The organism is Algoriphagus sp. (assembly GCF_030694375.1).
Classification (GTDB): Bacteria; Bacteroidota; Bacteroidia; order Cytophagales; family Cyclobacteriaceae; genus Algoriphagus.
This window is the reverse complement of record NZ_JAUXYL010000022.1, coordinates 1-115343: the sequence shown is the minus strand read 5'-3', so window position 1 is coordinate 115343 and position 115343 is coordinate 1. Positions and strand designations below refer to the sequence as shown.

Here is a 115343-nt window from a genome sequence, read left to right as displayed (position 1 = left end):
AAGCTCTTTTGCTCCAAGGGCGCAATTCAAACCGACTGATAACAAAGGTACGTGAGAGACTGAAATCAAGAATGCTTCGGTAGTCTGACCGGAAAGCGTTCGGCCGGAAGCATCGGTGATTGTACCCGAAATCATAATCGGAATCCCTCCATCTTTTGGATCGAGCGGAATATTTCGTTTTTCATAAACTTCCTGAATCGCATACAAGGCCGCTTTTGCATTGAGTGTATCAAAAATCGTCTCAACCAAAATAATGTCTGAACCCCCGTCTAATAAGCCATTTACCTGCTCAGCATAGGCTTCTGCCAATTGATCAAAAGTAATCGCCCGATAGCCGGGATCATTTACATCAGGAGAAAGGGAAGCAGTTCTATTTGTTGGCCCTATTGCACCTGCTACGAAGCGCGGTTTATTGGGCTCTTTGGCTGAAAATTCGTCTGCTACTTCACGCGCGAGTTTTGCTGATTCAAAATTAATTGCATAAGCCAAATGCGAAAGTTCATAGTCAGCTTGCGCAATGGTAGTGCCCGAAAAGGTGTTGGTCTCAATTATATCTGCCCCGGCCTCCAAATATTCCCTGTGAATTTGGCGGATGATATCCGGACGGCTCAAGGACAATAAATCATTGTTGCCTTTAAGTGATTTAGGATGATTCGCCAATTCAGGGGTTCTGAAATCCTCCTCGTCTAGTTTGTATCGCTGAATCATGGTCCCCATAGCTCCATCCAGGATCAGGATTCGATTTTGAATCACTTGCAATAGGGTATCTGTTCTGTTTTGCATCGTTCGAATAATTAAATCAAAAAGCTTATCGAGCAAAACACGGAGAAAAGTTACAGGTAACTTGTCCGCTCATCTTTTCCCGATTAATCGGAATGGGAGTTAGCACCTTGTTTACAGGTTGCTAAGACGTCATAGGGCCCTTCCCTCAGTCTTTCTCGATAAGCACTTCAAAGGTAATAGCATTTCATCAAAAAAGTTTAAGAATAATTCAGAATTCAGGTGATTTATTGATCTATTGTTAAAAAAAGCTTAATCAAGGCCGAACTCCTACCGTCAATCCCAGCATTGGTCCGGAGAGATATTTAGCCATACTCAACTCACCCAGTCTATAATTTCCCAAAGCAAGTTCGTATCCTGCTGATGCACTCACCACGATATCAAAAAGATTTCTATTGGTCATGGGAATACCATATTCGAACAAAAGTTCGGGTTTAGCCATCATTCCTGAATTTTTCAGATATCCGTCAAAATACCTTTGTTCGAAAAGTTCGGGAAAATCAGGTTTGTCATTCTGACTAAGTGTATATCGGATATTACCAAAGCCTATACCTCCCATTGCCCCTATTGCAAAATTCTTGAGCTGAAAAAACTTAATCCCTGCATTGCCATAGATTCTAAGACTATTTAAGCTTTGATCCTGAGTATTTGAGGCCTTACCTTTCAAGGCTGAATTAAATACATCAACGCCATACAAAAACCCGTCAGTTTCACCCAAGATTCTTACTCCTATATTAGTTGGAGTTCCTTCAAAGGGCGTATATCCATTTTTCTCAAGCTCGGAATTCAATACGTCTGGTTTATTGAAATGAAACCCTCGATACATGGAAATCCCAACAGAAGCATCTTTGTAGAAAAAATTACGATCTGGCAACGATATCCCCGCACCAATTCTTAAAAATGCACCAGATTGAGTATTTCCAAAAGCCATTCCGTTCATTTCCCATTTGCCTTCAAATGGGCTAAATGAATATCCAACTTTTGCCAAAAGCTCAAGTGCTTCCTTTCTTCCTGGTAGGTCGAAGTCGTAACTCAATTGAAAGCCGATCTCCGTCAAAAAATCCCCGAAGTACTGTGTCCCCTTCTGTATATCATTTTCACGAAGTATAAAACCCTCTCTTGGATCAAGAAGAAAAAATTCAAGATTTTGGGTGGACTTGGCAGGCAACATTTCAAAATTCAAATACCCGACACCCAAGGACATATAATGGATCAATTGGAACTTACCTTCTTCGGTCAAAGAATAGCCGACATTAATGAGCGCTCTTGAAGCACGAAACCTTATTTCAAAATCATCAAAATCACTGGCTCTACTTTGATGCTGTGAAAGCTCAAATCCCACAAAAAAATCATTTATTCTTGCCTGATATCCAAGTCCATAGGTTCGGTATCTATTTCTCAATGGAGATAATCCCCTCTCGGACAGCATTTCATTAAACTGTCGAAGATTGGCACCAGAAACTCCCGTGAATCCATAAAAGGATGAACGCTTGTTGACCAACTCTTGGCCATGAATCGAAACAGAAAGCGATAAGAAAAACAGGAAAAGGAAAACCCTTTTAGTAAGTGTCATTTATGCAGATTTGAAAGGAAGTACATGGGTATTGCCTTATTGGCAAAATTAATGCTAAACCTCTCTTCAATCTTGATCTTTTAAGGTGAGATGCTTTAAAATTTTCTCATAGAGAACTTCGGGAGCAAAAGGTTTTGGAATAAAATCATTCATACCGCTGATCCGCATTTCTTCTCTTATCTCATTAAATGAGGAAGCTGTCAAAGCTAAAACAGGAACATTCCGTTTCTGAGGATCGGTGTGATTTCGAATAGCTTTTGCCACTTCAAAACCATCCAATTCCGGCATTTGAAGATCCAGAAGCACCAAATCAAAATCGCCGGAATTGAATTTATCCAAAGCCTCCTGACCGTCGGAGGCGATTACTAAATTTCCAGCATTCCATTTGGTAAGGAATTTACGGATCAGAATTTGATTTACCGCATTATCTTCTGCTACCAGAATCGATGCATTTTGTAGCGATCGGTTTTTTGAAAATAAACTGGATTTTTCCGCTTCCATTTTCTTGAAATCGACAAATTCGAAGGAAATCACGAATTCAAACACACTGCCCCCCCCTATCCTGTTTCTCACCTCAATTTCCCCTCCGTGAAGTTCTACCAAACGCTTGACAATGGCCAAGCCCAAACCAGTACCACCGTATTTTCGACTCGTGGAAGATGAGGCTTGTGTGAATGCTTCAAAAATTGATTTCCTTTTATTTTCAGGAATTCCAATACCGGTATCCTCAAACACAAACTTGATGTCAGTGTAATTTCCTTTCGAAAACTCCTTCAAAATTGAAATTCTCACAAATCCTATTTCGGTAAATTTGATCGCATTGGACACCAGATTATTCACAATCTGACCTATCCGGAGCGAATCACCTATCAATAACTCAGGGATTGCTTCATCAATCTCACAGCTGATTCTAAGCGATTTCTCATTCGCATAGAAGCTGTGTGAATGAACAATTCGGTGGATAATATTTCTCAAGTCAAACTGCGCTTGCTCCAATTCCACCTTGCCTGAATCGATTTTATTATAATCAAGAATGTCATTGATCAAAGCCATCAAATTTTCCGCTGAAAACTGAAGGGTTTTCAAATTCTCCATTTGGTCTGGCCTTGGATTTTCTTCCATAAGAAAATGCGCCAATCCAATTACAGCATTCATTGGTGTCCGAATTTCATGACTCATCACAGATAAAAATTGGGATTTAATCTGTGAAGCTTGTTCTGCCCTTTCTTTGGCAAGAAAAAGTTCCCGTTGCGTCTCCTTAAGCTTGGAGATGTCCCTGGCGACTCCGGTATAATATCGGTGAATACCACTTTTGTCTTCGATGAGCTTCCCATTGGTGCTGAAAACCCGATATTCCCCATTTTTGTGCCTAAGTCTGAACTCAAGGAATTGATTATGAGCTAAAAAGTCATTGCTTTCTTCCAACATTTCCTGAAAAACCCCTAAATCATCTGGGTTTAGAAAATCAAAAATACTTCGACCTATTACCTCCTCTGAATCATAACCTAAAAACTGTTTGACGTTTGGAGAAACATATTGAAGCAAAAATGCCTCGGTAAGCGAGAAAATTATCTCAGTAGACTCCTCTACCAAGCGTCTATATTTCTCCTCCGACTGCTGGAGATCAATTTTAGCTTGATATTCATCTTGAATGTCCCTGACAATACTCAAGGCATATTCAACATTTCCATTCTCTACAATTGGTCGAATTGTTCGATGATAATGCCTCCCCTTCAGCTGAAATTCAGATTCGACGATTTCTTTTTCGAGGTATACTCTGTCAAGAATCGCATTGATCTCCTGATACGGAGTAAGCTGTACATCTTTAAGTTTTTTACCTTCAAAATCATTTCGGTTCAGACCCCATTTTTCAAAATTGGTTCCTTCGGCCAGAATGTAGTTCCGCTCCTTGTCCAGCAGAAAGATGTTTGTTTCCGGTATATTTGATGCCAATACCCGGTATTGTTCATCGCGCTGTGATTTTATTCTTTCCAGATTTTTTCTATCGGAAATATCCTGGAAAAGGCCCTCATGAAGAATAATCTTGCCTGAATCGGAAATAACATCTCTTGTACTGTCTTCTACCCAAACATATTCTCCATTTAAGGTTTTGACTCGATATTCTCCTGAAAACGCGGGTATACCATCTTTTCGGAGTTTATCCTTGGAATTAGTAAGAATTTTCTCAGAATCTTCCGGATGCAACAAATCCAAAAACGAAGTTTCTTTTTCCATTAAAAATGCAGCGTCATACCCAAATCGGCTGATATTTTCAGAGATATAGTGAATTTTAAATCGTTCATTAGGGTCCACTCTAAAAAGTACTGCTGGGCTATTTTCCACTATCATCTGAGCCCTTTTGGCAATTTGCTCTGATTTGTGTTTTTCTTCTAAACCTCGAAGAATTATAGAATAGCCAATTTTATCCTTTCCTTCTGCATGTATGGCCTGAATGGAAATTTCAAAAGGCGAATAATGTGTATGCTGAGTATGAATGAAGCGCTCGGATTTCCAAACTTCACCTACTTGAAGGACTGCGGCGATTTGATCAATTTTTTCACCTAATTCCCAGTGAATCGTGACAAGATCACTGAATTTTCCTTCATAATCCCTTGCAGTATTTGGACAACACAATTGGACAGCGGCTTCATTAAGGTAAATGACTTCCAATTCTAGATTTGTCACAAGAATCGGGTCACTTACCTGAGCAAGGATTTGAGATTGAAGGCGAAGGTAACTTTCTGAGGCTCTTTTATGGGAAATGTCCGTGCAAAACCCATAGACTTCCAATCCCTGAGTCAAGAATTCCTGTTTCCCTTCAATTTCATAACTGACAAAGCGAACCTTTCCCAAAGAATCGGAAATTGAAAACTCACCGGAGGTTCGAGCCTTCTCTTGACTGGCCTTCCTCAAATTTTTGATGAATTCAGCTCTTGAAGGCTTGTCAATTTTAAAAATCAGGGAGGAAAATTCCGCTGTAACGGGCTTAGAACCCAGCCCAAATAAACTGGCGAATCCTCCGGAACAGTAAAACAGGTTTTTATAGGAACTATATCTCCAGGAACCCGACTTTGAAAGCATTTCAGTCTGGGTGAGCAGGTTTTCATTCCGCTCAATTTTCCGATTCATTAGACTTCCTAAGTATGCCCCTGCCATGACATCCCCCAATTGTCTTAAGATCTGAATCTCCTTTTCATCAAAAGAAAAACCTGAACTCTTAGATTCAAAACGGATGACCCCAAGTAGTTTAATCCCTGAGATCATAGGAATAATTATATTCCAGGTATTCAGGCCTCTTAAAGCATTCGATTGATCTTCAAAGCCGCTTACCAATCTGACTTTGCCTTTTTCCAAAAATGACTGGTTTTCAAAAATCAATCTCAGCTCATCCTTGGAAGGCGGACTTTGTCTATCCCCATCTTTATTGAAAGACCAGGAACTCAAAGTCTCCAATTCGGCGGTATCCCTGTTAAAGACCAAAATATCAGCGCTACTAGCTTCAAAAAATTCTCCAAATCTGGAAATTCCTACATAAAACTCAGACTCCAATTCCTGAAAACTTCCTCCAATCAACTTAGAAGACATCTGCATGATCAGATTCTCAATATCATATCTTCTTTGGAGAGATTTTTCGGCAAGAACATACTCTGTGACATCTCTGGAGCTGAAAATTATGCCTTGAATCTGGGGATGATTGAGCAGGTTTTTGGCGAAACTCTCCAAATAAATACGCTTCCCATCACGCAACTTCACCCAAAAATCTATCGCAACCTCCTCCTCAGAGTTGAGCACTTGGGAAAAATCTCCTTTTATAATTTCAATTAAACCCGTAGAAGAAAATTCGCGAAAATTTCTTCCTAGAATTTCAGAGGTGGAAAATCCGAGTTTTTGTGAAACCGAGTCACTGATAAACTTATAATTTCCCTCCCGATCAAGAATTGCAATTAAATCATGACTGTTATTTAAAACACTCTGTATGTATCGAAGCTCGTCTGTAATTGATCCGCCATTTTTGAAAATCAAATTAGATTGATCAAAAGCCTCGGTTTTGATTTGATTACCTTTTGCAATCAAGAATCGGGAATTATAACTAGAGGGCAAATTGATAAAAACCCACTCAAATCGCTCGACACTTCGGTCTTTAGCAATCAACTGCTTTATCAGTCGGGTAGTGGGCAATTCCCCATGTTGAAAGAAATTATCCAGTTCACTAATCAATCCAGATTGATCTATAAAAGCCTTCCAATCATCAGAAATAGGGATGAAAGTTTTCTCAAAGTATTCATTGAAGAAGATTATCTCTTCTGAATCCATCAAAAACAGCGGTTCTTGAATTTCATTTAAAAAATCAGATATGTCAAACTGCTGGAACTTGTTCATGAATCTTTTAATGGTGTTTCGGCGAGTTGATTAGAGCCTCACCAAAAATTAAGGTAATATTTAAAAAGAAAACTTTAAACACAAACCAAAAATGTCTTTATTTTAAAGTTTAGGAAAGATATTCAACACGATTAAATTAACGACAAGCTAAAGAAATACTTTATTCGATAGAAACATTGCTTGAGCAGAACAGCCTCACTACCCAAAAATTCATTAAACCTCAAATCAATTACATTGCTATGATTATCTCAACTACTCCTTCCTTGGAAGGCTACCAAATCGATCAGTACCTTGGAATTGTCTCCGGCGAAACCATCATTGGCGCAAATATTTTCAAGGACTTCTTTGCCAGTATTACCGATATTGTCGGTGGTAGGTCATCGGCCTATGAGCAAGTCCTAAGGGAGGCAAAAGCTACTGCCATCACTGAGATGGAACTTCAAGCCAGACAATTTGGTGCCAATGCTATTGTTGGAATTGACTTGGATTATGAAACAATAAGAGACGGGATGCTGATGGTCACCGTCAGTGGTACTGCCGTAAAAACAACAAAACTTTAATTTGTAAAGACCTGAGCACTCAGGTCTTTTTTATTTGTTCCATTATTTTCTTTGCGTCAGTATTTTTGCAAAAATGGTTATCCACAATCACCACAGGAGCGGATTTGCACAGGTCCATGCACTTGGTTTGAAAAAATTTACAATGTCCTTTTAGCGTGCCTACCGTGGCAGCCTCCTTCAACTCCTTACGGATTTTTTTCGAGCCGGCTTTTTTGCAATCCGATCCCCCGCATATAAAAACCAATTTTCGATTGTATCGCATCACATTGCTGATATAGCCTGCATCATCAATCCACAAAGGTAAGCACCATAAGTTCCTAATGCATAACCTAACACTGCCAAAAGCACTCCCACAGGAGCCAAAGAAGGATCAAAAGCAGATGCAACAATCGGTGCTGATGCCGCCCCACCCACATTAGCTTGAGACCCTACCGCAACATAAAAAAATGGAGCTTTGATTACAAAAGCCACAATAGACATGATTAGGATATGGAACATCATCCAAATGATGCCTATTAAGAAGAAAATTGGATTATCCAATATTGCTCCCAAATCCATCTGCATCCCAATAGTAGCCACCAAAACATACAGTAATACACTACCCATTCGTGATGCTCCTGCTCCTTCCAAATTTCGTGCTTTAGTAAATGAGAGCAAAAGCCCGGCAGTAGTGGCAATCACCACAATCCAAAAAAATGCAGAATTCAGGGAATATTGATTAAGCTCTGGATAATTTAGATCAAACCAAGGCGCCAAAAAGTCTGCACAGAGATGTGAAAAACCTGTGACTCCGAATCCAAAGCCCAAAATCAACATGGTTTCGCCAAGGCTTGGGATCTTCATGATTCCTTCTCGATGCTTGGCGATACGATCTCTTAATTCATAAATAGCCGAAGTATCGGATTTGAGTAGCTTATCCAATATTTCCGGTTTGGCAGCCCAATACAATAAAAACGCCATCCAAAGATTTGCTACCAAAACATCCACTGCAATCATCTGCCCAAAAAGGGTTGGACTAGCTCCAAACACTTCAAGCATGGCGGTCTGATTAGCCCCCCCTCCGATCCAGCTTCCCGAGATCGTTGATAACCCGCGCCAGATTTCATCCGGTCCGGTACCGGAGTAAATATCCGGAAACATCAGCCCCACTGTCAATAAAGCTAAAGGTCCACCTAAAACAATCCCTACTGTTCCTGCCAAAAACATCGTTAAGGCTTTAGGTCCAAGTTTGAGAATTCCCTTCAGATCAATACTGATCGTGAAAAGAACCAAAGATGCAGGCAATAAATACCTTGAAGCGACCTTGTATAAGCCTGAAGATTCCCCCGAAATCAATCCTAATGAATTGAAAACAGCCGGGATAAAGTAGCATAATAAAACCGTGGGTATATAGGTATAAAACTTAACCCAAAGTGGTCTTTTGCTGGCAGATGTCGCAAAAACAAAAGCCAAAGTTGCCATGAGCAAGCCAAAAACTACCGCGTCATTACTGATCAAAGGGGTACTTTCTTCCATTTTCGGAATTCATTAATTCAATGCAACAATACAACCAAATGGCTAAAAAGACCAATCCTCACCTTCCTGCCGAATGAAGCAAGTGAATCAGTTCACTCAATATCATAGCAGTAGCGCCCCAAACTACCTCTCCGTCAATTTCAAAATATGGCGTGTCAAGTTTCAGGTTTTGACCCAAGTCCAGAATTTTTTGTTTTCTTATTTCCGGTTTCAGTAGTTGGGATAACTCTGCTTGTATAATTCTTGAAACTTCTTTTTCCTCTGGTACCAAATCAGGGCGTTTTTCCAAAAAACCAATTACAGGAGTCACTAAAAAATTGCTGGTCGGGATGAAAAGTTCACTGAGACAGCCCATAATCTGGACCTGACTTCGATCTATCCCTACTTCTTCCTCAGCTTCTCTGAGGGCTGTTTCAATTATATTTGCATCACTGATTTCCATTTTTCCACCGGGAAAGGCCACTTGACCACTATGAAATCCAGCATACTCAGGACGCTTAATCAATGGAAAAAAAGCACTTTCACTTTCGGGATAAAACAAAATTAACACGCCACTTTTCCGATGATTTTCCGGTAAATCAATCTCAAATCGCCTCATATCTATCGGCACAGGAGACATTTTGATTTGAGCTTGCTTTCCCGGAAGTGGAGCCTTGAGCGCACTTTCTAGCTGCAAAATAAATTTCTCAAAATTCATTTTAGGTCAAATCCACTGACTTCAACTTCAAATTCAAGTAGGACTCTTGCTGGTACTCCTGCACAAGCTCATTCAATTTAAATTGACTGAAACTGTGATTTTCGATGTTAATTACCCAGATCATTGGTCGAAAACCATCTTCTTCCTGAAAAAATCCCATGACCATAAACTCACTGGCACTCAACCATATCCCTTCTTCAAACATTCCTGAAGGCCCCATGAATAACAATCGCTCTTTCATCCCATCCGATCGATACCAAATGACTTCGGAATCTGGATTTAAAAAAGGTTTATCGAGGCTTTCCTGCGCCTCAACTTTGTAGGAATAAATATCAATAGTCCCATTTCCTTCAGGATGAGGAAGTTGATAAGGGAATAAGGGGTCCTCAGATAAAATCGGATTTTTCTCCGGCATCTCCATCGGGTCAATCGAATCTGAAAAAACCAACTCAAAATCGCTTGCATCAAAATTCCCGGTTTTTACTGCCCAATGCTTTTGCCAAGCTGACTTTTGTGCCAAGCCCAAATTGATTTGATTGCGTAAAACTTCCAATTTTTCGGCATCGGGTTTCAGCTCATTGGAAATCTCACCTTTTTTTGAATCACCGGACTCACAGCCGATCAAAAAAACAAGAGACAAAATCCAAACCGACAAATAGTGCTTCATGATTCTATTCATAGAGGAAAAATTGAACGTCGAAGCTAAGCGAAGAGTTTGAAAAATCAAATGGAAATCAATCATACGTCCAGAAAGAAAATTCCATGGAAAGCAACATTTACCAAATCAAAATGATTGATTTCAATAATTTTAGAAACAAAAAAGGCCTGGATAATATCCGGGCCTTTTCCTGCTCTCAAACCTATTAAACCTATTGTAGATATTCAGTTCATGAATACCTTCGAAAAGTATAAAATGTTTTCATTCCCTCCAAACAATCGATTGCGAAAAATTTTCAAAATTTTATTCTGTCTCTGTTTCTAATTTATAAATCACAGAAAATCAGGCTCTTTTTGAAATAGAAATTCAAGAAAAAATCAGAAAAAAGTTAAACTTTCCTTCCTACTTCCAATTAAAATGTCAGAAATAGCGCTACCTCTTGCCAAAAACATCTTTGAAGCTTACCTCAGTTACATCCGAAGGTTTAATGACTTCACTCGCTTGGCCCCTCTTTATTTTTCGCAACGAAACTGGCAAGCCACGCAACAAAATCATAGACAACGGCTTAGATTATACAAGGACACCTTGCTGCCACTGGCAAAAGACTTACAGGAAAAATTAGGGACTGACACAACAAACCGAACAGTTTGGTCTTTGATCCGAAATAAATATCAAGAAATGATCTCCTCCCGCCCGGACGCTGAGTTGGCTCAAACTTTTTTCAATTCAATATTTAGAAAAACCTTTCTGAATAATCCGCTAGACGAAGAATTGATGTATGTCCGAGGTGATTCCAACCCTCAACATTTACAGGAAAAATCAGATTTGTTAAATTCTTATCCCGCCTCTCTCGGTTTGGATCAAATCATCCGGCAAATTTTACAAGACTATGATTTTGGGGGGGAGTTCATGGACAAAGAAAAAGACGTGGCTTTTTTAGTGGAAGGAGTGAAAAAAGTAATTCTTTCCAGATATCAAGTAGAAGTGGGCACAAAAACACAGCTTTTGAAGCCTGTTTTTTACCGAAATAAAGCGGCCTACCTCATCGGAAGAACTTATGTTGGCAATAAATGGATGCCGTTTATCATTCCTTTCCTCCATGGGCCAAAGGGGATATTTGTAGACACACTGATTTTTGACCCCAATCTGATGAGTCATCTATTTAGTTTCACCCGGTCATATTTTATGGTGGAGGCAGCCATACCTTCACAAATCATCGAATTTTTGAGTTCAGTCATCCCACACAAAAAAATACACGAGCTCTACAATGCTATTGGATTCAACAAGCATGGCAAAACACTTTTTTATCGTGATTTCCTTGAGCATTTAGAAAAGAGCACTGATGAATTTGTTGTAGCGCCAGGCATCAAAGGCATGGTGATGACAGTTTTCACTTTACCTTCATTGAATATCGTATTCAAACTGATCAAAGACCATTTCGAGCCGCCTAAAAATATGACCCGTCAGGAAGTTCGGGAAAAATATAAACTGGTTTCACTTCACGATCGAGTCGGAAGAATGGCAGACACCCATGAATTTGAATGTTTTAAAATACCCATATCCCGCGTTAGCCATGAACTTATGAAAGAGCTTCGGAACACTACAAATTCTCTTCTTATAGTGACTGAGGATAGCCTGATAATCAAACATCTATATACCGAAAGAAAAATGGTTCCATTAAATCTATTCCTAGAATCCTGCACTGAAGAAGAAGGAAAACGAGCTGTCGAAGATTATGGTCGGGCAATACTTCAATTGGCCCAAGCCAACATTTTTCCTGGTGACATGATGACCAAAAACTTCGGATTAACGCGACAAAGACGTGTTATTTTCTACGATTACGATGAAATCGAATTTTTGGAGGATATGAATTTCAGAGCAAAACCAAAACCTGAAAACTTCGAACAAATTTACGCTTCTGAACCTTGGTATGAGATCAAAAAAAACGATGTGTTCCCGGAAGATTTTCGACGATGGATGATCGGAAGGGCTGACCTCAAGCCACATTTTTTAGATTATCACAGCGCATTATTTGACCCGGAATATTGGAACTCTTTACAACAAAGAATCCGAAAAGGGGAATTAATCCATGCTTTTCCCTATCCAGAGGAAATAAGATTTCGGCCTGATGAAGCCGTATAGGAAAAACAATGTTTCATTCTTACCCATACAAAACTTATTTTTGAAAAATCGGGTTAGCCATTCTCTTACCCTCAACCCATGATTTCAGAAGTATCAAGTCCTATAGATATTCCTATCCGGATCAAAAAAATTGTCCTTCAAACACCTGAAGACGACGACAGGCCCGTATATATTTCCGGGAATTTCAACGATTGGGTGACGCAGGATTTTCATTACAAAATGAAAAAAATTGATGCCGGTAAATATGAATTCAATTTCCCTGAAAGACCCGAATTTGATGGGGAGTTAATTTATAAATTTACCAAAGGCGACTGGTCAGAGGTAGAGATTGACCGCTACGGCAATCGCACGCCTAATCGGCATTGGAATGATAGTAAGCCTATCAAATATGAAAAAGTAGCCAAATGGCGTAAAAATTGGCTTCCCTATCGTCCTTCCCAACTTCCCCAGATCCATTTGATTTCGGAAGAGTTTGAAATTCCACAACTCAACAAAACACGCAAAATCTGGGCCCTCCTACCCCACGATTACAACACCAGCACCGAACACTATCCTGTACTTTATTTGCATGATGCGCAGAATTTATTCAACGAAAACGCAGCCTTTGGCAATTGGCAGATTGATAAAAAACTTGCCGTCATGTCTGATTATGGTATCGGTAAAATCATCGTCATCGCTGTGGAGCATGGCGAAAAAGAACGTCTTCAGGAATACAATGTCGGTAAAACCCTTTTGGGCCAAGGAAACGGTAAACAATACATTAGATTCATTACCGACACCCTGAAACCATTTGTAGATAAAACCTTTCGAACCAAAACCGAGCGGGACTTTACCGGAATTGGCGGGAGCTCAATGGGTGGATTGGTCAGCATATTTTCAGGTCTGATTTACCCGGAAGTATTTGGAAAATTGATGGTTTTCTCGCCTTCGCTTTGGGTAATCCCAAAAATAAAGCTGGGCTTTCTTGACTTCTTTGAGCCCCAGGAAACCCGGATCTACCTCTATGCAGGTGGAGATGAAAGCGAAACCATGGTCGACCACGTGACCAAACTTCGAAAGCGTCTGCTCAAACGCGAAAGCTTGGAAGGAAAAATGAAGGTGAAGCTCTCAATCAACGAGCTGGGCAAACACAATGAATCGTACTGGAGCGACGAGTTTCCCAAAGCCATAGAATGGCTGTTTTTCAATAACAAACCGGATTAAAATCCACAATTATCTTTTATGCAATTCAAAACAAATCCAAAAAACACCTCAACATCAGCTTTGAGGATCATACCCGTTTTCGAAGAAAATTCAGAAGAAACCCTCCGGGAAAAGTTGGGGTTCCAAGGTTTAAGCTCCGTGCTTTTTTCAGGCAAAAAAGACTCTTCCTATTCCCTAGCCTTTGAAAATAGGCTCATATTATTAATCGGCCTCGGGAAAAACCCCGAGTATAAGGCCATTGAAAATTCCTTCAGGAGAATCCTATCCAAAAATCCGGAGTTGGTTGAAAAAGAGGTGTTGATCGATTTTTCCGATTCTTTTTCAGGCGAGCAGGTTGAAGCTGCCCTTGTTGGCTTTCAGCTGGGCTCCTATTCAATAGGTTTTTACAAAAAAGAAAAAGCCAAGGAGTACTCCAAACTAAAAGTGGAAGTTATTACTACGCTTGACAAGGCCAAATCATTGGCTGAACGTGCCGGGAAAATTGCTGCCGCAAAGATGGAAGCGCTAAAACTGGTAGACCTTCCACCAAATAAAATCACTCCAGAATACCTTGGCGACTGGGCTAAAAGTCTAGGAAAAAAAGCAAAGCTGGACGTAAAGGTTTTTGACTCTAAAAAGGCAAAATCAGAAGGATTGGATGCCTTTTTAGCCGTGGGAAGAGGTTCGGCAAAAGATCCAAAATTCATAATTCTGGAATATCGACATCCAAAAGCAAAGTTTCATCTGGGTTTGGTGGGAAAAGGTGTCACTTTCGATACCGGCGGACTGAATGTAAAAACGCAGGGGATGCACCACATGAAATCTGATATGGGAGGCGCTGCTGCTGTTTTGGCAACTACTCAACTTGTCGCTGAAATGGAACTCCCCATCAATCTTACCGCTATAGTTCCAGCGGTCGAAAATGCAATTGACAAGGAAGCGTATCTTCCTTCGGAAGTAATTGGGAGTCATGCCGGCTTGTCCATCGAAGTAATCGATACCGATGCGGAAGGCCGTTTGATTTTGGCTGATGGACTTTCTTATTTGGTCAAAAACTACAAAACAGATCAAATCATTGACTTGGCGACCTTAACTGGGAGTTCTATCGGGACTTTTGGGTTTGAATGTGCTGCACTTTTCAGCAATGATGGAAATCTTTCACACGGTTTGCAGCAGGCAGGCGAGGAAGTCGGTGAAAAGTCATGGCCGCTTCCACTTTGGGATAATTACGGGAGGGAAATGGATTCTGAAATCGCAGACATCAAAAACTACCATGGAAAACCCTTCGCAGGAGCGATCACAGCAGCCAAATTTCTACAGGCTTTTACTCATGAACATCCGGCTTGGGCGCATTTGGATATTGCCGGAGTGGCTTTTGGAGACGGTGAATTTTCCAAAACCAAAACAGGCACGGCTTATGGTGTTAGCCTTTTGTTGAGGTATATTGAGAATCAACTTTAAAAATTTATCCGGCAAGTCTTCCGATTTGTCGGATTTTTTTTCACTTTTTGTGAATAAAATTATTCATTCATGACCACTCCCAAAACTTTTCTCTGCATCTCAAATTATTTTAAAGGAAATGCATTCTTGATCGCCCTCAAAAAACAGGGGAACCGGGTTTTTCTGGTGACTACAGCGCAGCTCCGCGATAAGCCTTGGGCATTTGAATACATCGATGAGGTTTTTTACATGCCCGGTCAGGATTTAGATTGGGATATGGATTTGCTTTTGAAGGGTGTAGGTGGCCTGATGAAAGATCATAAAATCGAAGCCATTATCGCATTGGATGATTACGACGTAGAAAAAGCCGCTTTTCTGCGCGAAAATCTCCGAATTCCGGGAATGGGACAAACCACCGGGAGATATTTCCGTGACAAACTTGCCATGCGAATGCGTGCAAAAGATGCCGGAATCAGAGTCCCTCCCTTTTCTCCCCTTTTCAATAATGAGGAAATCAATCAATTTGCCGATACGGTAGACGCGCCTTGGGTTTTAAAACCAAGATCAGAGGCTTCTGCACATGGCATTATCAAAGTCCACAACAAGGAGGACCTCTGGAAACACATCAATGAATTGGGTGAAAACAGGGTTTATTACCTCGTGGAGCAATTCAAACCCGGTGATGTTTACCATGCAGATGGACTTCAGTTGGATGGTAAAACTTTGTTTTTGACGGTATCTCGCTATTTGGCTACTCCGATGGAAATCTCGCAGGGAGGAGGAATCTTCCGATCTGCCAACATTAAATACGGCTCTGAGGACGATAAAGCGATCAAAAAGGTAAACGAGGAAATCATGAAAGCCTTTGGATTAAAAAACGGAACTTCCCATACCGAATTCATCAAAAGCAGGGAAGATGGACAAATTTACTTTTTGGAAACTGCCTCACGCGTGGGTGGAGCACATCTAGCCGAAATGGTCGAAGCGGCCACAGAAGTTAACCTATGGGAAGAATGGGCAAAAATAGAGGATGCGGTAGTTAAACACGAAAAGTACAAACTTCCTAAAGTGACCAAAAATTACGCAGGTATCGTGTTGACCCTTTCTAAATATGAACATCCTGATCTGAGTGGCTTTGACGATCCTGAAGTTTGTTTCCGGGTACCCTTAGACTATCACGCAGGACTGATCGTGAAATCTCCGAAGCAAGAACGTGTGATGCAATTGCTGGATAATTATGCGGAGCGATTTGCTACAGACTTGTCCACAAGTGCTGATGCACCGGAGGTGAAGAAGTTTCATTAAAAGTTGATAGTCCATAGCTAATAGTCCATGGCATTCTTCACATTGAAAATTAGTCTGTTCTTTTTAATATAAATTTCGTTCCTATTGCCTCATTCTTTCCGAATGCAATATCTGCCATAGTCTATGGACTATAATCCATAAGCTTCCTAAAACTTCTCTTCTATCCCCAATCCAAAGAGTGCAAAGTCATATTTGACCGGATCCAGCGGATCAAACTCCCGGAGCTTTTGAGTCAACTCCAATGCTGTCAACCAGTCAGTTTGTTTTCTGGTAATGAGCCCAAGCTTTCTCCCTACTCGATCCACATGCAGATCACAGGGGCAAATCAACTGAGCGGGAGCAATGTTTTTCCAAAGACCGAAGTCCACACCCTTGTCATCCGACCGCACCATCCAGCGCAGGAACATCGAAATCCGCTTGCAGGCGGCTTTGCGTGCCGGTGTTGCGATGTGCTTTTTGGTTCGAGTTGGAGCATCCTCTAAGCTGAAGAAGAAAATATGAAATTGACTTAGTATCGATTCCATCGAATCCAGATGACCGGTTTGACCTTTTAAAAAAGCCTCTTCCAAACTTTCATGATTTTTATAAAACCATGTCAAAAAGTGAATGAAATAAAGGGTATCAATATCATTGAAAGTTCGATGCTTGAAACTCAAAAAAGGTCTGAGATCGATCTCTCGATGATTCAGAAGGAAATCATGCGGCGCATTGTCCATTCGCTGAAAAAGCTCCAGGCATTTATTAATGATTGTTTTTCGCTGCCCCCAAGCCAGTATAGCCGCAAAGAAACCTGAAATCTCAATGTCCTGCTTTTTTGAAAACCGATGAGGAATCGAAATAGGATCATTGGCAATGAATCCGGGCTGATTGTACTGCTCGACTTTTTGGTCTAAAAAATCCTTCAAATGCTGCATCAGAGCTGAACTTTCACCTCTCCACCTTGTGTCCCATCAAACCATTTGAAGGAAAGTTCATTGTCCAATTTCTCGGAAACATGCCAATCAAAGCTTTTGATTGTAGTAAGTGACCTCAAAGAATCCCGGTCGGGATCATAAAGACAAATATCGAAATCAGGCATTTCTTTTGGTTCCATGGTATTCCATTTTTCCAAAATAAATCCCTCTTCCAACACTCTCACCTTATTCCCAAAAACATAATCCTGCAATACTGAAGGCACGCCATCCTTCCTTCTCAACTTAAATCCAGATGGTCCAAACATTATTTGCATACAAACTTTAGCCTCAAGCAGGTCATTGGAATAATCCATTGTTTTCCAATCAGATTCCTTCAGAACAATAGTTTTGCTATCAGGCCTCAATCGGGTCAATAGAAAAGAAAGCTTGGAAAAAAGGAAGGTAAATCCGATAAAAAGCAAACCAAAACTAGCCAAAATAGGATAGGAAATAATAAAAATAGCATTCCATATAAATCGGAATGCATGATGAAAGAAAAGTTGGACTTTGTTCATTGTGGGGTGCTATCGTCACAAAGGTAAGCTTGGAAGACTACAATGACAAAGAATCCATTGCAACGAACCACATGAAAAAAGCCGACTTTCGCCGGCTTTTAAGGTGATGAGTTGCTGAATTTTTAATATAATACTTCCACTGGGAAGCGCTGATTGACCGCTTTGAGTTGGTCAAATGCTGCTTGGGAGAGTTTAATAACTAATTTGGAATTATCGCCGGTTTCAGGAAGCTTGCCCACTACTCTGGCAAAAATCGTGATGTCGTTTTCTTCATTTTTGACGCGCATGATACTTCCTACAGGCGCTTCACGATGCAATACGAGGTACTTTTTGTGCCCGCCGGTACCTTCTATTAATTCTGCTTGGCCGGTTTCTTTGACATTCTTGAATCCTCCGGATGTGTTTTCCACTGTTGGTTCTACAGTCATCCCTGCTGTGCTGGCTGCAACTCTTGGAGTTCCGATCACAGGGACTGTCGAAGGTCCATCAGCCGCTCTTCCAACTTTGATCACCTGGCCTGAGCGTAGATTATTGGAAGTAAGGCCATTCCACTTTATCAAATCTTCTACACTGGAATCATATTGATTGGAGAGCGAAAACAATGTTTCACCTGACTTCACTGTGTGTGAAATCCATTCTCCTGGCACGATCGGGGTAGCACTTACATTTGAGCTTGGAGTGGATTTTGGAGCATTAAGAGTCTCTGTCTGTGCTCGTTTGGTCTCCACAGGTTCCGGTTTCTTCTCGATAGGCTTAGGTTCTGATTTGGGTTGATTTACAACTTTCTCAGGTTTTGTGGCGGTTGCTACTGTTGAAGTGGAAGCGATTACTTGGGAAGGAGCAGTTACGGCTGGCTGCAAAGCTATTTCTTTAACAACTAAGGCTTGACCCACACTCAGGTCGTTCCCGAGAAGCTTATTCCACTGCTTCAGCGAATCTACTGTAATCCCGTATTTTTTCGATATAGAGAAGAGTGTTTCGCCCGGAGCAACTTTGTGAAGTGTAGAACCAGCATCCAAGGCCATTTTCTCAGCATAAGGAATACGGATTGTTTGACCGATTTTTAAGCCTTGCTTAAGTACCTCATTTGAATTTTGGATCTCCCCAACAGGGACTTGATACTTTCTTGAAATCGCAAAAAGAGTTTCCTGAGGGCTTACCTTATGCAAGATGAAAGTTTTGTCTCCTACTCTTTCAACACCAACTGAATCTCCTAAATTTAGGTCTGAAGCTTTTGAATACGAATAGGTTAAAAACAAAACCAGAATAAGGGAGCTTATAAGTTTGGGTTTGGAAGTCATGTTAATCAAAGGTTTCAAATGAAATGAATCAAAAATCCAACATACAATTCGCAAGAATTATGCTAGAATTACCGATTAATGGCTTTTGGAAGCCTTATTTCTTTTCTAACACAAATAGTACAAAGCCCAATGGGAATCTTGCTGTAAAAAATTATCGTAATGATCAGGTGATCCTTATCTTTTGTAACTAATATTTAGCTAAAAATGCGACTTCATTTCCTCTTCGTTTTTATTTTCGTTTTAACCTGCTTTTCTCTGAATGCGCAGGATAAGGCTAATAAAGTATACACATTCAAAATCGATTCGAATATCGATCCTGCAATGAACCGGCGTGTGAAGCTAGCCTTAGAAGAAGCCAAAAAATCCGAAGCCACACTCATTCTAATCGAGATGGATACCTATGGAGGAGCGGTAAATGATGCCGATGAAATTCGAACAATGATTCTTGAGTCCGAAATTCCGGTTTATGTTTTCATCAATAAGGACGCGGCCTCGGCAGGAGCTTTGATCTCCATTGCATGTGATAGTATCTACATGGCACCGGGCGGAAGTATTGGCGCTGCCACTGTAGTAAGTGGTGCAGATGGCGCTGCTGCTCCTGACAAATACCAGTCCTACATGAGATCAATGATGCGAAGTACAGCTGAAGCTAAGGGCCGGGATCCCAGAATCGCAGAAGGCATGGTGGATGAAAAAATCGAAATTGAGGGTATTTCCGAAGCAGGTACAGTAATCACTTTTTCTGTTTCAGAAGCAATCAAACATGGTTTTTGTGAAGGAGAGTATAAATCTATTGATGAAATTTTGAAAGCTCAAAATCTCGATACTGCTGAAATTATCGCTTATGAGGAGGATTTTATCGACAAAATCATCTCCTTTTTTCTTAATCCCGCCATAAGTGGTGTTCTGATCTTGATCATCATCGGAGGTATTTATTTTGAGCTTCAAACCCCGGGAGTTGGATTTCCGATCTTGGCAGCCGTCGTAGCGACTTTACTTTATTTCATCCCTTTCTATCTCAATGGCCTGGCGGAGAATTGGGAGATTTTAGTCTTTATTACCGGAATTATTCTGTTAGCCGTGGAGCTGTTTGTAATTCCCGGTTTTGGAATTTTTGGAGTCTTGGGCATTGTGTTCATTTTGGGGGGATTAGTACTTGGAATGCTTCCCAATCAGGATTTCAACTTCGATTTTGTGCCTGCCTCTCAACTTTTCGGAGCATTGTTAACAGTAATTCTGGCCGCACTTGCATCAGTCGGATTAGTCTTTTGGTTGACTCCCAAAATTAATCAATGGGGTGCATTCAGCACCATCACCTTATCCAGCATTCAGGAACGCAGTGAAGGTTATACTTCAAGCATCTATGCAGCATCGCTTTTGGGAAAAGAAGGAATTGTTCACTCACGATTGAGACCCAGCGGAAGGGTCGAAATAGATGGGGAGATCTATGATGCAAGCTCCAGGGGAGATTTCATTGATCAAGGTGAAAAAATCATTGTCGTTTCCACTGAAGGCACCTCTCTCAAGGTGAAAAAACTCGAATCCTGATCGAAGAATATTTCGCTAAGTTTGCGGCATGAATTCATTTCAATCCATTTATGAATTGATCGGCGAAGACCAAATCCGTCAGCTGACGCGACATTTTTACCGGGAAGTGGCACAAAACCAAGCCTTGCGAAAACTCTATCCAGAAGATCTCGAGCCTGCAGAAAGAAGACTTTTTCTTTTTTTACTGCAAGTCTTTGGAGGTCCTCAAACTTATTTGGAAGAACGGGGACATCCGAGGCTGAGAATGCGACATCTGGATTGGAAAATCGATCCCGGTATGCGCGATCATTGGCTGAATGCTATGCTCACTGCCTTGGACAAACTAAAGCCGGAACAGCATGCAAAGGAGCTTATGATGGGGTATTTTATCAAAGTCGCCAACCACATGATTAACCATGAGTAGGGTTTTGGCACGCATTTACTCGATATACGTAGCGGTAGCGTTTCTGCTCACATTTCTGGTGATTTTTCCACTTTTCCTAATCTGCATTTGGGTGCCGGGATGGAAAAAATATGGACGAAAAATCAATCAATATTGGGCTAAAATCTACTTTTCATTGATTTTCCTTCCTGTGAAAATAGAGATTCAAGGGAAAATAGAAAAAGGGAAATCCTACATCTTTATGGCCAATCACTTCAGTTACCTTGATGTGGCTATGATGGGATTCATTCCCGGTGATGTGCTATTTATTGGAAAAGCCTCCATCCGAAAAGCACCGCTTTTCGGATATTACTTCAAAAACCTCCATATCGCTGTGGATCGAGATCGACTTAAAAGTCGGGCTGAAACAATGCGGAGAGCTAGCGAGGCCTTAGATCAGGGAAGTGGAATTGTGCTATTTCCCGAAGGGGGCATTTATACCAAGCATCCTCCAAAGATGGTTGCTTTCAAAAATGGGGCTTTTCGACTTTCCATGGAGAAACAAATCCCTGTCATCCCTGTCACTTTATCTTATAATCATCTAATTTTGCCCGAGGACGGAAAGTTTCTTCTTCGTCGAATACCTGCCAAAATGGTTTTGCACCATGCTTTATATCCTAAAGATTTTGAGACTGATGAGAAGTTAAAGGAGGCTTGTTTTAGGACTATTCAAAATCAACTCGATCAAGACAACCCCGTAAATAAAGCTTAGAACAACCCGCAAAATGAAAATAGATAAAGACTCCATAAAAAAAATAGCCCACTTGGCGAGATTGGAATTTGACGAAAATTCTGCTGAAAAAATGTCCAAAGACATGTCTCAGATTCTGGACTGGGTCGAGCAATTGAATGAATTGGATACCAGCTCGATCGAGCCGCTAACTACCATGTCCTCAGAAGTCAATATCATGCGGGAAGACAAAGCAGGTCCTCACCTAGATCATGAAGCTGGCTTGAAAAATGCTCCAAAAAGAGACGCTGACTATTTCCGTGTACCAAAGGTTCTGGAATAATAATGTTGAATAAAACTTCCTTGCCTAGCTCCTTTGCAAAAATCTCAGCCCTCCTGCTCCTAGTGACGGGAGGGTTTTTTGCGGTATATTCCTTCATTTTTGGTTCAGCTTATTATCCAAATATTGTCCCCGCTGCTTTTCTGGATGCTGTGGCAATCCCATTGGATTGGGTAAATCTCGGAACGCTTTCGTTTCCGATTCAGGTTGATAATTTTCTGGTTTTTCAGGAATTCCACTCCTTACCTCCGGGGTTTACTTTGGCTGAGAGCTACTTGTTTGGAGGGATTATATTCCTGATCTCCGTTTCAGTTTTAGCACTTTTCAGTACTTTCAAAAAAGTCCCCTTTCTCCTAGCAGGAGCTGCTTGGATTATTTTATTGACACTGGCCAATTCCAACGGGCTGAATATAGGTTCTCCAAGTTCCAATACTCCTCTTATCGTGTTGATTTCAGGTACTATTTTGCCTGTTATTTATTTCCACGTCTGGAGAACAAACACTGCGTTTGGCCTAAGATGGGTAATAGTATTTCTAAGTTCGGGAGCAACTATTTTTGCATTGATTAGGCTCAGTCCGATTGCAAACCCAGCCCTATATCTTTCAGAGCAAAGCTTAGTGATTGGCCTTGGAATGGCAATCGCATGGATTTTTTGGCAAGGGCACGGAGTTGTTTCCGGCATTTATCTTCTGCTCGCCAGAGCGAATCGGAATGTAAGCATGAAAATCTCCATTCAATTTCTGGGGATATCAGGGCTTTATCTTTTGACTTTGGTTTTTCTTTTATTGGACTTAAAAGGAGATGCGAATCTCCCTTTCCCGACATTCTCTCCAATTTATCTGATCTTTCCTATAGGCATACTTGGCTGGATATCAACAACTGCAAAAATCGATCAAGTCCCCGAGATTGCAGCATTTCCGGCATTTCTAAAAACCCTCTTTATTTTGGGTTTTGGAGTTACATTTTGGGTCATCTGGAAGCTCGAAATTTCAGGAAATCAAGCTGCTGAAGAGTTTTTGAAGCATCTGATCGTTTATTCCCAGTTTGGGTTTTCGCTGTTTTTCATGGTCTATATTCTGAGCAATTTTCTTTCAGTCATGGACTCCGGAAAATCTGTGGATAAAATTCTTTTCAAGCCTTATTCGCTTCCTTACTATCACCTTCGGATAGGGGGATTGATATCGATTTTGGTAGTTACGATCTATATGGATGCAGTCCTAGCACCGCAAGTCAACTCCATGACCACTTCTATTCTTGGTGATTACTACTACCAAACCGGTCAAAAGCTGGAAGCGAGTATATTGTATGAAAATTCTTGGGCCGCTTTTCGGAAGAACCAAAAGGCGAAAAATGCTACTGCGCAGCTTCTTTTTGATCTCAACCAGCCCACACTTGCCAAACAGCATTTGGATCAAAGTTTTTCAGAAGCCCCACAAATCGACAATATAATTTTGCAGAGTTCAAGGATGATTCGGGAAAATAAACCTTTTGAGGCGGTCTATTACCTCGAAAATGGTCTCCGGAGATTTCCCGAAAATCCATTTCTTATCAATAATCTGGCGCTACTTTATGTCAAGATTCAAAAGCCAGAAGAAGCACTTAAGCTGTTGTCTTCCCATGGATCGGATAATCCGATACTTTCCTCCAATCTGATTGCCTTGCAAAGTAAGCTTCAAAAAGATGGACAGGATACTCAGCTTGGAAATGAATTGATCTTTAAAATCAATAGAACGGCCAGTAATAATCTACAGGGGATTGTTAATCCAACGAGTGAGCTGAAGCGCCTTCGTGAACAGTTGGAAAAAGAAACATCATCGATGCTTTTGAACGCAGGTCTTCGAAATCTCTTTTCTTTAAAAAATTTCTCATCTACCGCAGAAGAGTTGGTTTGGCTAGATTCTGTCAGCAGACAGGAGAATATGCTGGAATACCTGATGCAGGTACAGGAAACGGCCTCCATCCGAAGTTTGGCTGCCGGAAGAGTCAACGAATCAGTGAAAAATCTAAACGGTCTGGCATTCAGAAATCCCGGTGACGCAGGTTACTATCTAAATCTCACTGCAGGGATTTTGGCTCAAAATCTTGATTTTGAAAAGGCTTCCAAAGATCTGATTGTAGCAGAAGAAAAAGGCTTCAAGGCTTTCAGACCGCATCATTTAATCATCCTTCAACTGGGAGGATTTGACGCAAAAGCAGCAGAATTCAAAGAGAAATTTCAAATTCCAGGTCAAAGTACTACTGATGAATTTCTGATTATTCTTTCCAAATTCAACCAAAACATTCCTGATAAGCTGTTTGATCAGTGGAAGGTAATCTCTTCTCCAGAGTGGAAAGGAACCTTCGCTTTTCTACTCTTGGAAAGAAAAGCCCACGGCTTGACTAAGTTTCAATTGAATGAATTAGGAAATTTTCTAAAAGGAAAAGTTGAAAACGAAGAAAAGCTGGCTGCTTTTCTCCAAAATCCTGATTGGTCAAATCAAGCTTCACTGCTTTCATTCACGGAATTTCTTCAAGTAGGTGAGGAGCTGAATTCCAACCCCTATAAAACTCCGTTGATTCTATGCGCTGCAGATCGACTAAAAGATCCACTGGATCAATATGAATTACTTAACTCTGCCACCGAATTCAACAAAGACCCAATGCTTTGGATCCGAAAAGTTCAGGCCGCCAAGCGGATTGGTTTGGATAATTACGCTACCTCAGCCCTTCAGGAGATGAGTTCATGGCTCACTTGGGATGAAATAGAATTGCTGCAAGGGACCAACTATTAAGGTTTTTTCACGTATTTTGACGCATTGATCTTTCAAATATTAAGAACTAAACCACTACCTTAATCGAAATTTTATATCATGAGCAGAGTCATTGAAACCCACGAAATCAACAAAACCTACAAAATGGGCTCCGAAATTATTCAAGCCCTTAAATCGGTCAGCATCACTGTGGACAAAGGAGAATACGTAGCCTTCATGGGGCCCTCCGGTTCTGGTAAGTCTACATTGATGAATATCATTGGGTGTCTTGATTCCCCTACTTCAGGAACCTACATTTTGGCAGGTCGGGACGTTAGCGACATGAGTGAAAATGAACTAGCCGAAATCAGAAATAAGGAAATCGGATTCGTATTCCAGACTTTTAACCTACTTCCGAGAGCCAGTTGCCTGGATAATGTGGCTTTACCTTTAGTATATGCGGGTTACAGCAGATCTGAACGAGAAGAATTGGCATTCAAAGCACTTGATAATGTAGGCTTGGGAGACCGAACCAAACACCGTCCCAACGAGCTCTCTGGTGGTCAGCGCCAACGTGTCGCCATTGCCAGAGCGCTGGTAAATAATCCAAGCATCATCTTGGCCGATGAGCCCACCGGTAACTTGGATTCCAAAACTTCCCATGGAATCATGGAGCTTTTTCATGAATTACATGCCAGCGGAAATACCATAATCATGGTTACCCACGAGGATGATATTGCTCACTACGCCCATCGGGTGATCAGACTTCGGGATGGATTGGTAGAAACTGACAAAATCAATCCCAATCCTACAAGAGGTGTCCCAATGACTGTTTGATTTTAGCCCAGTTAATTCGAATAGATTCTTAATTTTGCCTCCGAACGAAACGAGGGAGAATGAAAATCTATACAAAAACAGGAGACAAAGGAATCACATCATTATTGGGAGGCGTAAGAGTTCCTAAATCTGACTTGAGAATTGACGCTTACGGGACGATTGATGAACTCAATTCCTACCTGGGCTTACTCAGAGACCAGAAAGTAAATGAGAAGCGGTCGGAGTTTTTAAAAGAAATCCAAGACAGATTGTTCACTATCGGTGCTGATCTTGCCACTGTACCCGGAAAAGACAAAGTAAAAAAACCAGATCTTCATGTAGAGGATGTAGAATCTCTGGAAAAAGAAATGGACCTGATGGATACGCAACTCCCGATGTTGACAGCTTTTATTTTGCCTGGCGGACACCAATCAGTTTCTTTTTGCCATTTGGCGAGAACTGTTTGCCGACGAAGCGAACGTATCGTTGTCGAACTCGCATCATTTGAGCCTGTCTCAGATTTAGTGATTCAGTACCTAAACAGGCTATCTGATTACCTTTTTGTATTGGGGAGAAAGATGGCAATGGAACTTGAAATTGAAGAAGTAACTTGGAGACCAAGATTATAAAAAGCACAGTCTTTTTTGGTAATTTAGCCTCCTATGTTAACCCTTTAGCCTTTTAGGCTTAGTATTCACCCAGCAAAAAATCCTATTTTGCACCAACCACAATGAGCATGAAGACCTCACTAGCAATCCCGGTTCAAAAAACTAAAAAGTCAAAACTCCCAGACACTGACCTTTCAAACTTGGTATTTGGAAGAACAATCTCTGATCACATGTTTGTGGCGGACTTTATCAACGGAGAGTGGACGGATTTGAGGATCGAACCTTATGGAAGTTTGGATCTTCATCCAGCCAACGCCGCTCTCCACTACGGTCAATCCATATTTGAAGGCATGAAAGCCTACAAAAATGAAAAAGGTGAAATATTAATCTTCAGAGGTGATGCCAACGCCAGACGAATGAATGAATCCGCTGTTAGAATGTGTATGCCGGAGATCCCTGAAGAAATTTTCATGGAAGGATTACTTCAGCTTCTAGATTTAGACCGGGATTGGGTTCCTTCAGGTAAAGGTGCCAGTTTGTACATCCGTCCATACATGTTTGCGATGGACAACTACATCGGAGTGAAACCATCCGACACCTACAAATTCATCATATTCACCTGCCCTGTTGGAGCTTATTACAGCAAGCCTGTGAGTGTGAAAGTTGAAACCGAATTCACCAGAGCAACTGAAGGAGGAACCGGAGCAGCAAAAACTGCAGGAAACTATGCCGCATCACTTTTCCCGGCACTTCAGGCTCAGCGGGCTGGTTATGATCAGCTTCTTTGGACCGATGGGAAATCCCACAGTAAAATCGAAGAAAGTGGCACCATGAATGTGATGTTTGACATTAATGGAACTTTGATTACCGCACCCACTAATACTGGTACAATACTGAAAGGGATAACAAGAGACTCTGTCATCAAACTTGCAAAAGATTGGAACAAGCCACTGGAAGAAAGATTCCTGACTGTTTCAGAGCTGGAAGAAGCTTTGAAAAATGGGAGTTTGAAAGAGGCTTTTGGTACAGGAACAGCAGCAACTATTGCGCACATCTCCAAAATCAATGTGAACGGTCAAGACTACCTTTTGCCTGAAAAAGGACCGGATGCCTTTTCAAATAAAGTTTTGAATGAATTGGACGGAATTAAGTACGGAGAAATTCCCGACACAAGAAATTGGATCGTAAAAATCTAAATATGGAGGGGAAGGCAACTTCCCTTTTTTTGTTATTTTTCACTTATGAAGTTAAGCTTATTCATTGCGTTTTTCTTTTTCATTCAAATAGGAGCTCATGCCCAAGGCAAAGATTTCCTGCTCCTGAAAAGAGGCAAAAATCAAAAATCCCAATTGAGGTATTATCCGGGGGAATCCATCACTTACAAAAGTAAAAAGCTGGGATATTTTATCACTGACCAGATTGTCAGTTTGGATACGGATTACATTTATCTCAAGGAGAATATTCTTAGTCCTTCCGATATTTTGGAAGTAGGAATCCGAGATAAAGATCCAAGAAACAGTACGCTCAGAAATCTGACAGCCCTATTTCTCGGGGCAGGTGGAATTTTAATGACCGTAGAGGCAGTAAACAGTATTTATCAACAAAGTCAACTTCAAATCGATCAGGGAGTGGCAATCACTTCCGGGATTTTGATTGGTACGGGACTGGCGCTGTTGCCATTGCGTTATAAAACCTTCAAAAACACGACCGGATACGGCATTCAAATCATCCTGATGAGGATGGAATAGTTAAAGTTTGCTGGCAAAAGCGGATATTTTTTTAGACTTTTGCACTTTAAATTTAACCTAGACAGATGACTTCAGAACAACTGAAAGACTTGAAAGCCCGCACATCGGCTTTGAGGAGGTATCTTTGACTACGATCGTAAGAAAGCAGAAATAGAAGACTTCGAGGCCGTATCGGCCCAGGCAGACTTCTGGAATAACCCAGAAGAAGCCGAAAAAACAATGAAACTAATCCAAGTCCGTAAAGGCTGGACCAATTCTTTTGAAAGTTTGGATCAAAAAATCCAAGACTTGGATGTGCTGTATGAATTCTACAGCGCAGGTGAGGTACCAGAGGAGGAACTGAAGGCTGAGTTTTTGGCTGCAAAAGATGCTGTGGAAGAGTTGGAGCTCAAAAAAATGCTCTCCAATGAGGAAGACCAGCTCAATGCCGTACTTGAAATCAACCCGGGCGCCGGCGGAACTGAAAGCAACGATTGGGCTTCCATCCTGATGCGTATGTACATCATGTGGGGTGAAAAAAACGGGTATAAAGTCCGGGAAGTGGATGTCCAAGAAGGAGAAGTAGCGGGAATCAAATCAGCGACTTTAGAATTCGAAGGACCACTTGCTTACGGTTTCCTGAAATCCGAAACCGGAGTTCACCGCTTGGTACGAATCTCCCCATTTGACTCAGGAGGAAGGCGTCACACCTCTTTTGCATCCGTTTATGCCTATCCGGAAGTGGATGACACGATTGAGATAGACATCAATCCCGCAGACGTAGAATTGCATACTTCCCGTTCAGGTGGTGCCGGTGGTCAGAATGTGAACAAGGTGGAAACCAAAGTTCAGCTGACGCACAAGCCTACGGGGATAGTAGTAGTCTGCCAAATCGAGCGATCTCAACTTGCCAACCGCGAGAAAGCGATGCAAATGTTGAAGTCCCGACTTTATCAGATGGAACTGGAGAAGCGAAATGCAGAGATCGCGCGAATTGAATCCTCAAAACTTCGAGTAGACTTTGGATCACAAATCCGAAACTATGTCCTTCACCCATATAAACTGGTGAAAGACAATCGAACCGGCCACGAAACTTCTGATGCGCAGAACGTATTGGACGGCGGGCTGAATGAATTCATGAAAGCATTCCTACTCGCACAGAGTGAAGAAGAAGCAAAAAAAGATTAATTAAAAAGGCCGGAATTGTTTTCGGCCTTTTACTTTCCATTACTAAACCGGATGCGCCCTTTACCCTCTTTTTACACGGTTGATTTTTTTCTGCTTTGTGCTAGCTCCTTTCTCTTTTTCTCATCATTCAATATGATCATTCCCGAACTTCCGGCATACCTGAGTTCTCTGGGAGGAGAAGATTACAAAGGATTGATCATTGCTTTATTCACCCTTTCAGCTGGACTTTCCAGGCCGTTCAGTGGAAAATTAGCAGACAAAATCGGCCGGATTCCAGTGATGATGGTAGGTGCAACGGTCTGTTTTGTGGTAGGCTTGCTGTATCCGCTGTTGACCTTTGTTTCAGGATTCCTGTTTTTAAGATTTGCTCACGGATTTTCGGCAGGCTTCACTCCAACCGGCGCTTCCGCTTATGTTGCTGATATCGTTCCTTTTCAAAAAAGGGGGGAGGCCATGGGAATCCAATCGCTTTTTGGTTCGCTGGGAATGGCCGCAGGACCAGCTGTGGGTGGCTGGATTGCTAGCATTTGGTCGATCAACACGGTTTTTTATTGTGCGGCTTTTACGGCGATTTTCTCTATTCTGATTTTACTCAAACTTAAGGAAACACTTCAGGAAAAGGAGCCGATTTCCCTTAGCATGTTCAAGCTAAATCGGCATGAGATCATCGAAAAGCGGGTCCTATTACCTTCAATAATTTTATTTCTATCCGTATTCTCTTTCGGAGTAGTTCTGACCATTATACCAGACTTTTCCACTTATCTTGGAATTAAAAATAAAGGATTATTCTTTGCTGTTTTTACTATTTCTTCTTTGGGTATCCGACTTATAGCAGGAAAGACTTCTGACCGATATGGACGAGTGGTAGTCCTGAGAGCTGCTGTAGTCTGCATGATGTTGGCGATGGTTGCGGTAGCTTATGCAGAAAGCAAGGCAGTATTACTCTCCTCAGGGGTCCTTTTTGGAGCTGCGGTGGGCATGTACAGTCCTACTACGACTGCTTGGGTGGTGGATCTTTCTTTGGATAGATTCAGAGGAAGAGCACTTGCGACAATGTATATCTTCCTGGAAAGCGGCATCGGCGTCGGAGCGGTGATCTCGGGATGGCTTTATGCAAACAATCCCGAGAATTTTAGACTCGTTTTCCTTGCTTCGGGAGGTGTTGCTTTTCTGGCATTTTTGATCTTATTTTTCATCAAAAGAGACCGAAAAACCTATTTAGCTCATCAATAACCCAAATAGTCGCTTACTCTCGGAATCGCCAAAATTGACTTCTGCCGGCCATTGTAATAGGTGACTTTTTTCCCGTCAAAGAAGGCGCCTTCTTCGAGCATCACCCTGACATCCTTGTTCCATTCTTTGACAAAAACAACGGCGTTCAACTCAATTGCATAGCCAGTATTGGCATGGAGTGGAAAATCACCGGCCCCAGGAGTATCACCCTGATTGTCCCACATGCCGATAGTAGGTCCGGCTGAGTGACCATAATAGCCCAAAGGATGCGTGTAAATGGTACCACGAATTCCTTCTGTTTGCATCATCTTTCTCGCTTCTCTGAGAATCTCATTTCCTGTTCTTCCTGCCACATAGTTGGAGGTCAGAATGTCTTGTAGACGATTCCCTACAGCCAATGCATCCTGAAGGTATTTTGGCACTTCTGTTTCTCCTGCTTTCAGGACGTAAGCCAATTCCTGGGTGTCGGTATTTAGTCTCAAATACGTAATCCCAAAGTCAATGTGAAGCAAATCTCCCGGCATAATCACTTGCTCACTTGGCCTGACGGCGAAAGAACGGCTTGCCTCATCCGAAGCAGGATCCGGCCTTTGAATATCTACCGTTGGGTGGAACCAAGTATCCAACTTCATCTCCACTATTTTTTCCCTATAAAACCAAACCACATCTTCCGTGGTCGTCACGCCGGGAGTGATGACCCGATCAGAAAGCCCCTCAGCAATAATGAAGTGCGCTAATTCCTGAATATGCTTGTAGGTGGCCATTTCTGCTGGAGTACGCGTCTCAAGCCATCTCACAGCCAAAGTCTGAGCGGAAGTTACTTTAGCTTTATATTCTAAAGGAAGATTTTTAAGAAATTCCTCATGGTCAAAATGTGTCAAACCATCTGCATGACCATAATCCTTGGCAAAGTTTAGTCCTATCTTCTTAGGATTCTTTGCAGAAATGATTTCCATCAGCGCTTTCCATTGATCAGGCTGTGCTTCTGGATCCCATGCTTTTTTGAAGGATTTTCCCACGTCATATCGTGCTACTGCATAGGTTTCAACCTTTGCGGTTGGTGTTGGCTGATACATAACCAGAATAGTTCTTCTACGGGCAGCATGCCAAGTTGCAGGCAATAGCGTACGGATCACTGGGTCCTCATTGTACTCCCTAGACATCACAATCCACATGTCTATGCCTGTTTCAGTCATGAGACTTGGCAAAAGATTCTGAATTCGATCTTCCAACCAAGAATCGACCACTTCAGCCTGTGCACGCTGGGAAAGCACTGCTGGCTGTTGGGAAAAAGAGGAAACAGAGGTTAAAACCCCTAAAAAGAGTACTAAAAGTCGCTTCATAAAATTCAAATTAGATTTGTTCGAATATAACTCTTAGCCTCAAAAACAGAAGCGCCTTTTACGGAATTGATGAATGAACATGAGGAACCGGCTTCTTGAGTAGTCGCCTTTTGCTCAAGGCATGAAACCTGTAAAACAGGATCACCGCAGTGATGCTCAACCCTATCAGTAAGCCATACCAGATACCCTTTTCAGCCATACCAAACTCAAAAGCGAAAAGATAACCCAAGGGTAATCCCAAAACCCAATAGGCCATCAGGGTCACTAATGTGGGAACTTTTACATCTTCCATTCCTCTCAATACTCCAAGCCCAACTACTTGTACCCCGTCAGAGAGTTGAAAAAGACCGGCAATGATCAGCAAGGAAGCCGCTAGGGCAATCACTTCCGGATCATCGATGTATAAGGTTGGCAAGAAGAATCTGGCTGCGACAAAAAGCACCGCAGCACTGAACATAAAAACGATTACCATTCCAAACACCACCATACCCGCCTCCCGCATTGCTTTTGGGTTACCTTTTCCAATCTGATTACTTACCCGGATCATTCCAGCAGTAGCCAGGCCTGTCGCCATCATGTAGCTGATCGATGCTAAATTGAGTGCAATCTGATGTCCTGCCAAGGCATTTACGCCTATCCAGCCCATCATGATTGCAGCAGCACTAAATGCTGAAACTTCAAAAATAAACTGAAAGCCTGTTGGCACACCGATTTTCAAGATCCTGTAAATCATGGGCAAACTTGCGTTCCGAATGGAAAGGCTGAATTGATAAATTTGATAGCGCTTCGAAAATAGAATATAAGCACCCATCAAAACCATCATTAAAATTCTTGAAATCAAAGTGGCAAGACCTGCTCCGTTCAATCCCAAGGCAGGTGCACCCAAATACCCCCAAATTAACACCCAGTTGAGAAATATATTGATCAAGTTGCAAAAAATGGTGATATACATGGCTTGTTTGGTCTGCGAGAGCCCTTCTGCCATTTGCTTGAAGGTCTGAAAAACCATCATTGGAATCAGAGAAGCTGTAATTATGAGCAAGTAAGGAATCGCCAGAACTACGACATCCTCGGGTTGATTCAGAAAAAACAGCCCCTGCGACAAGCCTAAAACAATTGCTGTAAGCAGGATACTTGTTGCAAGATTGATCCACAAGCCATGGGTAAACAATCGGGAAATTCGTTTGATTTTCCCTTTTCCCTCCGCAATGGAAATCAAGGGGGTAATTCCCATGGAAATTCCTATTCCAAACATCATCAATACGAAAAAAATACTATTGCCCAAGGAAGCTGCTGCTAACGGCAAAGCACCCAGCCTGCCCACCATCATGCTGTCTGCCACACCAACAGACACTTGGCCGAGTTGGCTCAACATCACAGGGTATGCCAGATGAAAAGTTGTATTTAAGTGATCTTTAAGAGTCATAGTATTAAAATCCCAATATTCTGGCAGCCTTTAATATTCCTGCTATGCTTAAACTATCTGTGATCTCACCGGACATCACCATATCAAGCGCTTCCTGAAAGGGAAGCTTTTTGACCTGAAGTACTTCCGTTTCCTCGAATTCAGTTTCGCCTTGAGTAAGATCTTTTGCCAAATAAACATAGCCAAGTTCATCGGTCACCGAATTGGAGGTGTGGATTTTCATGATTTGAGTCCATTTCTCAGCAGTTAATCCAGTTTCCTCTTTCAGTTCTCGTTTGGCGGATTCCAATAGATCCAACTCATTTGGCCCTCCACCCATGGGGATTTCCCAGGAATATTCCTTCAATGCATACCGGTATTGGCCAATAAGCCAGGTATTCCCTTCCTTGTCAATCGGGATAATCCCTATTGCCCGATTCTTAAAATGAACAACACCATAAATCCCGGCTTTTCCGGTAGGATTCACAATATCATGGTGCTCCATCCTTATCCAAGGATTTTCATATACTGTCGATACTTTTAGCGTTTGCCAGGGATTTTCCGTCATGTTTTTCCAAAAAAAAAGGGCGGTTGAGCCGCCCTAAATTTATTCTTAAATCCTTACTTACGCAGGAATTGGGAGCACTTTTGAATCTTTAAAGGTAGAGAGAATTACCATGGATTGCATGGAATCCACCTCTTTGATCTCGGAAACTTTTTCCAGCATCAATTTCTGATAAGCGGTAATATCTTTTGCAATGATCTTCAAAATAAAGTCGCCTGTGCCAGTGATGTGATGACACTCAATGACTTCCTGAATTTCATTAATCTCCTTCATAAAGGCATCAATGTTTCCTTTGTTATGTCCTATTAAGCTTACCAACACAAAAGTGCTTACACCTAATCCAATTCTTTCCGGATCCAGTTTAGCATGGTAACTTTTAATTATGCCTGATTGCTCTAATTTTTTTACTCGCTCTAGGGTTGGAGCGGGAGAAAGTCCAATGTCTTTGGACAACTGGGCATTGGTGATTTTTGCATTTGCTTGAAGGATTTCAAGTATCCTGCGATCTATTTTGTCAAATTTTATTCTAACGTTATTATCCATGTCTTTCGGATTTACAAAATTTTATGTGGTACAAAGTTAATATAATTGATGAATGTTTTAAATTGATTTAACCCTTTTTGATAAGCGGAAATCAAAATAATGTTAATCTTTTGAAGGAAATCGGCAAAGAATACTGTTGAAACTCCTTGCACACTTGAAAAAATTCAAATTATCTCCTGTTATAAAGTTTTAAAACGGGAGAAATTAAATTAAAGTTTATTCTTTTTGATAAAATCGCGAGCCTCCTTATGAGCGGGGTGTTTTCGCTTTGCATATTTTTTCACCTGGTCGAAATATTTTCGCGCCTGTTCTTTATTTTTCGACTCAGACTCCATTTTCCCAAGCTGAATTAAAGAATGCAAATAATATCCGCTCTCCTGAGATTCTGATTCCTCTCCATAAGCGACGGTCTTCAGGTAGTATTTTTTTGCTTCGGCTTTATTGCCGATACGATTATTATATTCAGCAACATAAAAGGCAGCGAATCTTCCACTATTCGATTCGTATCCGTATTGCCGCTGCTCGATTCTGTCTAAAATCTCAACTGATTTTTCCACAGACTCCGTCCATCGCCCTACTGTGTAGAGGTGCCTGGCATATGAACGGTGGAAATATGGATTATTCGGAAATTTTGTATGCAGATATTCCGAAATTCTCAAGGCATCATAAGGCCGTTTTTCTTCAGAAGCATACAATCGAAAAAGAAAATATTGCGCTTCAACTCGCGTGTAAAAAGCATTTGAAGCCACAGTTTCTAACTGCTGAAGCCCCAATTGTTTATTTCCTTTTGGGAAAAGCGCCATCACGGGCTTGAGTATTGGATAATTCTCAGGGATCCACACTGAAAAATAATTAAACAATGCATCACCTAATAATAGCTCGGGATTGAATTCTTCTTCACCCCTACTCAGTTCCATATATTTCAGCGCATTTCTTCCAGCCCAAGTCGCTTTAGTCCAACTCTTCCTTTCACTGTATAACCTTCCCTGAAAACCATATCCTGCCGCTAAAAAGAACGCAGCCTCTTTGTTCTTAGGATCTTCTTTATACATCCGCTCTGCTTTCTCATTTGCACGATCGAGGTATTGAATAAAAATTTTATCGAACTTGGTATTGGTCACATCAACCTCGATTCGCCACCAATAGCCCAAAGCCATCAAAAAATCGGGGAGCGGGTGTTCCGGATATTGGTACATAATCACTGCAAAATCCCGTTCGGCAGTTACAAAGTCAAAATCATACATGCTATTGATTGACTTGGTTACGCGGTATTGCAGACCTTTGTCAAGCAAGAGGTATCCGGAGGGATTGGCCGGCACGACAGGGTCACCTGCCTGAGCAAAAACCTGACATGAAACCAACATTAACAACAAACTCGAAATTACTTTCCAAACAGGACTAATCATTACTTTCTTTTGGTTCTGATTGCAAAATTAAGGCGAAATCCAAACAATCATTTAGATTTGGTTACTTTAACAATTGAAAATGGCAAAACCCACTTCACCGTTAGCACAACGACTGAAAGAGCTAATAGATTTCGATAAACGAATTTATTTTTTTCTACTTCTGATCATTTTTTTGGTCATCCGGTACTTGACCAACACGCTGATCCTTGAATCAATCCCCGGCTATGAATCGCTGGAATCACAGGGAGGCTTGATGTTTTTCCATATTTTCAATTCTCTTGGTTACGTATGGACGCCATTTGCATTGCTTTGGAAGTTCACGGTAATTGCTTTTCTGTTTTGGTCTATGGGCCTAATGGTAGGATACAAAGCCAATTTTAAAGAACTTTGGCGATTTGCTTTGGTAGCTGAGATGGTCTTTATTTTTCCTGAGCTACTCAGATTACTGGTTTATATGAATCCTTCCAGCAGTGTCAGCTATTTCGATATTCAAAATTTCGAACCACTTTCAGTGCTTTGGCTCGTTGGGCCAAGTAATGTTGCGGAAAAGTTTCATTATCCTCTTTCTGTCCTCAATGTATTCGAACTGATCTACGGTGCCATCTGGGTATTGGGTTTTCATGCCATAAGCAGGAGAACTATCGAAGAAAGTGCTTTAGTTGTACTGATCGCCTACTTCCTACCCCTTCTTCTCTGGCTTGGATTCTATATTGGGGCATACCGCTAAGCTTTTCGAAGTTTTTTGGCATCACCATTGCAGCGCTGCGAACAATATTTCACCACTTCCCAGTTCTTTTCCCACTTTTTTCTCCAAGTAAAGGGCCGCTTACAGACAATGCAGATCTTTTCGGGTAGGTGTTCCTTTTTCATGAATAAGTACTTGATTTTTATTGGTCTACTAGTGGAATGCTAGAAAACCAGTCTCTGTAAGAGGATTTGAAACACTGTCTATTCAGTTGGAATAAAAGTTTTGAAGTAAAAATTCAGGACTTTTAACTTTAGCCATTTTTTTCACAGAAAAGGCATAATGAAACTTCCCTAAAAGTTTTTAAATTTTCGAATTTATGGTTTCTACTATTTTCTTTCGTCTGTAAGTTCCAATTTTATATTTCGCAAAATTTTTATCTGTGATCACAATGTAATTAGGGAAAATGAGAAGGCATCTCCTTTTTACAGAAATTAAATCCTTGTATTCAAGCAGAAATGATCCCCTATTTTTAGCATTTTTTGGAGTGAATGTCATTTCTGAATCCTTCAATTTTAACTCACCTCTGAAGGCATTCCAAGGCTCGAAAGGGGAAGAAAATCTACTTACTCTTTGAGTCAAAATTTCAGGAGAGTTATCTGGTGACTGTGCACTCAAGAATTTAGGCAATGTAAAAAAAATACACATCAACAATAACTTATGAATGGTTGACTTTTTCATTGTTTTTATTTTAATCAATGGACATGAAATTTTAAATCTTAGGTAAAAACGATCGTCCCCACGACTTATTTTTTAAAACTATTATAAATCTGCTGAATCGTCATGCATTTGATATCATCTATATGATCAGGCCCAGCGATTGGGTAACGTATGCTTTTCTACAATGCGATTTGATTCCTTCACGACCTCAGGATCCTTTTGTGCTCCCCAAATTCGATCACGAGCCGCTGCAGCTGCCGTTTCAGAATTCACCAAGGGAAATGGATAATCTGAGCCCAACTGAAACCCTAGACTTTGCTGCTCCATAGGAGTTAATTCCCAAGGAGTATGAATCAGCGTATTGGGCAATTTGAATAATTCAGGCAACCATTTTCTGATAAATATCCCATCTGGATCATGATCTTGAGATTGTTTGATTGGATTATAGATCCTTACAGTATTGATCCCCGTCACACCAGCCTGCATTTGCAGTTGGGGATAATGAATGCCAGGCTCAAAATCCAAAAACATCTTAGCCAAATGGTTTTTGCCGGACCTCCAATCCTGAGCAAGATGATGCGTAAGAAATGAAACTACCATCGCACGCATTCGGAAGTTGAGATAACCAGTCTCTCTCAGGCAACGCATGCAGGCATCCACCAAGGGGAAACCTGTAAGTCCGTTTTCCCATGCAACAATCCAATCCTTTCGCTCTTGATATTCAAATTTGAAAAAACCCCGATTAATGGGTTCAAACTCCATCCGACTTTCTGACTCAAACTTCTGAATAAAATGGCAATGCCATCGGAGTCGGGATTGGAAGTTGGTGAAGTTTCGGGATTGAAATCCAGCAGTGGACTTTAACTCCGAAAGCTGGTAAACTTCCCGAATCGAGAGACAGCCCCAAGCCAAATAGGGTGAAAGGCGACTACAACCTTTACGACTGAGTTCAGGCTTGCTGATGTGTCGGTTGTAGTTTTTGACCCGATCATCCAGGAAGGTTTTGAGGTACATTCTTGCTTTGGATTCGCCACCTGGCTGCATCTGAGGATGTGGCGTTTTCCATGCCTCCGGGATGGGCCTTTGCGGATGTGATTCCCAAAACCGCCTTGAAAGAGTGAAAAATACTGCTTTTTTGAAATCTGTATTTTTGAGTGAAGTTTTTGCAAAGCCAAACCATGAATTTCTCCAGTGCGCGCGGTTTTTTCTGCCACGCTGTACCCCTTGTTGGGTATATTCCTTCCATTCGATTCCGCTTTTTTTTAAAAAATCAGCCATTTGCAAATCTCGATCAAACGTGATTTTAATGCCGGTTTCCTGATGGGAATAAACAGCTTGGATTTGAACTTCCTGACTCAGCTTTTCAAAGACATCTAATGCTTCTGAGTAAAAAACAGCAACTGAGGCTTGAAAAGACTTCAGCCGTGCATTAAGATCTTCCAGACTTTCCCACACAAATCTCCAATGGCGAAGGTCACTTTGCGGAGCTGCCACTAAGCTTGGCTCAAAGCAATAGATCAGCAACACCGGAAATCCTGCTAAAATAGCTTCTGTTAAAGGCTCATGATCACTTAACCTGAGATCTCTTTTAAGCCATACAATGGAAATTTTATTCACTTATGGGAAACTTTCAGTGCTACGTAAAGTTTGACTGACATGACAAAAAATAAGGAACTATCGATCGAGGATATCGATCGGATCATAGAGATGGCTTGGGAAGACAGAACTCCTTTTGATGCCATACTGGGTCAATTTGGTATAACCGAGGGGGAGACTATCGAAATCATGCGTCGGAACATGAAGCGAAGTTCCTTCAAAATGTGGCGCGCACGCGTGCAGGGACGTGCTACAAAACATCTGAAAAAAAGTCCTGATGACATGGATACGTTTCATTCACGGATGCAGCGGGGAATTGCCCTGAACAAAATATCAAAAAGATAAAAGGCCGATTAATAAACCGGCCCTTTAAACTCAACTAACCCAACTTTCTATTCCTAAAATCCAAGTCCAACAGCCATTGCTGATGGAGTAAAATTCAAATCTGAAACTTTTGTTGCAGCTCCGGTCATTAAATTAATGCTGTAAACTCCTGTAGCACTTCCTACAGTCAAGACTGCGAAAGCAGCATTGGAATTACCTCCAATGTCGAATCCATTTTCACCTGTCACATTGATTCCCAATGGACCTACTGGCACTAGTACACCCTCATTTGGTGGAACCTGAGTGTAAAGAATATCTGTAGTGTGATCCAATACAAACAGTGTGGTGGCAGTAGCTCCTGCGAAATTATTGGTATATGCTGCTCCCGCTATACTTGGCGTGCCCGGATTTAAAATGCCATCCGTCGCGACAACCGTTCCCAAATCAGGATGAAGCCTTAAATTTTGACCGGAATTGGTTACTAAGCGTATCCGATCCACAGTAGGATTAAAATCAAAACCGATTGTATTACCTGCAATCATTGGCATCAATGGATTACCGATTTTTGTCAACATTCCATTTGAAGTGTTCACAACATACAATTGACTTGCGCTGGACACAGCCACAAGTTGTCCATTTGCTGGTCTGAAGTCCAGTCCAACAATCCGCTCACCCATAGCTAGACCCTGAAAATCCACCATCGAAGGCTGGGGACTCATTGGATTGAACCGATAAAGCTTTCCTGAAGCATCAGCAGCATACGCTACCGGATTGGTTTTGAATGCGAGGCTGATCACAGGCTGGGTGAAAACACCTACCCAAGTAGCTGAACCTTTAGCAAGATCGATGGTGTACAGTCTGGTTTCATTTGTCACTCTGTTTACTGCCAGTGCCAGTGAATTATCCGGATTGATGTCAAAATCAACCTGATTTCCAAAATCCACGCCCAAGTTTCCTACTTCTATTAATCCACCGTCATTTGGAGGGACTTGCTGGTATAGCTTATCTGTGTTGATATCAATATCAAAAAGAATGGTTGAGGTGGCTCCGGAGACACTGTTGGTATAAGCCACCGCTCCGATACTTGGATTCATTCCACCGTTGATTCTTCCATCGGTAGCAACTACAGCGCCTGTTTCCGGATGAAGTCTAAGGTTTTGACCGGATCCCGCGACTAACCTGATTCGGTCCACTATAGGATTAAAATCCAATGATGCAAAATTCCCTTCAATTGCGGGAGAAAATGGTCCCATGCCCAAAGGAGTAGCAACACCTGATTTTTCATTAATTGTGTAAAGTCTACTTCCGGAACTTAATCCGTACAGTTGACCTGTTGCAGGACGATAATCAATTGAAATGATAGCTTCACCTGAGCCTAAGCCAGAAATACTAAGCATTTGAGCAGGCACATTTAAATTTCCGTCCTGATAATAATAGAGCTGATTTCCTTCAGCCAGGGCTGTAAAGCTTGCATTAGGAGTCATTCCGGGCATTTCGATGAGGGGCATTTTTTCCTCATTATCACAGGACACCAAGGTGATAGTCATTAATGCCATAGCTAAAGCCAAGAGAAAAAAAGGTTTTCTTATCATAGTAGTAGAGTTTAATTTGAAAAGAACTACGAGAAAAGAATGAAAACCGGATTTGGTGAAAACAAAAAAAGTGAGCCGAATGACTCACCTTTTTAACTCTAAACCCAAAAATTAACCTAAAATTTAAACCGTCTCAAATGGCCACCGCATGATACCTCCGGAGAGATTTTTTAACTTTTCAAAGCCAAGATCAGCCATTATATCACAAGCTTGACCGCTTCGGTTTCCACTTCGGCAATACAGAAGGTATACTTTATCTTTTGGAAGATTCTTTACCTGATTGGCAAATGAAGCGGACATGATGTCGAGATTTCTTGCTCCTCTAATTTTTCCTCCGGCAAACTCCCCGGCGGTCCTTACATCGATGATTACAGTATCAGGCTGAAGCATCAGATCATGGAAAGTGCCCGATGGGATGTCTTCGTATTTTTTTGTTTTTGCGCTAAAGAAGTTGAACATGGCTGTTTTATTTTTCTTTCAAATTTACAGGCTCAACTACCACCGAATCAGTAATAAAAGTCACCGGAGCACCTTATAGCGTTTTGACTTTCACTCTTTTTTTAATTTCAATTATTGCGAGACGAATTGCCAAAATCCAAGGAAATCCATGAAAGAGAAAATCTCCCCAATCCATCAATTCCATCCCTACTGCACCTCCGGAAATCCATTTGATTTTACCCCAGATATGTGGTTCAGGGAAAAATGGTGCTAATCCCAAGGTGGCGCAAAGAATAAGGACTGTGCTCCAAGAATTGAGTGGGTTGATTTTTGCTAATTCTTTTTGTTCCATGGGTAGGTAATCTGTGACCAGAAGGTCTTTGGGAATTCTTCGATATGATCAAAGCCTAGCGGCTCATTTTCATTTTCATTGGGGATGTAAGCGGTACCAAACAAATAATCCCAAAGACTCAGCGAGATACCATAGTTGACACCATGGCTACCTTCCGGCAAATGCTTGGCATGATGCCATAGGTGCATCACTGGATTGTTGAGCAAATATTTTAAAGGACCATATGTGATTTTAACATTTGCATGGTTAAGGTGACCGATGGCGATTGTGACTATATGTAATATAAAAAAATCAGCCAAGCCAAACCCGATCATTGCCAACGGGATGTATTGAATTGATTTATAAACAATAGTCTCCATCCAGTGGTACCTTAGGTGCGCAGCAAATCCCATTTGTGTCACCGAGTGGTGAACTTTATGAAACTCCCATAGCCAAGGATTATGATGCAGCAAGCGGTGAACATTCCATTGAATGAAGTCAGCAATCACAAACATTAGAAGGAATTGCGCCCATACAGGCCAATTGCCAACCTGAATAGCAACCATATTTTCAATTCCAAACAATCCAAGGAAGTCATTGAATGCCTCCACGGCAACATTTGAAACAGAATTGTATACAATCAGTGAAAAGATGAAAAAGTTGAAAAACATATAAAATCCGTCCAACCAGAAATCTTCCCGAATCGCTGCCTGATTTTTTCGCCATGGAAAAATCAATTCTACCATCCATACGATTACTGAAAGGCCAACCAACCACCAGAAGTAATTATGCCAAGACGGACGTAAAATCTCCGAGCTGAGGTAATTCCAATAGCCATAATAGCCATCCAGAAAGATTTTGAAATATTCCTGTATCATCTTGATTAAAGCGCTAATAACTCCTTAGCAATGATATAAATACCCATAACTAAGACAAACCATCCAAAACCTGTTTTCAGAATTTTTTCATTGATTCTCTTAGAAAGAGCACTTCCTATAAATATTCCGACGATGGACAAGCCAGTAAAAATCAGCAGCATCTTCCAATCTATCGTTTGGGTGGAAAGATCACCCAAAAATCCAATCAGTGACTTTGCTGCAATTATTAACAGGGATGTACCCACAGCCATTTTCATAGGAAGCCTTGCCAAAAGCACCAAGGCAGGGATTATCAAAAATCCTCCCCCCGCACCTACTATTCCTGTTATCAATCCAACAACGGAACCTTCCAATGCAATCATTGGATAATTGAATTTGATTTCTTCGTTTTCATCGCAGTCTTTGCATTTTTTTCCGGTAATCATGGAAATAGAAGCGGCAAGCATGATCAAAGCAAAAAAGACCATTATTCCAACATTCTTGGTGACTGCAGTATCTCCTAATGTGAAAAGAGGATCAGGAAGCCATGGCACAAGAAATTTACGAGTGAGGAAAACAGCGATAAATGAAGGAATCGCGAAAACTATAGCTGTTTTGTAATTGACAAGGCCCTTTTTCATAAAAGTCCCAGCTCCTACTAGGGATGTCGAACCCACCACAAATAAAGAATAGGCAGTCGCCAAAACCGGATCTACATCGAGAATGTACACCAATACCGGAACAGTCAAAATTGAGCCCCCACCTCCGATCAAGCCTAAACTTACGCCTATAATAACTGCAGCGGCAAAACCAATTAGAGTAACAACGTCCATTTTCTTTTTTTATAATTAATCTGCCACAAAAGTAAAAAGCTTGGAATGCCCAAAGCAGTGACAATTGTTACAATAAAAGGGATACTAAAGGAATCCAATATTTTGTGAAAGAATTGTTAAATCATTCATTTACATGATAATTATCCTGTTTTTTCTCAATTTGAAAATTTAATTTTCCAAAATTAAATCGGTTGTGAGTTCGAGCCTTTCTGCCCTAAGCATGAAGGTGTGGAAATTAAAAACCAAATTATAAATGCATAAAATCGAGCTTGTCTGCCACAAGCAGGCCTGCCTGAGGCAGACAGGCATGACCCAAGGCGACACAAAGAGGGATGCCCCGATAGCTATCGGGATTGCAATTAAAAAACAAAAAATATAAACATGAAAATAATAGTTCCTATCGACTTCTCAGAAAATTCCATTAGAGCGCTTGAATTTGCTATTTCTATGGCAGACAAAAAACATGGAAAAATAACTTTAGTCCACGTCATTGAAGTAGTCTACGACTTTGCCTCTCAGGCAGCGATCGCGGTGGACTCCATGTTTAAAGACGGAGAAAAGCTCCTCAAAGAAATCACAGAAAAATACAAAGCCTCCAATGTGGCGATCGATTACCTGATTTTAGAGGGTAATACTTCAATCAGTGTTGCGCGAATCGCTGATGAGATCAATGCGACCTTGATTGTAATGGGTACCCAAGGGGCCAGTGGAATAAAAAAAGCACTAATCGGAACCACTACAGTTAACTTGATAAAGGAAGCTAATTGTCCGGTGTTAGTTGTCCCTGCAAAAGCCAATGTTGCAGAGATCAGGAAGGTAACACTTGCCTTGGAATTTGCGAACCATGAGGAGAAATTCATTGATTGGATCGTTGACATGAGCAGGCGTTGGGAACTAAACCTTGAAATCCTCCATGTTCAAACTGTCAAAGGATTCAAGGAGCACCTCTCCATCCTGGGTATTGAGGGATTTCTTCAAAAGAAATACCCTGACTTGCAAGTAAGAATTCACACTTTCTATGCAGAAAGTGCTTCTCAAGGACTGGATTTATATCTCCAGGAACACGACAATATGATCTTGGTCATGTGTCATGAGCACAAAAATCTTTGGGATCAAATCGTACAAAAAAGCCAATCCATTCAAATGGCCTATCATACTCACATCCCACTTTTAATCATGAATTAAAGTCTAAAACCAAAAAAGCCTGAATCAGAAATGATGATTCAGGCTTTTTTTATGATTTGAGAAAGCAATTTTTACTTACTGATCAATTCTTCAAAATCGTCCCTGATGTAAATTACATTTCGACCGAGTTCTATCCACTTTTTCTTTTCCAATTGCTTCAAAAGTCGGGAAACTACTTCTCTAGAAGTACCAAGTTCATTAGCGATTTCCTGATGGGTGGTATGTAATTCGTTGGCTTTATGCTGTTTCATTTTAGTAACAATGTAACGCATGAGTCGCTCATCCATTCGTTTAAAAGCCACTGCATCAAGCGCTACCAACAATTCCTGAAAGCGCATTTGATAAGTACTTGACACAAAATCTTTCCATTGCTTGTATTCATTCGAAAACTGCTCGTGAACTTCTATCGGAATAAAAATCATCACAGCTTTGTCCTCAACGACAGCCTTTATTTCACTCGGACGAGAGGCAGTACAGCAGGTTAACGAAAGTGCGCAGGTTTCGCCCTGATCGATGTAATAAAGAAATAATTCTTTTCCTTCATCATCCATTCGCATGATCTTGACAGAACCTTCAATGACAATCGGCACAGCTTTGATAAACTGCCCGGGCTCCATTAAAATCTTTCCGGATTCGAAGTTTATCACTTGACCTTTGTCCAAAATCGCTTGAAGCAATGAGGGATCAGTGATATTTGGTAGTGCTTGTTTTAATTTTTCTATCGTCATTTTATCGTACTAGAATACAAAAATGAAATTAACTTAAAATTGAATTTAGTGATAAAAATCACTTTAGTCTAGAATTCCCTTACAACAACCTATCGAAAGGTTCAAATCATTTTTTTGAGTGACTTTCATCACAAATTTTCCTTTTAGGTAATTTTAATTTCAGGGAGAAGAAACCCAATACTATGAAGTCGAGCCTGCCTGAGGCAGACAGGCATGACTCAAAAGTCAAACACTGGGATGATTAGCAAGCATGAGAGATTCCTCTCGATAGCTATCGGGATGGCATTTAAAAAAAAAAAATAATCATATGAAACACTACCAAATTTTAATAATAGGTGGAGGAACAGCAGGAATTACCATAGCAGCCCAGCTAAAGCGTAAAGATTCCAATCTCCAGATCGCGATCATTGAGCCCTCTTCAAAACATTATTATCAGCCTGCTTGGACTTTGGTGGGCGCAGGGACTTTTGATTTCAAAGAAACGGAACGCGATGAGGCCGATTACATTCCCAAAGGTGTGGATTGGATACAAGACAAGGCTACTGGAATTGACCCTGACTTAAACAAAGTCAGTACCGCTAATTCGGGTGAATTCAGCTATGATTATTTGATCCCTGTCCCGGGATTAGTCATGGCACCGGAGCTTTTACCTGGCTTAACTGAGGCAATGGATAAAGGCGTCGTTTGTTCTAATTATACGGATCCAGAACATACTTGGGAAGTTCTTAAGAATTTCAAAGGAGGTAATGCTGTTTTCACTCAGCCTACTACCCCGATCAAATGCGGCGGAGCTCCACAAAAAATCATGTACATGGCAGAGGAGTATTTCAGAAAATCAGGTGTTAGAGACAAAACAAACGTACTGTTTGCCACACCAGGAACTGTGATTTTTGGAGTTCCTGAGTTTGCAAAAACATTAAATAAAATCATCAATGAGCGAAATATAATCTTCAAGCCATTTTACGCTCCTGTTAAAATAGATCCTGAAAAACAGGAAATCTACTTTCAATATTCTAAGCCGGGAGAGAGCAATTGTACGATAATGGAAGGAAATCCGCTTGGTGAAGAAATAATCGGAGCTACAGAGATCAAGGTTAAGTACGACATGCTTCATTTGGCCCCACCCCAAACGGCTCCTAAATTCATTCAAGAGTCTAAGGTTTCAATCCAAGAAGGGCCGGGAAAAGGATGGATAGATGTAGACATCCACACAATGCAGCACAAGCGTTATCCTAATATTTTTTCAATCGGAGATGTAGCAAGTTTACCTACCGCTAAAACCGGGGCTGCTATTCGTAAGCAAGCGCCTGTCCTTGTGGAAAACCTACTAATGCTCCTCAAAGCCGGAAAAGTAGGTGAAAAATCCTACAACGGATATTCCTCTTGTCCAATCGTAACTGGCTACAGCAAAATGCTCCTTTGCGAATTTAAGTACGACAATATCAAAGATAGCGACCCTTTGATTTCCACTTTCGTGGACACCACTAAGGAGCAATACAGCATGTGGCTTTTGAAAAAATACGGACTTCCATTCATGTATTGGAACTTGATGCTACGAGGTAAAGCTTAACACCAAGTAGTGAAAATCCCGGCCAGAGATGGTCGGGATTTATTTTTTTGATCTGCCTAGCAACTTATACACACGTAGGGCAACAGACAAAAGGCACTTTTGTCAATGGGGAAGTTCTTAAAATTCGGAAATTACCCAGATTATCCCCAAGGTTAACCCGATCATCAGCCACGGGCCTTCCTGCTTCCATCATTCGATTAGCAGCCATCATAAGTTCATTGCTTTGTAAAGATTGACTTCTCGGGTTAAAATAGTTGATGTGTTGAAGCAGATTTGTGATATTCCCAAAAACTTCAACTACCAAGACACTCAAGGGACTGTCTTCAGGCAGACCCAAATCGATCAAGTAGTCAGCAATTTCTTGGGAAGTAAATACGGCAGTTCCCACAGGATGCGATTCTCTTATGTTTGCGAAAAAAGTAGCCGACGAGAGTTGCGCTTGATTAGCTTCAAATAGGCCCTTCCCATATTTTGGCAAATCAGGCTTGAAATAGGATCTCTCGGTAAGTTCATTTATCCTTTTCAGGTCCTTTGGATCTGTATTCGCCCTTACATCTATATTCATCCTTCGCTCCGCAAGCAAAATATTCCGGTGATCTAACCCGTCAGCCTGATGCACTTGGGCATAAAGCAAGGTCCAGAGGCTGGTTCTTGGAGGTTTGGATGTGACATTTTTCCCCTGAAACACCGCCTTGGCAAATGGCGCTGAGACATACATGTGGTTCTCATTTCTATTCAAGGAGCACAGCAAAGTAGGAACTGGATGCTGCATTCCTGTCACGCGAAGCTCTCTGCCAAATCTAGCCTGTGCCGTTGACCAAAGGTTACCTTTAGGTATTCCACCAACGACTTCAAATTCCTGAACAGTGCTAAAAGTCAAGGCTCCAAGCTGATCATCCTCCTTTTCCCGATCAATAAAATGTGCATGCCCCACTCTGAATTCATAGGTGAAAAATCCAAACATTTCCGGACTCTCCGGATGAAGACCCGCAGGAATCGGCAGCAAATAATGTCGATCGCTGTCAGTGGATTTGATCATCATTTGCATGGCATCGATCCCGGATTTATCATCACTCTGACCGGGGATAATTCTCCGAATCACTTCTGGGTCAAGGCTGAGCGATGCTTCTTCTGGAACCTGAAATAGGTCCTCTACATTATTCGAAATCAACTGGTCCGGAGCATTGGCCAGCATCCTGCAAAAATATGCGTCATCTGGATTCTGGATCGGCTCCTCAAACTCTACCCAAAGAAATCGCCTCCTCGCCTCGGTTTTACTGTAATCCTCCGCTCTTTCATAAGGCGAAAATGCTAATCCGACACTGACAATTTTCGGAGTTTGAGAAGGAATCAACACAGTTGGTAACTTTAGCAAATCAGTGTTCACAACGGGAGCAGAGGCATGGCCTTTTTTCATTTTTGGCACTATGGTATATTCCGCCCAAAGCTCATCCGGATACCTCGGCTCATTAGTACCTGGTTTATTTCTTTCATTTTTTGGTTCGAGCGCGTCGATGTAAATTACTCGTGTATACCCTCTGTTTATGGAATCAAAATTGTCGGGCTGCAAAGCCTCGAAAGAAACCGTATGCTTGATTTCAATGTCATCGAGGTAGTTATTTACTCGGATTTCATTTTGAGGTTCTCTTCTGAAACGATGCTTTCGCTGAATCACAAATGCCACATCTTCATGTCCATCCCAAGTCCAATCCCGGTTGAGTTGGTAACTTAGGCAGGTCATCCAATGATAATAGAGATCGGATTTCGTGGCGAAAGTAATACTACTGCCATCCGGAGCTAGGGAGTGTCGAATTCTTGAACTGCATCCAAAAGCAACTCGCTCACCTTTTTTAGCCATTAGTGTCAATCCTTTGGATTCCAATCCAAGCGCGTCCGCCATTCGTTTGACTACATCAGGCTGATCATTTTCAGATTTACGTCGAAGTCGGGCTCCAATGGTTAGTTGTTTGAGCGTAGGGATAGGATCTGGCTTGAGGTAAAGTGCCTGAAGTTCTGGGACATTTTTGTAAGGAACTAAAAGGTCTGCTTCGCTTTTGGTCTCCTTGTAGAACATCAATTGTTGGACTTTACCAAATCGACTGTCTTTATCCTCGTCAGAATCGACATGCCCAAAATAGACAAAATCCTCCTCTTCTGAAGTTGCCACTGCCCGTAGCGACACCCTAACTTGGCGCCCTGTCGGGAGGACAAGTGCAGACGCTGAGAGTTGATCAAACAAAAGCTTTTGAGATAAAAAAGGGTCCGCAGCTTCCCCTAAATTGAGAACCGGTACGTCGATAAAATTTATGGCGAGATCAATTTTTCCTTCAAAATCTGATGGAAAATCCCATTCCCTTGAATACAAAGGGATGTAACTATCCTGGCCGGACAGACTGAGCTGGGTATCCATTCTTAAAGATTTAACCTCCACCAGAATTTTAACTTTGGTAACATCAGGATCGGGAAGGGCGGGTTTTAACCCCTCACCAACCGGTAATGCCTTCAACATCGCAACTGGGTCCATACCTCTCTTCTGATACTTGTCCGTAAATACTACCGCAGGATATTCTAAAAGTGGCCGTTCAATAGTCAAAACAATATTGCCATTGAATTCAGAGTCCGCTGTATCAATTGAATTGAAAAAATTTGCCCGATGGGTTCTGTAATTCTCGGGTTTATCGATTCTCAGCATACCCGGATTGACAAATCGTTTGAAGGCAACTGAGGTCTCGGGACTTGGGGCAGAATTTAGTGGTATGTCATCCAGCAAAGGACCTCCACCGGAAATATCAGCCATTCGGATCCTGAATCGATAGGAGTTCCCATACCTCAGTAAGGTTTTAATTTCCCCGGGCGCTAAGGCACGATTTGGGGAAACTTTGCCGGCCTGTACTCCATCCTGTTCCTTACCATGGTCCTGATCAGTCCTGTAAATCTCCATAGCATCCCTATCTTCAGTAGCCAAGCTTTTACCGATCCAGTAGGCATAGTACATTGGAAGCCAGTATCCCGCGCTTTTCGGTCCGGCGATTTTGGTAGGATAAACTTGGTATGGAAGTTCTACTTTTTGCTCTGAAAAGGATTCGATTAACTCCTCTTGAGATTTATTTACACGAATGACGTTTAGGCTTTCCCATTCAGTTCCTTCCTCTACCTTTTTGACATCGATATGGTATCCCATCACTCCCAAAGCTGCGTCAAGCCGTTTGTTGGATCCTGGTGCATCTCCCGGATTTTCCAAAATCTGCCTGAGGTACCACACCAAAATCTGCTCATCATCCCAACCAAGGCGAATTCCTGAATCCGACTGAGGAGGAAGACCGTCTAGTTTTTCCTTGAGCAAATTCCCGCTTTCAGCCTGATTGGCATGGACAATTTTAGCGAAGCCATCATTATAAAGATGCGCTTCGAGAAATAATTCATCCCAAGGTCCGGGAGGAACAGGTTCGGTAGCATCGCTTGGTTTTTGAAACAAAACCGGAAACAAAACTGGAGCAAAAACTGGTCTTTTGTCACCAATTTTGAGATCAGGGATCTTCGCAGCATATCGCTTAACCAATGGACCGTCTGCTATTTTCAGCAATTCTCCCTGGGCCAAATCATATTTGTCCCCAAAAATTTCAGCATAGAGATATCCACCGTTTTCAAACCATCCCGGTTCGACTTTCAGTTTTACTTCATAGATCATTCCGCAGGCTTTCGCCAGTAGGGGCTGCCTAAGGATCGTAGCAAATACCTTCCCCCAACTAATGTTAGATTTGGGTTTATAATTCTCAATTAGTTCCACTTTATCCCTGACGGCACATTCGTAGGAATCATCAGTTACAGCGTTTGGATGACGAGGCACTGTAAAGTTAAAGCGGCTTCTGTAAGATAAGGGCAGGTATTTTTTTATTCCCCGCTTACCAGATTCAGCAAGGGGTACTGGATCAGGAAGTTTGTCTGTAGTGTCGGAAATTTCAACCTTAAAAGATTTTGCAACTCGTGAGATGAAGTCTGCCTTATTACTTGCAGGTATAATGTCCACTTTTCTTAGAATTGGTTTTCGGCTTTCCGTAGTTGCATTGCTCAAAGGAAAATCATCTGTACCTCTTACTATTGCCAGTTGAAATTCGGGATTAAGATTTGCAAATCCAGTCACTTCTGAAGGATAGGGATTGGAAAGTCCAGTAGGCCAAGGCATGAAGGGGTCATTATTTCTCGGCACTACGACAATGTTGACAGTCAATTCTTCCCCATCAAATCGCTGGGGAAAAGTCATCAGGGTAAGAATTCTTCTTGGTTCCATGTTGAAAAGATTTGGGGAAAAAATCAGGCTATTTGGCGGCTTTCTTGCCAGGTTTCTTCGAAACTGATATTGATCACAAAGCAAATGCTAATATCCAGACCGAATGTGACCGAGGCAGTGCAATCGGTTTTGGCATTTGGACCACTTACTCTTTTGACTGTCCCGCTGGCCTCAATGTAGATGGTCACGCTCACCAATCCTCCAGCCAAGCTTGCATGTCCCTTGAATAGCATGAATGCCGTCACAGCGATTTCATTGGCAGATGCATAGATCTCACAGCCCACCATATAAGTCACACTTACATTACCTATTACAGGCAAACCAACCGAAATGGAAGCTCCAAATCCGAACTTCATCATCACACTCGGGCCTATTTTGGTATCACAGGCAAGTTTGAGTTCTACCGCTCCAATGGCATAGATTGTTGCTCCTCCTACAGTCACACACATTACTTCCAGCCCACCTTTGAACTGGATAAATGCTCCTGCTGTAGGCAAAAGCTGAGTAGGATCTGTTGTTACTTTCAGCGCAGCATTAAAATACACCCCTAGCGAAAGTCCTGCTTCTAAACGTAGCGGGCATTGTGGAGAATTATACAAGTTGTCTTCCGGTGGAAACCGGACTAAAGGAATTTCTTTGGTAGCCTCAAACTTATATTCCCAGATTTCACCTGCATTGCTCATGGCGATTTGCAGGCCTTTCTTCAATACCTCGGCATAATTTCCCGTGGACATAGAGGCAAGTATCTGAAGCAAATCTATTACTGGCTGTAAGACCTCGCTAAATTCAATTTCGGGAGTTGGAATTCCTTGGAGTTTATTTGGTGTGTTGGGACCACCTTCGTAACCGGATTCTTTCCCTTTTTGTGCATCAAAATTTCCTTTTATAGTCATCAGACGCTTAAAAGAACCCAAATCGACTACCATGCCTACGTTATTCACCCTACTTTTCCAGGTATCCTTGAGATCATTGGCAAAGGAATCCACGTCGAAATTCAACTTGGAATCGACGTAAGTATTATTATTTGGCTTGGTCTCTTTGGCTTTGTACTCAATGTAGATTTTCAAAGCATCCATGTCGACCAAATAAAGGGGGTCGAAATTCGGAATATCAAATGCGATCGCTTTATTCAGCAGGTTGTTTGCCTCACCGGTAAGGAGCTTAAAACCACGGTCAACCACTTCACTGCCTTGCTGCTTTACCACCAAGTTAAGCAGCTCATAGACTTGTCTGTCACCATCCAAAATTGGATTGGTTTTAAATGCAGCGAGCGGATTCCCGTTAGCATCTACTCCATTGATTAAAGCCACAGCTTTTCCCAAGTTGGAATAACCATCACCGATGTTTGGAAAAATACTGCTACTGTTCATCAGACGATAAGCATCCGCAAAAGCAGGTGGAGTCTTGCTCAAGAGAATTTTCGTCCCGAACTTAAAGCTTGGGGTTAAAAAAAGCGTCTTCTGGGTTGATGTAGATTGAAGGAAACCAAAATTTATAGTCTCCTCTACCGGGTCCCTGAGAATTTCTTTGGGATGAGCGATTCGAAGCAATTTCCCATTAAGAACTGCACTCTCCAATTCATTGCCTACTTTCCAATCTCCCTCCCGGATTACTGGCACAGGAGTGTAAGTGGGTAGCGGCGTGACCTCCCCTGTACCTGTCTCATGCTGTACAACTGACCAACTTCCATCCTTCGGTAAAAGCACATTTCCCCGAGCTGATGCCACAAAAACCGGATCAAAATTATTTTTGGCAACTGAGGGTGAAATATCGAAACGGGTAATTCGCATCAATTGACCTGATTTATTTAGGTCCATTATACAATCCACATCTCCCCCAATAAGTCCTCCCTGAAGATTCAAAAGTTCTACAAAATTCTTTTCCGGAATCGTTACACCCTGCGGTGCCAATTGTACATACCCGAGGATTTTTTTTGAAGGCGTCATGCCGTTTTTATGCCCTTGGATCAGATTGTCCATCTTGATGTCTGCATCAAACCACACAGGAGACAGAATTACATCTTTGGTTATTTCTTTACCAGTCGTGTTATTCACTAATTCTCCGAATTCGTCTACATAGGGCTGATTGATCGGGATTTTAATCGCCGCAGGCACATTATACTCAGCAATATTTCCATCTTCCTGAATATTGGTCACATTGTAAAGTCCCCGAATTGGGCCTGTATGAAGTTTATATGGTGTTTCAGTTACCGTTTTAGAAGTGCTTTTATTTAAATATTTGTATCTGAAATCAAACAAACCATCAGACTCCGCCTGCCAGCCACTGTCTGTTCGGTAGACATATCCTGATCCTGTCCGAAAGAGTGTTATTGTTCTTACCACGCGTATCCCCCATGGATACAGGATACTCTTTACCTGAATAACTTCATGACCTGTCCGCCCCAGCATGACATCAAACCTAGCCTGACTTGTCTCTGCTATCGCTGCTCTCGGACTCAGCCAATTGCTGAATGTACTGGCCCCATATCCAGAAAAGTCAATTTGAGACAGGGGAACCCCTCGCTTCTTCAGTTCTCCCGGATTGGATTCTTCAGTAAAAAATTCATTGTTGAAGATTTTGGTAACACTTCTGCCTAAAGTACTCGTGTCATTCGGTACACCATTCATCCCAAGAATGTTTGCCAACTGGACGGTAAATCCTTTAAACATTGGACTATCCGGTCCGGCCCCGTCTAATGCCTCTTTTCCATAATCTTTTGCAATGGCGCGAATCTGAATTCCCCCAACCATTTCATTAGGGAAACTTGGATTTACCAACTTTAATTCAGGCTCTTCCGATTCCCTGGGCTCATTATGAGAAAGCTCTGCCAAAGCCTTCAACCCAAATGGAAGTGTAAAGAGGGCATCTACTGCTGCATCCTTATTATTTTTATAACGCTCCAACGTGTACTTTATCAGAGGTTTTGGAGCTAAAGGCACATGTCCTGAGTGGTAATTCGCAATTCGAGTCGGGCCACCATCATTTGGATAATAATTCACTCCTTCAAGTGGATCTCCCTTCACATTATTACCTGGAGGGCTTAGATTGAAAACAGGCTCCCATGCCACTTGTGGAAGCATGAAAAGTCTGGCAGCCGACCCTTGGACCACCACTTCCATACCTTCTACGCCAAACATCTGATTAGCATAGGATTCAATGTGTGCAGTGTTTTCAGTTCTAGCAACCGCAATTCCGGTTGTAACCCGTCTATTCAAAGGAGATCCCAAACTAACCCCCATTTGATTGGCATTCGAACTGACATCAAGTAGTGCAAAAAGCTCGTTTTGGTATTTTTGAATATGAGGAGCAAGCCGTTGTTCATAAGGCGGCAAAGGGTCTTGCACTTTAGCTTTAGAGGCTATTTTCTCGGAAACATTCGGAATCTCAGATCTGATAACTTTTCCTGATGAGATCGATTCCGCATGAAAGGACCTAGCCACCAAGCCATCCGAATTTCCGGCACTTTGCTGCTGATTTGATTCTAGGCCAAAATGAAAACGGACTTTTACATCATCCGGCTTTTTTGATACAGGGCTTTGCGAAATCTGACAAATCAACCAGCTTACAATTCCTTCAATTCCTTTTCTTCCACCCCTTTCGGTCAGCCTTTTCAGATAGGAAAGCTTAGCTAAATAAGGATCTGGAAGGGTCGGCAAATACCCCAAAAGTCCAAAGACTAGAAACGTATGACTTTTTACAATTCGCTTCCAATCTTCTGTACATTCTCCAAAAATCATCGCGCCGTTTACTGGCGTGACTGTGAAAAGTGCATTTTCCAAGGCTAAAGCAAAGCTTTTAAATTTTGGAACTTTATCGAATGGTAATTTATTGTCCCACAATATATTATCATCAATAAGGTAAAGTAGGTTTCTATGCTCAGAACCCGCCAAAACCAACAAGCTATCCTTTGTCTTTACCTCAACAGGAAGTCCATTCACTGTAACAGGACGATCCACATTGTGCGTAGCATTGACTGTAGCTGCGATCATCTCTACTCCTTCCGCCAATGAATTGTAAATCAGGGAGGTTTTCTTTCCCAAAAATATGCTTAAGCTAGTTCCATGCTCATTTTGTTCATCTTTCCAATGCTCAAATTCTTGAAATGCACCCTCTCCCTCAGCCACTAGATCTGACAGACCAATTCTTCCCGGATCTATTAAAATGAGGGGCTGTTGAAGTTTTAGATTTTTCGCCTCCAATCCTTGCCAAGTAAATTTGAGTCCGGGTTTCCCTTCCAATAAAAAGCCCCCGGAGCCCCCTACCTCTAAGGGATTATTCACATCAAGTTCTGCGGCAGGAATCGCCCAAGCAGTTGATTTTATAGGGGCGTTTTCATGAATTTCGATCAGGGAGCTTTTTAGGCTTATAGGCTTAATCTCCGACTGGTTGGAAGCCATGGGAATCAATAAGCGACTAAGCTGTGAGTAATAAGTAGGGGCAGCATTTTTTTGCTGAAAAGAAAAATCCTGTCCATACAGTTCGGATCCTCCACTTCCTACGGATGAGATTTGGGCTTTGGAAACACCTGTAAATGAAAATGAAAGGTTTTCTGGAGTTTTGACTTTCACAGCTACGGCATCCTTTCCATATTTCTTTTTGGAGTAAGACTCGCTTGCAGTCTTATCCAAAGCCAAAGAAACCTGAACCCCAGTCTGGGCTCCCAATACGAGTTTTCCATTTTGCAGAACTGGATTCTGACTTAGTTGGATTATTCCTGATCTCACCCTCAGACCTGCATATCGATTGTTTGGGGCATTTTGAGCGAGCATATCACACCGAATCCAAACGCTGCCCGCCACAACTTTGTAATCTTTGGTAACTTCTACCGGAGGAGCAGTGGCTAGCTTCAACTTTCTGTCCTGAAATTCAGCTTGAAACAGGATCACCGGCAGGGGGCTATTTTGTTGATAAATCCCCAAAAGCTTCACAACTCTATAAAAATCTATAGCCACTACTCTCCCATCATCTCTAATCAGAGGCCCGATTGTTTTTTCCACTTTTGCACCGGCAGCCCAGGCGGGAACACTTCTGCCGATTTGAGTTGAGCGGACCGGAACCTCACGCACATAAGGTCTTAGCTCAGGTTCCTTTTCTTTGACTTCGGCTTTTTCGATCACCTCGCGGATCTTTTCCATCTGCTGAGGCTTGATTGGCTCCTTTGCAAAAAGCTGAGATCTTTCAAAACTAAATGCATCGGATCTGACCTGAGGATTTTCGGTAAATAAAAGACTCCTTGCCATAAGTGGAAGCCCTTCATTCCAAAGTTTGACATCTTGGGCATCAGTGAGCTGAAGGTGTCCGAATACTTCAGTCAATAGTGAGTTTAATTGGTCTTTTTCCATGAGCGAAAAAAAAAAGGTTGATGAAAAATCTATTTCCAATTAAAAATTGATCCCGGTCTACACTAAAAACTTCTCAACGAAACCGATTAAAAACTGAAAAATAGTAGATGAAGCTAAGTAAAATCCACAGATATCTCAAAGAAAAACTGAAGTTAATTTCCTGATTTAGTGACTATTAATTCACACTTAGATCAAATATCTTAGGTTAAGATCAAATTAATTCAAAACTCTCTTGAAAAAGTGAAAAACCATTCGTCAATTTCCACCTCTAAGGTTTCTTTGCTTTCTTTTAACTTTGCAATGCATTGGATTTTATGAAAAAATACATTTCGGCAATTGGTTTATTCTTTGGATTGGGGGTCCATTTTTTAGTTGCGCAACAAATCTTGGTAATCGAATCCGGAAGCAATCAACCATTGAGTGGCGTTTTGATTTATTCAAAAGATCCGGCCAGAAGTATTATCACTGATTCACAAGGAAAAGCTGAGATTGGGCTATTCAAAAACCAGGAATCAATCATCCTTCAGTTATTGGGGTTTGAGTCAAAGACGGTGTCCTGGGAAAGTCTTTCTTCCTTTCAATTTAAAATCGAACTCACACCCAGCCAAATCACCTTAGACATCGCAATCATCGCTACGTCTCGATGGAAACAATCTAATCAAGATATCCCGGGCAAAGTGCGGCAACTTGATTCGAAAGAGCAAACATTACGCGCTCCGTCTACCAGTGCTGATTGGCTCGGAAGCAGTGGAGAGGTATTTATTCAAAAAAGTCAGTTGGGTGGAGGTAGCCCGATGATCCGCGGATTCTCGGCCAACCGCCTGCTTTATGCAGTAGACGGAGTGAGAATGAATACAGCGATTTTTCGAAGCGGAAATCTTCAAAATGTAATCTCCCTCGATCCCTTTGCCATTCAGACTACAGAAATCCTATTTGGGCCAGGGTCGGTGATGTACGGGTCTGATGCTATTGGAGGTGTGATGGCTTTTGAAACACTTACGCCCAAACTGAATGAAAAAACCATTTCAGGAAATGTTTTGGGTCGGTTTTCTTCGGCATATTCGGAAAAGACTTTTCACACTGATCTTTCGTATGGCTCCGGAAAATGGGCTTTTCTCAGCAGTGCTACCCATTTTGACTTCGGCGAACTGAGGATGGGCAACAAAAATGGACCTGAATCTTACCTTCGAACTGACTATCAAACCTCAGAAGATGGTAGGGATCTCTTAATTCTAAATCCAAACCCATTAATTCAAGTTGGGAGTGGTTACCGGCAAATTAACCTGATGCAAAAAATACGGTTTCAAGCCAGTCAAAGAACTGTGTGGGACTATGGATTTCATTACAGCAAGTCCACTGATATTCCCAGGTATGACCGGCTAATTGAGAAAAGAGACGGTTCATTCCGTTTTGCGCGTTGGGACTACGGACCCCAAACCTGGATGATGAATACACTCAAACTGACCCACACCGCCGAAAGAAAATGGTTTGATCAGGTGAAGCTGATAGCTGCGCATCAGTTATTTGAGGAAAGTCGGATAGATCGACGATTTGGAAAAACTGAAGAGTTTAATAGGTTAGAAAAAGTCAATGCCTTTTCTCTGAATGCAGATTTTCTCAAGCATTTAAACCTGGACAATTTCCTGACTTATGGGTTTGAATCGGTGCTAAACAAGGTCAGCTCAATGGGCTCGGTCACGGATATTACCAATAGTCAATCCACTTCAGCCTCCGCGAGATATCCGAATGCGGATTGGGCTTCAATTGCGGCTTATGGTAATTATCAGGCAAAAATTTCTGGAGCTTTTCAATTCCAAACTGCACTCCGGTACAATTACAACAGTTTAACAGCTGATTTCACCAACAATCTGGAATTCTTTCCACTTCCATTTTCATCGTCAAAAAACCGATATCATTCCATCACCGGAAATGTGGGGGTGATTTTCAAACCTGAGCCTTCCATGTCTATTGCTCCATTGCTTTCGACAGGGTTCAGAGCTCCCAATGTGGATGATTCAGGAAAAATCTTTGATTCTGAACCCGGCACTGTGATGGTTCCAAATCCTGATTTAAAACCGGAATACGCCTACAACGCTGAGGTAAACTTTCATAAACATTTTCAAAATCGGGTAAGCGTAGATTTAACCACGTTTTACACATTGCTTGACCGGGCCATGGTTCGTCGTCCGGCAACCTTAGACGGGCGTTCAGTAATCGACTATGAAGGTGAGCCCAGTCAGATTTTTGCGCTACAAAATGCAGCCTTTGTAAAAGTATATGGGATACAGACTGGTATAGAAGTCTCCATCAGCAAAAAACTTTTGCTCATTTCCCGATACAACTGGCAACGTGGAACGGAAGAATTGGATGATGAATCTACAAGTCCTTCCAGACATGCAGCGCCGGCATTTGGACTCACGCGTTTAACGTATAGCTCAAAAAGACTGACACTGGAATTGACCTCTGCGTACAGTGCTGAGCGATCTTTCGAAGACATGCCTGAAGAAGAAAAAGGCAAGCCCGCCATCTATGCAAAGGATAGCAATGGGAATCCTTATTCTCCCAATTGGACCATTTTCAATTTTAATGGTGGATTGGAGCTATGGAAAGGAATAAAACTAATGGCAGGCATCGAAAACATCGGTGATAAACGATACAGGCCCTACAGTTCGGGAATTGTAGCAAGCGGTAGAAATTTAACGTTTGGAATCAAAGGCAATTTTTAACATTCTATTTTAATGAATAGCCATTCAAAAAGAATTTTAACCACGTTCAGTTTATTCTCTTTTATGGCGCTGTTGCCGATGAGTTGTGGATTATTCTGCGGCAACGATTCCTGCGGATGCGGCCCCGTTTCCAAACCTCGGGAGTTTGTCATTGAATCATTTGCCACGAGAACGGTAGATGGTTCCGGCAATGAAATTCTCAAGACTCAAAGCCGAAACTTTGATCAGATTTTTATATCCTTGGAAATCAAGGATATCAAATTCACTTCTCAAGCTAAAGTTGGGTGGGAAGGCCTCAGAAATCCGGGATTTGCCTTTGCTTGCAGTCCTGCTCCAGATACAAGCAAAAACGAATTAAACTTGATCGAGATCATCAACGAAGGAGAATTTACTTTGGCCGATGGTACGAAATACCCTATCGGGGAAAAGATAACTTCACTGGTTGGGATAAATCGAGTTTTCAATAATGGGGTGGTCCCCATCGCAGAATTTACAGGTTTAGGTCGAAAACTTACCTTTGAAGATTCTTTTAAAATCGGATTATTACAAAATCCCGGAAAAGAACTTCGGCTCAAATTCACCATTCGACTCGTTTTTGATGACGCTCAGGAATTTTTACTTACCGATCAAATTCTAAATGTTCAATAGGTGGAAAACCTGATAAAAATCTTCTTTATTTTTCATTAGATTCATTCCAAATAGTACTATTTTTGCCGAAAGGAGAATTTAGACCCATGACAGCTGACAGCCTTCCCTTAAACAAATCAGGAAAAATAGTAGAAATACTATCCTCTCCTTTAAAAATCAATCTATTGGAATTGGGATTTCTTCCTGGAAGACAAATAAGTCTCCGATATCAGGCCCCGTCAGGCGGACCAATGGCATTCTTAATGGAAGAAACTCTTTTGGCACTCCGGAAATCCGAAGCTGCCCTGATCCGCGTTGAACTGATTTGAATTCATGTCCGAAGCAACCCTTTCCAAAAAAACATTGACGACTAGGATAGCCTTGGTGGGGAATCCGAATGTTGGTAAATCGACCATTTTCAATTACCTGACAGGTCTGAACCAGAAAATCGGAAATTATCCAGGGGTAACTGTTGACAAAAAAAGCGGCTCTGTTCAGATCAATGGAGAAACTTTTGAAATTCTGGATTTGCCGGGCACTTACAGCCTATTTCCAAATTCCGAAGATGAAATCATCGCACATCGGGTACTGAATCAGACTAAGCTTGAAGCAAAGCCCGATTACGTATTGATGGTTATTGATTCTTCCCAGCTTTCAAGAGGCCTATTTCTTGCAACCCAGTTAATAGATCTCGGAGTCAATTTGGCTTTGATACTCAACATGGCTGATTTGGCTGAAAAGAGAAATATTGAAATCAAAACTTTCGAGCTGTTCAAGTCTATTGGAGTTCCTATCCTTTCCACAGATGCCCGAAATCAAAAAGGACTCGAAGAGGTTAAAAACCTGATCAGTCAACGGAACTTCCGCAAAGCACCCGGTTTCATAGACATACAGCAGGTCATTCCTTCGGAAATGCTGAATCAGGTCCTTGAGAAATTTGAACTTGAAAATCACTATCAGGCCTATCAGATGATCCGTTTCGGGTCAAAAGATAAAGCAATACCTGCAACAGACCGTGATTGGTTAGAAAATCTCATTCAAACTTCAAATTTTGATTTGGAGGAAGCACAATTGGAAGAAACCAAGATCAGGTATCGAAAAATAACCGACCTCGTCACCAAAGCGCTTTTTAAAAAATCAGAACCTAAGCCAAGCTCCAATCTGGATCAGGTATTCCTTCATCCTGTTTTCGGGTATGTGATTTTTGTAGCCATTTTACTTTTGATTTTTCAGACGATCTTTTCTTGGGCTGCCTATCCAATGGATCTCATTGACGGGCTTTTCGCAAATATCAGCGCAAGTATTGGAACCATGCTTCCGGATGGCCCTCTTACCCGCCTTTTGGCCGAAGGGCTTATCCCGGGAATTGGGGGTGTGGTTATATTCATCCCGCAGATTGCAATTCTATTTGGCTTTTTGGCAATTTTAGAAGATACAGGATACATGTCCAGAGTTGTTTTCTTGATGGATCGCTGGATGCGCCCTTTTGGACTTCATGGCAAAAGTATTGTTCCTCTCGTATCAGGTGTTGCCTGTGCAATCCCCGGTGTGATGGCAGCCCGAAATATTTCCAATTGGAAAGAGAAGATGATCACCATATTGGTTACTCCACTGATGAGCTGCTCTGCCCGATTGCCGGTTTACATTATTTTGATTGGCCTGACTGTGCCGGATGAAGTAGTCTTAGGATTCATCAACCTTCAAGCTTTGGCTTTACTAAGCCTCTATCTCCTTGGGATTTTTGGGGTTTTGGGCACAGCCCTACTTCTGAAATTCATTTTAAAAACTACTGAAAAGAGTTTTCTTTTGTCCGAACTACCCCCCTATCGAATCCCAAGATGGAGTGATGTGGGCATCACGATGTTTGAGAAATCAAAAACCTTCGTATTCGAAGCAGGAAAAGTTATTCTGGCAATTTCAATTATCCTGTGGGTTTTGGCCTCTTACGGTCCTCCGTCCAGAATGGATCAAATCCGAATGGAAGGACAGGCAAGACTTGAATCCGTGACCGACGAAACTCAAATCACAGAAATTGAAGCCGAAACTACTGCCCAATTATTGGAAAATTCCTTCATCGGCATCATGGGCAGAGCGATTGAACCGGTAATCAAACCTTTAGGATATGATTGGAAAATCGGAATTGCCCTGATTACTTCATTTGCAGCCAGAGAGGTATTTATAGCCACTATGGCAACAATCTACAGCATCGGTGGGGATTTGGAAAATGACTTGACTATCCGCGAAAAGTTAGATCAGCAGATCAATTCCAATACCGGAGAGAAGACTTTCAACAGAGCATCTTCCTTCTCTTTAATGGTGTTTTATGTCTTTGCCATGCAGTGCATGAGCACCTTGGCGATCGTGAAAAGAGAAACGAAAAGCTGGAAATGGCCGTTAATTCAGACAGCTTACATGACTATATTGGCTTATGTCATGGCATTGATCACTTATCAAATCTTCTCTTAAAATGTGGCAGGAAATAAGTGTCGGAATTTTGGTATTTGCGGCTTTGGTTTATTTGGGGAAAAAGTATTTTTTCAAACCTAAAACTCAACCCGGCTGCGACAAATGCGCAAAACCATAAAATCTCGGGAAATCTTATGAATTCCCATTTTTTTTATACTTTTCAGCGATGAGTAAAATCGCCCAACAAAGTATCCAAACCACCATTTTTTCCTACATCGGTGTACTATTGGGCTATATCAATGTCCTTTGGCTCTATCCTTATGCACTTGACGCCACCGAATTGGGGACCTTCCGAACCATTCAGGATCTCGGGTTACTCTTCGTTCCATTTGCCCAATTGGGTGTCGGACATGGGATCACCCGGTTTTTTCCTAAGCTGGAGCAAAATCAATCCGCCTTTCTTTCCTACAGTCTTGCGCTTTCTCTTTTGGGCTTCAGTGCAGTGACCCTTATATTCTTTGGATTCAAATCCCAAATCATGGGATTATTCGCTACCAACTCCCCCGAAGTACTCAACTTCCTGGGTGTAGTTTTACTGATTACCCTTTTTGCCTTGTTGAGTAGCGTAATGGATGCGTATAGCCGATCCTATCTGAAAATAGCAATTCCGACATTTTTTAGAGAAGTTTTCCTGCGGCTACTTACCTCTGTCCTGGTGGGGGTCTATCTGCTCGGCTGGATCAATTTTGATGAGGTGATGCTTGGTCTTGTAGTCGTTTATGGCATGGCTTTACTCGGAGTTTTAGCCTATTTGATATGGCTGGGCAAAGTCCATATTGATTTCAACTGGAAAAACTTTCCTCCGGGATTTAGAAGCTCGTTTATTCGATTTAGCTTAATCACCTTCTTGGCCACAGCTGCTTCTACCCTGATCATGAAGATCGACAGCATCATGGTCAGTTCAATGGTAAGCTTGGAAGCAAATGCCATTTATTCCATCGCTTTTTACATGGCTTTAGTGGTGGAACTGCCCCGAAGAGCGATTTCTCAAGTAGCTATGCCGGTGATTGCGGATCATTTCGCCAAAGATCAGATCGGGGAAATCAACAAACTCTATCGGCAGATTTCCAATCGGCAACTTTACATCTGCTTACTCTTATTCGCTTTGATTTGGTCCAATATTGACAGTATTTATCATTATGTGCCCAACCGCGAAATCTACCAAGCAGGAAAGTATGTGGTCTTTTATATCGCTTTAGGGAAAATTTTCGATGTGGCCTTCTCTGTCAACAGTGAGATTTTGGTTTTTTCGAAATATTACCGCTTCAATCTTGTGCTCACCATTGCAATGAGTATTCTAATCATAGGGGTAAACTATTGGCTGATTCCGATCTATGGAATCGAAGGTGCTGCAATCGGTTCAGCTTCTGTGATGCTGGCTTTTAATCTGGTAAAGTATGGCTATCTCAAAATCAAGCTTCAATTGGATCCTTTCAGTTATGAAACACTGAAAATTCTTTTTGTCGGGGTTATGATCTTTGCTTTGAGAGATTTTTACCTGGATGGGGTTCAACCCTTGCTCATGGCCGGAATCAAATCAATTTTGATCGTTGGAATGTTTTTTTTCTGGTCGATGATAGCCAACGTTGGGCAGGACGAATGGAACTGGCTAAAAAGTAAGCTGAAAAAGTCCGGGTCTTAGAGTGTTACAAACCTCCGTACTGACAAGATTTGAGCTGCCTTAAATCCGCAAACTTCCACTGTTATCCTGCGTTTTGGGCGAGGGCCTTTTCGGTAAAGAAAAGACTGAGGCCTGTTTTTGGAGGGGGCTTCACTCGTAATTGTAATTAATTTGTGAAGTTTGAACAAGTCGGCGACCCGGACTCCTCAAATATACGATATGGAATCGGTAGTGTTTAAAAAAAACGGGTTTTAAGACCCGCTCAGGAAAAAATCCTTACTCCTTTCATTTGTGGTCAAATGTTTACCACCAAATTTTATTTTTTTACAAATGCGATCAAATTTGCTGTAAAACAGGATTTATCCGCTGCCGTCTAAAAAATCAAAATTTTATTTTGCGAATTTTTCGATAGATTCATCTACTTCAACTTAACTTTGCAAGTCAAACCCCCAGTACTATGTACCTGATTAAGAAATTGATTGTTTGTCTCGATCAGACCCCTCTGGATCAGACGCTGATTGAATATGCTTCATTTATCGCAAGAGTCAATCAAACCAAGAAAATCTACTTTTCCACCGTCATAAAAAACCTATCCATTCCTAAAGAAGTCTTGGAGGAATTTCCCAACCTGATCGAAAATATGATCAATGAGCGGAAAGAAGCAATGGAGAAATTGGTTCAGCAACATTTCAAAGAAATTAAAGGAGTGATGATCAGCTTTGTGGTCAAGGAAGGCAACCTCTCTAAAAAAATCCTGAAGCTTGCCGAAGAAAAGTCAGCTGATATGATCATCATCGGCCGAAAAGTCGATCTACCCGGCACCGGTGTAGCTTCTCAGAGGCTGGCAAGAAGGGCCAGTTGCTCTCTTCTGATTGTACCGGAAGGATCCAAACCAAGAGTCTCAAAATTACTTGTGCCAAGTGATTTTTCTGATTATTCCAAAGATGCGCTGGAAGAAGCCATCATGATTGCGGCAAAGCATGGTGGAAAAACTGAGATTGTTTGCCAAAATGTATTTTCTGTACCCAGCGGCTATCATTTCACTGGCAAAAGCTATGAGGAATTTACCGAAATCATGAAAATGCACGCTGAGATAAACTATAAAAAATTTATTCGGAAAATCGACACGAAAGGGATTAAGATCACACCGATCTATACCAAAGATGACGATGATGACCCTGTTCAGGAAATTGTTTCCAAAGCCCTCGAAATCGGGGCTGATGGAATCATCATTGGCGCAAAAGGAAGAACCGCTGCCACGGCACTTTTTATAGGCAGTATGGCCGAGCGATTGATTCAGTTCAATGACAGTCTGCCGCTGCTAGTCACACGGCCAAAAGGCAAAAACGCAGGGATCTTAGATTACATTTTAGAAATTTGATGGGATCAACTCAGGAAAAGAGTCAGAAGTTCTGGCTCTTTTTTAGTTTGATTAAACCCTCCATTGACCTCCAAGTCTAAGGACTCAAGTATGACACCCACCGATCAACAACTTCTGGAACAAATCCGCTCACCTTTCACCAAGGAACTTGGATTCAGAAAATTGATCGAAACTTATCAGCGGAGAGTCTATCAGGTCATCCGAAGAATGGTCCTCATTCATGAAGATGCCGATGACCTCACTCAGAACACCTTCATCAAAGCGTATCGTTATCTGGATAAGTTTGAGGGAAATGCAGCGATTTTCACCTGGCTATACCGAATTGCCACAAATGAGGCCCTGACTTTTCTGGAGAAAAAGAAAAAAAGATTTTCATTTTCGCTGGAGGATCATCAAGAAAAACTGGAGTCTTTCCTTGATCAACCCGGAAGTCTAAATGGGGATCAAATTCAAATTCTCCTTCAAAAAGCCTTACTGAAACTGCCTGACAAACAAAGACTGGTGTTCCACTTGAAATATCAGGAAGAACTTACCTACGAGCAGATGGCTGAAATTACCGGCACAAGTGTCGGCGCTTTAAAAGCCAGCTACCACCATGCTGTTAAAAAAATTGAACAATTCGTTTTGTCAGAATAAACTTTACTCCATCACCAATGTCTAACCTACTATGAATCAATTGCCAAAATTAAAAGACTTCGAAGCTCCTGAAGGATATTTTGATCGGCTGCCCGATCAGATTCTGAAAAAGGCTAAGAAACCCAAGATGCAAATTTGGATAAAGTATGCAGCTGCGGCGGTGGTGATCCTTGGATTGGGTCTGATATGGCAGACTGATTTAATCAAACCCAACTATGAGCAACTTACCTATGAAGAAGAAGCTATTCTCTATATAGAAAGCAATGTCTGGACAGCTGAAGACATTCTGAGCATGGCTGATGATCCCAATGCCATACTCGATCAAATAATAAATGAGGAAATGCCGCTGTCCGAAGACCTATGGCTAGAAGATGAACTTAACTGGTTTTAAAAAATTGCGAAATCAAGTAAGTTTCGAGAGAACCTCTGCAAATTGAGAATCAACCCTACGAAATTCCCCCGGATGCTCCGATAGTTCTCAGCGGGATGACCTTTAAATATTAAATTATAATAAGATGAAATCGAGCCTGCCTGAGGCAGACAGGCATGACTAAAAAGTCACACACTGGGATGATTATCGACCATGCGAGATTCCCTGTCCGACTACAGGCGGGCATGTGGCCTTAAAGAAAAAATTATAAACACATGAATAAGCTATATCTAATTGCAATTATCCTACTACTCGGAATTGGTACAAGTGCCTTGGCACAGCGACCTCCTGTAGATCAGGAAAAACTTCAAGCCGCACGAATTGCCTTTATAACCACTAGACTTGATCTGAAGCCTGAACAAGCAGAGAAATTCTGGCCGATCTTCAATCAATATAATGATCAGCGGGAAAAGACCATGCGTCAAATATCCGAATTGGGGAGAGGAGTGGAAACAGTCGGTGAAGATGAGGCAAAATCTCGGATTCAGCAACGGCTGAAACTTCAATCTGAATTACTTGAAAAAGAAAAAGGCTTTGTCAATGAGGTGTCCAAGGTATTGTCATCCAAACAAATTCTCATGCTAAACAACATTGCACGGGATTTTAACCGGCAACTTTATCAAAGAGGTAGAGGAGGAAATTAAAAAAATACGGCCCTGAATTCACTTCAGGGCCGTATTTTATTGCTTTTTCAGTAAATCTCTGATTTCTTCCAAAAGCTTCTCTGAAGCTGTAGGAGCAGGTGGCGGTGGCGGAGGTGCAGGTGCCTCTTCTTTTTTCTTGCTTAGGTTATTTATTCCTTTGATCGCAAGGAAGATTACAAATGCGATTATGGCAAAATCAATCACATTCTGGATGAACATACCATAATTCAAGGTAACTGCTGCTACCGCTTCACCAGCGGCATCTGTCGTCGCATCTTTCAAAATGATATTCAAATCCTTAAAGTCAACGCCTCCGATCAATAGTCCGATAGGTGGCATGACGATATCATTGACAAATGAAGAGACAATCTTTCCGAAAGCTCCACCGATGATCACAGCTACAGCCAGATCAATTACATTGCCTTTTACGGCAAATTCTTTAAACTCTTTTAGCATTCCCATAAAAACATAAGGTTGGTTGATGTGAAAACTAATATTCTGAAAATTATACTGATTAACAAAAGTCCGGGGATGATTTATTCGGTTCTAAAAAATTCAAAATCACTATTGAAAATTAATTTGAACCAAGGTCCTTGATTTTTTATTAACCTTGCAGACAAAATATCGAGAATGCAAGCCCCAATCGCTCCAAAGAAACCCCAACTTTTAGAAATCCATAGTCATCAGCGAATCGATCCCTATTATTGGATGAATGATCGTGAAAACCCGGAAGTAATTGAATACCTCAATGCTGAAAACTCCTTTCTGAAAGAGGTGATGAAGCCCACTGAGGAATTCCAAAAGGAACTTTTCGCAGAGATGAAAGGCAGGATTAAAGAGGATGATCAGACTGTTCCCTACTTCAAGTCTGGTTACTATTGGTATGTCCGCTATGAAAAAGGGGGGGAATATCCAATCTATTGCCGAAAAAAGGGTTCGCAGGAAGGACCTGAAGAAATCATCCTGGATGTAAACGACCTGGCAAAGGGAAAATCATTTTATCAAGTTGGTGGAACAGCGACTTCACCCGATCAAAAAATTCTTGCTTTTGCAGCTGATGAGGTTGGAAGAAGGATTTATACAATTCATTTTAAAAACTTGGCAACAGGTGAAATTTTAGCCGAATCCATTTCTGAAATCACTGGAAATCTTGTGTGGGCAGCCGACAATCGGACGCTTTTTTACTCCAAACAAGATCCTGAAACACTCCGTTCTCACCGGATTTACAAACATGCTCTCGGTTCGAACCCGTCAGAAGATCAATTAATTTTTGAGGAAACTGATGAGGAATTCTCCTGCATGGTACACAAATCCAAAACAGAAGAATACCTCTTTATTCATTCCGAAAGTTCGATTTCTTCAGAAATGAGATTCCTGAAATCGGATCAACCCCAGGGTGAATTTCAGATTCTTCAAGCACGGATACCGTATTTGGAATATGCCGCCGATCATTTTGAGGAGTTTTTTTGGATCAAAACCAATGAGAATGCTCAAAATTTCAAACTCGTCAAAACACCGATTTCTCAACCCGGAAAAGAAAATTGGATTGATGTGATTGGCCATCGATCGGAAGTGCTCTTGGAAGATTTCGAGCTATTCTCCAACTATCTGGTCACACAGGAACGGACCAATGGCTTAACACAGATTCAAATAAAGCCTTGGAAGAAAGAAGGTTATTCATTGAAATTTGATGATGAAACATATACCGCTTGGGTCAGCACCAATCCTGAATTTGAAACGGATATTCTCCGTTTCGGATACAATTCGTTGGTAACTCCAAGCTCTGTTTTTGATTACGATATGATTTCCGGTGAAAAGACTTTACTCAAGCAGCAAGAAGTAGTGGGAGGTCATGATCCCAATCTTTATCACTCGGAGCGGATTTGGGCAAAGGCTTCAGATGGGACATTGGTTCCGATTTCTTTGGTCTACAGAAAATCACTTTTCATAAAAAATGGCCAAAGCCCACTCCTATTCTACTCCTATGGATCCTATGGCTACAGCATGGACGCCTATTTTTCCAGCAATCGATTAAGTCTTTTAGATCGGGGATTTGTCTTTGCGATCGCACATATCCGGGGAGGTGAAGACCTGGGAAGGCACTGGTATGAGCAGGGAAAGATGCTTAACAAACGGAATACGTTTACCGATTTCATCACCTGTGCGGAACATTTGATCACAGAAAACTACACCTCACCTGCTCACCTTTATGCAATGGGCGGAAGTGCAGGCGGATTACTCGTCGGTGCAATACTTAATCTCAGACCAGACCTTTTCAATGGAGCCATTGCCAATGTTCCATTTGTGGACGTGGTGACCACGATGCTGGATGAAAGTATCCCATTGACCACGGGCGAATTTCAGGAATGGGGAAATCCAAAAGAAAAGGAATACTACGATTACATGCTTTCCTACTCTCCCTATGACAATGTGGAAGCAAAAGCCTATCCCAACCTCCTCGTCACTTCAGGATTGCACGATTCGCAAGTTCAATATTGGGAACCGACCAAGTGGGTGGCTAAATTGAGAGCTATGAAAACAGATCAAAATCTACTTCTATTGGATACCAATATGGAGGCTGGTCATGGTGGGGCTTCGGGAAGATTCAATGCACTAAAGGAATTGGCTCTGGAATATGCATTTTTACTCATGCTGGAGGGGAAGACCTCACTATAAGCATTCTCGGACCGGATAGCTATTGAGATCAAATAATGGAAATTTCTCTAAGGAAGTGAAAGCTTAGTCTGTAGGAAAATGAACCAATCATTTTACAATCTCATTTACATAATTGAGTCTTTAAACTCTTGCCTGAGAAGGGAAATGCGAATTTTTCCTACCTTTGGATCAAACCTATTATCACCTGTTCATGAAAATTGCCCTGATCGCCCATGATGGCAAAAAAGCTGACATGGTTCATTTTTTAAGTGGATTCCGTGACGCACTTCACCGTGTTGATATTGATCTTGTAGCTACCGGCACCACCGGTTCCCATATCGAAAGAGCGGGATTTGAAGTAGAACGACTGCTCTCAGGTCCTTTGGGTGGAGATGCTCAAATTGCTGCCATGGCAGCCGAAAAAAAACTAACTGCAGTAATTTTCTTTCGCGATCCCCTTGACAGACATCCTCACGAGCCTGATGTACAAATGCTTATGCGGATTTGTGATGTACACAATATCCCATTGGCAACAAATCCAGCGACTGCAGCGCTCATGTTTAAAGCACTAACTGACACTTAAATGGAACTTAAAACCATAAAAAAAATTGGCGTACTCACCTCAGGTGGAGATGCTCCCGGAATGAATGCTGCAATTCGTGCCGCTGTCCGAGCCGGATTTTATTACAATCTTGATATGTATGGGATCTATCGTGGTTACGAAGGAATGATCCAAAATGACATTAAAAAACTTGATTCCAGAAACATCACCCATGTATTGGAACGAGGAGGGACATTCCTGAAGTCTGCACGAAGCGAAGAATTTCGAACACCGGAAGGAAGGAAAAAGGCCTATGCCAATTTAAAAGCCCATGGAATCGATGCGCTGATTGTCATTGGTGGAGATGGCTCACTCACCGGAGCACATTTATTTTACCAAGAATATGGGATTCCGGCTATCGGTCTTCCGGGAACAATTGACAATGACCTCTCAGGGACAGATTCTACGATTGGTTTCGATACGGCATGCAATACGGCAATAGAGGCAATTGACAAAATCCGAGATACAGCTACGTCACATGACAGACTATTTTTTGTGGAGGTAATGGGTAGAGATGCCGGTTTTATAGCAGTGAATGCAGGAATCGGAAGTGCCGCGGCGGCCATACTCATCCCGGAGAATAAAACTCCAATCGAATCACTGATAGAAAAGCTGAAATCTAGAACCAAGGCGATGAAAACTTCAAACATCGTAATTGTAGCCGAAGGTGGAAAAAGTGGTTCAGCGCAAGAGATCGCCGATAAAGTGAAAAAATTCCTGCCCTATTATGATATTAAGGTGACTATCCTGGGACACTTACAGCGTGGCGGAGCACCAACTTCCTTTGACAGGCTGCTTGCCTCCAAGCTTGGTGTAGCCGCAGTAGAAGGTCTGATGCAGGGCAAATACGATGTCATGGCAGGACTGATTAATCACAAAGTGGTATTTACGCCAATTGTCAAAGCCATCGTGGATGACAAGAAAGTCGATGAAGATGATCTGAGAGTTGCAAATATCCTGTCAACCTAACCAAAAGACCCGCGAAATATTCTGCGGGTCTTTTATTTTAGAGGATTTCCTTAATCTTAGACTTTTGTATCACACTCCATCTCCAAATCCCATCTTGAGGTTTTTCAAAGACTCCTTCAAAACTTTGGCTTCTTCAGATTCTCCCAATTCCAACCCTTTTATCAACACTTCCAAATGCTCTTCCTCAGCCTTTTTGTCTGAGGTGCTTCCTGCTTTTATCCAGACTTCGGCGTAGGAGTTTTTCAATTGCTCCCAATCCTTCTTAGCTGGCTTTTTGTCAATTACTATTCTTGAAAGTGAAAGATTAGTTTCGGCTACTAAATCCCAATAATCCTTTTTTTCTTTAGGGTTGGACTGGATCAGCTTTTCTAAATCAGCGATTAATTTCCCGAAATTCACTCTGGACTTCCCATCTAAAACAAATTCCTTAGCAGTAATGAGTTGATGGATTCGCCCAAGCTGAACGCCATTATTGATAGGGTAGGATGTTTTAAAATCCGCAATCATCGCTGCTTCAAAATAAGCTTTTGAAGAATTTTCTAAGGTCTGGATAAATTCCTCTTTATTTCCGGCTTTTAAAAGCATCAATTTACGCTTATAAGCACTACCCAAAAGACTGAACCGCTCTGCTGTAGCACCTAGCGCCAAAAGACTATTCAGCCTCAAAATAGCGTGCTCGATTCCTTTGATCGCCTCTTCTCTTTTTTTCGGAAATCTGGAAAATTCCTCCACCCAATATTTGCAGGTGATATTACAATATTGCTCCATTGCTCTGAATGAATAGCCTGCTTTTTCGAGTCTGATCAGCTTTTCATAAAGTGAAATCGCTCTGCTATAATCTCCGATCTTGTTATACACTTCGGCCTTGTATTCCAAAATTTTATCACTGGAAAGATTGGATTGCTTCAATGCCTCTTCCAGAATTTGGAGCTTTTTGAGTGCATGTTCATTGCTTAGATTTTTGGACTCTAGCGAATAAATCATATTGTATAACTCCAGTTCTATTTCTTCAAGTAGATAGAATTTCTGACTTGATCTCTGCGAAGAACCTAGCCCATCCAACTTGTAAAATGGATCGCCATAACACTGATATGCCCCCCAAGTATTGGTCCGTCCCTTATAGCGTTCAAAGATCAATTTTCTGGCTGATTTGGTAGCCTCACCAAATGGGACGCCACTAAGCAGACAGTCGTAGAATTTTTCACAGAAATCATACGCAGCCGAATCATCGATTGCCCAGCCTGCTACAATCACTGCTTTGACTCCGATTTCAATGAGTTGCGTCCCAATATTGGCTGCAAGCCGGTTTCTGTACTGATTGGCATCCTCGGCTTTGCTGTCGATTTGGCCCAAATAGCAGCAATTCACAAAGACAAATTCAGGAACTTTGCTCATCTGAGCGATATCGCTCGTGGTCAGAAAATTTCCGTTTCCAATGACCATACCCGACCCTTTGTCCGCATCCTGGCTGAATACTCCATGACCGGCAAGGTGAATGATTTTATAATTCTGGGTAAAAAGCTTCAGAATAATCTCTGGTGCTCCACTTTTGATTAAGCTTTGCGTCTCAAATCCACTGCTTTTAAGTTTATCCGTCACCAACCCCCCCTCTTTTTCGGCACCTTTAAGCTGTGGCATAAAGCCTTTCAATTCAGGATCGCCAACCACAAGTGCTCTTTTATCCTGAACATTGGTGACATTTTTGCGGAAATTTGGTGTGGACAACTGCCGCACCATCCCCGCATGGATGCAAAGTGGAAGACCATTGATATCCTCCTGAAGCATTTCCCAGGGAAAATTTGCAGTCCGTTTATCCAAAACCCAAGTAATATTGTTCTGTCGCTTGAGATCCTCTTTAAATTCGAATGGAATCAACAGTTCAAACATGGTCTTGGCGATTTCAGGCTCATATTGATTCTTATGAGTCATCCCATCCAGCAAAGTCTCGATATTTCTCACATTTGCCTGAAGTGGCACTTCTTTTTCGCTTGCACCATTGGTGGCCATGGCCATGAGAATTTTCCTGGAAAATCCCCTGCTTACATTTTCCTCTGAGTCCTCAGTCACCTTGATTCGGGTCCACCAGTCTGCTGTGTTATCAAAAGGAATTCGGGATAAACGCCCTACTTTTTTGCTTAAAGAAAGATGGGGAACACTGATATTGTATTCCCTGCTTTCATCCTGTTCGAGATTTTTGACAGTCCTCAATATTCCCAAAGCACGATCATGAAAGAGTTCTATGATCTCGATTTCTTCGATCACCTTAACCTTACCCCCATAGGTTTTTTTAATATTTCGGTTCGCATCCTGAATCCCCAAAATGATCGATCGGATGGATGTGTCGTTAGAAAAACCTCCGTAGGAGTTGGCCAAAGCAATAATGGAGATGCCCATAATTTCCTTGGTTTCGATTTGGTCTGAGTCTTCATCTTCATCGGCACTGACATTTCGAATCGTGAGGTATCTTGAGATTCCTTTGGAAACGGTCAACATCAATTGATAAGGAGTCAATTCACCCGGAATACCCATCCCAACTACCACTGTGCCTTTGAAGTGCTTGTCTGTATTGGACACATCCTTGGCCATCACTATCTGATGAGTGCCGATGGGGCCGGGATATAATCCCAAGCTCAGCAATCTTGAGAGTTCCCCATTCAGTTTTCCGTCAATCACCTTCTCCGTGGTCAATACCGCGTCAAACTGAAAATGCCCTGCCAACACCGGATAATCTGCAAACACCAAATCGCCATGGCAAACTTTCACCTGAATTGGAGCTTCGTGATCTCTGAGCTCCCCATCCTCGCCTAGCCCAAGCAGCATATTGATGGTATTTTCTTCGCTGAGATCAAAGATTTCTTCCTCTTGGGCAAGGAAATCTTTCTCGTCGCCTCGGACTTTGGGAAGTGAATTTTGTAAGCGTCCGGTTTTTCCTTGATTTAAAATATCCTCTATCGCTCCAAAAATCTTCTTTTCAGTAGAAAGCCCTCCATGGGTGACATTGGCGTAGTAAAAATGATTGCGATCCAAAATACCTTTAGGAATACCGCTTTCCCAGGTCACACTTTCATCTCCTTGATGGGTTGCATGGAAAATCAGCTGTCCATCTTTGATTTCCAGATCAGAGATTGTGAACTTTTTCTGTCGACTCTGTCCCGCGATGTAGTAAATATTGTCGTAGTTGATTTTATGTTCCTGCTGTAATATCAGCTCTTGGTACTTGCCAAAATTCTTGAGATCTGTCTCGTTGGGAATAGGCCAAGAGTCGTCTCCCGAGGCCTTGCGCAGTTTTTCCCAAAATGACCTTTCGGAAAAATCATGCTTCCCGGATTTGTTTAGGGGTAGCAATGCAAGAATACCCGGAAAATTCACAAAGACACTCAAAAGGTCTTTTGAAGAGTTTTTGATGTCGATTTTTGCCAAAAGTTTGATAATTCCATCTTTACCAAATAGTACATAGGGAATCCGATAAGAACCTCCCAATGGGGAACCTAAAAACAATATTTTAAAGCCGGGAAGTGAATTTAGCGCTTGATAGGTATCCGGATGATACAGGATAAAATCACGTGTCAAAACTCCCCCCATACTGTGCCCAACCATTTTAATCGGTTGTCCAAAGCTCAGGAGCTCCTTTACTTTTTCATTCAAAAGGGCCGCATTTCCTTCCATACTAAGCCTCCAATCAAACGGAAAAGCAACCACGTCGTAGTTTTTGCTCAGGTATTCCCCCAGATTCTTATAGGAAGTTTTGATCAGTGAATCCGGGTCAATACAATCTTTATCGTGGGGTTTGAGATATTTCAGATGACCTCTTAAAAATCGCCCATATTGGATCCAAAGTAAATCATTCTTGTCCTTCAAATTGGAACCCATGATTCCGGGAAGTAAGATCAGAATTGGTTTTTTGCCACTCACTTCGGTCCCGGTGTACCTGCCACCTTCCAATACGAAGCCTCCCCGATCACCACTGCGGAGGAAAGTAATTCCATCGGTCCTATTTTTCCCTGAAAATTCTTCCAGCCTTCCGAGAAGCCCGGTTTGAATGGTTTTACGGATTTTTGGAGTTTTGAAATAGGTAATATGGTCAATCTTGCCTGTTTCTTCCAGATAGAGGTAGACATTTCCCGGAATTCGCTTTGCTCCAAACTCCATACTCGCGGTGTCTACCACGAGGTCATTTTTCCCCCGAAAAAAGAACTTCCCAACCAACACTACCAAACTCTTAAATGCCAAACTCAGCTCACTGCTTCCTGCTATGACGATTAGCTGAGAATCGATTTCCCTTTCTGTTCCTTGGAAATTAAGCACTTTGATGAATGGAGATTCGGGATTCATTGACTCCAAACCTGGAAGCACCGTGACATCATCCTTGGTTTCGATAGAGGCCAATACCAGCTCTTTCATCGTGGCAAAAACTGGATTGGTAGTGCCTCCGATTGCCGCACCGATCAAATTGATGATCACATTGAGGAACATGTCCATCCGCTTGGATGCAAGCGTAGTGCCATTGGCAGGACAGGCTACCCGGACCACCCGGTCGATTTTTATGGATTTGGATATGAGTACCTTGGAAATCTTAGCAATCGTATCCAAGTCGATTTTACGCTCACTTTTTTTTAACACTTCCAACTCATCTTCCCCAAACCCATCCGGATGAGCCGCAAATCTGGCCAGCAAATCAGCCACTAAACCTCCCCGGGAATGGGTAATCAAATCCAGAACGATCCCATTTGGAAGGGATTCCAGAGTAGCCAAAACGTTTTGCAAGGGACTACAGGTAAGCGTGCGGTGCTGCAGGGCCAGAAGATTGGACGCTCCGTAGTAATCAACGAGCCTACCCCACTCCTCTGTCCCTTTCATTTCTCCAAAAGAACCCAAGGATGAAGAGCCTGTACCGTGAATTAGCAAAAGACTTTTTTTAGCATGATCCAGTTTCGAAAAATCAGCCTCGGCCAAATCAAAATCTTTGGAAACAGAAAGCAGCACTGCGGCTTTATCATCTTCCACGGTCTTCCCGGCAAACTTCAATGCAGCATTTTCAGCTTTAATAGCCAGGTTTTTAATTCCGGGTCGGATGACTTTATTTTTCACAAAAACCTTGGCAGCTTTGATCGCTACTTTCTGCACGAGGCTTCGATCCTGCTCGTCGGTTTCAATAGTGCCTGATAGGTAAATCTCCTCACTATCCCCGCTTCGTTTGAGTTCTTTGGCAAAAATTTGCTTGACCGAATCTGCGTCTCCGAGCCAAAATGTATTGTCCTCAAAGTCCAGCTCAAGGATTTCATCCTGTGCAAGTTCCAAGATATGTTCCGGAACATCACTCCGTGTGGAGCTTTCGACCGTGAAAGTTTTGGTGACATCGTAATAGCCAAGTGCCTGATCCTCCAGCTGGAAAATTTCTTTGGGAAGCTCCTGACCTCTTAACCTGATTTTGAATGTTGACATGGTGCGTTAGGTTTTAAAAATTGGTTTAATGAAAAATTCCTGCAATCCACAAGGCAGTTCAAAAAATCATCGCCTTAATGGTTTGCGGGCTAAATGGAAGACTTACAGTCACTTAAATCTAAGCTTTATTCAAAAGAATGCAAAAATCGAATCGGGGATCTTTTACCAAAAAAACAACTCTCTAAAAAGACTTATTGAACTGGGTTGGAGCAATTGATCTACCCGGACTCAATTATCAATTTTTGCCATATAAGGACTTTGACTGAAAAAAAATACCGGATTTTCACTAAATATTCAGAAACCTCCCCTCTAATCCGGTGAAAAACCTAAAAATGAATTCTGGCTTCAGCTTTTTCAAAGGCATGGTCCTATTCCATCTTTTTAATATCACTTAGGGAAATTCTTGATCACACAAGGCCTTCCCTTTTTTCAAAAACCCAACACAAAAAAGTGCGGTGTCAGCACTATAATCACCGACAAATACAAAATGAAAAATCTAAAAAGAGTTCTGGTAGTTTTCTTAGCAGTAGGAAGCTTACTTTCAATTTCAACCAACAGTCTGGCCCAATTTTCTTCCAATTTTCAAGGAGCGAGATCTGTAGGAAAAGGGAATGCGGAAATGACTGCATTTTATTCCAATGTCGGAGTAGCATACGATGGAGAAAGTAACAAGATTTTCAACAATTTTGGTTTTCAATCCGGGCTTGGGTTAAGCAATTTGACTGAACTTCGCGTCAGATATGACCGATTCAATTTTAATGAAGGTAAGGGTGATGGAATAAATGGCTTGACGATTGGACCAAAATTCTCAAGTGAAAGTGGAAAATTCGCGTTTTACCTTCCTGTAGGATTCAATTTTGGAGATGGCGCTGATAAAAACTGGATGACAGACCCAACCTTAATATTCTCCCTTCCTCTTGGTGAAAAAGTGACGCTTAATCTCTCTCCAAGCTATATGATTTCTTTAGAAGAAGGTAGTGGGATTGATGATGGACTCTTAAAATTGAATTTTGGTTTTGGGATAAATTTTGGCGATGGTTGGGTAATTCGACCTGAAGGAGGGCTCCACTATTTCGTGTCTGATTTTGATGGCAACTTCTATAATTTCGGCTTGGGCATATCACGAAAACTTATAAAAAAGGAATAAAAAAAAAGGCCCGAAATATCAATTCCGGGCCTTTTGAGAGTCTAACTCTTTTTACAAATTATTTCAAATAAACCCTACTTGAGTTTCCGGACAATTTCAATTTGTCTGCTTTTTCCTCGCTTTCTCCCAAACTGAAAATCACAGCTTTGAATCCAGCAGGTAAATCAATTTCCACCTCTTCTTTTCCCACATTGTGAACCACAAAAATCTCCTGGTCACCTGATTTTCGGAAATAGGCCATCACCGTTTTTTGCAGTTCTGATTCCGGAAGAGTAAGTGACCCAACCGCTAAAGCCGGATAAGAATTTCTGAGTTGAATAAGATTTTTGTAGTGATTGAAATAGCTGTTTGGATCCATTCTCTGCTGAGCCAAAGGAGTCACTGTCGAATCTTTGGAATATTTCGCCTTGATCCATTGAGCCCTACCAGTGTCTTTGGCTTTTATGTCCCAAAGAAAAGGCTCGCGAATGTGCTCATCGGGTTTCAACCCTAGCATTCCGATCTCCTCTCCATAATACAGATAAGGCGCCCCAGGCATGGTTAGAAGAATAGAAATAGCCTGTTTGTATTTCTTGGAATCTGAACCCAATTCATTCAGAATTCGAGGTTGATCGTGATTGGAAGAAAAGGTAGCATCAATAAAACTTGGGGTAATGGCTTGATAAAAATCGAGAACTTCTTTTTGTTTTTTAGCCAAAAGCATCCCGTTCTCAGTATTCATCGTCTCCAAAAGCGTGTAGTGGAAATCAAAATTAAAAAGGGCAGGCAGACCCGGTAGGTATGGAGCCACAACTTCCTTTTTGTCATATACCTCGCCTACCAGATAAACATCCGGCTTGATGGCTTCCATTTTTGAGCGAAATTCCTTCCAAAACTCGTGATTATCCAGCGGACGATCATCCGGGAATATATGCTTAGCCGCATCCAAGCGGAATCCGTCCACGCCTATTTCTTCCAGCCAAAACCTTCCGACGTCGTAAATTTCCTCCCGAACTTTGGGATTATCAAAATTGAGATCCGGCATTCCTCCCCAGAAAAATCCGTAGTAAAAATCTTCTCCCTGTCCCGGATCATGCCATTGTCTGATATTATCCGAGTCTAGTGTGATCGTTTTTTTATTCAAAAAATCAGCAATAGTATCTTTCTGAGCCCAAACATAATAATCCCGGTATGGATTATCCCGACCGGATTTGGCTTCCAGAAACCAAGGGTGATCGCTTCCGGTATGGTTGATAATCAGGTCAACAACGATTTTAATATCGCGCTTGTGTGCCTCATCAAGGAGATTTTTGAAATCTTCCATAGTACCATAGTCGGGATGAACGGCCTTGTAATCCGTCACATCATATTTATGGTAAGTTGGGGAAGGCATGATTGGCATAAACCAGATCGCATTAGCGCCCAACTCTTTCACATAATCCAACTTCTGAGTGACTCCATTAAAATCTCCGATGCTGTCACCATTGGAATCATAAAATGACTGAACAAAAATCTCATAGGTCACACCGGCCTGAGGCCAATAGTTTTTGACTTCGGGTGCTACCTTTTTTTCGCAGGAGGAAAAAACAGCAAGTGCCAAAATTGAAATGGTTAGCAGGTTTCTTTTCATAATTAAATTGGGAAAAGAAAAAGTCACCTGTTTAAGTGACTTTTTCAAAGATTAATTGGTCTAGAAATTAATTTCTCCCTACGGCATTCAGCATGTCAAAAGCAAGCTCGAGACGCTTCACAAAGTTCTCTTCGCCTTTTCTCAACCAGTTGCGGGGATCGTAGTATTTCTTGTTTGGGCTATCCGGTCCATCTGGATTCCCCAATTGGGTCTGCAGATAGCCTTCGTTTTTCTTGTAATAATTGAGGATACCTTCCCACATCGCCCATTGCATGTCCGTATCGATATTCATCTTAATCGATCCATAGCTATTTGCTTCCCGGATTTCCTCTACAGTGGAACCTGATCCACCATGGAACACGAAGTTCAATGGCTTACCTGTTGTTCCGTATTTCTGATTGATGAAATCTTGAGAGTTTTTCAAAATGATTGGCTTCAAGCTTACATTTCCCGGCTTGTAAACACCATGCACATTGCCAAAAGCAGCGGCAATGGTAAACAGATCTCCGATTTCCTTCAAATGCTCATAAGCATAAGCTACTTCTTCTGGTTGCGTGTAAAGCTTCGAAGAATCTACGTCTGAATTATCCACCCCATCTTCCTCACCACCAGTCACACCCAGTTCGATCTCGATCGCCATGTCCAGCTTAGCAAATTCAGTGAAGTATTTACAGGAAATTTCTACGTTTTCGTGTAGCGGCTCTTCAGAAAGATCCAGCATGTGTGAGCTGTATAGCGGTCTTTTATAAGCTGCATGGTAGGCTTTGCCAGCTTCCAATAAGCCATCGATCCAAGGCAATAACTTCAATGCTGCATGATCAGTATGCAAAATCACCGGAACGCCATAGGCTTCGGCCATTTGATGCACGTGATGCGCACCGGAAATTCCACCGGCAATACTGGCTTGTTGCTTATCATTTGCCAGACCTTTGCCGGCATAAAACTGCGCCCCACCATTCGAAAACTGAATGATCACAGGGGAATTTACTTTTTTGGCTGTCTCCAGCACGGCATTCACTGAATTGGATCCGATCACATTGACCGCGGGCATCGCAAATTCGTTTTCTTTTGCGTAGGCATACAGGTCGCGAAGCTCGTTTCCGTATTTTACTCCTGGTTTAAATTTCATAAGATTTTAAATTGTTTTTTGTAGGCCTTATGGAATGCCCTGGATAATCATCTCGTTATATGAGAAGCTTTTCTCTTGGGCATTTCATAATCTGAATTAGGTTTGGTTATTCTTTGATGAAGCGCTTGTGCAGCACTCGTTTGGCATCGAAAGCCTCAAAGATATAAATCCCTGCCTGAATTCCGCTTAGATCAAAATCTAAAATGTGCTCCCCTTGCTCGGTTTGTCCGTCAAAAACCACTCTTCCGGCCATATCTACCACCCGATAATTGGCCTGAATCATATCCTGCGGAAGCTCTACGGATAATTTGGAAGAAGCAGGAACCGGATAAACTCTAAAGGTTCCCTGAGGAACAACTTCCGGCAGTGAAGTCACAAAATCCTGCTGCAATATTCCCTTTTCAGGCAATGGAAGTTTTTTGCTGGTATATAGGACAAATTCATTTGGGCGAAAATTCACTGACAGTGTAGTTCCTGAAAGTGTCAATTCTTCACCGGTGAAGTAATTGTACCACTTGCCGGATTTCGGAAAAGAAACTGAAGCATTTCCGGCTGTAGCCAATCCGAAATTCCCATGCATTACCACATCCATATCAGGATGTTCGAGGAGGATTGACTTGATCCCTGCCCCGAGGTTGAGGGTGGCTTTTTCAGGTGAATTGAAGGCTTTATATTTGCTCTTCAACTTAATCATTTCCTGATACAGCTTAAATAATCGTTGTCTTTCGGGATTGTTAAGGTAGTCCCATTTCGTAGGTTTGATTCCCAATCTGTCATTATTGAGTTCTTGATCATAACCAAACTCTCCAAACTGCCAGATCATTTTGGGACCGGGTATTCCAAAGTAAAAAGCGGCCAAAAGCTGATTTCTGTTTACGGCATTTTCCAGATTCTTCAGGTTAAGTGGAGAAGTTGCACCGAAATTCAAGGTTTCCCACATCACCCGTTCCTCATCGTGTGACTCCTGGTAAGCGATCAAATGACTCTTATTCCAGCCTCTATTTTTATAATAGGCATAATCTATATTTTTGTTTTGCCCTTTTGCCAGCTCACGGAAATCAAAGTTGATGTTTCCCCAGAACATCATCCCATAATTGGCTAATTCCTTCTCCTCTTCATTGTCAGATAAATGCTCCAAAATCACATAAACATCGGGGTGGTTTGCTTTGATCCGGTCGTAGATATGCTTCCAGATTTTGATTCGAGAAGGATCGTATTGTGACCAAATGCCCACATTGTTGCCCGAATTGACTTGGGTAAAACCCTTGGAAAGGTCGAAACGAAATCCGTCAACCTTGTATTCGGTGAGCCAGTAATTATTCACTGAGTCAACAAAAGCTTTGGTGTACTTACTTTCATGGTTGAAGTCGTAACCAACATTAAACGGATGTGTTGCGACACGATTAAACCAAGGACTGTCTAAAGTCGGAGCACCATAGTCTCCGTCATTGTATAGTCGGACCATAGGATTTTGGCCGAAGGCATGATTGAGTACTATATCCAAAATGATTACGATTCCTCTTCCATGTGCCTCATCGATCAGTCGCTTGAGGTCATTTTTGGTTCCGTAATATTTGTCAGGTGCAAAGAAGAACGAAGGATTATAACCCCAGGAAAGGTTGCCTTCAAATTCCCCTACCGGCATCAATTCGATGGCATTTATTCCCAGTTCCTTAAGGTAATCCAAGCGATCGATTACGGCATTGTAGGTTCTTTTCTCATCAAAGTCCCGAACCAAGAGTTCGTATACGACTAATTCCTCCGGCTTAGGTTTTGGATAGGAAAGATTTTTCCAGAGGTAGGAATCCTGTGCAGTTTGTAGATAAGTCGCCTGAAATTCGGTCTTACCGACAGGATAGCCTTTAAGACCTGGATATCGGTTTTGTTGGATGATTTCCTGATCGTTGAAAGGATCGGATGTCTTGTCCGCATAAGGGTCACCAATTCGGATTGACCCATCCACTAAATATTGAAAAATGTACTCTAGCTTTGGAATCAGGTTTGAAATTTTCAACCAGAAGACCTCCTTATCTGAGGTTCGTTTCATTTGAAATTCAGGAAGTACCTTCCAGTCATTGAAATCACCAATCACATGCACGATATTTTTGCCCGGTGCCTGTAAAGCCAAAATCACTTCGGTGTCTGATAAATAATTGATCCCAAGTCTTGCTCCTGTCGGTAGTGCAGCCGTTTCCGAAGGTGCAAAAACAATAATGTTTACAGTTTGTGAATCTTCCTCGGCACCCTTTTTTGCTTTGGCTACCAGCGTGAAATTTCCCGCTTGGACAGCGGTAAATTTGAATGCAATTTCCTGTGAGTTTAGGGCTTCGGCCACTTTAACACCATCTAGCTCAAAGCTTAAATCGGCGGCCTCAGTCGAGGCGGCCTTGAATTCAAAGCTTTCTCCTATTTCCAAGGAAACTGAACCAGCCGCCTGAGGTGTAGTAAAAGCCACATCAAATCCTTGAGACAGGGTGATAAAAAAATCTCCATTTGAGCTGTCTTTCCCTTCCTTTGTTCCATCACCATTTCTAAAAACCATTCCCAATCGATGAATGGTCAGGTTGTTGGGGTTTTGAAAAAACGTATTTGGAGTAAGCTCAAAAGTGTAACTATTAGTCTGACCGGCAACTTTGGTCATTTTTGCAGCAGGATTGGTAGTCCCCCACTGAAAAGGCACAATCGTCCATGTGGTCGAGGTAGGTCCTCCGGTGACAGCCCCGATATGAATGTACACATCACAATTACAATCCTTCAGACCTGTAGTCCCCTTGGAAGCGTCATAGATGATTTTGACACTTGAAGCAGCACTGGGAATGGCTGGTTCGGTAGTGACTTGTGCAAAACCTGAAAAATTGAGGAAAAGCAAAAAGACCGGGGAAAGAACCAGCGATAGTTTTTTTAACATAATTAGGGTTAATCAAAACGAATATCCGGTTTTCCGGAATTACACCAGAAAACCGGATTAAATAAAATTAGAAAATTCAGGCAGAAAAGACCTGATTAATTCTTAACTAAAGTATAAGTGACTGCGCCTGCCGGTCCAAAAGACAGGGTTATGGTATAATTGCCTGCCGAAGCAACGGCAATATTTGCCCCACCTGCTGTAAGTACACCATTGCTTCCACCGAAGTTGAAATCCCAGTTATTATTCGCTCTGAATTTCAGCTCACCCGCTTTGAGGTCAGTGGTTATTTTCAGTGAGTTAGTCACTTTTTCAAATACATTCATTGGTGTATCTGCATCCCAACCTCCGGGAGTAGCATCACCTACAATACCCCATCTTTTCACTGCTCCAATAGTATATGTCTTTGCGGTCAAATCCACATTGATTTCATAGGTCCCATCGGCTGCAACTTTGATGTTATCTCCATCTCGGTCAAGCGTATTGTTAGCACCATTGTCACCATAGTTTACATCCCAATTTGGTCCTTCATTTAACTTAAACTCTCTTGAACCCCCAAGGATGTGCACAAAGCCTTTGAATTTCTTGTCAAAATTCTCAGAGAAAAGAACTGTCTTAGGATTGGCAGGATCCCAACCTTGATAGTCTCCCGGTACATACATCAGTGGAATCGCAACCGTAGCATCATAAGGTGTCACGGATAAGGTAGTGACCTCACCAATGATAGGAGAAAGCGCGAGATTTATCGATGCCTTCACACGGAACGCTACGTTAGCGGCTTTTGCAAAAGGCAAACCTTTTGCCAACAAGGCATCATTAAGCGCTTTTACGTTTACCTTCACAATATTAGACTCTGTCTCTGCACCCAGATTAACCGGAGCTGCAAAATTAGAGCTCGGCAGATCCATTTGCAGCTGATATTTCACAGTCCCCGGAGTACCAAAGTCTGCTGCAGTTAAAATGAATTCCAGGTCAGTTTTATCAGCATTGTCTTTTTTCAAAACAACTACCGCTCCTGGCGCAGGGCTGGAGATGGTTGAGCCAGTTTGTGGAATGATTGGGGGCATTTCATAGATATCACATGCCCAAAGGGCTGGGATAACCACTGCCATCCACTTGATTCGTTGAAGTACTTTCATAGATTTTGAGTTTAAGTTGAGTAATTTCTTAATCTTCGAATTGTTAAATTTTTTCAATTTTTTAGGAGAAAAACTCTTAAGTCAAGGCAAAAAACAAAACCATTTGTACTTGCCCGAAGGAAAACTTAAAGCAGAAATAGGTCTTATGCAACACTTAATCAGTGGTCTTGAAAGAAAAAATTAATGCAGACGATTGCGGTGACGATTGCATAACCAAGATATTTTTTCTTTTAATTATTTATTTTTCAGTACTTTAAAAAGTTGGTCAAAAATCGATTGCGCCAAATAAAAACAGAGTATTTTGGAGGTCGAATAAAAAATTCTGGGAATAGTATAATTTATGAGGCTCGAACAAATCACAATCAAGGATATAGCTAGGGAGCTCAATGTCTCCACTTCCACCGTTTCAAGAGCGCTAAAAGACTATCCGGGAATCAGCGATGAAACTAAAAGGAAAGTAAAAGAACTCGCCGAGAAAATGGACTATCGGCCAAATGCGATTGCGCTTTCATTAAGGAAAAGTAGATCCTTCACAATTGGGGTGATTATCCCAGAAGTGGTGCATTTCTTTTTTTCAACAGTAATCAGTGGGATTGAGGAAGTTGCATTTGCCCGTGGATATAATGTCATCCTCACACAAACCAATGAAAAACTTGTTCGCGAAAAATCAAGCATTGCCACGATGCTGTCCAATCAGATTGACGGGGTTTTGGTGAGCTTTTCAAAAGAAACAACGGACTTTGAGCACTTCAGCAATCTATTGGAAAAAGGTTTTCCTATCGTTTTTTTTGATCGGGTTCCAGACATTGATAATGCAATCACTGTCACAGTGGATGATTATAGCGGTGCCTTCGAAGCTACCAAGCATTTACTTCAACAGGGCTATCGAAGAATTGCGCATTTATCTGGCCCATCCAATCTCAAAATCTCGCAAGAAAGGGCCAGAGGCTATACCGATGCTTTAATCCATCATGGATTTACGCCGGATCCCGGATTTATAGTAGAGTGTAACAAAGGGACTGACGATGAAGCTCAAAAAATCACTGCTGAAATTTTAGAAACTTTCTCAACAAAGCCTGACGCATTTTTCGCAAACAACGACATGGCTGCCGTAGGTGCAATGTTGGCTTGCAAAGCTGCCGGTCTACGCGTTCCCGAAGACGTGGGGATTGTAGGTTTCAGCAATTGGCAATTTTGCTCAATGATAGACCCTAGCCTTTCCTCTGTTTCCCAGCCTGGGTTTAATCTGGGAGCCAAGGCAACTGAAATCCTGTTGGATTTGATCGAAAAAAAGATCCAGTTAGGTGAATATTCCAATTCTGTAGTGCTGGAAACGGAGCTTTTGATACGGAAGTCCTCTGTCCGATAAAAAATGTTTGCCTTTTTCTGAATTTTCATTTTCAAAAATGCAAACGTTTGAATAGGTCAAATTTTATTCAAATGAGGCTTTTCCGTTTTTTAAAGCGGATAATCACCTGCTAAATGGCATTTAAACCCAATTTTTATTTTGAGTTTCCTCTTTAACTTAGCGAAGTTCGCTATCGAATTACCAACAATTTAATACATGAATAGTCCCTCCTCGGCTTCTAATTTATCTCGCAATTCGGCCCGTCACCGAGGTTTTGGTAAAATCACCCAATGGCAGCAGACAGCAGTTGGGCTGGAAGGCAAAAGTGACCTTGCCCAATTTCGGATTACGATTTATCAAGATGGAATTATACGGATCCAGGCTAGCAGGTTTGATTCATTTGAGTCCAACCCCTATTCCGTAATTACTTCGCCTGACCAAGTGAAATTTTCCTTAGTTGAAAAGGATGATTATCTACATCTTTCAACTGCGGGCATAATGATGTCTCTGGATTTGAATAGCTTCTCCCTTTCCTATTTTGACTCGAAAGGAAACCTGATAAATGCCGATGACTCTCTTGGCGTCTCTTGGATCGGGTCTGAGGTTACTTCTTACAAGCAGGTACAAAAAGACGAGAAATTCATTGGCTTGGGAGAGAAAACCGGAAACCTCAATCGGTCTGGAAGGGCCTATACCAACTGGAATACCGATTACTTTGCTTACGGCATTGGGGATGATCCACTTTATATGAGTATCCCCTTTTATATGGGCATTCATGACAAAGGTGCCTATGGGATTTTCTTTGACAACACCCATAAAACCGTCTTTAACTTCGGAGCGTCCACCAACCGTTTTGTTTATTTCAGTGCTGAGGATGGAGATTTGGACTATTATTTCATCCATCAGCCAACTGTCGGAGAAATCATCAGCTCATACACCTGGCTGACAGGCAGAATGCAAATGCCTCCGAAATGGGCCTTGGGATTTCAGCAATGTCGCTATTCCTACTATCCGGAGTCCGAAGTTTACACCGTAGCGCAGACTTTCAGGGATAAAAAAATGCCTGCTGACGTGATTTATCTGGATATCCACCACATGGAAGGATACAAGGTTTTCACTTTTGATGGAGAAAAATTTCCCGATCCCAAATCGATGATCTCCCGCCTCAAAGAAAAGGGATTCAAAGTCGTAGTCATCATGGATCCCGGAATAAAAACTCAGAAAGGGTATTTGCCTTTTGAAGAGGGTTTGGAAAAAGATCTTCTGGTAAAATACCCTGACGGCCAAACTTACGAGGGTCAAGTTTGGCCGGGCTGGTGTGCTTTTCCTGATTTCACCAAAGAAGAAACCCGCAGGTGGTGGGCCGAAAAAATGGCGTTCTACACCGAAGCAGGTGTGGACGGATTCTGGACAGACATGAACGAACCAGCCTCTTGGGGGCAGTTCACCCCCAATCTGATCGAATTTGAATTTGAGGGCGAAAAAGCTTCCCATCGGAAAGCCAGAAATATCTACGGAATGCAAATGGCCCGAAGTGCTCAAGAAGGAGCAGCACTTCAAAACCCCAACAAACGACCATTTGTCCTCACTCGATCCGGATTTTCAGGCATTCAACGCTATGCAGCAGCTTGGACTGGAGACAATGTCGCCTCCGAGGACCATATGCTGGCAGGCATTCGATTGGTCAACAGTCTTGGATTGAGCGGAGTTTCCTTTTCAGGTTATGATGTTGGAGGGTTTGCAGGAGAAGCAAGCAAGTCGCTCTTTGCGCGTTGGATGAGTATTGGCGCTTTTTCGCCTTTTTACCGTGCGCACTCTATGATCAACAGCAATGATGCCGAACCTTGGGCTTTTGGTGAAGAAGTGGAGGGAATCAGCCGAAATTACATGAAGCTTCGCTATAGACTGCTACCCACCATTTACAGCAAATTCTACTCCAGCAGTAGTTCAGGTCTTCCCCTTGCCGAAAGCTTGGCAGTTCAGTTTACACAGGATCAAAACATCTATCACACGGCTTTCCAAAATCAGTACCTGTTCTGCGATTCATTTTTAATCGCTCCGGTGGAAAGTTTTAAAGAAATCACCAAAGTCTATCTGCCGGAGGGTGAGTGGTACTATCTATTTTCAGACCACAAGCACTCCGGAGGTCAGACTATCTACCAGGATTGTCCGATCAATTACCTGCCGGTCTATGTCAAATCAGGTCAGGTCTTTGCCATGCAATCCGATGTAGAATCAACAGAATACGCACATGACGAGGTGCTAAGGTTCCATGTATATAAAGGAAAAACCGGCTCTGAATACCTGCATTACGAAGATGCCGGAGAAGGCATGGAATATCTATCCGGAGAGTTTATGAAACGGATCATCCGTTATGACCCCGCCACCGGAACTCTAAAATTCGAAAATCCGGAAGGGAATTACCCCAGTGACTATAAAAAACTCAAAATCTATTTTCATGGATTTTCAAGTAATACTGTCAAGATAGGCACTGAGGAAATTCATCTTAAGACCGAAGACTTCGCATTCCTCGGAAAACTGACGGAATTTGATCCCTTGCCTGAACAAGATCACCCTTATTTTAAAATCAAAAATCTTCCCTTTTTGGAATTGAATCTCCTAAATGAGGTTTTTGAGATTGAGGGATTGAATTGAATTACTCCAAAAATAAACCCTAACCTTTCCGCCCAAAAATGACTGAAAACAAAGTAAAACTCAGTTTCTGGCAAATCTGGAACATGAGTTTTGGATTCCTTGGGATTCAATTTGGATTCGCCCTGCAGGGAGGATTCATGTCCCGAATATTTCAAACACTGGGCGCCGACAAAGACGCGATACCCCTGCTATGGATCGCTGCTCCCTTGACAGGATTGTTGGTTCAGCCAATAGTGGGTTACTTGAGTGACCGAACTTGGCATCCAAAATTCGGACGAAGAAAACCCTTCTTTTTCATCGGAGCGGTTTTTAGTACTATTGCTTTGTTTTTTGCCCCCTACTCTTCTGCTTTGTGGATGGCAGCCGGTGCACTATGGATTTTGGATGCCTCAATTAACATTTCGATGGAGCCATTTCGCGCTTTGGTGGCAGATAAGCTTCCGGATTCCCAACGCTCCTATGGATTTGTCGTGCAAACGCTGATCATCGGAATTGGCACTTGGGTGGCCTCAAACCTGCCTTGGCTGATGACTGAGATTGGCATCCCCAACACAGCTGCTGAAGGGGTGGTACCGGATTCAGTGAAATACGCTTTTGGAATTGGTGCCTTCGTGCTGTTTAGTTCAATATTATATACCATCCTGACCACAGACGAATATCCTCCCGAGAATTTGGAAGAATTTGAGCGTGAAAAATCTTTAAAAACTGGATTTTTTAGTGGTTTTAGCGAGATTTTGAAAAATATAGCGGAAATGCCAACGGTGATGAAGCAGCTGGGAGTTGTCCAGTTTTTCTCCTGGTTTGCATTTTTTACCATGTGGAGTTTTGCGACTCCAGCCATAACAGAACATATTTTCGGGGCCACAGATACCACTTCTGTCGAATACAACAATGCCGCGGATAGTGTCGGGAATTATCTCGGGACTTATGGATTAGTTTCCATGTTTTACGCTTTAATTCTTGCTTTTGTGGCTTCCAAAATCAAAATCAACCGTAGGCTTCTTCACATGGTAAGTTTGATCGCAGGTGGATTTGGTTTTATCCTGATCTATTTTATAACAGAACCTTGGATGCTCCATATTTGCTTTTCGCTGGTGGGGATTGCCTGGGCAAGTATCTTATCCATGCCCTACGCGATGTTGTCCAGTTCGGTCAATGCTAAGAAAATGGGAGTTTACATGGGGATTTTCAACATGTTCATTGTCATCCCTCAAATCATCGCCGCACTCGGTGGAGTCAATTTCCTTTACAAGTTACTGTTTGGTGAAGCTGTGATCAATACCATGCTTCTAGCAGGCACACTTCTGATTTTGGCGGGTTTTTCCAATCTATTAATTACAGATCGTAAAGCCACTCACGACTCCTAACTTTTACTAAATCACAAAAGCCGATTTCATCCGGGATCGGCTTTTGTTACTTTAGATTTAAACCTTTCGCTCTATGAAAACCCTACGTATCGTCGGAGTTCCAGAACATTTCAATTTCCCATTCCGCCTTTTGGAAAAAGATCAACCGCTCAAAGAAAAAGGTGTGGAAATTCAATGGATTGACGAATCCCGTGGTTCGGGCCAAATGAATCTTGCCCTGAGAAATGATGAAGCGGACATTGCCATTCTCCTGACGGAAAGTTTTCTCAAGGATTTTGAAGCTGGAAACCCTGCAAAAATGATCGGCTATCATGTAGAAACCCCATTGAATTGGGGCATTCACATCCGGGCAAAATCCCCTGTAAATTCACTTTATGAGTTAAATAAAAAGCATTTTTTAGTCAGTCGGATGGGATCAGGTTCTCACTTGATGGCGTTGGTATTGGCAAGACGGGAAGGCTGGAAGCTTGAAGAATTGACTTTTGAAATGATCGGAAATATGGAAGGAGCAAAAGAAGTCATGGACAGGGGCAACGATGGGATTTTTCTATGGGAAAAGTACACAACCGCAGCCCTTGTGAAAAGTGGAACCATGAAGCGCATTGGGGAAGTCCCAAGTCCTTGGCCTTGTTTTGTAATGGTTGCATCCGAAAAAGCCTTATCTGAATTTGGCGATGTGATTTTTGAGCTTAGGGACAAAGTTTACCAGATTTCTAAAGCATTCAGCAAACATGAAAACCGTGCGGCAACATTGGCAGCTTTTTATCACCTGGATCTAATCGACGTCGAAAGATGGTTAGAACAAACCCGTTGGTGTACGGAGGGAATTGTCTCTCGGGAAGAACTTGAAACAGCCATCAAAACCATGAAGGAATTGGGTATTTTACAAAATGAGCTAAGTCTTGAACACTTTCTCACACTTGACGGCTTGAGCTTGAAGAGCTGATTCGGTGCGAGGAAGTTTAACGCAAAATTTAGTCCCGTGACCTGGGTGACTATCTATCGTAATCTCGCCTCCACATTTGCGTGTAAATTCCTTCGCTAATTGAAGCCCCAATCCCGAACCCTTTTCGTTTTTTGTACCAGGTTTAGATTTGGTTAAGGAGTAAGAGTCAGTCAATAATATTTTGATCTGTTCATCATTCATTCCGACTCCCTGATCAAGTACGCACCAATACGCCCAATGATCATCAGTATCAGAATAGATGGTCACGGCATCCCCATCATTTGAAAACTTTACAGCATTGTTGAGGATATTTCTAACCACCACCTCAATCAAATCCTGGTCAGCAAAAATTTCAACTTTCGATTCCATTTGATTGAAAATGGTCAGCTTTTTCTCATTAAATGAGGCTTGAAGTAAGTTCAAAGAATTATCCACCACTTCTCTAAGGTCAAAAGTGGACGGATTTACCTGAAAACCATCCATTTGAGACATGGACCACTTCAAAGTATTATTTAATGTGAAATTGACCGAGTCAATGTCTTTATTTAAAAGAAGTAGGAGCTCTGTAAATTCTTCTTTGGTAAGATGCCCTGCCAATAATAAATCTACCACTGATTTGACCTGTGATATTGGACCTCTCAAGTCGTGACCAAGAATGGAAAAAAGTTTGTTTTTAGTCTCATTCATTTCAAGAAGTTGACCTGATTGATTTTCCAGAGCCAAATTTTGCTCCTCGATTTTTTGCTGTTGGGCAATAAGGTCTGCGTTGATTGATCTCACGTTTTTATTCAGGAAAAAAAGCCTAAGTCCTAATATTCCAACCAAAAAAGCAGTGATCGCAAAAAAGATTGTGTAACGGCGAGATGTTTCCAGTCGGTAGGCCTGATTTTCATTTTGAGCCTTCAATAGCTCCAATTCTGATTCCTCCAGATTTTTTTCAAACATATTCTGAAGCAGCGCAAGCCGGTCGCGGTTAGATTTATTGAGCAGCGAATCATTCAACACCAAGTACTGCGATTGATGAAAAAATGCCTCTTGGATATTTCCCCTTGCCTCATAGACCTGAGATAAATACCGATGACTTTTAGAAAGCTCATCCAAAAATCCATTTTCGCCACAAAGGTCAATGGAGTAACGCAATAATTTTTCGGCTTGATCTAGCTTTCCTGCCATTAAGTAGGCATTTCCAAGTCGATGTAAGACTCCCGCCTCAAATGATTTCACTCCTTGAGTTTGTGCCATGTCAAGCGCACGAACATAAATCGCCTGTGCGGAATCATAGTTTCCTTTAGCTAAATACACATCCCCAATCACCCGATTAGCAAAGGATGTGAGATAGGGAGAGCCTGCGTTTTCGTTTAACTTGATAGAAAGTCTGGCATAGGCCATTGCAGAATCAAGCTGATTGGATTGAACCAAATTAAGCGCAACATTATTTAGCGAACGGATTCTGGTAGCAAGGTCATTTACTTTCGTTGCCAACTCATAGCCCTTTTTGAATTGAAGAATGGCTAGTTGAAAGTTTTGCTGTTCATAATAAAGCGCACCCATATTATTCATCAATCTGGCTGCCTGAAGCTGATCATTTGCCTGCATCGCCAAATCATACGCCCGCTCTGAATATTCGAAAGATTTTTGCCACTGACCCTGTCGGTAATAAACCCAACCAATATTTTCCAATGCCCGACTTTGACCCGAAAGATCTCCAAGCATTTTTGCCAGCGAATCAGCCTTGTGAGAATAATCCAATGCCTCCTTTTGTGAACTTTCACGAATAGAAGTGGCGATTTGGTTGAGTAAAATAACCTCTTCTTGCGCCGACTTACCCGGTAAAAGCGATTTGAGACTATCCACAGAAGCAGTTTGTGAAAAACTAAATCCGGAATAAATGAAAAGAAAAAAGAAAGGAACTAAATGAAGAATCGGGCGACTCACGATGGTTTTGTAGATGAGAACTTTAAACAAAATAAAGATAATCAAAGTCACGATTGATAATCTTTATGGAAAAAATTAAAAAAGCACCCTTTTACTTTACTTCAGATTATCCCAATCCCAGTCTTTGTTGATTTGAGTAATTGCATGATGTGCTGTGAGGTCGTATTGACATGGCACAATTGATATGTAATTGTTTGCAATTGCCCACTCGTCGTTGTCTTCCCCTTTGTCAAAATTCACAAAGTTTCCCGCCATCCAGAAGTATTTTCTGCCGGTAGGGTCAAAACGCTCAGCAAACTCCTCTTGCCATTTGGCATCTGCCTGCCGACAGATTTTTATACCTTTAATCGCTTCATTTCGCTTTGGCGGAAAATTCACATTCAGGGCAACCCCCTTGGCTATTCCCCTTTCTAAAACCTGTCGGGCAATTTTCTCGACCCACTCTTCCACGTGCGAAAAATCCGCTTTTGAGGAATAATCACAAAGACTGAATCCGATAGAAGGAAGACCTTCAAGCGCTCCTTCTATCGCTGCTGACATCGTTCCTGAATACAAAACAGAAATGGAGGTATTGGAACCATGATTAATCCCACTTACAACCAGATCCGGAGTGCGGTCTTTTAAGACATAGTGTTTGGCCAACTTCACACAATCAGCCGGTGTTCCACTGGATTTGAATGCCAGGACATCTTCAAAAATATCTTCTTCGTAAAGTCTAAGCGTCTCTCCTATTGTGATGGCATGCCCCATTCCAGACTGTGGACTATCCGGAGCTACTACGACCACATCTCCTATTTTTTTCATCACTGAAACTAATACTCGGATACCTTTGGAGGTGATTCCATCGTCATTGGAGACGAGGATGAGCGGTTTGGACATAAAAATCAGTTCTTTAATTCGTTGTAATAGGCGGTAATTCTAAGCAAATCTCCGCGTTTGTCGTGCTCCAGTCTGTTTTTTCTCATGAAAAGATTAATCTCATCATCGTAGCCCGGAAGCATGGAGAAAAGATCCTTCTTTTTCAGGCTGTAGCGCTGCATTCGACCGTTATTGAAAAAGTAAAAATTGAAAGCAAGGCGGTAACCGAAGTTGTTTTGAGGGCCCCAGAAAGGATTCATGCCCATAGGGCCCCAGTTGTTCATCCCTCGGGTATCTGTGGCGATATACTCCCGACAAAGGAGCGCAAGATCATTTCCTTCGGTCAAAACCTCAAAGAATGTAGGTGTTTCATACTCACCGTTTATGGCATAGGGCAAACTGTAAAATTTCCGAATCCCTCCGAATATTTCATCAAAGATTTCAAAATTTGATACATTCGAGGCCGTAAAAGTATCCACGGTTTCAGTTTGTAGTTGCACCAGATTATTATCTAGGTCATACTTGATCAAACCCGAAGTTGACATACCATCATTGAAATAAATATTTCCTTTGTGCCAAACTTGAGATGGGAACTGACTATTCTGGGCATAGACCGCAGCTATTCCCAAAAGAATAAAACATAATGTAACTAAAGTTTTTTTCATGGTGCTCATCGTACTAAAAGTAAACGGCCTAAGTCAAAATGGGTTTCCAAATCCACCGCTCTCTTTTCTTTAGATTCACAACTTTCTCTTATTTAAGAATGTTGTGTCCCATTTTATCTCTTTTGGTCGTAAGATACTTCTCGTTGTGTGGGTTAGGTTGAATCTCAATAGGCACCTGCTCAATAATTTCCAAACCGTACCCAAGTAAACCTACTCTTTTCTGAGGATTGTTAGATATAAGACGGATTTTACCTACTCCCAAATCTCTCAAAATCTGAGCTCCAACTCCGTAGTCTCGACTGTCCATGGGTAGACCCAAGGCAAGATTAGCCTGCACGGTATCCATGCCTTGTTCCTGAAGTTTGTACGCTTTGAGCTTATTGATCAGTCCAATTCCCCTGCCTTCCTGATTCATATAGAGCACTACTCCTTTTCCTTCTCTTTCGACCATTTGCATCGCAGTATGGAGCTGCGGACCACAATCACACTTACAGCTCCCGAAAATATCACCCGTGACACATGAAGAGTGAACTCGTACCAGAACAGGCTCATTTGGATCCCAAGTTCCTTTGATCAAAGCCATGTGAATCTCTTGGGTATTGGTTTGTCTGAATGCGATTAAATCAAAGTCCCCCCAAGTAGTCGGTAGTTCAACGCCGATTTCACGCTTAATTAAGGATTCGTTTTTTAGCCGATAGGCGATCAAATCCTTGATGGAAACCAACTTGAGATTGAAGCGCTTGGCCACTTGCACCAAGTCAGGAAGTCGGGCCATAGTGCCATCTTCATTCATGATTTCTACCAAAACACCCGCGGGGGACAATCCTGCCAATCTGGCAAAATCAATCGCCGCTTCTGTATGTCCGGCTCTTCTGAGTACCCCGCCTCGTTTCGCTTTTAATGGGAAAATGTGACCCGGTTTACCCAGTTCACTGGGATGAATCGAATCATCGATTAAAGCCTTGATTGTCTTGGCTCTATCCGATGCGGAAATTCCCGTGGTGCATCCATGTCCCACCAAATCCACAGATACTGTGAACGGAGTCTCAAAAGCGGCGGTGTTGTTACCTACCATTAATTCAAGTCCAAGCTGTTCACAACGATCCTCGATGAGGGGCGCACAGATCAATCCACGACCGTGTGTGGCCATGAAATTCACAATTTCAGGGGTTATCTTTTCAGCTGCACAGACAAAATCACCTTCATTTTCGCGGTCTTCATCGTCGACAACAATGATGACTGCACCGTTTTTGATGGCTTCAATGGCATCTTCAATCGGGTCTAGGGTGTAGTTTTCCACTTGGGTAGTTTTTGGATTGATAATTAGAAGCGCAAGTTAGGCGCTTTCCGAATAAAACCGGAATGAACCAAAGAAAGTTTGGTCAACGTCTTTTTACAATCGCTAATGGCTCATCCAGCTTTTTCCTTATTTCTAAAAGACTTTGAATTATTCTGATACTTTCATCAACCAACCCTTCAGAATCATTAAATTTTAGGTTTTTCCGCTCCTCATTAATAAGTTGTTCAACCCTATCTCTCTTATAAAGTGAGATAGTTTCAAACAGGGCTGAATCGAGCTTATCATGAATTTCCTCTATAAAAATTCCATGAGTCTTCCAAGTTTCAGAAATTGAATACTTCTCAAACAAAAAACCGTAGATCAAGTCTTTAAGCTCCTTTTTTAATCTTTGAAATTGAGGAGAATTGTAAAATTCTTCCTGAGTTGAATTAAAGTGAATAAGACTTGAATACATCAAATCTTGATTGCTTTCATCCAGCAATGTCACACCATTTAGTTCATCATAAATATATTGATATGCAAAAATTTCCTCTCCCATTTTCAAATGCCCATATTTTATCAAAAAAGAAATAAGTTTCCTTTCTGAATCAAATAGCGCATCGGAAATAAGGTTAGGAACCCTTTTTAGATTTGATATAATTTCAGATTGCTCAATTTCTTTAGCTACTGCCTCTTCCTCTTCCTTTACTTTTTGAAAATGATCCTTTTGACTCTTTATCAGAGACTTATTTAGCTCCGAATGAATGATTTCTTCCTCGATCTGCAAAAGCCCCGATGCCTCCTTTGCATAAACTGATCTGATAATCGGATCAGGGATTTTACCGATACTTTGAACGATTTCACGGATTACCTCAGCTTTGCGGATTGGATCTCTTGCAAACTCTTCCTGATACAGGCCAATTTTAAAACCAATGAAATCCCGACTGTTTTCCTTCAGATAATCCTGAAAAGCTTGTGACCCTACTTTTCTTGAATAACTGTCCGGATCGTCTCCATCGGGAAAAACCACCGCTTTGACATTGAGTCCACCTTCTAGAAGCAAATCTATACCCCGGATCGAAGCTTTAATGCCTGCCGCATCCCCATCATACAGGACCGTAACCTGATTGGTAAAGCGCTTGATGAGTTTGATTTGTCCCTCTGTCAGCGAAGTCCCTGAGGAAGAAACAACATTTTCAATTCCGGACAAATGCATGGAAATAACGTCCGTATACCCTTCAACCAAAAAGCAATTATCGAGATCCCGAATAGCCTTTTTAGCCTGAAACATCCCATAAAGCACATCGCTCTTGTGATATATCGGCGTCTCAGGGGAGTTGATGTACTTGGGTTGGTTCTTTTCCTTAGTCAGAATCCGAGCCCCAAAACCGATGGGCTTGCCACTGATATTGTGTATGGCAAAGGTAACTCGACCCCGAAAGCGGTCATATAATCTGTTTGGATCTCCTTCCTTTTGCAAGATAAGTCCCGCCTTCAGCAAAATTTCCTCTTCAAATCCGGCAGCTTTGGCAGCCTTCAAAAAATGATCCCATCCATCCAAGGCATATCCAAGATCAAACTTTTCTATGATCTGTGGATTAAAGCCCCTTTCCTTGAAATAGCTCAATCCAATGGATCTGCCTTCCTCAGTCTGCAGGTTTTTTACAAAAAAATCCTTGGCAAAATTTAAGGCGATGAACAGACTTTCCCGTTCGTTCTGTTCCAGATTCTGCTCTGGAGTACGGGCTTCGTCTTCTTCTACTTCTATTCCATATTTTCCGGCGAGGTGACGAATGGCTTCCTGAAAGCCCACCCCTTCGATATCCATCACAAACTGAATCGGATCACCTGCTTTTCCACATCCAAAGCATTTGTAAATCTGTTTGGCTGGTGAAACCGAAAACGAAGGTGACTTTTCTCCATGAAAGGGACAGCATGCCCACATATTTTGTCCTTTTTTCTTCAAAGGCACGTAATCCCCCACCACCTCCACGATGTCGGCTCGTTCTTTTACTTTATCGGAAGTCAGCTTACTAATGCTCATGGAAATAGGATTGGAAACAAAGTTAATCGCTGAGTTTGGATTAGGAAGGAGGAAAAGCAAGAACTATTTGTGTGAGGTCTGAGTTTCCCTCTGATAAGGCCCTAGTGTGGTTTTCTAAACCCACAATCTTGAAGTAACTTGCGAAAAATTTAATATTAAGCATGCAATTGACTGCAGAATCAATAAAGAAATCACTCTCAAGAGTGGAAGATCCTGACCTCAAGCGAGATTTGGTTTCGCTTGGAATGATTCAGGGAATCATCATCGAGGGAAAGAAAGTAAGCTTCAAGGTCGTCCTCACTACTCCTGCTTGCCCACTAAAAGAAGTAATCAAAAACAATTGTCTGGAAGTACTCAATCAAGATCATGGGAAGGATTGGGAATGGGATATTAGCATGACATCTGAGGTCACGACTGTCCGGAATGCTACGCCGATTCTTCCGGAAGTAAAAAACATTATTGCAATTGCCTCCGGCAAAGGTGGTGTGGGAAAATCCACCACAGCTGTAAATTTAGCTGTGGCTTTGGCCCAATTGGGTGCCAAAGTAGGCTTAATCGATGCAGACATTTCAGGGCCCTCAGTTCCTACCATGTTCAATGTCGAAGGCGAGCAGCCTTCAGTCAAAAAAGTAGGCGAAAAAAATATCATCATTCCCATCACACAATACGGGGTTAAATTGATGTCCATAGGTTTTTTGACCCCTACAGATAGTGCGGTAGTGTGGAGAGGCCCTATGGCTAGCTCTGCTTTGAGACAATTTATTCAGGATGTTGAATGGGGAGAGCTTGATTATTTACTCATTGATCTGCCTCCAGGTACCTCGGATATTCATTTGACGATGGTTCAGACTGTACCTGTTACCGGAGCTGTAATCGTCACTACCCCTCAAAAAGTAGCTCTGGCGGATGCAAACAAAGGTTTATCCATGTTCAGGCAGCCACAAATTAACGTTCCCATCCTAGGTGTTGTTGAAAATATGGCTTATTTTACACCCGAAGAATTGCCTGAAAACAAATATTACATTTTTGGAAAAGAAGGCGGAAAAAAGTTAGCTGAAAAATATGATGTTCCGTTTTTGGGTGAGATACCAATTGTACAAAGTATTAGGGAAAGTGGAGATACGGGATATCCGGCCGTTTTGAAAAATGGAATGACCAAAGATGCATACATGGGTTTAGCTGAAACTATCGCAAGACAGATCGCCATCCGAAATGCTTCAAGCCAAAAAACATCAGTTGTAGAAGTAAAAGCATAAAGAAAATGGAAGCTGGACTTAGAGAGAAAATTGAATTTGCACTGGATACCATCAGACCCTATTTGGAAGCCGACGGAGGGAATGTTCGAGTTGTAGAACTGACAGAAGATTTGGTTCTTAAAATCGAAATGATGGGTAACTGCGGTTCTTGCCCCATGTCTTCTATGACTTTGAAAGCTGGAGTTGAGGAGGCAATCAAACGGGCAATTCCGGAAATTACCAGAGTAGAAGCAGTCAACCTTACTGTTGCTTGATCTTGCCTGCCGAATGAGAAAAGGTTTACAGTTTTTTGGTGTAATTCTATTCCTGAAGGGATTACTGTTTTTTTCGACAAGCGCTTACGGACAGAAAATAACTTCCATGGATGTGACTCAGAATTTCGGTTCTGCATCCTCACACACCCACAGTGAAAAATGTGCCCATACCCTGATCGAAACAATGATCGAAAAGGAGATGGGGTATTTTGGTTCAAAAGCCTTTTTTGAAGATTGGATAAATACAAAAATCCAGATCAAACAAAGTACACCTCAGATTCTTAGAACTCAGGAAGGCCCAAGGTTAATCCCTATTGTGGTACATGTCATTCACAATGGCTCCTCTGTGGGTTCAGGAGCAAATATTCCTGATTCTCAGATCTTCGAACAGATACGAATTCTAAACGAAGATTTCAGAAGATTGAATGCAGATGCCAATAGGACCCCTGCCGAATTTCTGCCTGTTGCTGCGGATTCAAACATCGAATTTGTACTGGCTAAACAAGACCCAAATGGACTTCCCACGACTGGAATTGTCCGATTGCTTGGGACAAAAAACGCTTATGATCCCAATACCGATGCGACACTGATCGGACAGCTAAGCCAATGGAACCCGGAAGAATACTTAAATATGTATGTAGTTCCCTTGGTTCAGCCATTTATTGGATATGCTTCTTTTCCCATATCGAATCTTCCGGGACTAAACTTCTCCCCAACTCCGTCCATTACCGATGGAGTTACGATAGATTATCGTTTTTTTGGAGTGGGTGGTAATGCTACTTCTGCTTCGCGGGGAAGAACTGCCACGCATGAAGTGGGACACTTTTTTGGGCTTCGTCATATATGGGGAGATGGTGGCTGCGGGGTGGATGATTTTGTGACAGACACACCTCTTCAGGATAATTCAAATACTGTTTGCAATACCAACCCGAGTAGGTTCTCCTGTGAATCAAATGATATGATCCAAAACTATATGGATTATACACCCGATGCCTGTATGAATCTATTCACAAGAGGTCAGGTTGATCGATTCAATGTGGTATTGGAAAATAGTCCGCGGCGCGTCACCTTGGTGAATAATAGAGCGACTCAAAACCCAATTTTGGTCGATAGAGATCTCGCACTTTTCAGAATAATCCAACCCGTCGATGCACTTTGTGAACTGATTATTTCACCGCAGGTGGAAGTGCTCAATGCAGGTTCAATGAATGTCACTTCGGCCCGAATAGAGTTTATCAGAAATGGTATTGTCGTCGAAAGCAGAAGATTTACACTCAATTTGAAAACAGGAGAAAAAGCGATCCTAACCTTCAGCCCGATTGAATTGGCTGCAGGAAACAATCAACTGGAATTTAAAATCACGCAAGTCAATGATCAGACTGATCAAAATGCTGAAAATAATTCCAAAACCTCAAGTCCCGTACTGCAAGGAGAGATCAATCTTCCCTACACGTTTTCTGTTCAAAATTTCCCAAGTGACTGGGTGATCAACAATCCTGATCAATCTTTTACCTGGGAAAAACGAAATGTCACCATAGATGGACAGATTCAGCCTGTGGTTTACATCCGACATTACGAATATGAAGGACCGGGACAATTGGATTTTTTTATTTCACCTATTGTAGACCTAGCCAAGTATCCAAATGCACAATTGGTCTTTGAAGTAGCGCACGCACCCTACAATCAAGCTGGATTCCAAGATGAACTGATCATCTCGGTATCTGAAGATTGCGGGTCAAATTTTGACCTGGTCAATGTTAACTATAGAAAATCAGGTGCGAGGCTGGAAACTTCCCCTCCAACTTTGGATGAATTTATCCCAAGCTCAAATTCTCAATTTCGAACGGAATTATTCAACCTAAAAGACTTCCAAGCCTTAGGTAAGGTGCGGGTTTCTATTACGACCCGTAATTCCTACGGCAACAACATTTATCTCAGAAATATCAGGATTCTTCCATCAGAAGAGCTGAGATACGATGTGAAAGTTGAGGAGATCCTGAAGCCGACTCCAATCAGTTCAGGGAATCACAAAGAGGAGCTGATCAGGGTTTCCAATACTGGGAACCTCCCTTTTTCAAAATTCCTATTTACCCGTACTACCAACAGCTTAATCTCCGAGACTTATCTGGTATCTGAAATTAACCTTGCCCCTGGAGAGAAGCTTGATCTGGACATCAACAACTCCACAAATGATGGTAAAAATCGATTACGGTATTCCACTCGCGAAGCGAACTTTGATCAAAATCCCAAAGTGCCTTTCGTCCTTAGCAGATACCATCTCGAAAATCCTGACACTATCCCAGTACCCTGGAGGCAGAATTTCAATATCAGTACAAACCTGAGTCCTTGGCTAACCATCAACCCGGAAAATGATCTTCCATCCTGGAATATTATTCCCATCACCAATGGTACGGGTTCCAATAATGTGGCTCGTCTTGAAAATGGTGTCTCAGGCAATAGTTATTGGCTGGGCTCGCCCTCATTTGATTTGAGGGGGACTCGACAGGCTAGTGTTTTCTTCGACTTAGCAGCAGGACAAGTTGACCCTTCCACTCGTTTATCGCTTCTGGCCAGTTCGGATGGTGGCGTTACTTATTCAGCAGCATGGTCAGCAGTAGGTCAGGAACTAGCTACGGTTTCAGCTGGAGGTGCCAATCCAAACAGTTCCGGAGATTACAAGCGAATTTTTGTCAATCTTACCCCATTTGCCGGGGCCAATGCATCGGCAGTTAGATTAGCTTTTGTTCTGAATATTGCAGGAAGTACCAATAGCCCCGTTTATCTGGATAATATCGAGTTGTTTCTCAATGCAAATCCAAACCCTGTAATTCCCGGCCAAGGCTCAAGTATTTTGTTCCCAAATCCAGCCCGAGAATTCTTCAACCTGGCCTTTAACCTTCCTGTCAGAGAAGAGGTTACTATTCAGATTATTTCTGCGACAGGTGCGGTGGTCCACGAGGTAGCATATCTCGGAACATTAAACCAAACCTACACTTTCAGTACGCAACTATTCAGAACTGGCGTCTATATCATCCGAATCAACAGTAATTCACTGCAGGAAATCAAGCGATTGATCATTAATTGATCTTAAATAAGCTGAAGTCTTAGGCTTCGGCTTATTTTTTGCCTATCGCTCTGAGTTGTTTTTAGCATTTTTGTTCCTTGATCGATCAAAAATCCCATTATCTTAGTCAGACATATCCGCTTCAATGAATTCATTCAGTACTTCCCTCAAAAAAATCCTCTTTAATCTGCTGATCATTCTCAGCATAACTGCCTTTCTTGGATTTCTATTCTTGAAGGTTTACCTCCCATTCTATACCCATCACGGTGAAACTGTCTCCATACCGGACCTATCTGGTTACAACTACCGCGAAGCCAGTCAATTACTGGAGAAATCAGGGCTTCAATATGAAGTATCCATAGACTCGGGGTTTAGCACGGAGTTACCGGCTCTGGCAGTATTAAAACAAATTCCCGAATCCAATTCTCAGGTCAAAACAGGCCGAAAAGTCTATCTTACCTTAAATGCCAGAAATGCGCCGATTATCAAGATGCCCAATTTGGTCAATATGCCTTTGAAAAACGTACAGGAAATCCTCGCTAACATCGGATTGGAGCGTGGTGACATCGTGTATGTCCCTGATATTGGAATCAATGTGGTCTTGGAACAACGGTATCGAGGGGTGAGTATCAGGGAGGGATTTGAAATTCCAAAAGGAGCTACCATCGATTTAGTGGTGGGTGACGGAATGGGAAATCAGCTGCTTTTTGTGCCTGAACTGAATGGATTGGAAGAAGAAGAAGCTGAATTTTTGATCCTAGGTTCCGGCCTCAGAGTGGGAAATAAGAAATATTCCTCCACAGATTCTGTCTCACCCGGAAGGGTGTTTTTGCAGGCTCCCCCTTCGGGAATGCAAGTAAGAACAGGTGAATTGATCAACATTTGGATAGCCAAAGATTAAACGATTGAAAAAGATTTTAAACAACTGGACCTATTTTATTTGCCTTGTCTTCTTTTTTGGTCAGGGTCAATATAGTTACGCCCAGTTTGTAGAATTCGCCCCTATTCATCAACAAAAATTCACGTCTAACCCAAGTCAATCGATATCAGCAAAGGTTCAAAATCAAAACACACTTCCCTTTTGGGATGATTTTTCCAAAGGTATCGATACGCTAAAGTGGACCGTGCAAGGTGCCTCGTACACTGAAACCATTGGTCAAAACCCTCCTTCATTAGGAGCGATCCTTTTTAATGGGGTAGACCAAAATGGCAAACCCTATTCAAATCAAATTCGTGATCAGGGAGAAGGCGATTTCCTTACCAGTAAACCTTTTAATTTAGCAACTCTTTCTTCAGCGCAACAGGGAAGCCTATTTCTGAGTTTTTTCTGGCAGGCTGGAGGAAAAGCCGAAGCACCGGACTCCAATGATCGGCTCACCTTACAAGTTTTGGATGGCTTGGGAAGTTGGATCACAATTTGGGTTCAGCAGGGCGGTGAAAACCTCAACAGAAACCTTTTCAATCAGGAGATCATCCGTATCCGACCGGAATGGCAACATGCAGGATTTCAGTTTCGCTTTTTTTCAAATGGCAGACAGGTTGGACCATTTGACAGTTGGTTGGTAGATTATGTGTATTTGAATTTCAATCGAAATGCAACTGATCTAACCTATCGGGATCGTGCGCTGACGGGACGAAATCAAGTCAGATTGGGAGACTACAGTGCTTATCCACTGGAGTTGCTGCAAAAAGCTCAACTAGGCAAATGGACCGAAATACAGAATGAATTCTTAAACCTTGAAAACAGGTTCCGATCTATGGAATACTCCATTCAGTTTGAAAACATTCTGGGTAATCCACTTCTTATCGTCAACGATGATACCCCCTTTAATCCTGTTCCGAATTCCCTCGAAAGGAGATCCTTTATCAGCCGAAATTTTACCGAAATACCGGTTCCTCTCAGCGAAACAGACTTGGTAATCAGCACCTCGCTTACCTCCGGGGATGGATTTTTGTTTCAAATTCAAAATGGGGATACCCTGCGCTACACCTCGGTAGACTATAGGCAAAACGACACCGTGAAAACCGTTTTTCCAATCCGGGATTTCTTTGCCTATGATAATGGTTCCGCAGATTATTCTGCAGGTATCAATCAGCGGTCCGGACAATTGGCCGTAAAGTATGATGCTCCTGAACCGGTCTTCCTGAAAGGACTATCAATTAATTTCACCAATGCCAGTCAAGCGAATCAACCCATTGACATTGTCGTATGGGATGAGCTCCAGCAAAAACCGATTTTCTCAAAAGAATCTCTGATTCCTGAACGGACCCCTGGTCAAGACTTCAGTTACTATTCCCTTGATACCAATCTCCGGGTGAGTGGGGAGTTTTTTGTCGGGTTTACCCAATTTTCCAATGAGTTTATTCACGTCGGCTTGGACAAGGTCAATGATCAGGGAGATAAAATCTATTATAATGTCGGAGGAGGTTGGGTGCAAAATAAGGAAGTAAAAGGCTCATTGATGATCCGTCCGCATGTATCTCTGGCGGCACCTTTTGAACAGAGTGAAATTCCTTCTTCTTCATTCAGAATTTTTCCAAATCCGGTGGTAAACCGTCTTACTGTGGAAGGTCAATTTTCAGAAATCATCATTTTCGATTCCTTTGGTAGGCAGATTTTCTTGCCGAGAGAACGGAACAGTGAAGGGGAAATTGTTAATTTTGAGGGACAGCGGCCGGGAGTTTACGTCATTAATCTGTTTTCTGAATCCGGACCCAAATCATTTCGAATCTTAGTGACCAAATAATATGGAAGATATAACCGTTGCAGAACTCAAAGAACGTCTGGACAAAGGACAGAAATTTCATTTCCTGGACGTCAGAGAAGAGTGGGAATTTGAAGAGGACAACCTTGGAGCTCAAAATATACCTTTGGGAGAATTACCTCATCGACTTTCGGAACTGGAAAAGCACAAAGACGATGAGATTATCGTCCACTGCAGATCCGGTGCCCGAAGTGGAAACGCCAAGAAATTCATGGAAAGTAAAGGATACAGCAAAGTCCGCAATGTCCTGGGCGGAATATTAGCTTACCGGGCGCTATAATTAAAATCCCGAGTTTGTTCATTCAGGCTCGGGATTTTTCTTAGGTGAAAATAAAGGGCTTTGGAGAAAAGCAAAGTGCGAAAATTAAAATCGCTATCCAGCCGATTATTTTTCTATTAGTATCCAAAGGTTTTATCCCCGACACCTCAGGATGTCTGAGCCCCATCACCCTACCCAAGAGGAAAGCAAAAAAGAGCCAACCTTGATACCCCTCCCACTCCGGTTTGAAAAATGCAAGTGAATACTGCACGGCGGCAAGTGTAAGCACAATACTGAGTTTGGTTTGTAGCGTAAAGTCAGTTCGGGAATAGCAGAGATACAGGAACCCTACATAAATCGGTATTCGAATCATCAGCTCCTCCACCGGCATCAACGGACTGATCATGCCTACTCCGGCATACGCTAGAAAGAGTGTGAAAACAGCAATTGAAATCTGCTTGTGATGCTTGGGAAACAATCCAAAAACCACATGCCCTCCATCCAACTGACCAATCGGCAGCAGATTAAGTGCAGTGAAGAAAAGTGCCAAATATCCGGCAAAAAGGAATGGGTAATGAATTACTTCCGACATGGCAGGCATCCGATCCGGATCAGCAAAAAGCTCTCCCAAAGCCCAAAAAAGAAAATTCCCACCTAACTCAAAATCTAAGACATCTTCTCCGTATCCTTCAAAATCAGGATTGGCATATTCCGGATGTATCGCATAAATGTAGTCTGCAGGCGGTAGTGTGGAAAAACCATAAATCAATACGCCTAAAGCAATTACAAAGCCCGCAATTGGGCCTGCAACACCTATATCAAAGAATTTTTTTCGACTGTCTACATGCGTTTTCATCCGGATGATAGCTCCAAAAGTCCCTATTGATGGCGCACCGATAAAGCCCAACCAAGCAGGGATGAAATAAGGCAAACTACACTTCACCTTATGATACACCGAAGTAAAAAAGTGTCCTAATTCGTGAATGAGAAGAATGCCCACAAAGGGAATGGAAAAAGCCATGGACTTCAGAAAATACTCCCATGTGAGAAATGAATCCCCATCGGCTACCACAGATTTGCCATAAACCCATTCCCCTCCAGCCAAAGTGGTGGTGATCAGTGTCAAAACAAAAAGCAATCCGTGAATGAGGTACTCTTTGGGTTTAAACATTGCCGAAATAATCAAAGATCACATTCGGACCGGTCACCTGAACTGCCTGAATTCCTATTGAAGCTGCGCCTTTCACATTTTCTTCCAAATCATCAAAAAACACCACCCGATCGGGCAAGGCACCTAATTCACCAAGCATTTGGAAATAAATTTCCTGTGAGGGTTTTGCCTGCCCCATTTCATGACTGTAGAAGACCCAATCAAAAAGCGCATCAAATCGCTCCAGTCCAAAATCAGATCTTAACATTTTGTTAACGGCTTCGATATGAATTTCATTGGTATTGCTCAGGACTCCCACCTGATAGTTTTGCTTTAATTTTGACACCAAGTCCAATCTTTCGGCAGGTATTTTTCCAAGTAGGCTATTCCAGAGCTCATCGACTTTATGATCATCCCAATCCTGCTGAAAATAACTTCTGACCTCATCCCGAAAAGTCGGAGAATCAATCAGCCCCTTTTCATAAGCTTTGTGAAAATCAGTGCTGTAAAAAGCATCAACTCGCGAATAGAATGAAGGAGACACCAATGTTTTAATCAGATTCAGAGATCGTTGATAATCAATATCGATAATCACATTACCGAGGTCAAAGATCAAAAAGTCAGCATCAATCGCATTTTTCATTCGCAAAACAGGTTGTGTATATGAACTCAAATATGTAACATTGCACTCCCAAAACCAAGGTTTGCGGCTAATTGAGCAACAAATTTGAGGTTTGAGAAGGGCCTATAGCTCTCCCCTTGAAAATCGGGAGGTTAGAGCAAAGACTCCCCCGATCCATCGGGGCAGTAGGGGCTTAAAAATAATTAGCAGGGGCCTATAGCTCATTCGGTTAGAGCAACTGACTCATAATCAGTAGGTGCTTGGTTCGATTCCAAGTGGGCCCACAAAGCCATTCAAGAACTTGAATGGCTTTTTTATTGCCTTTGGCCAATCTATTTTTTACTGAACTAACCAAGGGGCATTCAGGTTCATATCCATCTATCTCTAAAGAGGACTCCTTTTATTACCAAATGAAAGGTCTTCCCTGCAGGTTTGCTCCCGTAAAATTTCATCTTGATTTTCAATACCTGTGTCATGGGCTAAGCAAATTATCATAAATTGAAAAAAATTAGAAACTAAGCTTTATGCTATTAGCAGTCCTTTCGGGTTTTATTTTTGCGCTTTTCCTAGTCCCTTTCGGAAAAGTATTGAAAGGAAAGTGGAGCATTTTACTTTCTGTATTGCCCTTGGCCTTATTCATTTTTTTTCTGCAAAAAATCCCACAGGTAATTGATAGGGCCATACTTGAGCGTAATCAATGGGTGCCGCAACTGGGGATAAACCTCGACTTCAATCTGGATGGTTTGTCTTTGATCTTTGCCTTGATGATCACAGGAGTCGGGACCATGGTATTTGTTTATACCTCCTATTACCTCAAAGGACATGTCTATTTAGACCGGTTTTTCGGCTTTCTCTGCCTGTTTATGGGCGCCATGCTTGGATTGGTACTCTCTGAGAATCTAATCACCCTATTTCTGTTTTGGGAGCTTACCAGTATCAGTTCTTTCTTTTTGATTGGTTTCAATAATGAAGATCCTGCTTCCAGAAAATCTGCCCTCATTGCACTTTCAGTCACTGGTCTTGGCGGGCTTTGTCTTTTGGCGGCAGGGCTGGTCATCCATGGAATCACAGACAGTTTCAGCATCGTGGACATGCTTCAATCTTCCACCCTGATTCAGGATCATTCCTTTTTTATGGCAGTAGTCTTTCTGATTTTTGGAGCCGCATTTACCAAATCTGCACAGTTCCCATTTCACTTTTGGTTGCCAGGTGCGATGAAGGCACCGACGCCCGTATCTACTTACCTGCATTCGGCTACCATGGTCAAGGCGGGTATTTATCTTCTATTCCGACTGAGTCCTGCATTCTCGGGTTCGGAATTCTGGCATTACAGTCTCTGGTGTGTGGGTGGTGCGACGATGGTGTATGCCGCATTTCAGACACTTTTCAGAGACGATCTGAAAAGCATCCTCGCCTACTCCACCGTATCAGCTTTGGGGATTTTGGTATTTCTTATTGGCTTGGGGACTGAAGAAGCCATGCTTGCTGGCTTGGTTTTTCTGCTGGTTCATGCGCTGTACAAGGCCACGCTGTTTCTTATGACCGGAATAATCGACCATGCTGCACATACCCGAAATGTGAGTGAACTCTCTGGTTTGCGCAAAGTGATGCTTCCTGTTGCAGTGGCCGGATTTCTGGCTGCGCTGTCCAATGCAGGGATTCCGCCGAGCTTTGGATTTATAGGAAAAGACCTGATTTATGAAGCTTCCATGCATACCGGCATATTCCCTTTGATTTCTACAGTTGCTTTGGTGAGTACCAATGTGATGCTGTTATTCGCCGGTTTTCTTGCAGGCCTCCGCCCATTCATAGGTCCCCTCCCAACTAAGTATAAAGATCTCCAAGCCGGATCTCCCAGACTTTGGGTGCCTACTTTGATTCTAGCTACACTTTGCCTGGTGATTGGGTTGGCTCCGGGCTTGATCAGTAATTCACTTATCGCTCCTGCCCTAGTGGCATTAGGCATTCAGGATTATGCGTTGGAACTCAAACTTTGGCATGGGTTTAACACCGTGCTGGCCCTCAGTGCCACGACAATCGGGCTGGGACTGGGATTATTCTTTCTACTCAAACCCAGTCTGAATCGAGAAGAACTGATGTTGAAATGGGAAAAATACTCTCCTTTGGCCTTTTTTGAAGGACTGGGATCGCTCACCTTCCGTTTTTCCTCTTTGTGGACTGGACTGGTTCAGAACGGTTACTTGCGAAACTATATTCTGGTAATCCTCCTATTCCTAATGGCGCTTATAGGGTATGGAATGTGGGGAAATTTCCATCCCAACATAGATTTCAGTCAGCTCTTGGAGCTGACTTTATATGAAACTGGAATCATGGCGATCATGCTTAGCGCCATTGTGTTCACCGTATTTACCGGCTCCCGACTCACGGCCGTGGCAGCGATGGGGGTAGTCGGCTATTCGCTTTGTCTTCTTTTTGTATTTTACAGTGCCCCTGACCTCGCCATGACTCAATTCGCCATTGATACCTTGACGGTGATTTTATTTGTACTTGTACTGTATAGGCTACCGAAATATTTGCCTTTTTCCGATTCTCGGGTACGAGTCAGAGATGGAATTGTGGCTTTGGGATTTGGAGGAATGATCACTCTTCTCGCTTTGGGAGTGCTTTCCAACCCGGTGGTATCGGAAGTGAGCGAGTACTATTCGGCCAATGCTTACAAACTTGCCAAAGGAAAAAATGTGGTCAACGTAATTTTAGTGGATTTCAGAGGAATGGACACCCTGGTGGAAATTACGGTACTGGTCATCGCAGCACTTGGGGTGTTTGGACTGATGAAATTACGGTTGAAAAGTAGGGAGAGAATCCGATAACCAATTATGCAAACGCCATGAAGACTCTTATTTTAAGGACAGCATCCAATTACCTTTTGCCGCTCTTGCTGTTATTTTCAGTGTTTATTCTCCTGAGAGGGCATTACCTTCCTGGAGGTGGCTTCATCGGTGGACTGATTGCTTCCATTGCCTTTGTTTTACATGCTTTTGCAAATGGACTCGAAAACACCAAATCGCTCCTCAGCACACACCCGGGATTTTTGATGCCTGTAGGACTTACGCTGGCGGTGATAAGTGGGCTCGCCCCCGGTATATTTGGCCTTCCATTCATGACTGGACTTTGGTATGACGAAGCGATCCCTGTAATAGGAATGATCGGAAGTGCGCTGTTTTTTGATATCGGAGTGTACCTCGTGGTCATAGGGGTCACGCTCACCATTATTTTCACCATATCTGAATCTGCTTAAAAATGGAAATCCTACTTGCTCTGATGACTGGGGTACTCTACGCCGCAGGGATTTACATGATTCTAAGGCGAAGTTTAGTCAAACTCATTCTTGGCCTGATTTTATTGGGCAACGGCGTTAATCTTTTGATTTTCCTCTTGGGAGGAATCACCAAAGGAAAGCCTCCTGTCATACCCGATGGACCCGCTGTTTTAGGAGAAGTATTTGCAGCACCACTTCCCCAAGCCTTGATTTTAACTGCCATTGTCATCAGTTTTGGTCTTCAATCCTTTGCCATTGTACTGATCAAGCGGGCATATAAAGTGGTCAAAACAGATGATCTAGACGAAATGAATACAACCGACGAAAACGCGTGAGTTCATACTTAGTTATAGCACCCATCCTTCTTCAGTTTCTAATCTCCGTGATGCTCATGTTTCTGTGGAAGAAAGTCATGGCACAGCGGATCCTGAGCATTATCGGCAGCTCGATAGCCTTGATTTTTTCTATTGTGCTTTTTAGTCAGGTGTGGCAAAATGGCACCATGGTCATTCAGGCTGGCAATTGGGAAGCGCCCTATGGCATTACACTGGTTTCGGATACTTTGTCTGCAACACTGGTGCTACTTACCGGGATTTTGGGTTTGGCTATTTCCGTTTTCGCCGCGGGATCGATTGTCAATGCAAGGGCAAGATTTGGGTTCTTTCCCATTCTCCATTTTCTGTTTATGGGACTTTGCGGATCCTTTTTGGCCGGTGACATTTTCAATCTCTATGTTTGGTTTGAAATCATTATCATCAGTTCTTTTGTTTTACTCACCATCGGAGGTGAAAAAGCACAAATCGAAGGCGCAGTAAAATACTTTACCCTGAATATTCTCGCATCGGTGATATTCCTCACCGCAATCGCGGTGCTCTACGGAATTACCGGCACCTTAAACATGGCCGATCTTTCACTAAAAATCGCTGCGATCGAAGACAAAACACTCGTCAACATCTGTGCGATGATCTTCTTTGTGGGATTTGGGATAAAATCAGCGGTGTTCCCCCTTTATTTTTGGTTGCCAGCCTCTTACCATACTCCTCCGCATGCTGTAGCGGCAATTTTTGGTGGCTTGCTGACGAAAGTGGGAGTATATGCCATGATCCGGGTTTTTACTTTGATTTTCACGCTCGATCCCTTTCTGGAAAATGTCCTGATGGGCGTGGCTATGCTCACACTTTTCAGTGGAGCAGTGGGTGCTTTGGTACAGCGCAATCTTCAGAAAATATTCTCCTACCTCATCATCTGCCATATCGGGTTCATGGTAGCGGGACTGGGAATGGGTTCCACACTAGCGCTCACCGGAGCTATATTTTACATGATTCACGACATCGTGGTCAAGGCAAATCTCTTCATGGTCGGCGGTCTGCTCTATCGGATCAATGGGACGAGTAATATCAAGCGCATGGGAGAAATGTATGCCCGCTATCCGCTCTTAAGTTTGTTGATGGCTGTGCCCTTGTTTTCCCTGGTGGGGATCCCTCCCCTTTCCGGCTTTTGGCCTAAGCTCTCCCTGATATTGGGAGGTTTGGAAACCGGGAATTATGTATTGATCGGCTTCATTCTATTTGGCAGCTTTATGACGCTGTTCATTATCGCCAAAGTTTGGGCGGAGGTATTTTGGAAGAAAAAAGAAGTGACAAATCCTCCAGCAAATTTTAGGTTTTTCGAAGCGCATACTCAGCGCGAAAAGATTCTCATTTTGATTCCAATAATTTTTCTCAGCATACTTTCGCTGGGGATTGGTTTTGGGGCTGGGCCTATTCAGGCACTTTCAGAACGAATCAGTGGAGAACTCAGCGATGTAAGTACTTATATTACAATAGTCTTGGGAGAAAAATCAAACTGACATGAGGACACCTTTTCTGATGAACCTACTTTTGACCTTCGTGTGGTTAGCCCTCAGTGGGAATTTCTCCCTGGCAAATACCCTGTTTGGATTTCTGATGAGTTTTGCGATCATGTGGATCATCAGCCTGAATTCAGAAAACAGAAAATACTTCAGGATAGCCCCCAAAACGATCGGCTTTGTGCTTTTCTTTCTGGCCGAATTAACCAAAGCCAACATTCAGGTCGCCATCGAGGTGATGACTCCCAAAAGCACCATGAAACCCGGCATAGTCAGATATCCGCTGGAGGCCAAATCGGATTTTGAAATCACCCTCCTAGCAAATTTGATTTCACTCACTCCCGGCACTTGCAGCCTGGATGTATCGACAGACCGAAAAGTATTGTACATCCATGCGATGTATATTGGTGACAAAGAAAAATTTATTCGAGACATCCAAAATGGATTCGAACGAAGGTTATTAGCCATATTGAGATGATTTACGCCTATTTATATTATGTCATATTGCCTATTCTGACCCTTTCGGTAATCCTGATTTTTTACAGGTTTCTCAAAGGGCCAAGTATCTCCGACCGGGTGATTGCGCTGGATCTCCTGATCACCACCGGAATCGGTATAATCGCGGTTTACAGCATTATCGTAAACCAATCTACATTTCTCGATATCGCCATGATTCTTGCGTTGATCGCATTCCTCAGCACCGTGGCATTTTCCTACTACCTCGAAAAAAAACGAAACAATGAATGAAATAATCATATTACTCCTGATGAGCCTTGGCTCACTGTTCGTTCTTTTGGCCGCCATTGGACTAGTTCGGATGCCCGACCTTTACCTTCGGATCTCCGTCACCACTAAAGCAGCGACTCTGGGCATAGGATTGATTCTGGCTTCGGCAGCAGTTTATTTTCAGGAAACTTCTGTCAGTACCCGGATTTTAGCCATAATTTTCTTTATCCTACTGACTGCACCTGTAGGAGCACATTTATTGGGCCGAGCTTCTTACATCACGGGTGTGCCCCTATGGAAAAAATCCGTCTTAGACGAACTTAAGGGAAAGTATAAGAAAACAGATCATTCGCTCAGCAGCAATGAAAAGTGAAAGAACTTCCTTTACTCTTCCTTGATTGAATAAATGTAGATTTGTAAAATCACGATGCCACTCGCTTTGATCGATAGGCGTTTTATAACATACTCGGAAAAAATTTCAGATTTCCAGATCCATCCAAACCTAACACCCATGAAGATCCGCCTCAGTTTACTCCTCTTCCTTTTTCCGATTTTGGTTTTCTCGCAAGGGAAAACAGACACCATTCAGGTCTACAGCCCGGCAATGAAGAAGCATCTGAAAGCTGCTGTTACGACTCCCTCTTCCTATCACAAAAGCACTGGGAAATACCCTGTGATTTACCTGCTTCATGGCGGAAGCGGCGCATTCAGTGACTGGCATCGAAATGTAAGCGAACCCGGAGTCGTAGGGCGAATGGCAGAGGAATATAACCTGATCATCGTGACACCGGGGGTAGGGCCTGCCAGTTATTATTACGACAGCCCCATGCTGGACTCAGTCAGATATGAGACCTACATTACTTCCGAGCTGATTCCTCATATTGACAAAAATTTTAGAACCTTGGCAAAAAGGGAATCCCGGGCTATCACCGGGCTATCGATGGGAGGCCATGGTGCGATCACTCTTTCAGCAAAACACCCGGAATTATTTATTGCCGCCGGCAGTATGAGCGGGGTAATGAATATCGATACGCGAATGTGGAAAGTGCCCGCCGAATTCAGAACACTCCGTCTGCAGGGGCAACAAGATATGCTCGGACAAGACCTAAACTACGATGGGCCAGAATTCAGTACCTTTACCGCAGTTGGCTTAGTAGACCGAATGAAAGCCAATGGTTTGGCGCTGATCCTTGACTGCGGTGTAGATGATTTCCTGATCGAAACCAATCGGCAAATCCACCAACTGCTTCTGGAAAATGGCACTCCACATGAATACATTGAGCGGCCAGGAGCACATACTTGGCCCTATTGGACAGAGGCCTTACCCGTTCATCTTTTGTTCTTTGATCGATATCTAAAGCGGGAATAAATACCCGAAACAAGGACCTATCCGGGAAATTTCACTTCAATTATTCAGCTAATTTTTGCTTTTTGCGAAAGCATAATCCCCCACTATGTCCAAATTTGATCCGATAAGACCTTTTTATGAAGCCGAAGCCAATGCGGCGATTCGTCAGATCATTGACGATCCGATGCTGGAGGCCATGATGAATTTTACTTTCCCCAATGACAATCCATCTCACTGGAAAGACCTGATGCGACACACTCACTCGCTGCGGGATTTCCAGATTAATTTTATTTATCCTGCCTTGATGATGGTATTGGAGAAAAGCTCCGATGGATTGACTACCGGAGGCTTTGAAGCCCTTGAACCCAATACGGCCTATTTGTTTGTTTCCAATCACCGGGACATCATCCTGGACACTTCTTTGTTAAATGCCTGCATTTATGAAAAAGGCTTGGTCATGACTACTTCGGCAATTGGAGATAATTTGATCAAAAAACCTTTCCTTCACACGCTTTCCCGCCTCAATCGAAATTTTGCGATTCGAAGGGGATTAACCGGCCGGGCTCTTTTTGAAAGTTCCCTGATGGTATCCGAATATATCCGCAAGTCATTGCTAAATGAAAATCGTTCGGTATGGACTGCCCAACGGGAAGGCAGAACCAAAGACGGAAATGACGTCACCCAAAAGGGTGTTCTCAAGATGCTGACCCTAGCTGAGGATGGCGATAATCCCTTTGGATTTTTTGAGAAAATAAGGCTGGTTCCGGTATCTATATCTTATGAATATGACCCAACAGATATCCTGAAGATGCCTGAACTTTTAGCTAAATCCAGAGATGAAAAATACATCAAGCACGAAAATGAGGACTTTGTCAACCTTCTTCGGGGACTTTTGGGGACAAAAAAGCGAATCCACATTCAGGTAAATGGAGTAATCGATCAGGAGATTAAAGCAATCTCAGCATTGGAAATCTCCCAATCCGAAAAGCTATCACAATTGGCATCGCTCATCGATGTTAAAATCTGGGGCGGATACAAGCTTTGGCCGAGTAATTATATCGCCCATGACTTGCTCTACGGCAGTGATAATTTTTCGAGCTATTATACAAAAGATGAAAAAGAGGCTTTCGAAAAAAGACTGCTTGGAAAAGTTGATACCAGCAATCCAGTTTTGGTAAAAAGCTTCCTATCTATGTATGCCTACCCGGTAGACAACAGTCTAAAGGCAAAGGAATTGGACAAAAAAGAAGCTGTCTCAAAAGGACTGTAGGTGTCAGCCTGACACTTCGACTCCAGTCACCCTGAGTCTAAAATATTCTGCGAACATACAAAATGGAAATGACAGGGTTTTGCACACCAAGTAAGTCAATAACTGTAAAACCACGTTTGATTTAGTCTGCGTAAACAAAACATCGATCGGAAGGGCGCGGTGGGAGGATTTGCCAGCGAGCCAGCGTTCGGCCTTGTGCGGTGGGAGCTTTGGCAAATCTTGACCTTTTGGTTCTTTTGGGTTA

Annotated in this window: 92 protein-coding genes, 1 tRNA gene and 1 riboswitch (1 of these 94 running past the window's edge); of the genes, 53 read left to right on the top strand and 40 right to left on the bottom strand. The window is 42.1% G+C overall.

Annotation, left to right across the window (positions count from 1 at the left end):
• The 3 genes from Q8M62_RS07550 to Q8M62_RS07540 all read right to left on the bottom strand — a co-directional run.
• Positions 1–783, bottom strand: partial view of a homocysteine S-methyltransferase family protein gene (locus Q8M62_RS07550; protein WP_304900996.1) — the 5' portion only. Its footprint begins 273 nt before the window's first position; the window shows 783 of its 1056 coding nt (coding positions 1–783); it begins with the start codon at positions 781–783; its stop codon lies off the left edge, out of view.
• A 66-nt stretch (positions 784–849) separates the two neighbouring features.
• Positions 850–948, bottom strand: a riboswitch (SAM riboswitch).
• 88 nt (positions 949–1036) lie between these two features.
• A complete protein-coding gene (locus tag Q8M62_RS07545; RefSeq protein WP_304900997.1) occupies positions 1037–2353 on the bottom strand; it encodes a hypothetical protein in 1317 nt (438 codons plus the stop codon).
• A 66-nt stretch (positions 2354–2419) separates the two neighbouring features.
• Positions 2420–6733 carry a PAS domain S-box protein gene (locus tag Q8M62_RS07540; protein WP_304900998.1) on the bottom strand — a complete coding sequence of 1438 codons (4314 nt, stop codon included), beginning with the start codon at positions 6731–6733 and terminating at the stop codon, positions 2420–2422.
• Between the two features lie 239 nt (positions 6734–6972).
• Between Q8M62_RS07540 and Q8M62_RS07535 the strand changes: the two genes are divergently transcribed.
• Positions 6973–7293, top strand: a complete 321-nt coding sequence (locus Q8M62_RS07535) for a YbjQ family protein (protein WP_304900999.1) — start codon at positions 6973–6975, stop codon at positions 7291–7293.
• A 19-nt stretch (positions 7294–7312) separates the two neighbouring features.
• Here Q8M62_RS07535 and Q8M62_RS07530 read toward each other — a convergent pair whose 3' ends face one another.
• Genes Q8M62_RS07530 through Q8M62_RS07515 form a run of 4 tightly spaced genes read right to left on the bottom strand, consistent with a single transcriptional unit; the run spans position 7313 to position 10184 of the window.
• Positions 7313–7555: a (2Fe-2S) ferredoxin domain-containing protein gene (locus Q8M62_RS07530; RefSeq protein ID WP_092729501.1), complete on the bottom strand. Its 243-nt coding sequence runs from the start codon at positions 7553–7555 to the stop codon at positions 7313–7315.
• Positions 7555–8808: a DUF819 domain-containing protein gene (locus tag Q8M62_RS07525; protein WP_304901000.1), complete on the bottom strand. Its 1254-nt coding sequence runs from the start codon at positions 8806–8808 to the stop codon at positions 7555–7557. The genes Q8M62_RS07530 and Q8M62_RS07525 overlap by 1 nt, the downstream gene beginning before the upstream one ends.
• 58 nt (positions 8809–8866) lie before the next feature.
• On the bottom strand, positions 8867–9505 hold the full coding sequence (locus tag Q8M62_RS07520; RefSeq protein ID WP_304901001.1) for a CoA pyrophosphatase: 639 nt from the start codon (positions 9503–9505) through the stop codon (positions 8867–8869).
• Between the two features lies 1 nt (position 9506).
• Positions 9507–10184, bottom strand: a complete 678-nt coding sequence (locus Q8M62_RS07515) for a bifunctional isocitrate dehydrogenase kinase/phosphatase (RefSeq protein WP_304901002.1) — start codon at positions 10182–10184, stop codon at positions 9507–9509.
• Positions 10185–10580: 396 nt separating this feature from the next.
• Between Q8M62_RS07515 and aceK the strand changes: the two genes are divergently transcribed.
• The 4 genes from aceK (at position 10581) to Q8M62_RS07495 (ending at position 16232) form a co-directional block, all read left to right on the top strand.
• Positions 10581–12305: a bifunctional isocitrate dehydrogenase kinase/phosphatase gene (gene aceK / locus Q8M62_RS07510; protein WP_304901003.1), complete on the top strand. Its 1725-nt coding sequence runs from the start codon at positions 10581–10583 to the stop codon at positions 12303–12305.
• 78 nt (positions 12306–12383) lie between these two features.
• The gene (locus Q8M62_RS07505; protein ID WP_304901004.1) at positions 12384–13508 is read left to right on the top strand and encodes an alpha/beta hydrolase; all 1125 of its coding nucleotides are present in this window, start codon (positions 12384–12386) and stop codon (positions 13506–13508) included.
• 18 nt (positions 13509–13526) lie between these two features.
• Positions 13527–14948, top strand: a complete 1422-nt coding sequence (locus Q8M62_RS07500) for a M17 family metallopeptidase (protein WP_304901005.1) — start codon at positions 13527–13529, stop codon at positions 14946–14948.
• 69 nt (positions 14949–15017) lie between these two features.
• Positions 15018–16232, top strand: coding sequence for an acetyl-CoA carboxylase biotin carboxylase subunit family protein (locus Q8M62_RS07495; RefSeq protein ID WP_304901006.1), 1215 nt, complete (start codon positions 15018–15020; stop codon positions 16230–16232).
• Positions 16233–16378: 146 nt separating this feature from the next.
• Here Q8M62_RS07495 and Q8M62_RS07490 read toward each other — a convergent pair whose 3' ends face one another.
• From Q8M62_RS07490 to Q8M62_RS07480, 3 genes are all read right to left on the bottom strand, one after another.
• Complete coding sequence (locus Q8M62_RS07490) at positions 16379–17146, bottom strand: TIGR02757 family protein (protein ID WP_304901007.1); 768 nt, start codon at positions 17144–17146, stop codon at positions 16379–16381.
• Positions 17146–17700: a hypothetical protein gene (locus Q8M62_RS07485; protein ID WP_304901008.1), complete on the bottom strand. Its 555-nt coding sequence runs from the start codon at positions 17698–17700 to the stop codon at positions 17146–17148. Before Q8M62_RS07485 ends, Q8M62_RS07490 begins: the two co-directional genes overlap by 1 nt.
• 122 nt (positions 17701–17822) lie before the next feature.
• Entirely contained in the window at positions 17823–19001 is a 1179-nt protein-coding gene (locus Q8M62_RS07480; protein WP_304901009.1) for a LysM peptidoglycan-binding domain-containing protein, read from the bottom strand.
• A gap of 204 nt (positions 19002–19205) precedes the next feature.
• On the opposite strand from Q8M62_RS07480, the gene Q8M62_RS07475 reads away from it, so the two are divergent.
• The 11 genes from Q8M62_RS07475 (at position 19206) to Q8M62_RS07425 (ending at position 30281) form a co-directional block, all read left to right on the top strand.
• On the top strand, positions 19206–20549 hold the full coding sequence (locus Q8M62_RS07475) for a nodulation protein NfeD (RefSeq protein ID WP_304901010.1): 1344 nt from the start codon (positions 19206–19208) through the stop codon (positions 20547–20549).
• A 28-nt stretch (positions 20550–20577) separates the two neighbouring features.
• Positions 20578–20952 carry a cyanoglobin gene (locus Q8M62_RS07470; protein ID WP_304901011.1) on the top strand — a complete coding sequence of 125 codons (375 nt, stop codon included), beginning with the start codon at positions 20578–20580 and terminating at the stop codon, positions 20950–20952.
• Complete coding sequence (locus tag Q8M62_RS07465; protein ID WP_304901012.1) at positions 20945–21682, top strand: 1-acyl-sn-glycerol-3-phosphate acyltransferase; 738 nt, start codon at positions 20945–20947, stop codon at positions 21680–21682. Before Q8M62_RS07470 ends, Q8M62_RS07465 begins: the two co-directional genes overlap by 8 nt.
• Positions 21683–21695: 13 nt before the next feature.
• Positions 21696–21983: an Asp-tRNA(Asn)/Glu-tRNA(Gln) amidotransferase subunit GatC gene (gene gatC / locus Q8M62_RS07460; RefSeq protein ID WP_092729487.1), complete on the top strand. Its 288-nt coding sequence runs from the start codon at positions 21696–21698 to the stop codon at positions 21981–21983.
• A 20-nt stretch (positions 21984–22003) separates the two neighbouring features.
• A complete protein-coding gene (locus Q8M62_RS07455) occupies positions 22004–24751 on the top strand; it encodes a M48 family metallopeptidase (protein ID WP_304901013.1) in 2748 nt (915 codons plus the stop codon).
• Between the two features lie 78 nt (positions 24752–24829).
• Positions 24830–25546, top strand: a complete 717-nt coding sequence (locus Q8M62_RS07450) for an ABC transporter ATP-binding protein (RefSeq protein WP_304901014.1) — start codon at positions 24830–24832, stop codon at positions 25544–25546.
• A gap of 59 nt (positions 25547–25605) precedes the next feature.
• Positions 25606–26154, top strand: coding sequence for a cob(I)yrinic acid a,c-diamide adenosyltransferase (locus Q8M62_RS07445; protein WP_304901015.1), 549 nt, complete (start codon positions 25606–25608; stop codon positions 26152–26154).
• A gap of 107 nt (positions 26155–26261) precedes the next feature.
• On the top strand, positions 26262–27329 hold the full coding sequence (locus tag Q8M62_RS07440; RefSeq protein ID WP_304901016.1) for a branched-chain amino acid aminotransferase: 1068 nt from the start codon (positions 26262–26264) through the stop codon (positions 27327–27329).
• Positions 27330–27374: 45 nt separating this feature from the next.
• Positions 27375–27881, top strand: coding sequence for a hypothetical protein (locus tag Q8M62_RS07435; protein WP_304901017.1), 507 nt, complete (start codon positions 27375–27377; stop codon positions 27879–27881).
• Positions 27882–27946: 65 nt separating this feature from the next.
• A protein-coding gene (gene prfB, locus Q8M62_RS07430) for a peptide chain release factor 2 (protein ID WP_304901018.1) occupies positions 27947–29048 on the top strand; the annotation gives its coding sequence in 2 pieces (ribosomal slippage) (positions 27947–28006 and positions 28008–29048; 1101 coding nt in all).
• A gap of 51 nt (positions 29049–29099) precedes the next feature.
• Positions 29100–30281, top strand: coding sequence for an MFS transporter (locus Q8M62_RS07425; protein ID WP_304901019.1), 1182 nt, complete (start codon positions 29100–29102; stop codon positions 30279–30281).
• On the opposite strand, the gene Q8M62_RS07420 is transcribed toward Q8M62_RS07425, so the two are convergent.
• The 5 genes from Q8M62_RS07420 to Q8M62_RS07400 all read right to left on the bottom strand — a co-directional run bounded on the left by Q8M62_RS07420 (position 30275) and on the right by Q8M62_RS07400 (position 35543).
• Positions 30275–31624, bottom strand: coding sequence for a M24 family metallopeptidase (locus tag Q8M62_RS07420; protein ID WP_304901020.1), 1350 nt, complete (start codon positions 31622–31624; stop codon positions 30275–30277). The genes Q8M62_RS07425 and Q8M62_RS07420 overlap by 7 nt on opposite strands.
• Before the next feature lie 58 nt (positions 31625–31682).
• Entirely contained in the window at positions 31683–33050 is a 1368-nt protein-coding gene (locus Q8M62_RS07415; protein WP_304901021.1) for an MATE family efflux transporter, read from the bottom strand.
• 4 nt (positions 33051–33054) lie between these two features.
• Positions 33055–33597, bottom strand: coding sequence for an NUDIX hydrolase (locus tag Q8M62_RS07410; protein ID WP_304901022.1), 543 nt, complete (start codon positions 33595–33597; stop codon positions 33055–33057).
• 57 nt (positions 33598–33654) lie between these two features.
• Entirely contained in the window at positions 33655–34137 is a 483-nt protein-coding gene (locus Q8M62_RS07405; protein WP_304901023.1) for an Lrp/AsnC family transcriptional regulator, read from the bottom strand.
• Between the two features lie 209 nt (positions 34138–34346).
• Positions 34347–35543, bottom strand: coding sequence for a tetratricopeptide repeat protein (locus Q8M62_RS07400; protein ID WP_370690558.1), 1197 nt, complete (start codon positions 35541–35543; stop codon positions 34347–34349).
• A gap of 79 nt (positions 35544–35622) precedes the next feature.
• On the opposite strand from Q8M62_RS07400, the gene Q8M62_RS07395 reads away from it, so the two are divergent.
• The gene (locus tag Q8M62_RS07395) at positions 35623–36270 is read left to right on the top strand and encodes a sulfate ABC transporter permease (protein WP_304901024.1); all 648 of its coding nucleotides are present in this window, start codon (positions 35623–35625) and stop codon (positions 36268–36270) included.
• On the opposite strand, the gene Q8M62_RS07390 is transcribed toward Q8M62_RS07395, so the two are convergent.
• From Q8M62_RS07390 to Q8M62_RS07380, 3 genes are all read right to left on the bottom strand, one after another.
• Positions 36267–36413, bottom strand: a complete 147-nt coding sequence (locus Q8M62_RS07390) for a DUF2256 domain-containing protein (RefSeq protein WP_304901025.1) — start codon at positions 36411–36413, stop codon at positions 36267–36269. The genes Q8M62_RS07395 and Q8M62_RS07390 overlap by 4 nt on opposite strands.
• Before the next feature lie 178 nt (positions 36414–36591).
• Complete coding sequence (locus Q8M62_RS07385; RefSeq protein WP_304901026.1) at positions 36592–36969, bottom strand: hypothetical protein; 378 nt, start codon at positions 36967–36969, stop codon at positions 36592–36594.
• Positions 36970–37095: 126 nt separating this feature from the next.
• The gene (locus tag Q8M62_RS07380) at positions 37096–38565 is read right to left on the bottom strand and encodes a deoxyribodipyrimidine photo-lyase (protein ID WP_304901027.1); all 1470 of its coding nucleotides are present in this window, start codon (positions 38563–38565) and stop codon (positions 37096–37098) included.
• Between the two features lie 39 nt (positions 38566–38604).
• On the opposite strand from Q8M62_RS07380, the gene Q8M62_RS07375 reads away from it, so the two are divergent.
• Complete coding sequence (locus tag Q8M62_RS07375) at positions 38605–38889, top strand: TIGR03643 family protein (protein ID WP_304901028.1); 285 nt, start codon at positions 38605–38607, stop codon at positions 38887–38889.
• Between the two features lie 53 nt (positions 38890–38942).
• Here Q8M62_RS07375 and Q8M62_RS07370 read toward each other — a convergent pair whose 3' ends face one another.
• The 5 genes from Q8M62_RS07370 to Q8M62_RS07350 all read right to left on the bottom strand — a co-directional run bounded on the left by Q8M62_RS07370 (position 38943) and on the right by Q8M62_RS07350 (position 42919).
• Positions 38943–40460, bottom strand: coding sequence for a DUF4394 domain-containing protein (locus tag Q8M62_RS07370; protein ID WP_304901029.1), 1518 nt, complete (start codon positions 40458–40460; stop codon positions 38943–38945).
• A 123-nt stretch (positions 40461–40583) separates the two neighbouring features.
• Entirely contained in the window at positions 40584–40919 is a 336-nt protein-coding gene (locus Q8M62_RS07365) for a rhodanese-like domain-containing protein (protein ID WP_304901030.1), read from the bottom strand.
• A gap of 73 nt (positions 40920–40992) precedes the next feature.
• Positions 40993–41250, bottom strand: coding sequence for a hypothetical protein (locus Q8M62_RS07360; RefSeq protein WP_092729469.1), 258 nt, complete (start codon positions 41248–41250; stop codon positions 40993–40995).
• Positions 41232–42104 (bottom strand): sterol desaturase family protein, encoded by an 873-nt coding sequence (locus tag Q8M62_RS07355; RefSeq protein WP_304901080.1) that lies wholly within the window; start codon positions 42102–42104, stop codon positions 41232–41234. The genes Q8M62_RS07360 and Q8M62_RS07355 overlap by 19 nt, the downstream gene beginning before the upstream one ends.
• Positions 42105–42112: 8 nt before the next feature.
• Entirely contained in the window at positions 42113–42919 is an 807-nt protein-coding gene (locus Q8M62_RS07350) for a sulfite exporter TauE/SafE family protein (protein ID WP_304901031.1), read from the bottom strand.
• A gap of 381 nt (positions 42920–43300) precedes the next feature.
• Between Q8M62_RS07350 and Q8M62_RS07345 the strand changes: the two genes are divergently transcribed.
• Complete coding sequence (locus tag Q8M62_RS07345; protein ID WP_304901032.1) at positions 43301–44104, top strand: universal stress protein; 804 nt, start codon at positions 43301–43303, stop codon at positions 44102–44104.
• 71 nt (positions 44105–44175) lie between these two features.
• On the opposite strand, the gene Q8M62_RS07340 is transcribed toward Q8M62_RS07345, so the two are convergent.
• Entirely contained in the window at positions 44176–44832 is a 657-nt protein-coding gene (locus Q8M62_RS07340; protein ID WP_304901033.1) for a Crp/Fnr family transcriptional regulator, read from the bottom strand.
• A 307-nt stretch (positions 44833–45139) separates the two neighbouring features.
• Here Q8M62_RS07340 and Q8M62_RS07335 point away from each other — a divergent pair, with 307 nt between their 5' ends.
• On the top strand, positions 45140–46402 hold the full coding sequence (locus Q8M62_RS07335) for an FAD/NAD(P)-binding oxidoreductase (RefSeq protein WP_304901034.1): 1263 nt from the start codon (positions 45140–45142) through the stop codon (positions 46400–46402).
• Positions 46403–46466: 64 nt separating this feature from the next.
• Here Q8M62_RS07335 and Q8M62_RS07330 read toward each other — a convergent pair whose 3' ends face one another.
• Positions 46467–50690, bottom strand: a complete 4224-nt coding sequence (locus Q8M62_RS07330) for a hypothetical protein (RefSeq protein ID WP_304901035.1) — start codon at positions 50688–50690, stop codon at positions 46467–46469.
• A 23-nt stretch (positions 50691–50713) separates the two neighbouring features.
• The gene (locus Q8M62_RS07325; RefSeq protein ID WP_304901036.1) at positions 50714–56032 is read right to left on the bottom strand and encodes a hypothetical protein; all 5319 of its coding nucleotides are present in this window, start codon (positions 56030–56032) and stop codon (positions 50714–50716) included.
• 314 nt (positions 56033–56346) lie between these two features.
• Between Q8M62_RS07325 and Q8M62_RS07320 the strand changes: the two genes are divergently transcribed.
• The 9 genes from Q8M62_RS07320 to Q8M62_RS07280 all read left to right on the top strand — a co-directional run bounded on the left by Q8M62_RS07320 (position 56347) and on the right by Q8M62_RS07280 (position 66563).
• Entirely contained in the window at positions 56347–58758 is a 2412-nt protein-coding gene (locus Q8M62_RS07320; RefSeq protein WP_304901037.1) for a TonB-dependent receptor domain-containing protein, read from the top strand.
• Between the two features lie 12 nt (positions 58759–58770).
• Positions 58771–59406 carry a hypothetical protein gene (locus Q8M62_RS07315; RefSeq protein ID WP_304901038.1) on the top strand — a complete coding sequence of 212 codons (636 nt, stop codon included), beginning with the start codon at positions 58771–58773 and terminating at the stop codon, positions 59404–59406.
• Between the two features lie 86 nt (positions 59407–59492).
• Positions 59493–59714 (top strand): FeoA family protein, encoded by a 222-nt coding sequence (locus tag Q8M62_RS07310; RefSeq protein WP_304901039.1) that lies wholly within the window; start codon positions 59493–59495, stop codon positions 59712–59714.
• 4 nt (positions 59715–59718) lie between these two features.
• Complete coding sequence (feoB, locus tag Q8M62_RS07305; protein ID WP_304901040.1) at positions 59719–61851, top strand: ferrous iron transport protein B; 2133 nt, start codon at positions 59719–59721, stop codon at positions 61849–61851.
• Between the two features lie 166 nt (positions 61852–62017).
• Positions 62018–63493 carry a lipopolysaccharide biosynthesis protein gene (locus Q8M62_RS07300; protein WP_304901041.1) on the top strand — a complete coding sequence of 492 codons (1476 nt, stop codon included), beginning with the start codon at positions 62018–62020 and terminating at the stop codon, positions 63491–63493.
• Between the two features lie 436 nt (positions 63494–63929).
• Positions 63930–64853: a universal stress protein gene (locus Q8M62_RS07295; RefSeq protein ID WP_304901042.1), complete on the top strand. Its 924-nt coding sequence runs from the start codon at positions 63930–63932 to the stop codon at positions 64851–64853.
• Between the two features lie 90 nt (positions 64854–64943).
• Entirely contained in the window at positions 64944–65489 is a 546-nt protein-coding gene (locus Q8M62_RS07290) for an RNA polymerase sigma factor (protein ID WP_304901043.1), read from the top strand.
• A gap of 31 nt (positions 65490–65520) precedes the next feature.
• Positions 65521–65880, top strand: coding sequence for a hypothetical protein (locus Q8M62_RS07285; RefSeq protein ID WP_304901044.1), 360 nt, complete (start codon positions 65521–65523; stop codon positions 65878–65880).
• Positions 65881–66134: 254 nt separating this feature from the next.
• Positions 66135–66563: a Spy/CpxP family protein refolding chaperone gene (locus Q8M62_RS07280; RefSeq protein WP_304901045.1), complete on the top strand. Its 429-nt coding sequence runs from the start codon at positions 66135–66137 to the stop codon at positions 66561–66563.
• Positions 66564–66599: 36 nt separating this feature from the next.
• On the opposite strand, the gene mscL is transcribed toward Q8M62_RS07280, so the two are convergent.
• On the bottom strand, positions 66600–67025 hold the full coding sequence (mscL, locus tag Q8M62_RS07275) for a large-conductance mechanosensitive channel protein MscL (protein WP_304901046.1): 426 nt from the start codon (positions 67023–67025) through the stop codon (positions 66600–66602).
• Positions 67026–67193: 168 nt separating this feature from the next.
• Here mscL and Q8M62_RS07270 point away from each other — a divergent pair, with 168 nt between their 5' ends.
• The 3 genes from Q8M62_RS07270 (at position 67194) to pfkA (ending at position 70788) form a co-directional block, all read left to right on the top strand.
• Positions 67194–69239 carry a S9 family peptidase gene (locus Q8M62_RS07270; RefSeq protein WP_304901047.1) on the top strand — a complete coding sequence of 682 codons (2046 nt, stop codon included), beginning with the start codon at positions 67194–67196 and terminating at the stop codon, positions 69237–69239.
• Positions 69240–69429: 190 nt separating this feature from the next.
• The gene (locus Q8M62_RS07265) at positions 69430–69801 is read left to right on the top strand and encodes a methylglyoxal synthase (protein WP_092729450.1); all 372 of its coding nucleotides are present in this window, start codon (positions 69430–69432) and stop codon (positions 69799–69801) included.
• Positions 69802–70788 carry a 6-phosphofructokinase gene (gene pfkA / locus Q8M62_RS07260; protein WP_304901048.1) on the top strand — a complete coding sequence of 329 codons (987 nt, stop codon included), beginning with the start codon at positions 69802–69804 and terminating at the stop codon, positions 70786–70788.
• A 69-nt stretch (positions 70789–70857) separates the two neighbouring features.
• Here the strand turns inward: pfkA and Q8M62_RS07255 are convergent, their stop codons facing one another.
• A complete protein-coding gene (locus tag Q8M62_RS07255) occupies positions 70858–76230 on the bottom strand; it encodes a CHAT domain-containing protein (RefSeq protein WP_304901049.1) in 5373 nt (1790 codons plus the stop codon).
• Positions 76231–76717: 487 nt separating this feature from the next.
• Between Q8M62_RS07255 and Q8M62_RS07250 the strand changes: the two genes are divergently transcribed.
• Positions 76718–77377 carry a hypothetical protein gene (locus Q8M62_RS07250; protein WP_304901050.1) on the top strand — a complete coding sequence of 220 codons (660 nt, stop codon included), beginning with the start codon at positions 76718–76720 and terminating at the stop codon, positions 77375–77377.
• A 58-nt stretch (positions 77378–77435) separates the two neighbouring features.
• Here the strand turns inward: Q8M62_RS07250 and Q8M62_RS07245 are convergent, their stop codons facing one another.
• The 4 genes from Q8M62_RS07245 to Q8M62_RS07230 form a co-directional block, all read right to left on the bottom strand.
• Positions 77436–78986, bottom strand: coding sequence for an alpha-amylase family glycosyl hydrolase (locus Q8M62_RS07245; protein WP_304901051.1), 1551 nt, complete (start codon positions 78984–78986; stop codon positions 77436–77438).
• A 67-nt stretch (positions 78987–79053) separates the two neighbouring features.
• Positions 79054–80115 (bottom strand): class II fructose-bisphosphate aldolase, encoded by a 1062-nt coding sequence (gene fbaA, locus Q8M62_RS07240; protein WP_092729445.1) that lies wholly within the window; start codon positions 80113–80115, stop codon positions 79054–79056.
• 106 nt (positions 80116–80221) lie between these two features.
• Positions 80222–83023 carry an alpha-amylase family glycosyl hydrolase gene (locus Q8M62_RS07235; protein WP_304901052.1) on the bottom strand — a complete coding sequence of 934 codons (2802 nt, stop codon included), beginning with the start codon at positions 83021–83023 and terminating at the stop codon, positions 80222–80224.
• Positions 83024–83118: 95 nt separating this feature from the next.
• A complete protein-coding gene (locus Q8M62_RS07230) occupies positions 83119–84159 on the bottom strand; it encodes a SusE domain-containing protein (protein WP_304901053.1) in 1041 nt (346 codons plus the stop codon).
• Positions 84160–84499: 340 nt separating this feature from the next.
• Between Q8M62_RS07230 and Q8M62_RS07225 the strand changes: the two genes are divergently transcribed.
• The 4 genes from Q8M62_RS07225 to Q8M62_RS07210 all read left to right on the top strand — a co-directional run bounded on the left by Q8M62_RS07225 (position 84500) and on the right by Q8M62_RS07210 (position 90475).
• Positions 84500–85528 (top strand): LacI family DNA-binding transcriptional regulator, encoded by a 1029-nt coding sequence (locus Q8M62_RS07225; RefSeq protein ID WP_304901054.1) that lies wholly within the window; start codon positions 84500–84502, stop codon positions 85526–85528.
• Positions 85529–85723: 195 nt separating this feature from the next.
• On the top strand, positions 85724–88162 hold the full coding sequence (locus Q8M62_RS07220; protein WP_304901055.1) for a TIM-barrel domain-containing protein: 2439 nt from the start codon (positions 85724–85726) through the stop codon (positions 88160–88162).
• 38 nt (positions 88163–88200) lie between these two features.
• Positions 88201–89529, top strand: a complete 1329-nt coding sequence (locus tag Q8M62_RS07215) for an MFS transporter (protein WP_304901056.1) — start codon at positions 88201–88203, stop codon at positions 89527–89529.
• Between the two features lie 73 nt (positions 89530–89602).
• Positions 89603–90475, top strand: a complete 873-nt coding sequence (locus Q8M62_RS07210) for an ABC transporter substrate-binding protein (RefSeq protein ID WP_304901057.1) — start codon at positions 89603–89605, stop codon at positions 90473–90475.
• On the opposite strand, the gene Q8M62_RS07205 is transcribed toward Q8M62_RS07210, so the two are convergent.
• From Q8M62_RS07205 to dnaG, 5 genes are all read right to left on the bottom strand, one after another.
• Positions 90425–92461, bottom strand: coding sequence for a tetratricopeptide repeat-containing sensor histidine kinase (locus tag Q8M62_RS07205; protein WP_304901058.1), 2037 nt, complete (start codon positions 92459–92461; stop codon positions 90425–90427). The two genes, Q8M62_RS07210 and Q8M62_RS07205, sit on opposite strands and share 51 nt — an antisense overlap.
• A gap of 45 nt (positions 92462–92506) precedes the next feature.
• Positions 92507–93289, bottom strand: a complete 783-nt coding sequence (gene surE / locus Q8M62_RS07200) for a 5'/3'-nucleotidase SurE (RefSeq protein WP_304901059.1) — start codon at positions 93287–93289, stop codon at positions 92507–92509.
• Between the two features lie 5 nt (positions 93290–93294).
• On the bottom strand, positions 93295–93933 hold the full coding sequence (locus Q8M62_RS07195; RefSeq protein WP_304901060.1) for a hypothetical protein: 639 nt from the start codon (positions 93931–93933) through the stop codon (positions 93295–93297).
• 88 nt (positions 93934–94021) lie between these two features.
• Positions 94022–95233: a bifunctional 3,4-dihydroxy-2-butanone-4-phosphate synthase/GTP cyclohydrolase II gene (locus tag Q8M62_RS07190; RefSeq protein ID WP_304901061.1), complete on the bottom strand. Its 1212-nt coding sequence runs from the start codon at positions 95231–95233 to the stop codon at positions 94022–94024.
• A gap of 82 nt (positions 95234–95315) precedes the next feature.
• Positions 95316–97256 carry a DNA primase gene (dnaG, locus tag Q8M62_RS07185; protein ID WP_304901062.1) on the bottom strand — a complete coding sequence of 647 codons (1941 nt, stop codon included), beginning with the start codon at positions 97254–97256 and terminating at the stop codon, positions 95316–95318.
• A 161-nt stretch (positions 97257–97417) separates the two neighbouring features.
• On the opposite strand from dnaG, the gene Q8M62_RS07180 reads away from it, so the two are divergent.
• The 6 genes from Q8M62_RS07180 to Q8M62_RS07155 all read left to right on the top strand — a co-directional run bounded on the left by Q8M62_RS07180 (position 97418) and on the right by Q8M62_RS07155 (position 104875).
• Positions 97418–98512 (top strand): Mrp/NBP35 family ATP-binding protein, encoded by a 1095-nt coding sequence (locus Q8M62_RS07180; RefSeq protein WP_304901063.1) that lies wholly within the window; start codon positions 97418–97420, stop codon positions 98510–98512.
• A gap of 5 nt (positions 98513–98517) precedes the next feature.
• A complete protein-coding gene (locus tag Q8M62_RS07175; protein WP_092729434.1) occupies positions 98518–98766 on the top strand; it encodes a NifU family protein in 249 nt (82 codons plus the stop codon).
• A gap of 13 nt (positions 98767–98779) precedes the next feature.
• The gene (locus tag Q8M62_RS07170; protein WP_304901064.1) at positions 98780–101851 is read left to right on the top strand and encodes a M43 family zinc metalloprotease; all 3072 of its coding nucleotides are present in this window, start codon (positions 98780–98782) and stop codon (positions 101849–101851) included.
• Between the two features lie 124 nt (positions 101852–101975).
• Positions 101976–102731: a PASTA domain-containing protein gene (locus Q8M62_RS07165; RefSeq protein WP_304901065.1), complete on the top strand. Its 756-nt coding sequence runs from the start codon at positions 101976–101978 to the stop codon at positions 102729–102731.
• Positions 102732–102735: 4 nt separating this feature from the next.
• Positions 102736–104577: a T9SS type A sorting domain-containing protein gene (locus tag Q8M62_RS07160; protein WP_304901066.1), complete on the top strand. Its 1842-nt coding sequence runs from the start codon at positions 102736–102738 to the stop codon at positions 104575–104577.
• A 1-nt stretch (position 104578) separates the two neighbouring features.
• Positions 104579–104875, top strand: a complete 297-nt coding sequence (locus Q8M62_RS07155; protein ID WP_092729430.1) for a rhodanese-like domain-containing protein — start codon at positions 104579–104581, stop codon at positions 104873–104875.
• Between the two features lie 40 nt (positions 104876–104915).
• Here the strand turns inward: Q8M62_RS07155 and Q8M62_RS07150 are convergent, their stop codons facing one another.
• Positions 104916–106025 (bottom strand): site-2 protease family protein, encoded by a 1110-nt coding sequence (locus Q8M62_RS07150; RefSeq protein ID WP_304901067.1) that lies wholly within the window; start codon positions 106023–106025, stop codon positions 104916–104918.
• Entirely contained in the window at positions 106018–106647 is a 630-nt protein-coding gene (locus tag Q8M62_RS07145) for an HAD family phosphatase (protein WP_304901068.1), read from the bottom strand. Before Q8M62_RS07145 ends, Q8M62_RS07150 begins: the two co-directional genes overlap by 8 nt.
• Positions 106648–106836: 189 nt before the next feature.
• Here Q8M62_RS07145 and Q8M62_RS07140 point away from each other — a divergent pair.
• The 10 genes from Q8M62_RS07140 to Q8M62_RS07095 all read left to right on the top strand — a co-directional run bounded on the left by Q8M62_RS07140 (position 106837) and on the right by Q8M62_RS07095 (position 115099).
• Positions 106837–106910: transfer RNA gene (locus tag Q8M62_RS07140), tRNA-Ile, on the top strand.
• Positions 106911–107150: 240 nt separating this feature from the next.
• Entirely contained in the window at positions 107151–109457 is a 2307-nt protein-coding gene (locus tag Q8M62_RS07135; RefSeq protein WP_304901069.1) for a putative monovalent cation/H+ antiporter subunit A, read from the top strand.
• 17 nt (positions 109458–109474) lie between these two features.
• On the top strand, positions 109475–109885 hold the full coding sequence (locus Q8M62_RS07130; RefSeq protein ID WP_304901070.1) for a Na+/H+ antiporter subunit B: 411 nt from the start codon (positions 109475–109477) through the stop codon (positions 109883–109885).
• A 2-nt stretch (positions 109886–109887) separates the two neighbouring features.
• Positions 109888–110241 carry a Na+/H+ antiporter subunit C gene (locus Q8M62_RS07125; RefSeq protein ID WP_092729423.1) on the top strand — a complete coding sequence of 118 codons (354 nt, stop codon included), beginning with the start codon at positions 109888–109890 and terminating at the stop codon, positions 110239–110241.
• Complete coding sequence (locus Q8M62_RS07120; protein ID WP_304901071.1) at positions 110238–111755, top strand: proton-conducting transporter membrane subunit; 1518 nt, start codon at positions 110238–110240, stop codon at positions 111753–111755. Before Q8M62_RS07125 ends, Q8M62_RS07120 begins: the two co-directional genes overlap by 4 nt.
• A gap of 1 nt (position 111756) precedes the next feature.
• On the top strand, positions 111757–112233 hold the full coding sequence (locus tag Q8M62_RS07115; protein WP_304901072.1) for a Na+/H+ antiporter subunit E: 477 nt from the start codon (positions 111757–111759) through the stop codon (positions 112231–112233).
• Entirely contained in the window at positions 112230–112502 is a 273-nt protein-coding gene (locus Q8M62_RS07110; protein WP_304901073.1) for a cation:proton antiporter, read from the top strand. The genes Q8M62_RS07115 and Q8M62_RS07110 overlap by 4 nt, the downstream gene beginning before the upstream one ends.
• Positions 112495–112854: a monovalent cation/H(+) antiporter subunit G gene (gene mnhG, locus Q8M62_RS07105; RefSeq protein WP_304901074.1), complete on the top strand. Its 360-nt coding sequence runs from the start codon at positions 112495–112497 to the stop codon at positions 112852–112854. The genes Q8M62_RS07110 and mnhG overlap by 8 nt, the downstream gene beginning before the upstream one ends.
• Before the next feature lie 138 nt (positions 112855–112992).
• Positions 112993–113850, top strand: a complete 858-nt coding sequence (locus Q8M62_RS07100; protein ID WP_304901075.1) for an alpha/beta hydrolase family protein — start codon at positions 112993–112995, stop codon at positions 113848–113850.
• An 85-nt stretch (positions 113851–113935) separates the two neighbouring features.
• Positions 113936–115099, top strand: a complete 1164-nt coding sequence (locus tag Q8M62_RS07095; RefSeq protein WP_304901076.1) for a 1-acyl-sn-glycerol-3-phosphate acyltransferase — start codon at positions 113936–113938, stop codon at positions 115097–115099.
• A gap of 3 nt (positions 115100–115102) precedes the next feature.
• Here the strand turns inward: Q8M62_RS07095 and Q8M62_RS07090 are convergent.
• Positions 115103–115343, bottom strand: a 241-nt coding sequence (locus tag Q8M62_RS07090; RefSeq protein ID WP_305668068.1) for a hypothetical protein, incomplete at its 5' end; no start/stop codon positions are given.

Excerpts from the sequence above, each read along its gene's own strand:
- dnaG (WP_304901062.1), bottom strand. The coding sequence starts at position 97,256 with ATGAGCATTAGTAAGCTGACTTCCGATAAAGTAAAAGAACGAGCCGAC.
- Q8M62_RS07115 (WP_304901072.1), top strand. The coding sequence starts at position 111,757 with ATGAGGACACCTTTTCTGATGAACCTACTTTTGACCTTCGTGTGGTTA.
- gatC (WP_092729487.1), top strand. The coding sequence starts at position 21,696 with ATGAAAATAGATAAAGACTCCATAAAAAAAATAGCCCACTTGGCGAGA.
- Q8M62_RS07295 (WP_304901042.1), top strand. The coding sequence starts at position 63,930 with ATGTACCTGATTAAGAAATTGATTGTTTGTCTCGATCAGACCCCTCTG.
- Q8M62_RS07150 (WP_304901067.1), bottom strand. The coding sequence starts at position 106,025 with ATGTTTAAACCCAAAGAGTACCTCATTCACGGATTGCTTTTTGTTTTG.
- Q8M62_RS07330 (WP_304901035.1), bottom strand. The coding sequence starts at position 50,690 with ATGGAACCAAGAAGAATTCTTACCCTGATGACTTTTCCCCAGCGATTT.
- Q8M62_RS07410 (WP_304901022.1), bottom strand. The coding sequence starts at position 33,597 with ATGACGGAAAATCCCTGGCAAACGCTAAAAGTATCGACAGTATATGAA.
- Q8M62_RS07265 (WP_092729450.1), top strand. The coding sequence starts at position 69,430 with ATGAAAATTGCCCTGATCGCCCATGATGGCAAAAAAGCTGACATGGTT.
- Q8M62_RS07095 (WP_304901076.1), top strand. The coding sequence starts at position 113,936 with ATGTCCAAATTTGATCCGATAAGACCTTTTTATGAAGCCGAAGCCAAT.
- Q8M62_RS07285 (WP_304901044.1), top strand. The coding sequence starts at position 65,521 with ATGAATCAATTGCCAAAATTAAAAGACTTCGAAGCTCCTGAAGGATAT.
- Q8M62_RS07180 (WP_304901063.1), top strand. The coding sequence starts at position 97,418 with ATGCAATTGACTGCAGAATCAATAAAGAAATCACTCTCAAGAGTGGAA.
- Q8M62_RS07390 (WP_304901025.1), bottom strand. The coding sequence starts at position 36,413 with ATGAAAAAGGAACACCTACCCGAAAAGATCTGCATTGTCTGTAAGCGG.
- Q8M62_RS07130 (WP_304901070.1), top strand. The coding sequence starts at position 109,475 with ATGAAGACTCTTATTTTAAGGACAGCATCCAATTACCTTTTGCCGCTC.
- Q8M62_RS07500 (WP_304901005.1), top strand. The coding sequence starts at position 13,527 with ATGCAATTCAAAACAAATCCAAAAAACACCTCAACATCAGCTTTGAGG.
- Q8M62_RS07475 (WP_304901010.1), top strand. The coding sequence starts at position 19,206 with ATGCGACTTCATTTCCTCTTCGTTTTTATTTTCGTTTTAACCTGCTTT.
- Q8M62_RS07545 (WP_304900997.1), bottom strand. The coding sequence starts at position 2,353 with ATGACACTTACTAAAAGGGTTTTCCTTTTCCTGTTTTTCTTATCGCTT.
- Q8M62_RS07375 (WP_304901028.1), top strand. The coding sequence starts at position 38,605 with ATGACAAAAAATAAGGAACTATCGATCGAGGATATCGATCGGATCATA.
- Q8M62_RS07165 (WP_304901065.1), top strand. The coding sequence starts at position 101,976 with ATGAATTCATTCAGTACTTCCCTCAAAAAAATCCTCTTTAATCTGCTG.
- Q8M62_RS07155 (WP_092729430.1), top strand. The coding sequence starts at position 104,579 with ATGGAAGATATAACCGTTGCAGAACTCAAAGAACGTCTGGACAAAGGA.
- pfkA (WP_304901048.1), top strand. The coding sequence starts at position 69,802 with ATGGAACTTAAAACCATAAAAAAAATTGGCGTACTCACCTCAGGTGGA.
- Q8M62_RS07495 (WP_304901006.1), top strand. The coding sequence starts at position 15,018 with ATGACCACTCCCAAAACTTTTCTCTGCATCTCAAATTATTTTAAAGGA.
- Q8M62_RS07370 (WP_304901029.1), bottom strand. The coding sequence starts at position 40,460 with ATGATAAGAAAACCTTTTTTTCTCTTGGCTTTAGCTATGGCATTAATG.
- Q8M62_RS07540 (WP_304900998.1), bottom strand. The coding sequence starts at position 6,733 with ATGAACAAGTTCCAGCAGTTTGACATATCTGATTTTTTAAATGAAATT.
- Q8M62_RS07135 (WP_304901069.1), top strand. The coding sequence starts at position 107,151 with ATGCTATTAGCAGTCCTTTCGGGTTTTATTTTTGCGCTTTTCCTAGTC.
- Q8M62_RS07325 (WP_304901036.1), bottom strand. The coding sequence starts at position 56,032 with ATGGAAAAAGACCAATTAAACTCACTATTGACTGAAGTATTCGGACAC.
- Q8M62_RS07385 (WP_304901026.1), bottom strand. The coding sequence starts at position 36,969 with ATGAAAAAGTCAACCATTCATAAGTTATTGTTGATGTGTATTTTTTTT.
- Q8M62_RS07400 (WP_370690558.1), bottom strand. The coding sequence starts at position 35,543 with ATGATTAGTCCTGTTTGGAAAGTAATTTCGAGTTTGTTGTTAATGTTG.
- Q8M62_RS07220 (WP_304901055.1), top strand. The coding sequence starts at position 85,724 with ATGAATAGTCCCTCCTCGGCTTCTAATTTATCTCGCAATTCGGCCCGT.
- Q8M62_RS07450 (WP_304901014.1), top strand. The coding sequence starts at position 24,830 with ATGAGCAGAGTCATTGAAACCCACGAAATCAACAAAACCTACAAAATG.
- Q8M62_RS07315 (WP_304901038.1), top strand. The coding sequence starts at position 58,771 with ATGAATAGCCATTCAAAAAGAATTTTAACCACGTTCAGTTTATTCTCT.
- Q8M62_RS07515 (WP_304901002.1), bottom strand. The coding sequence starts at position 10,184 with ATGAATAGAATCATGAAGCACTATTTGTCGGTTTGGATTTTGTCTCTT.
- Q8M62_RS07320 (WP_304901037.1), top strand. The coding sequence starts at position 56,347 with ATGAAAAAATACATTTCGGCAATTGGTTTATTCTTTGGATTGGGGGTC.
- Q8M62_RS07290 (WP_304901043.1), top strand. The coding sequence starts at position 64,944 with ATGACACCCACCGATCAACAACTTCTGGAACAAATCCGCTCACCTTTC.
- Q8M62_RS07230 (WP_304901053.1), bottom strand. The coding sequence starts at position 84,159 with ATGAAAGTACTTCAACGAATCAAGTGGATGGCAGTGGTTATCCCAGCC.
- Q8M62_RS07440 (WP_304901016.1), top strand. The coding sequence starts at position 26,262 with ATGAAGACCTCACTAGCAATCCCGGTTCAAAAAACTAAAAAGTCAAAA.
- Q8M62_RS07420 (WP_304901020.1), bottom strand. The coding sequence starts at position 31,624 with ATGAAGCGACTTTTAGTACTCTTTTTAGGGGTTTTAACCTCTGTTTCC.
- Q8M62_RS07445 (WP_304901015.1), top strand. The coding sequence starts at position 25,606 with ATGAAAATCTATACAAAAACAGGAGACAAAGGAATCACATCATTATTG.
- Q8M62_RS07435 (WP_304901017.1), top strand. The coding sequence starts at position 27,375 with ATGAAGTTAAGCTTATTCATTGCGTTTTTCTTTTTCATTCAAATAGGA.
- feoB (WP_304901040.1), top strand. The coding sequence starts at position 59,719 with ATGTCCGAAGCAACCCTTTCCAAAAAAACATTGACGACTAGGATAGCC.
- Q8M62_RS07405 (WP_304901023.1), bottom strand. The coding sequence starts at position 34,137 with ATGGATAATAACGTTAGAATAAAATTTGACAAAATAGATCGCAGGATA.
- Q8M62_RS07175 (WP_092729434.1), top strand. The coding sequence starts at position 98,518 with ATGGAAGCTGGACTTAGAGAGAAAATTGAATTTGCACTGGATACCATC.
- Q8M62_RS07530 (WP_092729501.1), bottom strand. The coding sequence starts at position 7,555 with ATGCGATACAATCGAAAATTGGTTTTTATATGCGGGGGATCGGATTGC.
- Q8M62_RS07345 (WP_304901032.1), top strand. The coding sequence starts at position 43,301 with ATGAAAATAATAGTTCCTATCGACTTCTCAGAAAATTCCATTAGAGCG.
- Q8M62_RS07110 (WP_304901073.1), top strand. The coding sequence starts at position 112,230 with ATGATTTACGCCTATTTATATTATGTCATATTGCCTATTCTGACCCTT.
- Q8M62_RS07535 (WP_304900999.1), top strand. The coding sequence starts at position 6,973 with ATGATTATCTCAACTACTCCTTCCTTGGAAGGCTACCAAATCGATCAG.
- Q8M62_RS07470 (WP_304901011.1), top strand. The coding sequence starts at position 20,578 with ATGAATTCATTTCAATCCATTTATGAATTGATCGGCGAAGACCAAATC.
- Q8M62_RS07365 (WP_304901030.1), bottom strand. The coding sequence starts at position 40,919 with ATGTTCAACTTCTTTAGCGCAAAAACAAAAAAATACGAAGACATCCCA.
- Q8M62_RS07225 (WP_304901054.1), top strand. The coding sequence starts at position 84,500 with ATGAGGCTCGAACAAATCACAATCAAGGATATAGCTAGGGAGCTCAAT.
- Q8M62_RS07280 (WP_304901045.1), top strand. The coding sequence starts at position 66,135 with ATGAATAAGCTATATCTAATTGCAATTATCCTACTACTCGGAATTGGT.
- Q8M62_RS07490 (WP_304901007.1), bottom strand. The coding sequence starts at position 17,146 with ATGCAGCATTTGAAGGATTTTTTAGACCAAAAAGTCGAGCAGTACAAT.
- Q8M62_RS07235 (WP_304901052.1), bottom strand. The coding sequence starts at position 83,023 with ATGTTAAAAAAACTATCGCTGGTTCTTTCCCCGGTCTTTTTGCTTTTC.
- Q8M62_RS07300 (WP_304901041.1), top strand. The coding sequence starts at position 62,018 with ATGAGTAAAATCGCCCAACAAAGTATCCAAACCACCATTTTTTCCTAC.
- Q8M62_RS07395 (WP_304901024.1), top strand. The coding sequence starts at position 35,623 with ATGGCAAAACCCACTTCACCGTTAGCACAACGACTGAAAGAGCTAATA.
- surE (WP_304901059.1), bottom strand. The coding sequence starts at position 93,289 with ATGTCCAAACCGCTCATCCTCGTCTCCAATGACGATGGAATCACCTCC.
- aceK (WP_304901003.1), top strand. The coding sequence starts at position 10,581 with ATGTCAGAAATAGCGCTACCTCTTGCCAAAAACATCTTTGAAGCTTAC.
- Q8M62_RS07485 (WP_304901008.1), bottom strand. The coding sequence starts at position 17,700 with ATGAACAAAGTCCAACTTTTCTTTCATCATGCATTCCGATTTATATGG.
- Q8M62_RS07195 (WP_304901060.1), bottom strand. The coding sequence starts at position 93,933 with ATGAAAAAAACTTTAGTTACATTATGTTTTATTCTTTTGGGAATAGCT.
- Q8M62_RS07145 (WP_304901068.1), bottom strand. The coding sequence starts at position 106,647 with ATGAAAAATGCGATTGATGCTGACTTTTTGATCTTTGACCTCGGTAAT.
- Q8M62_RS07215 (WP_304901056.1), top strand. The coding sequence starts at position 88,201 with ATGACTGAAAACAAAGTAAAACTCAGTTTCTGGCAAATCTGGAACATG.
- Q8M62_RS07255 (WP_304901049.1), bottom strand. The coding sequence starts at position 76,230 with ATGTCAACATTCAAAATCAGGTTAAGAGGTCAGGAGCTTCCCAAAGAA.
- Q8M62_RS07335 (WP_304901034.1), top strand. The coding sequence starts at position 45,140 with ATGAAACACTACCAAATTTTAATAATAGGTGGAGGAACAGCAGGAATT.
- Q8M62_RS07425 (WP_304901019.1), top strand. The coding sequence starts at position 29,100 with ATGCGCCCTTTACCCTCTTTTTACACGGTTGATTTTTTTCTGCTTTGT.
- Q8M62_RS07210 (WP_304901057.1), top strand. The coding sequence starts at position 89,603 with ATGAAAACCCTACGTATCGTCGGAGTTCCAGAACATTTCAATTTCCCA.
- Q8M62_RS07465 (WP_304901012.1), top strand. The coding sequence starts at position 20,945 with ATGAGTAGGGTTTTGGCACGCATTTACTCGATATACGTAGCGGTAGCG.
- Q8M62_RS07350 (WP_304901031.1), bottom strand. The coding sequence starts at position 42,919 with ATGGACGTTGTTACTCTAATTGGTTTTGCCGCTGCAGTTATTATAGGC.
- Q8M62_RS07340 (WP_304901033.1), bottom strand. The coding sequence starts at position 44,832 with ATGACGATAGAAAAATTAAAACAAGCACTACCAAATATCACTGATCCC.
- Q8M62_RS07250 (WP_304901050.1), top strand. The coding sequence starts at position 76,718 with ATGAAAAATCTAAAAAGAGTTCTGGTAGTTTTCTTAGCAGTAGGAAGC.
- Q8M62_RS07480 (WP_304901009.1), bottom strand. The coding sequence starts at position 19,001 with ATGACTTCCAAACCCAAACTTATAAGCTCCCTTATTCTGGTTTTGTTT.
- Q8M62_RS07415 (WP_304901021.1), bottom strand. The coding sequence starts at position 33,050 with ATGACTCTTAAAGATCACTTAAATACAACTTTTCATCTGGCATACCCT.
- mscL (WP_304901046.1), bottom strand. The coding sequence starts at position 67,025 with ATGGGAATGCTAAAAGAGTTTAAAGAATTTGCCGTAAAAGGCAATGTA.
- Q8M62_RS07505 (WP_304901004.1), top strand. The coding sequence starts at position 12,384 with ATGATTTCAGAAGTATCAAGTCCTATAGATATTCCTATCCGGATCAAA.
- Q8M62_RS07520 (WP_304901001.1), bottom strand. The coding sequence starts at position 9,505 with ATGAATTTTGAGAAATTTATTTTGCAGCTAGAAAGTGCGCTCAAGGCT.
- Q8M62_RS07125 (WP_092729423.1), top strand. The coding sequence starts at position 109,888 with ATGGAAATCCTACTTGCTCTGATGACTGGGGTACTCTACGCCGCAGGG.
- mnhG (WP_304901074.1), top strand. The coding sequence starts at position 112,495 with ATGAATGAAATAATCATATTACTCCTGATGAGCCTTGGCTCACTGTTC.
- Q8M62_RS07245 (WP_304901051.1), bottom strand. The coding sequence starts at position 78,986 with ATGAAAAGAAACCTGCTAACCATTTCAATTTTGGCACTTGCTGTTTTT.
- Q8M62_RS07310 (WP_304901039.1), top strand. The coding sequence starts at position 59,493 with ATGACAGCTGACAGCCTTCCCTTAAACAAATCAGGAAAAATAGTAGAA.
- Q8M62_RS07100 (WP_304901075.1), top strand. The coding sequence starts at position 112,993 with ATGAAGATCCGCCTCAGTTTACTCCTCTTCCTTTTTCCGATTTTGGTT.
- fbaA (WP_092729445.1), bottom strand. The coding sequence starts at position 80,115 with ATGAAATTTAAACCAGGAGTAAAATACGGAAACGAGCTTCGCGACCTG.
- Q8M62_RS07525 (WP_304901000.1), bottom strand. The coding sequence starts at position 8,808 with ATGGAAGAAAGTACCCCTTTGATCAGTAATGACGCGGTAGTTTTTGGC.
- Q8M62_RS07270 (WP_304901047.1), top strand. The coding sequence starts at position 67,194 with ATGCAAGCCCCAATCGCTCCAAAGAAACCCCAACTTTTAGAAATCCAT.
- Q8M62_RS07360 (WP_092729469.1), bottom strand. The coding sequence starts at position 41,250 with ATGGAACAAAAAGAATTAGCAAAAATCAACCCACTCAATTCTTGGAGC.
- Q8M62_RS07170 (WP_304901064.1), top strand. The coding sequence starts at position 98,780 with ATGAGAAAAGGTTTACAGTTTTTTGGTGTAATTCTATTCCTGAAGGGA.